Source organism: Synechococcus sp. Cruz-7E5 (genome assembly GCF_024345995.1).
Taxonomy (GTDB): Bacteria; Cyanobacteriota; Cyanobacteriia; order PCC-6307; family Cyanobiaceae; genus Regnicoccus_A.
Map to the genome: position 1 here is coordinate 1 of NZ_JAGQCE010000008.1, position 107,801 is coordinate 107,801.

At 64.5% G+C, this 107,801-nt stretch carries 124 protein-coding genes, 1 tRNA gene and 2 pseudogenes (1 of these 127 running past the window's edge); 60 read left to right on the forward strand and 67 right to left on the reverse strand.

Going from position 1 to position 107,801, the window contains the following annotated elements:
* Positions 1-116 precede the first annotated feature (116 nt).
* Genes KBY77_RS10000 through KBY77_RS10010 form a run of 3 tightly spaced genes read right to left on the reverse strand, consistent with a single transcriptional unit; the run spans position 117 to position 3,927 of the window.
* Positions 117-692 carry a DapH/DapD/GlmU-related protein gene (locus KBY77_RS10000; RefSeq protein WP_255103870.1) on the reverse strand — a complete coding sequence of 192 codons (576 nt, stop codon included), beginning with the start codon at positions 690-692 and terminating at the stop codon, positions 117-119.
* A 26-nt stretch (positions 693-718) separates the two neighbouring features.
* Positions 719-1,300, reverse strand: a complete 582-nt coding sequence (locus tag KBY77_RS16620; RefSeq protein WP_315856585.1) for an acyltransferase — start codon at positions 1,298-1,300, stop codon at positions 719-721.
* 11 nt (positions 1,301-1,311) lie between these two features.
* On the reverse strand, positions 1,312-3,927 hold the full coding sequence (locus KBY77_RS10010) for a glycosyltransferase (RefSeq protein WP_315856586.1): 2,616 nt from the start codon (positions 3,925-3,927) through the stop codon (positions 1,312-1,314).
* A 6-nt stretch (positions 3,928-3,933) separates the two neighbouring features.
* Here KBY77_RS10010 and KBY77_RS10015 point away from each other — a divergent pair, with 6 nt between their 5' ends.
* Positions 3,934-5,019 carry an NAD-dependent epimerase gene (locus KBY77_RS10015; RefSeq protein ID WP_399212642.1) on the forward strand — a complete coding sequence of 362 codons (1,086 nt, stop codon included), beginning with the start codon at positions 3,934-3,936 and terminating at the stop codon, positions 5,017-5,019.
* Between the two features lie 90 nt (positions 5,020-5,109).
* Here KBY77_RS10015 and KBY77_RS10020 read toward each other — a convergent pair whose 3' ends face one another.
* From KBY77_RS10020 to KBY77_RS10045, 6 genes are all read right to left on the reverse strand, one after another.
* Positions 5,110-5,310, reverse strand: a complete 201-nt coding sequence (locus KBY77_RS10020; RefSeq protein WP_094556241.1) for a photosystem II reaction center protein J — start codon at positions 5,308-5,310, stop codon at positions 5,110-5,112.
* A gap of 15 nt (positions 5,311-5,325) precedes the next feature.
* Positions 5,326-5,445, reverse strand: coding sequence for a photosystem II reaction center protein L (locus tag KBY77_RS10025; protein ID WP_255103874.1), 120 nt, complete (start codon positions 5,443-5,445; stop codon positions 5,326-5,328).
* An 8-nt stretch (positions 5,446-5,453) separates the two neighbouring features.
* Positions 5,454-5,588 carry a cytochrome b559 subunit beta gene (psbF, locus tag KBY77_RS10030; RefSeq protein ID WP_006173009.1) on the reverse strand — a complete coding sequence of 45 codons (135 nt, stop codon included), beginning with the start codon at positions 5,586-5,588 and terminating at the stop codon, positions 5,454-5,456.
* 3 nt (positions 5,589-5,591) lie between these two features.
* On the reverse strand, positions 5,592-5,840 hold the full coding sequence (psbE, locus tag KBY77_RS10035; protein WP_255103876.1) for a cytochrome b559 subunit alpha: 249 nt from the start codon (positions 5,838-5,840) through the stop codon (positions 5,592-5,594).
* Between the two features lie 87 nt (positions 5,841-5,927).
* The gene (locus KBY77_RS10040) at positions 5,928-6,923 is read right to left on the reverse strand and encodes a photosynthesis system II assembly factor Ycf48 (RefSeq protein WP_255103878.1); all 996 of its coding nucleotides are present in this window, start codon (positions 6,921-6,923) and stop codon (positions 5,928-5,930) included.
* 5 nt (positions 6,924-6,928) lie between these two features.
* Positions 6,929-7,297 carry a rubredoxin gene (locus tag KBY77_RS10045; protein WP_255103881.1) on the reverse strand — a complete coding sequence of 123 codons (369 nt, stop codon included), beginning with the start codon at positions 7,295-7,297 and terminating at the stop codon, positions 6,929-6,931.
* Positions 7,298-7,385: 88 nt separating this feature from the next.
* Here KBY77_RS10045 and KBY77_RS10050 point away from each other — a divergent pair, with 88 nt between their 5' ends.
* The 3 genes from KBY77_RS10050 (at position 7,386) to KBY77_RS10060 (ending at position 9,070) form a co-directional block, all read left to right on the forward strand.
* Entirely contained in the window at positions 7,386-7,748 is a 363-nt protein-coding gene (locus KBY77_RS10050) for an NAD(P)H-quinone oxidoreductase subunit 3 (protein WP_094556246.1), read from the forward strand.
* Positions 7,749-7,809: 61 nt separating this feature from the next.
* A complete protein-coding gene (locus KBY77_RS10055; protein ID WP_255104189.1) occupies positions 7,810-8,544 on the forward strand; it encodes an NADH dehydrogenase subunit K in 735 nt (244 codons plus the stop codon).
* On the forward strand, positions 8,537-9,070 hold the full coding sequence (locus KBY77_RS10060) for an NAD(P)H-quinone oxidoreductase subunit J (protein WP_255103884.1): 534 nt from the start codon (positions 8,537-8,539) through the stop codon (positions 9,068-9,070). Before KBY77_RS10055 ends, KBY77_RS10060 begins: the two co-directional genes overlap by 8 nt.
* A gap of 22 nt (positions 9,071-9,092) precedes the next feature.
* Here the strand turns inward: KBY77_RS10060 and yvcK are convergent, their stop codons facing one another.
* Positions 9,093-10,550 carry a gluconeogenesis factor YvcK family protein gene (yvcK, locus tag KBY77_RS10065; RefSeq protein ID WP_255103886.1) on the reverse strand — a complete coding sequence of 486 codons (1,458 nt, stop codon included), beginning with the start codon at positions 10,548-10,550 and terminating at the stop codon, positions 9,093-9,095.
* A gap of 60 nt (positions 10,551-10,610) precedes the next feature.
* Between yvcK and KBY77_RS10070 the strand changes: the two genes are divergently transcribed.
* Together KBY77_RS10070 and KBY77_RS10075 are read left to right on the forward strand one after the other, a co-directional pair.
* Positions 10,611-11,414, forward strand: a complete 804-nt coding sequence (locus tag KBY77_RS10070) for an ABC transporter ATP-binding protein (protein WP_255103888.1) — start codon at positions 10,611-10,613, stop codon at positions 11,412-11,414.
* Positions 11,415-11,420: 6 nt separating this feature from the next.
* Positions 11,421-12,338 carry an MlaD family protein gene (locus tag KBY77_RS10075; RefSeq protein WP_255103890.1) on the forward strand — a complete coding sequence of 306 codons (918 nt, stop codon included), beginning with the start codon at positions 11,421-11,423 and terminating at the stop codon, positions 12,336-12,338.
* On the opposite strand, the gene bchD is transcribed toward KBY77_RS10075, so the two are convergent.
* Genes bchD through KBY77_RS10095 form a run of 4 tightly spaced genes read right to left on the reverse strand, consistent with a single transcriptional unit; the run spans position 12,325 to position 16,602 of the window.
* Positions 12,325-14,454 (reverse strand): magnesium chelatase ATPase subunit D, encoded by a 2,130-nt coding sequence (gene bchD, locus KBY77_RS10080; RefSeq protein ID WP_255103892.1) that lies wholly within the window; start codon positions 14,452-14,454, stop codon positions 12,325-12,327. The two genes, KBY77_RS10075 and bchD, sit on opposite strands and share 14 nt — an antisense overlap.
* 56 nt (positions 14,455-14,510) lie before the next feature.
* Entirely contained in the window at positions 14,511-14,840 is a 330-nt protein-coding gene (locus tag KBY77_RS10085) for a hypothetical protein (RefSeq protein ID WP_255103895.1), read from the reverse strand.
* A 23-nt stretch (positions 14,841-14,863) separates the two neighbouring features.
* The gene (locus KBY77_RS10090; protein ID WP_255103897.1) at positions 14,864-15,649 is read right to left on the reverse strand and encodes a fatty acid desaturase; all 786 of its coding nucleotides are present in this window, start codon (positions 15,647-15,649) and stop codon (positions 14,864-14,866) included.
* Positions 15,649-16,602, reverse strand: coding sequence for an orange carotenoid-binding protein (locus KBY77_RS10095; protein WP_255103900.1), 954 nt, complete (start codon positions 16,600-16,602; stop codon positions 15,649-15,651). Before KBY77_RS10095 ends, KBY77_RS10090 begins: the two co-directional genes overlap by 1 nt.
* Positions 16,603-16,773: 171 nt before the next feature.
* Here KBY77_RS10095 and KBY77_RS10100 point away from each other — a divergent pair.
* Positions 16,774-17,196 (forward strand): annotated as a pseudogene (locus KBY77_RS10100) (YccF domain-containing protein).
* Here the strand turns inward: KBY77_RS10100 and KBY77_RS10105 are convergent.
* Genes KBY77_RS10105 through KBY77_RS10115 form a run of 3 tightly spaced genes read right to left on the reverse strand, consistent with a single transcriptional unit; the run spans position 17,129 to position 19,309 of the window.
* The gene (locus KBY77_RS10105) at positions 17,129-17,743 is read right to left on the reverse strand and encodes a hypothetical protein (RefSeq protein ID WP_255103903.1); all 615 of its coding nucleotides are present in this window, start codon (positions 17,741-17,743) and stop codon (positions 17,129-17,131) included. The pseudogene KBY77_RS10100 and the gene KBY77_RS10105 sit on opposite strands and share 68 nt — an antisense overlap.
* Positions 17,744-17,773: 30 nt before the next feature.
* Positions 17,774-18,382, reverse strand: a complete 609-nt coding sequence (locus KBY77_RS10110; RefSeq protein WP_255103905.1) for a PCC domain-containing protein — start codon at positions 18,380-18,382, stop codon at positions 17,774-17,776.
* Between the two features lie 30 nt (positions 18,383-18,412).
* Positions 18,413-19,309 carry an NAD-dependent epimerase/dehydratase family protein gene (locus KBY77_RS10115; protein ID WP_255103908.1) on the reverse strand — a complete coding sequence of 299 codons (897 nt, stop codon included), beginning with the start codon at positions 19,307-19,309 and terminating at the stop codon, positions 18,413-18,415.
* 87 nt (positions 19,310-19,396) lie between these two features.
* On the opposite strand from KBY77_RS10115, the gene KBY77_RS10120 reads away from it, so the two are divergent.
* A complete protein-coding gene (locus KBY77_RS10120) occupies positions 19,397-20,215 on the forward strand; it encodes a hypothetical protein (RefSeq protein WP_255103910.1) in 819 nt (272 codons plus the stop codon).
* A 3-nt stretch (positions 20,216-20,218) separates the two neighbouring features.
* On the opposite strand, the gene KBY77_RS10125 is transcribed toward KBY77_RS10120, so the two are convergent.
* The 4 genes from KBY77_RS10125 to KBY77_RS10140 form a co-directional block, all read right to left on the reverse strand.
* A complete protein-coding gene (locus KBY77_RS10125) occupies positions 20,219-21,316 on the reverse strand; it encodes a type III polyketide synthase (RefSeq protein ID WP_255103913.1) in 1,098 nt (365 codons plus the stop codon).
* Positions 21,307-22,437: an FAD-dependent oxidoreductase gene (locus KBY77_RS10130; RefSeq protein ID WP_255103915.1), complete on the reverse strand. Its 1,131-nt coding sequence runs from the start codon at positions 22,435-22,437 to the stop codon at positions 21,307-21,309. The genes KBY77_RS10125 and KBY77_RS10130 overlap by 10 nt, the downstream gene beginning before the upstream one ends.
* Positions 22,430-23,170: a methyltransferase domain-containing protein gene (locus KBY77_RS10135; RefSeq protein WP_255103917.1), complete on the reverse strand. Its 741-nt coding sequence runs from the start codon at positions 23,168-23,170 to the stop codon at positions 22,430-22,432. The genes KBY77_RS10130 and KBY77_RS10135 overlap by 8 nt, the downstream gene beginning before the upstream one ends.
* Positions 23,171-23,238: 68 nt before the next feature.
* Entirely contained in the window at positions 23,239-23,751 is a 513-nt protein-coding gene (locus tag KBY77_RS10140; protein WP_255103919.1) for a BCAM0308 family protein, read from the reverse strand.
* Between the two features lie 121 nt (positions 23,752-23,872).
* Between KBY77_RS10140 and KBY77_RS10145 the strand changes: the two genes are divergently transcribed.
* Positions 23,873-24,352 carry a TerB family tellurite resistance protein gene (locus tag KBY77_RS10145; protein WP_255103921.1) on the forward strand — a complete coding sequence of 160 codons (480 nt, stop codon included), beginning with the start codon at positions 23,873-23,875 and terminating at the stop codon, positions 24,350-24,352.
* 55 nt (positions 24,353-24,407) lie between these two features.
* Here the strand turns inward: KBY77_RS10145 and KBY77_RS10150 are convergent, their stop codons facing one another.
* The 6 genes from KBY77_RS10150 to KBY77_RS10170 form a co-directional block, all read right to left on the reverse strand.
* Entirely contained in the window at positions 24,408-26,012 is a 1,605-nt protein-coding gene (locus tag KBY77_RS10150) for a B12-binding domain-containing radical SAM protein (RefSeq protein WP_255103923.1), read from the reverse strand.
* A gap of 293 nt (positions 26,013-26,305) precedes the next feature.
* Positions 26,306-27,301, reverse strand: a complete 996-nt coding sequence (gene glsA, locus KBY77_RS10155; RefSeq protein WP_255103925.1) for a glutaminase A — start codon at positions 27,299-27,301, stop codon at positions 26,306-26,308.
* Between the two features lie 54 nt (positions 27,302-27,355).
* Entirely contained in the window at positions 27,356-28,000 is a 645-nt protein-coding gene (locus tag KBY77_RS10160) for a 20S proteasome subunit A/B (RefSeq protein WP_255103928.1), read from the reverse strand.
* A gap of 437 nt (positions 28,001-28,437) precedes the next feature.
* Positions 28,438-28,815: a hypothetical protein gene (locus KBY77_RS10165; RefSeq protein ID WP_255103930.1), complete on the reverse strand. Its 378-nt coding sequence runs from the start codon at positions 28,813-28,815 to the stop codon at positions 28,438-28,440.
* A gap of 13 nt (positions 28,816-28,828) precedes the next feature.
* On the reverse strand, positions 28,829-29,137 hold the full coding sequence (locus KBY77_RS16790; protein WP_399212652.1) for a lysozyme inhibitor LprI family protein: 309 nt from the start codon (positions 29,135-29,137) through the stop codon (positions 28,829-28,831).
* Entirely contained in the window at positions 29,100-29,708 is a 609-nt protein-coding gene (locus tag KBY77_RS10170; protein ID WP_255103932.1) for a hypothetical protein, read from the reverse strand. Before KBY77_RS10170 ends, KBY77_RS16790 begins: the two co-directional genes overlap by 38 nt.
* Before the next feature lie 415 nt (positions 29,709-30,123).
* On the opposite strand from KBY77_RS10170, the gene KBY77_RS10175 reads away from it, so the two are divergent.
* On the forward strand, positions 30,124-30,930 hold the full coding sequence (locus KBY77_RS10175; protein WP_255103934.1) for an N-formylglutamate amidohydrolase: 807 nt from the start codon (positions 30,124-30,126) through the stop codon (positions 30,928-30,930).
* 3 nt (positions 30,931-30,933) lie between these two features.
* Positions 30,934-31,761 carry a transglutaminase family protein gene (locus tag KBY77_RS10180; protein ID WP_255103936.1) on the forward strand — a complete coding sequence of 276 codons (828 nt, stop codon included), beginning with the start codon at positions 30,934-30,936 and terminating at the stop codon, positions 31,759-31,761.
* Between the two features lie 19 nt (positions 31,762-31,780).
* On the opposite strand, the gene KBY77_RS10185 is transcribed toward KBY77_RS10180, so the two are convergent.
* Complete coding sequence (locus tag KBY77_RS10185) at positions 31,781-31,930, reverse strand: hypothetical protein (protein ID WP_255103938.1); 150 nt, start codon at positions 31,928-31,930, stop codon at positions 31,781-31,783.
* 482 nt (positions 31,931-32,412) lie between these two features.
* Here KBY77_RS10185 and KBY77_RS10190 point away from each other — a divergent pair, with 482 nt between their 5' ends.
* From KBY77_RS10190 to KBY77_RS10220, 7 genes are all read left to right on the forward strand, one after another.
* Positions 32,413-32,865 carry an Hsp20/alpha crystallin family protein gene (locus tag KBY77_RS10190; RefSeq protein WP_255103949.1) on the forward strand — a complete coding sequence of 151 codons (453 nt, stop codon included), beginning with the start codon at positions 32,413-32,415 and terminating at the stop codon, positions 32,863-32,865.
* Positions 32,866-32,945: 80 nt separating this feature from the next.
* Positions 32,946-34,367, forward strand: coding sequence for an FAD-dependent oxidoreductase (locus KBY77_RS10195; protein ID WP_255103951.1), 1,422 nt, complete (start codon positions 32,946-32,948; stop codon positions 34,365-34,367).
* A 16-nt stretch (positions 34,368-34,383) separates the two neighbouring features.
* Positions 34,384-34,866, forward strand: coding sequence for an aromatic acid exporter family protein (locus KBY77_RS10200; RefSeq protein ID WP_255103953.1), 483 nt, complete (start codon positions 34,384-34,386; stop codon positions 34,864-34,866).
* Between the two features lie 102 nt (positions 34,867-34,968).
* The gene (locus KBY77_RS10205; protein ID WP_255094868.1) at positions 34,969-35,175 is read left to right on the forward strand and encodes a hypothetical protein; all 207 of its coding nucleotides are present in this window, start codon (positions 34,969-34,971) and stop codon (positions 35,173-35,175) included.
* A gap of 45 nt (positions 35,176-35,220) precedes the next feature.
* The gene (gene folK, locus KBY77_RS10210; protein ID WP_315856478.1) at positions 35,221-35,784 is read left to right on the forward strand and encodes a 2-amino-4-hydroxy-6-hydroxymethyldihydropteridine diphosphokinase; all 564 of its coding nucleotides are present in this window, start codon (positions 35,221-35,223) and stop codon (positions 35,782-35,784) included.
* Positions 35,785-35,838: 54 nt separating this feature from the next.
* Entirely contained in the window at positions 35,839-36,402 is a 564-nt protein-coding gene (locus tag KBY77_RS10215; RefSeq protein WP_255103955.1) for an NUDIX domain-containing protein, read from the forward strand.
* Positions 36,399-37,898 carry an FAD-binding domain-containing protein gene (locus KBY77_RS10220; RefSeq protein ID WP_255103958.1) on the forward strand — a complete coding sequence of 500 codons (1,500 nt, stop codon included), beginning with the start codon at positions 36,399-36,401 and terminating at the stop codon, positions 37,896-37,898. Before KBY77_RS10215 ends, KBY77_RS10220 begins: the two co-directional genes overlap by 4 nt.
* Here the strand turns inward: KBY77_RS10220 and KBY77_RS10225 are convergent.
* Entirely contained in the window at positions 37,874-39,079 is a 1,206-nt protein-coding gene (locus KBY77_RS10225; protein ID WP_255103960.1) for a DegT/DnrJ/EryC1/StrS aminotransferase family protein, read from the reverse strand. The two genes, KBY77_RS10220 and KBY77_RS10225, sit on opposite strands and share 25 nt — an antisense overlap.
* A gap of 27 nt (positions 39,080-39,106) precedes the next feature.
* The gene (locus tag KBY77_RS10230) at positions 39,107-39,676 is read right to left on the reverse strand and encodes a thioredoxin family protein (RefSeq protein WP_255103962.1); all 570 of its coding nucleotides are present in this window, start codon (positions 39,674-39,676) and stop codon (positions 39,107-39,109) included.
* A gap of 145 nt (positions 39,677-39,821) precedes the next feature.
* Between KBY77_RS10230 and KBY77_RS10235 the strand changes: the two genes are divergently transcribed.
* The gene (locus KBY77_RS10235; protein WP_255104193.1) at positions 39,822-40,304 is read left to right on the forward strand and encodes a hypothetical protein; all 483 of its coding nucleotides are present in this window, start codon (positions 39,822-39,824) and stop codon (positions 40,302-40,304) included.
* A gap of 6 nt (positions 40,305-40,310) precedes the next feature.
* Here the strand turns inward: KBY77_RS10235 and KBY77_RS16625 are convergent, their stop codons facing one another.
* Genes KBY77_RS16625 through KBY77_RS10250 form a run of 3 tightly spaced genes read right to left on the reverse strand, consistent with a single transcriptional unit; the run spans position 40,311 to position 42,303 of the window.
* Entirely contained in the window at positions 40,311-40,979 is a 669-nt protein-coding gene (locus tag KBY77_RS16625; protein WP_255103964.1) for a 4'-phosphopantetheinyl transferase superfamily protein, read from the reverse strand.
* Positions 40,976-41,425 carry a hypothetical protein gene (locus tag KBY77_RS10245; RefSeq protein ID WP_255103967.1) on the reverse strand — a complete coding sequence of 150 codons (450 nt, stop codon included), beginning with the start codon at positions 41,423-41,425 and terminating at the stop codon, positions 40,976-40,978. Before KBY77_RS10245 ends, KBY77_RS16625 begins: the two co-directional genes overlap by 4 nt.
* Before the next feature lie 2 nt (positions 41,426-41,427).
* Positions 41,428-42,303 (reverse strand): FAD-binding domain-containing protein, encoded by an 876-nt coding sequence (locus KBY77_RS10250; protein ID WP_255103970.1) that lies wholly within the window; start codon positions 42,301-42,303, stop codon positions 41,428-41,430.
* Between the two features lie 87 nt (positions 42,304-42,390).
* Between KBY77_RS10250 and fabI the strand changes: the two genes are divergently transcribed.
* Positions 42,391-43,173, forward strand: a complete 783-nt coding sequence (fabI, locus tag KBY77_RS10255; RefSeq protein WP_255103973.1) for an enoyl-ACP reductase FabI — start codon at positions 42,391-42,393, stop codon at positions 43,171-43,173.
* Between the two features lie 13 nt (positions 43,174-43,186).
* On the opposite strand, the gene KBY77_RS10260 is transcribed toward fabI, so the two are convergent.
* Positions 43,187-43,807, reverse strand: coding sequence for a carbonic anhydrase (locus KBY77_RS10260; protein WP_255103975.1), 621 nt, complete (start codon positions 43,805-43,807; stop codon positions 43,187-43,189).
* Positions 43,808-43,893: 86 nt separating this feature from the next.
* Between KBY77_RS10260 and hisB the strand changes: the two genes are divergently transcribed.
* The 3 genes from hisB (at position 43,894) to KBY77_RS10275 (ending at position 46,638) form a co-directional block, all read left to right on the forward strand.
* A complete protein-coding gene (hisB, locus tag KBY77_RS10265) occupies positions 43,894-44,541 on the forward strand; it encodes an imidazoleglycerol-phosphate dehydratase HisB (protein ID WP_255103978.1) in 648 nt (215 codons plus the stop codon).
* A 61-nt stretch (positions 44,542-44,602) separates the two neighbouring features.
* A complete protein-coding gene (locus tag KBY77_RS10270; protein ID WP_255103981.1) occupies positions 44,603-46,159 on the forward strand; it encodes a carotenoid oxygenase family protein in 1,557 nt (518 codons plus the stop codon).
* Complete coding sequence (locus KBY77_RS10275; protein ID WP_255103983.1) at positions 46,156-46,638, forward strand: DUF1499 domain-containing protein; 483 nt, start codon at positions 46,156-46,158, stop codon at positions 46,636-46,638. Before KBY77_RS10270 ends, KBY77_RS10275 begins: the two co-directional genes overlap by 4 nt.
* Positions 46,639-46,641: 3 nt before the next feature.
* Here KBY77_RS10275 and KBY77_RS10280 read toward each other — a convergent pair whose 3' ends face one another.
* The gene (locus tag KBY77_RS10280) at positions 46,642-46,806 is read right to left on the reverse strand and encodes a Nif11-like leader peptide family RiPP precursor (protein ID WP_255103985.1); all 165 of its coding nucleotides are present in this window, start codon (positions 46,804-46,806) and stop codon (positions 46,642-46,644) included.
* A gap of 112 nt (positions 46,807-46,918) precedes the next feature.
* On the opposite strand from KBY77_RS10280, the gene KBY77_RS10285 reads away from it, so the two are divergent.
* The 4 genes from KBY77_RS10285 (at position 46,919) to KBY77_RS10300 (ending at position 50,858) form a co-directional block, all read left to right on the forward strand.
* The gene (locus KBY77_RS10285; RefSeq protein WP_255103987.1) at positions 46,919-48,022 is read left to right on the forward strand and encodes a DUF389 domain-containing protein; all 1,104 of its coding nucleotides are present in this window, start codon (positions 46,919-46,921) and stop codon (positions 48,020-48,022) included.
* 208 nt (positions 48,023-48,230) lie between these two features.
* A complete protein-coding gene (locus KBY77_RS10290) occupies positions 48,231-48,869 on the forward strand; it encodes a hypothetical protein (RefSeq protein ID WP_255103989.1) in 639 nt (212 codons plus the stop codon).
* A gap of 107 nt (positions 48,870-48,976) precedes the next feature.
* On the forward strand, positions 48,977-49,483 hold the full coding sequence (locus KBY77_RS10295) for a hypothetical protein (RefSeq protein ID WP_255103990.1): 507 nt from the start codon (positions 48,977-48,979) through the stop codon (positions 49,481-49,483).
* Positions 49,484-49,862: 379 nt separating this feature from the next.
* Positions 49,863-50,858, forward strand: coding sequence for a mechanosensitive ion channel family protein (locus KBY77_RS10300; RefSeq protein WP_255103992.1), 996 nt, complete (start codon positions 49,863-49,865; stop codon positions 50,856-50,858).
* 127 nt (positions 50,859-50,985) lie between these two features.
* Here KBY77_RS10300 and KBY77_RS10305 read toward each other — a convergent pair whose 3' ends face one another.
* The gene (locus KBY77_RS10305; RefSeq protein WP_255103994.1) at positions 50,986-52,635 is read right to left on the reverse strand and encodes a mechanosensitive ion channel family protein; all 1,650 of its coding nucleotides are present in this window, start codon (positions 52,633-52,635) and stop codon (positions 50,986-50,988) included.
* A gap of 102 nt (positions 52,636-52,737) precedes the next feature.
* Here KBY77_RS10305 and KBY77_RS10310 point away from each other — a divergent pair, with 102 nt between their 5' ends.
* Positions 52,738-54,408, forward strand: coding sequence for a mechanosensitive ion channel family protein (locus KBY77_RS10310; RefSeq protein WP_255103996.1), 1,671 nt, complete (start codon positions 52,738-52,740; stop codon positions 54,406-54,408).
* Between the two features lie 34 nt (positions 54,409-54,442).
* Here the strand turns inward: KBY77_RS10310 and KBY77_RS10315 are convergent, their stop codons facing one another.
* From KBY77_RS10315 to KBY77_RS10350, 8 genes are all read right to left on the reverse strand, one after another.
* A complete protein-coding gene (locus KBY77_RS10315) occupies positions 54,443-56,089 on the reverse strand; it encodes a SulP family inorganic anion transporter (RefSeq protein ID WP_255103998.1) in 1,647 nt (548 codons plus the stop codon).
* On the reverse strand, positions 56,089-56,472 hold the full coding sequence (locus tag KBY77_RS10320; RefSeq protein WP_255104000.1) for a YidH family protein: 384 nt from the start codon (positions 56,470-56,472) through the stop codon (positions 56,089-56,091). The genes KBY77_RS10315 and KBY77_RS10320 overlap by 1 nt, the downstream gene beginning before the upstream one ends.
* A gap of 28 nt (positions 56,473-56,500) precedes the next feature.
* On the reverse strand, positions 56,501-56,887 hold the full coding sequence (locus KBY77_RS10325; protein ID WP_255104002.1) for a DUF1622 domain-containing protein: 387 nt from the start codon (positions 56,885-56,887) through the stop codon (positions 56,501-56,503).
* Positions 56,888-57,766, reverse strand: a complete 879-nt coding sequence (locus KBY77_RS10330; RefSeq protein ID WP_255104004.1) for a bile acid:sodium symporter family protein — start codon at positions 57,764-57,766, stop codon at positions 56,888-56,890.
* Positions 57,767-57,823: 57 nt separating this feature from the next.
* Complete coding sequence (locus KBY77_RS10335) at positions 57,824-58,381, reverse strand: hypothetical protein (RefSeq protein ID WP_255104005.1); 558 nt, start codon at positions 58,379-58,381, stop codon at positions 57,824-57,826.
* A 74-nt stretch (positions 58,382-58,455) separates the two neighbouring features.
* Positions 58,456-59,085, reverse strand: a complete 630-nt coding sequence (locus tag KBY77_RS10340; RefSeq protein WP_255104008.1) for a pentapeptide repeat-containing protein — start codon at positions 59,083-59,085, stop codon at positions 58,456-58,458.
* A gap of 100 nt (positions 59,086-59,185) precedes the next feature.
* On the reverse strand, positions 59,186-60,166 hold the full coding sequence (locus KBY77_RS10345) for a formylglycine-generating enzyme family protein (RefSeq protein WP_255104010.1): 981 nt from the start codon (positions 60,164-60,166) through the stop codon (positions 59,186-59,188).
* A gap of 7 nt (positions 60,167-60,173) precedes the next feature.
* Positions 60,174-61,682: an arylsulfatase gene (locus KBY77_RS10350; RefSeq protein ID WP_255104012.1), complete on the reverse strand. Its 1,509-nt coding sequence runs from the start codon at positions 61,680-61,682 to the stop codon at positions 60,174-60,176.
* A gap of 443 nt (positions 61,683-62,125) precedes the next feature.
* Here KBY77_RS10350 and KBY77_RS10355 point away from each other — a divergent pair.
* Positions 62,126-62,662: pseudogene (locus tag KBY77_RS10355) on the forward strand (hypothetical protein); the annotation flags it as partial.
* Here the strand turns inward: KBY77_RS10355 and KBY77_RS10360 are convergent.
* From KBY77_RS10360 to KBY77_RS10370, 3 genes are read right to left on the reverse strand one after another with little or no spacing between them, the layout of a single operon-like run.
* Positions 62,630-63,814, reverse strand: coding sequence for an HAD family phosphatase (locus tag KBY77_RS10360; RefSeq protein ID WP_255104022.1), 1,185 nt, complete (start codon positions 63,812-63,814; stop codon positions 62,630-62,632). The pseudogene KBY77_RS10355 and the gene KBY77_RS10360 sit on opposite strands and share 33 nt — an antisense overlap.
* Entirely contained in the window at positions 63,814-64,482 is a 669-nt protein-coding gene (gene rdgB / locus KBY77_RS10365; RefSeq protein ID WP_255104024.1) for an RdgB/HAM1 family non-canonical purine NTP pyrophosphatase, read from the reverse strand. The genes KBY77_RS10360 and rdgB overlap by 1 nt, the downstream gene beginning before the upstream one ends.
* The gene (locus tag KBY77_RS10370; RefSeq protein WP_255104026.1) at positions 64,479-65,975 is read right to left on the reverse strand and encodes a phosphoglucomutase/phosphomannomutase family protein; all 1,497 of its coding nucleotides are present in this window, start codon (positions 65,973-65,975) and stop codon (positions 64,479-64,481) included. The genes rdgB and KBY77_RS10370 overlap by 4 nt, the downstream gene beginning before the upstream one ends.
* A 102-nt stretch (positions 65,976-66,077) precedes the next feature.
* Between KBY77_RS10370 and KBY77_RS10375 the strand changes: the two genes are divergently transcribed.
* Complete coding sequence (locus tag KBY77_RS10375; protein ID WP_255104028.1) at positions 66,078-67,670, forward strand: TM0106 family RecB-like putative nuclease; 1,593 nt, start codon at positions 66,078-66,080, stop codon at positions 67,668-67,670.
* Here KBY77_RS10375 and KBY77_RS10380 read toward each other — a convergent pair.
* Both KBY77_RS10380 and pyrE read right to left on the reverse strand, forming a co-directional pair.
* A complete protein-coding gene (locus tag KBY77_RS10380; protein ID WP_255104030.1) occupies positions 67,559-68,515 on the reverse strand; it encodes a folate-binding protein YgfZ in 957 nt (318 codons plus the stop codon). The two genes, KBY77_RS10375 and KBY77_RS10380, sit on opposite strands and share 112 nt — an antisense overlap.
* Before the next feature lie 19 nt (positions 68,516-68,534).
* Positions 68,535-69,125, reverse strand: a complete 591-nt coding sequence (gene pyrE / locus KBY77_RS10385; protein ID WP_255104032.1) for an orotate phosphoribosyltransferase — start codon at positions 69,123-69,125, stop codon at positions 68,535-68,537.
* 137 nt (positions 69,126-69,262) lie between these two features.
* On the opposite strand from pyrE, the gene KBY77_RS10390 reads away from it, so the two are divergent.
* The 3 genes from KBY77_RS10390 to KBY77_RS16515 all read left to right on the forward strand — a co-directional run bounded on the left by KBY77_RS10390 (position 69,263) and on the right by KBY77_RS16515 (position 71,225).
* Entirely contained in the window at positions 69,263-69,895 is a 633-nt protein-coding gene (locus tag KBY77_RS10390; protein ID WP_255104034.1) for an occludin/ELL family protein, read from the forward strand.
* A gap of 16 nt (positions 69,896-69,911) precedes the next feature.
* Positions 69,912-69,984, forward strand: a tRNA-Ile gene (locus KBY77_RS10395).
* Between the two features lie 134 nt (positions 69,985-70,118).
* Positions 70,119-71,225, forward strand: a complete 1,107-nt coding sequence (locus KBY77_RS16515) for an integrase (RefSeq protein WP_315856477.1) — start codon at positions 70,119-70,121, stop codon at positions 71,223-71,225.
* 233 nt (positions 71,226-71,458) lie between these two features.
* On the opposite strand, the gene KBY77_RS10405 is transcribed toward KBY77_RS16515, so the two are convergent.
* Positions 71,459-73,147 (reverse strand): alpha-amylase, encoded by a 1,689-nt coding sequence (locus KBY77_RS10405; protein ID WP_255104036.1) that lies wholly within the window; start codon positions 73,145-73,147, stop codon positions 71,459-71,461.
* 516 nt (positions 73,148-73,663) lie between these two features.
* On the opposite strand from KBY77_RS10405, the gene KBY77_RS10410 reads away from it, so the two are divergent.
* Complete coding sequence (locus KBY77_RS10410; protein ID WP_255104038.1) at positions 73,664-74,653, forward strand: GIY-YIG nuclease family protein; 990 nt, start codon at positions 73,664-73,666, stop codon at positions 74,651-74,653.
* 323 nt (positions 74,654-74,976) lie between these two features.
* Positions 74,977-77,037 (forward strand): hypothetical protein, encoded by a 2,061-nt coding sequence (locus tag KBY77_RS10415; RefSeq protein WP_255104040.1) that lies wholly within the window; start codon positions 74,977-74,979, stop codon positions 77,035-77,037.
* A gap of 32 nt (positions 77,038-77,069) precedes the next feature.
* Here the strand turns inward: KBY77_RS10415 and KBY77_RS10420 are convergent, their stop codons facing one another.
* The 4 genes from KBY77_RS10420 to KBY77_RS10435 all read right to left on the reverse strand — a co-directional run bounded on the left by KBY77_RS10420 (position 77,070) and on the right by KBY77_RS10435 (position 78,882).
* Entirely contained in the window at positions 77,070-77,399 is a 330-nt protein-coding gene (locus KBY77_RS10420) for a hypothetical protein (protein ID WP_255104042.1), read from the reverse strand.
* The gene (locus KBY77_RS10425) at positions 77,396-77,599 is read right to left on the reverse strand and encodes a hypothetical protein (RefSeq protein WP_255104044.1); all 204 of its coding nucleotides are present in this window, start codon (positions 77,597-77,599) and stop codon (positions 77,396-77,398) included. Before KBY77_RS10425 ends, KBY77_RS10420 begins: the two co-directional genes overlap by 4 nt.
* Entirely contained in the window at positions 77,596-77,997 is a 402-nt protein-coding gene (locus KBY77_RS10430) for a hypothetical protein (protein ID WP_255104046.1), read from the reverse strand. The genes KBY77_RS10425 and KBY77_RS10430 overlap by 4 nt, the downstream gene beginning before the upstream one ends.
* Positions 77,998-78,171: 174 nt before the next feature.
* A complete protein-coding gene (locus KBY77_RS10435) occupies positions 78,172-78,882 on the reverse strand; it encodes a PD-(D/E)XK nuclease family protein (protein ID WP_255104048.1) in 711 nt (236 codons plus the stop codon).
* Positions 78,883-78,943: 61 nt separating this feature from the next.
* Between KBY77_RS10435 and KBY77_RS10440 the strand changes: the two genes are divergently transcribed.
* From KBY77_RS10440 to KBY77_RS10505, 14 genes are all read left to right on the forward strand, one after another.
* Positions 78,944-79,174, forward strand: a complete 231-nt coding sequence (locus tag KBY77_RS10440) for a hypothetical protein (RefSeq protein ID WP_255104050.1) — start codon at positions 78,944-78,946, stop codon at positions 79,172-79,174.
* The gene (locus tag KBY77_RS10445; protein WP_255104052.1) at positions 79,171-80,298 is read left to right on the forward strand and encodes a hypothetical protein; all 1,128 of its coding nucleotides are present in this window, start codon (positions 79,171-79,173) and stop codon (positions 80,296-80,298) included. The genes KBY77_RS10440 and KBY77_RS10445 overlap by 4 nt, the downstream gene beginning before the upstream one ends.
* A complete protein-coding gene (locus tag KBY77_RS10450; RefSeq protein ID WP_255104054.1) occupies positions 80,295-80,966 on the forward strand; it encodes a hypothetical protein in 672 nt (223 codons plus the stop codon). Before KBY77_RS10445 ends, KBY77_RS10450 begins: the two co-directional genes overlap by 4 nt.
* A gap of 213 nt (positions 80,967-81,179) precedes the next feature.
* Positions 81,180-81,569 (forward strand): hypothetical protein, encoded by a 390-nt coding sequence (locus KBY77_RS10455; RefSeq protein ID WP_255104056.1) that lies wholly within the window; start codon positions 81,180-81,182, stop codon positions 81,567-81,569.
* A gap of 101 nt (positions 81,570-81,670) precedes the next feature.
* Positions 81,671-82,363, forward strand: coding sequence for a hypothetical protein (locus tag KBY77_RS10460; protein WP_255104058.1), 693 nt, complete (start codon positions 81,671-81,673; stop codon positions 82,361-82,363).
* Between the two features lie 55 nt (positions 82,364-82,418).
* The gene (locus KBY77_RS10465) at positions 82,419-83,657 is read left to right on the forward strand and encodes an ERF family protein (protein WP_255104060.1); all 1,239 of its coding nucleotides are present in this window, start codon (positions 82,419-82,421) and stop codon (positions 83,655-83,657) included.
* A 25-nt stretch (positions 83,658-83,682) separates the two neighbouring features.
* Positions 83,683-84,054: a hypothetical protein gene (locus tag KBY77_RS10470; protein ID WP_255104062.1), complete on the forward strand. Its 372-nt coding sequence runs from the start codon at positions 83,683-83,685 to the stop codon at positions 84,052-84,054.
* A 3-nt stretch (positions 84,055-84,057) separates the two neighbouring features.
* Positions 84,058-84,921, forward strand: coding sequence for a DUF2303 family protein (locus tag KBY77_RS10475; protein ID WP_255104064.1), 864 nt, complete (start codon positions 84,058-84,060; stop codon positions 84,919-84,921).
* A 4-nt stretch (positions 84,922-84,925) separates the two neighbouring features.
* On the forward strand, positions 84,926-85,159 hold the full coding sequence (locus KBY77_RS10480) for a hypothetical protein (RefSeq protein WP_255104066.1): 234 nt from the start codon (positions 84,926-84,928) through the stop codon (positions 85,157-85,159).
* Positions 85,159-85,494, forward strand: a complete 336-nt coding sequence (locus KBY77_RS10485; RefSeq protein WP_255104068.1) for a hypothetical protein — start codon at positions 85,159-85,161, stop codon at positions 85,492-85,494. Before KBY77_RS10480 ends, KBY77_RS10485 begins: the two co-directional genes overlap by 1 nt.
* Positions 85,478-85,795 carry a hypothetical protein gene (locus KBY77_RS10490; protein ID WP_255104070.1) on the forward strand — a complete coding sequence of 106 codons (318 nt, stop codon included), beginning with the start codon at positions 85,478-85,480 and terminating at the stop codon, positions 85,793-85,795. The genes KBY77_RS10485 and KBY77_RS10490 overlap by 17 nt, the downstream gene beginning before the upstream one ends.
* On the forward strand, positions 85,792-86,058 hold the full coding sequence (locus KBY77_RS10495) for a hypothetical protein (protein ID WP_255104072.1): 267 nt from the start codon (positions 85,792-85,794) through the stop codon (positions 86,056-86,058). The genes KBY77_RS10490 and KBY77_RS10495 overlap by 4 nt, the downstream gene beginning before the upstream one ends.
* Before the next feature lie 3 nt (positions 86,059-86,061).
* Positions 86,062-86,235 carry a hypothetical protein gene (locus KBY77_RS10500; protein WP_255104074.1) on the forward strand — a complete coding sequence of 58 codons (174 nt, stop codon included), beginning with the start codon at positions 86,062-86,064 and terminating at the stop codon, positions 86,233-86,235.
* On the forward strand, positions 86,235-86,924 hold the full coding sequence (locus KBY77_RS10505; RefSeq protein ID WP_255104076.1) for a 3'-5' exonuclease: 690 nt from the start codon (positions 86,235-86,237) through the stop codon (positions 86,922-86,924). The genes KBY77_RS10500 and KBY77_RS10505 overlap by 1 nt, the downstream gene beginning before the upstream one ends.
* A gap of 52 nt (positions 86,925-86,976) precedes the next feature.
* Here KBY77_RS10505 and KBY77_RS10510 read toward each other — a convergent pair whose 3' ends face one another.
* Positions 86,977-87,387, reverse strand: coding sequence for an SLOG family protein (locus KBY77_RS10510; protein ID WP_255104079.1), 411 nt, complete (start codon positions 87,385-87,387; stop codon positions 86,977-86,979).
* 700 nt (positions 87,388-88,087) lie between these two features.
* Between KBY77_RS10510 and KBY77_RS10515 the strand changes: the two genes are divergently transcribed.
* Genes KBY77_RS10515 through KBY77_RS10525 form a run of 3 tightly spaced genes read left to right on the forward strand, consistent with a single transcriptional unit; the run spans position 88,088 to position 90,731 of the window.
* Positions 88,088-88,468 carry a hypothetical protein gene (locus KBY77_RS10515; RefSeq protein ID WP_255104081.1) on the forward strand — a complete coding sequence of 127 codons (381 nt, stop codon included), beginning with the start codon at positions 88,088-88,090 and terminating at the stop codon, positions 88,466-88,468.
* Positions 88,465-90,099, forward strand: a complete 1,635-nt coding sequence (locus KBY77_RS10520) for a terminase (RefSeq protein ID WP_255104083.1) — start codon at positions 88,465-88,467, stop codon at positions 90,097-90,099. The genes KBY77_RS10515 and KBY77_RS10520 overlap by 4 nt, the downstream gene beginning before the upstream one ends.
* A gap of 5 nt (positions 90,100-90,104) precedes the next feature.
* Positions 90,105-90,731 carry a sigma factor gene (locus tag KBY77_RS10525; RefSeq protein ID WP_255104085.1) on the forward strand — a complete coding sequence of 209 codons (627 nt, stop codon included), beginning with the start codon at positions 90,105-90,107 and terminating at the stop codon, positions 90,729-90,731.
* Positions 90,732-91,149: 418 nt separating this feature from the next.
* On the opposite strand, the gene KBY77_RS10530 is transcribed toward KBY77_RS10525, so the two are convergent.
* From KBY77_RS10530 to KBY77_RS10540, 3 genes are all read right to left on the reverse strand, one after another.
* Complete coding sequence (locus tag KBY77_RS10530; protein WP_255104087.1) at positions 91,150-91,791, reverse strand: type I restriction enzyme HsdR N-terminal domain-containing protein; 642 nt, start codon at positions 91,789-91,791, stop codon at positions 91,150-91,152.
* 330 nt (positions 91,792-92,121) lie between these two features.
* On the reverse strand, positions 92,122-92,895 hold the full coding sequence (locus KBY77_RS10535) for a nucleoside 2-deoxyribosyltransferase (protein ID WP_255104089.1): 774 nt from the start codon (positions 92,893-92,895) through the stop codon (positions 92,122-92,124).
* A gap of 124 nt (positions 92,896-93,019) precedes the next feature.
* The gene (locus KBY77_RS10540) at positions 93,020-94,342 is read right to left on the reverse strand and encodes a thiol methyltransferase (protein WP_255104091.1); all 1,323 of its coding nucleotides are present in this window, start codon (positions 94,340-94,342) and stop codon (positions 93,020-93,022) included.
* 559 nt (positions 94,343-94,901) lie between these two features.
* On the opposite strand from KBY77_RS10540, the gene KBY77_RS10545 reads away from it, so the two are divergent.
* From KBY77_RS10545 to KBY77_RS10565, 5 genes are all read left to right on the forward strand, one after another.
* Positions 94,902-96,554, forward strand: a complete 1,653-nt coding sequence (locus KBY77_RS10545; protein WP_255104093.1) for a DUF4055 domain-containing protein — start codon at positions 94,902-94,904, stop codon at positions 96,552-96,554.
* Complete coding sequence (locus KBY77_RS10550; RefSeq protein WP_255104095.1) at positions 96,551-97,027, forward strand: hypothetical protein; 477 nt, start codon at positions 96,551-96,553, stop codon at positions 97,025-97,027. The genes KBY77_RS10545 and KBY77_RS10550 overlap by 4 nt, the downstream gene beginning before the upstream one ends.
* Positions 97,027-98,109, forward strand: coding sequence for a LysM domain-containing protein (locus tag KBY77_RS10555; protein ID WP_255104097.1), 1,083 nt, complete (start codon positions 97,027-97,029; stop codon positions 98,107-98,109). Before KBY77_RS10550 ends, KBY77_RS10555 begins: the two co-directional genes overlap by 1 nt.
* Before the next feature lie 75 nt (positions 98,110-98,184).
* Positions 98,185-99,063, forward strand: coding sequence for a hypothetical protein (locus KBY77_RS10560; RefSeq protein ID WP_255104099.1), 879 nt, complete (start codon positions 98,185-98,187; stop codon positions 99,061-99,063).
* A gap of 11 nt (positions 99,064-99,074) precedes the next feature.
* Positions 99,075-99,365 carry a hypothetical protein gene (locus KBY77_RS10565; RefSeq protein WP_255104101.1) on the forward strand — a complete coding sequence of 97 codons (291 nt, stop codon included), beginning with the start codon at positions 99,075-99,077 and terminating at the stop codon, positions 99,363-99,365.
* Positions 99,366-100,292: 927 nt separating this feature from the next.
* Here the strand turns inward: KBY77_RS10565 and KBY77_RS16795 are convergent.
* The 6 genes from KBY77_RS16795 to KBY77_RS10590 form a co-directional block, all read right to left on the reverse strand.
* Complete coding sequence (locus tag KBY77_RS16795; RefSeq protein WP_399212681.1) at positions 100,293-100,661, reverse strand: DUF1416 domain-containing protein; 369 nt, start codon at positions 100,659-100,661, stop codon at positions 100,293-100,295.
* A gap of 148 nt (positions 100,662-100,809) precedes the next feature.
* Positions 100,810-101,613, reverse strand: coding sequence for a hypothetical protein (locus KBY77_RS10570; protein WP_255104103.1), 804 nt, complete (start codon positions 101,611-101,613; stop codon positions 100,810-100,812).
* Between the two features lie 321 nt (positions 101,614-101,934).
* Positions 101,935-102,303, reverse strand: coding sequence for a hypothetical protein (locus KBY77_RS10575; protein ID WP_255104105.1), 369 nt, complete (start codon positions 102,301-102,303; stop codon positions 101,935-101,937).
* A gap of 211 nt (positions 102,304-102,514) precedes the next feature.
* Positions 102,515-102,730, reverse strand: a complete 216-nt coding sequence (locus KBY77_RS10580) for a hypothetical protein (protein WP_255104107.1) — start codon at positions 102,728-102,730, stop codon at positions 102,515-102,517.
* Positions 102,731-103,098: 368 nt separating this feature from the next.
* A complete protein-coding gene (locus KBY77_RS10585) occupies positions 103,099-103,248 on the reverse strand; it encodes a hypothetical protein (protein WP_255104109.1) in 150 nt (49 codons plus the stop codon).
* 80 nt (positions 103,249-103,328) lie between these two features.
* Complete coding sequence (locus KBY77_RS10590) at positions 103,329-103,586, reverse strand: hypothetical protein (RefSeq protein WP_255104111.1); 258 nt, start codon at positions 103,584-103,586, stop codon at positions 103,329-103,331.
* 195 nt (positions 103,587-103,781) lie between these two features.
* Here KBY77_RS10590 and KBY77_RS10595 point away from each other — a divergent pair, with 195 nt between their 5' ends.
* Both KBY77_RS10595 and KBY77_RS10600 read left to right on the forward strand, forming a co-directional pair.
* Positions 103,782-104,054 (forward strand): galactose oxidase, encoded by a 273-nt coding sequence (locus tag KBY77_RS10595; RefSeq protein WP_255104113.1) that lies wholly within the window; start codon positions 103,782-103,784, stop codon positions 104,052-104,054.
* Positions 104,051-104,467, forward strand: a complete 417-nt coding sequence (locus tag KBY77_RS10600) for a hypothetical protein (RefSeq protein WP_255104114.1) — start codon at positions 104,051-104,053, stop codon at positions 104,465-104,467. Before KBY77_RS10595 ends, KBY77_RS10600 begins: the two co-directional genes overlap by 4 nt.
* A 589-nt stretch (positions 104,468-105,056) precedes the next feature.
* Here KBY77_RS10600 and KBY77_RS10605 read toward each other — a convergent pair.
* From KBY77_RS10605 to KBY77_RS10615, 3 genes are read right to left on the reverse strand one after another with little or no spacing between them, the layout of a single operon-like run.
* The gene (locus KBY77_RS10605; RefSeq protein ID WP_255104116.1) at positions 105,057-105,929 is read right to left on the reverse strand and encodes an N-acetylmuramoyl-L-alanine amidase; all 873 of its coding nucleotides are present in this window, start codon (positions 105,927-105,929) and stop codon (positions 105,057-105,059) included.
* A 9-nt stretch (positions 105,930-105,938) separates the two neighbouring features.
* Positions 105,939-106,595, reverse strand: a complete 657-nt coding sequence (locus tag KBY77_RS10610) for an ARC6/PARC6 family protein (protein ID WP_255104118.1) — start codon at positions 106,593-106,595, stop codon at positions 105,939-105,941.
* Positions 106,592-107,185 (reverse strand): hypothetical protein, encoded by a 594-nt coding sequence (locus KBY77_RS10615; RefSeq protein WP_255104127.1) that lies wholly within the window; start codon positions 107,183-107,185, stop codon positions 106,592-106,594. Before KBY77_RS10615 ends, KBY77_RS10610 begins: the two co-directional genes overlap by 4 nt.
* Positions 107,186-107,663: 478 nt before the next feature.
* Between KBY77_RS10615 and KBY77_RS10620 the strand changes: the two genes are divergently transcribed.
* Positions 107,664-107,801, forward strand: the 5' portion of a protein-coding gene (locus tag KBY77_RS10620; protein WP_255104129.1) for a transposase family protein. Its footprint extends 537 nt past the window's final position; 138 of the gene's 675 nt are visible here — the first part of the coding sequence; the start codon lies at positions 107,664-107,666; its stop codon lies beyond the right edge, outside the window.

Sequence of the window (107,801 nt, forward strand, 5' to 3'; positions counted from 1 at the left end):
TTTTCGGTACATCTGCAGCGTTCAGCAGTTGTAGCAATCGTCAATTGCCCTGTTCGAGGCCAGTTTATCGGGTCTCGATCACTGAAACAAGTTGCGCCGCAGTCGATCTGGCTTTTTCAGGAGTCCCTAAGTACCTTTACTACTCTTGCAGGATCGCCTGCTACCACAGCGTTGCTCGGTATTGGAAAGTCAACAGTGCAACCTGCTGCAACAACAGAGTTGTTGCCAATATTTGCTCCCGACAGCACTCGAGAGCCTGTTCCCAGCCAGACATTGTCGCCAATCTTGATCGTATTGCCATCCCTGCTTGTGTGATTCTTTTTCCTTGGTCTTGTTCCCACGGAATTGGCATTCCACCCGTATTGCATAGGAATCGCCACTTCACTATCGGCAATCACAACTTCGTGAGCCAAGAAGCAGTAATCACCAATTTCAACTCTCTGGTTGCTGCATATAATCACTCCAACCAGGGTGCAATAGCTACCGATAGAGATACTGGCCTTTGGCCCAAGGTCAAAGAAGGTTCCATCATACAATCCCGTATTGCTCCCAACTTGAACTCCATTGCCTGCTTGCGACATAAAGTGAAGAAATGCGTAGCTGCTGTATAGCCAGCTTGATTCTCCAATCTCAATATTTTTTGGAAGACTTTGGTTGTACCAGTCGTGCCTCAAGCTTTTGTGAATATCCATGTCGAAAAGTGGTGGGGGGTAAACGACTAAACAATACTGGCTGGATTCCCAGCTACAACGCTACTTCTTGGCACATCGCGCGTGACAACTGAGCCCGCCCTGATGCATGCGCCTGCGCCAATTCTAACTCCCTTAAGAATGATAGCCCCAATGCCAATCTCTACGTCATCGTCGATTTGTACGGGAGAGGAGATGAAGGGTGGTCTTCCTTTTGGGCTTCCACCAGGTCTGCTTGCGATGGCATCGCGCTTTCTTTGCTGTGGGTCGACAGGATGAAAGTCAGCATCAGCGATCGTCACGTGATACGAGATCTTCACACGGTTCCCGATCTGGATGTGTTCGTGGCACATGAACACAGGCCCCACCAGGATGCAATCATCTCCAATCTCCAAAAGACCCGTGGGTTCTATGTTAAACGTGGCCCAGGTGTAGGCCTTCACTCGGTCACCGATTACCAATCCCGGATTCCGCTGGCTTCTGAAGCGATCAAAACTTCCTTTTCGCTCCAGCCAGCACCCTTCGCCAATCCGTATATTCTTAGGCAAGGATAAGTAATCCCATCCTCCGGTGAGCTCTTTGAAAAAGTTGCTCTCCGAAGGCTCTTTCATTGTTGGCGTATTCACTTCGGTGGTGCAGGAGTGAGATCCAGCTTCTTCGCTGATATCTTCACCATATCACCAAGCGCTGTGGCCATGCAGCTCATCTGCGACCGGAACGCCCACAGCAAGGCAATGCCCGGGATTGCCATCAGGAGAGCTGCGATCACGCTCTTGCACGCGATCACAATCACGAACAGGACTGCCCACATCGCAAACAGTATCTGCGCAAGCCCGGACAGCCTCAGCTTCAGCTTGAGACGATGCAACCGTTCATAACCACCATGAATCTCAGTTGCCGTGTACACATAGCACCAGGCCCAGAGCCCCTGCTGCACACGGAAATCCCACCGTTCCCAGCCATTCTGGATATTTACAAAATACTTCTTTTCCTGCAGCTGGTTAATCACATCCTTGAGGATGATGTCCCTTTCGATGCCTTTGTCTGACCAGAAATTCAACCCATAGGTTCTCTGTAGTGGAAATCGTGTCCTGAGGGGTGTCGCGCTCTGACGTGACGGTGCTCCCTCCTTCCCCAGCAGCTTCCTCCTCCACTTGTACCGCTCAATGCTCCGCACCAGCGGGCCGCCCAGAATCAGGTAGCTGATCAGCAGCCGGCTACGCAGCCCCGTGAAGCGGGGATCCACGGGGGCTCGCCATGCCGAAATGAGGCTGCTCCCCAGTGTGATCAACACTGGAATGGCTCCAAGCAGCAGCCCAACGCCGGCCAGGGGCGACAGCACCAGCATCGCCAGACCGAAGACGTTCCATTCCAGGGTCTGCGGTAGGTAGGTCCACAGGCTGGCGGGACGTTGGTAAAGGCTCTGGAACGGAGCCATGCCAAACACGCCCGAATAGATGAACGGTTTCCCCGGCAGCAGCGACGTGCTCAGATCGCCGTAGATCCTCCCGAGCCAGCGTGCCTGGCCCAGCAGGTTGAACCGTTCCGGGTGCTTGTAGTACACCATCGCCTCGGCCTTGCCATAGCCCCGCTGCTGGTTGAAGTAGTCCTTCACGGTGTTGCGGCGGAAGTGCCACACCTGGGCCGAGGGGCTGAATCCGATCGAATGGCCTGCGTCCTGCAGGCGCCAGCAGATGTCCACATCGTCGCCCGCGGCTCGGTACTGGGCATCAAACCCCCCCAGATCCCGCAGCACATCCGCCTTGAAGGCCATGTTGCAGCCGGCGATGTGCTCGGCCTCCATATCGTCGATCAGCACATGGGTGGGGCCTCCGGGCGACACGGCCACGGCAGAGGGCACCAGGGAGTCTTCCGGTGGTGGCAGGTTCGGCCCCCCAACCGCCACTTCGCCAGTGATCCGGAACCCATGCACCAGATAGGTGATCCAGTCGGGGTCCACATCGCAGTCGGCATCGGTGTAGGCCACAATCTCGCCTGTGGCTGCCTCCAGGCCCACGTTGCGTGCCACGCTCAGACCCTTGTTCTCCTGGCAGATCAGGCGGATGTAGGGGTACTTCCGGCAGATGTCCAGGGTGCCGTCGTTGGAGCCGTCGTTCACCACGATCACCTCGTAGTTCGGGTAGCGAACGGTTTCCAGCGCTGCCAGGCAGGTGTCGATCGTGCGGTCGGCGTTGTAGGCGCACACCACCACCGACACCTTCGGGCATTCGGCCGGCAGCGGCGGTAGCGGCTCCTGGTAGTAGCGCTTCACCACGTCGAACGCCGGCTTCGGTTGGCGCTCGGCGCTCACCACCCCGAAGGCCCAGTCGGTGATCGCATGACCGCCGGTGAACCATTCGTCGGTCCAGGCGAACACCACCGTGCCCGCCGCTCCCATCTCGAAGCTCGTCCTGAGTTTCTGGTCGAGGATGTGGGCCTGACCCTCCACACCCTCGCGGATCGAGTCGGCTCCGAACTCGCTCAGCACCAGAGGCTTGTTGCCGGCCAGGTTCTGCAGCCGGCCCAGGTATTTCTGGAATACCTCCTGACGGTGCAGGTATACGTTGAAGCAATGGAAGTCGACGAAGTCGAGCTCGAGATACTCCGTGGAGGGGAAGTTGGCATAGCTCACCAGAGCATCAGGATCACTGCCCCGGATCAGTTCGGTGAGCTCCCGCAGAAAGTTTTGCACCTTCTCCGCACCATGCCAGCGGATGATGTCGGACGGAATCTCGTTGCCAACCATATAGCAGAACAGCGAGTTGTATCCCTTGCATTCCTCCACTACTGCCGTGACAGCTATGCGGATCTCCTTCTGAACGGCCTTCGAATCCAGGAAGGTGACGTGCTCCGCCCAGGGAATCCCAGCCATCACCAGGAGATTCCACTGCTCCGCCAGTTCCAACAGCCAGGCGGGTGGCGAGGTGTAGGTGCGAAGGCAGTTCACACCCAGCTCCCGCATCAAGGCAAAATCCCGAACAACCTGCTCCTTCTCCGGAAACTGGCGGCCGTGGGAAGCCTCTTTGAAGGGTCCGTAACTAACCCCCTTAGGATATACTTTTGCTTCCCCTCTCACGAAAAATTTTCCGGCCGTGCGGATGCCTGCGCTCATGTTGGTGGGGGAGTGAAACTGATTGCGATCTGATTGCCAGAATATACACCATTGGCCCGTTTTCGTCAGCTTTCCCTCTGACGAAGCCAGGAGAGATCGGCCTGCTCGCTCCCCCGCAGTGGTCATGGAAGAATGGACTGTCCTTGTGGTTTTCCCGGCTCCTTGTTGGTGAATCCTGACCCTGCAGAGGCACACGGTCCTCTCCTGCTCACCGGCGTCGCCGGCTTCATCGGGGCAAACGTTTGCCTGAAGCTTCTGGAACGTGGCGATTCTGTGGTCGGTCTCGACAACCTCAATCCCTATTACGACCCGGACCTCAAGCAGGCGCGGTTGGAGCGGATCAAAGCGGTTTCCAGCTCAGGTCACGGAGACTTCCGCTTCCACAGCCTCGATCTGGAGGACGGTGAGGCGATCGCCGCTCTCTTCACTTCAGAGCGCCCCCGCGCCGTGATCCACCTCGCCGCCCAGGCAGGCGTGCGCTACTCGATCGACAATCCTTCCGCCTACATCCAGAGCAACCTGGTGGGCTTTGGGAACATCCTCGAGGGCTGCCGTCACCATGGTGTGGAACACCTGGTCTATGCCTCCAGCAGCTCGGTGTATGGCGGCAACCGGCGCATGCCCTTCTCAGAGCAGCATCCGGTGAACCATCCGGTGAGCCTGTATGCCGCCACCAAGAAGGCAAATGAGTTGATGGCTCACACCTACAGCCATCTCTACGGGCTGCCGGCCACGGGGCTGCGCTTTTTCACCGTCTATGGCCCCTGGGGCCGTCCGGATATGGCGCCGATGCTGTTCGCCAAGGCGATCCTGGCGGGTGAGCCGATCCGGGTGTTTAACCACGGCCGCATGGAGCGCGACTTCACCTATATCGACGACATCGTCGAGGGGGTGATCCGCTGCCTCGACAAGCCGGCCACCCCGGATCCAGGCTTCGATCCGCTTGATCCCAACCCGGCCACGGCGGCGGCTCCCCACCGGATCTTCAACATCGGCAACAGCCAACCCACACCACTGCTGCGCTTCATTGAGGTGCTCGAAGAGGCCCTCGGCGTGAAGGCCATCCCCCAGTTCGAGCCCATGCAACCGGGGGATGTTGCCGCCACCGCCGCTGACACCTCAGCGCTCGAGGCCTGGATTGGCTTCGCTCCTCAAACTCCGCTCGAGGTGGGGATTGGCCATTTCGCCCGCTGGTATCGCGAGTATTACGGCGTCTGAGGGCACCAGCCAGGGATCTTGGCGGCCGGTCGGGCTGCCATAAAAAAGGGCCCCAGCGGGGCCCTTTTTTATGGCTGTGATGCTGAAGATTCAGGCCGAACCCAGGCCCACGTAGGAGCCATAGAAGAACAGACCCACCACGAAGATCACCGCGATGCCACCGGCGGTGGCCACGAGCCAGAGGGGGAGAACCCCTTCGGTCCAGCGGCTCTTCCAGGCCACGGCGGGCCTGCCATCAGGAAGACGGTCGGGAAGTCGACCATCAGGCAAACCGGATTTCTTGCCGCTCATGGCTGTGTCTCCCGTTCAGTTGAAAAAGTAGCTGGAGAAAAGCACTCCGGTGACGAACACAAACAGAAGCCCCAGATAGAGGCTCGTGCGGTTCAGTTCGACCGGAAGGTTGTTCGGGTTTTGATTGCGCTGCATGGCGATGTTCAGCGACGGACGAACTGCATGGCTGCCAGGGCACCCAGGAAAAAGACCGTGGGGATACCCAGCGCATGCAACGACAACCACCGAACCGTGAAGATCGGATAGTTGCGGGGCGTGGTGCTCGGTGACTGGGTCATGGCTTATTGCAAGCGCTGATCGAGCTGGCTCTTGCCTTCGTAGCGCTCACTCACCACCGGTGCCTTGGCTTCCTGGGCCTGGAAGTAGGCATCGGGGCGAGGCGTACCGAAGGCGTCGTAAGCCAGGCCGGTGGAGACGAACAGAAAGCCCGCCAGAAAAATCGCCGGCAAGGTGACGGCGTGGATCACCCAGTAACGGATGCTCGTAATAATCTCGAAGAACGGACGTTCTCCGGTGGAGCCGGCAGCCATAGCAGCGGGCAATTCAGCTAATGGATCTTAGGCCTTGGGGTGGCTTTCAGGCGAGCGGAGCCCCCTGTTGGTTACAGATGGATGCAGTCAGCCCACCCAGCGCAGCAGGTTGCCCCGCTCCCCCAGCAGGAAACCCTTGCCGTCGCCGCTGAAGACGATCCGGGTGAAGTTGGTGGGCTGGGAGCCCCCCAGGGGATCCCGCTTCCAGCTGGAGCCACCGTCCTCACTCACCAGCAGCGTGCCGCTGCCGCCGCCGGCCCAGATGGCGCCGTTGGGATCCCAGGCCATGTCGAGGTAGCCGTAGCCGTTGGTGATCGGGATCACCGCCTTGCTCCAGGCCTCCACGTCATCCCCATCGGGGTTGAAGCGCAGCTGGGCGCCGCGGGTGACCATCCAGAGCTTGCCGTCGGGCTGGAAGCCCATGCTCTGCAACCGTTGGCTGCTGATGCGCTGGTGGGGCTGCCAGGTGGCCTGGCCCGGTTCCCAGGTGGCGAAGAAGTTGCCCAGGCTGGAGACGCTCACGTAGCGGCCATCGGGGGAACGGCGCAGGTCGCGCACGGCGCCGGCGGCATCGCTCACCTCGGCCTGCCAGCTGCCGCCGCCATCAACGGTGCGGTAGATGGCGCCGACGGTGGTGGCCAGCTCGGCCTTGCCGCGGGCCAGGGCCGTGATCAGGTATGGATCGCCGGGCAGCTTGGTGTCCAGCAGCAGGCGCTCCCAGTTCTGGCCCCCATCGGTGCTGTGCAGCAGCAGGCCGGGCTGGCCGGCGATCCAGCCCTCCTGGCCGGTGAAGTCGATGCTGAGCAGGCGGAAGTTCTCGTCTTCCGGCAGGGCGAGGGCTCGGGTCTCCCAGCTGGCGCCGCCATCGTCGGTTTCGAGGATCAGGCGGTTGCTGCCCACCAGGAAGCCGTGGCGATCGTCGGTGAAGGCCACGTCGAGGGGATTGGAGCGGGTGTCGAGGGCGATGGGCTGCCAGGGGCTGCTGGCGGCCACGGGCAGGCCGGTGGTGACGCAGCCGCCGAGGCCGAAGGCCAGGCCCGCGGCCAGCACCAGGCCGAGCAGGGAAGAGAACAGGCGTTTCACGGGACTCAGCGCAGGGAATAGAGAGAGAGGAAGAAGGCGAACGCCAGCGCGAAGCCCCCGAAGATCAGCACGTTCTTCTGGCCGGGGGTGAGCTTGTTCACGCCGAGGCCGAAATTGAGGTTCTCCTCGAAGCCGCTGGGCTTGTTGCGCGGGCCGATGTCGCGGAAGGCCCCCACACGGCTGCGGCAGACCGGGCAGCGGAAGCCGATCGGATCGAGCGATGCGAAGGGGGTGCCGGGGACGATCGCCAGTTTGGCGATGCCCTCTTCCGGGTCATAGACGAAACCGCAGCTGCGGCACTCGTAGCGGTGGGTGTCGGGATCGCTTGTCTGCTCCGGAGCTCGTTCCTCGTCGCTGTCGTGCCCGTTGCCCATGGCGCTGGCCCCTCTGCCGTTGACTCGGACTCTATCCAGGCGTTCTCTGCCGACGGATGCCAGACTGCGCCCCAGGTTGGGCCCCTTCATGTTCGTGCTTCCCGGCTACGACGCCTTTCTGGGCTTTCTGCTGATCGCGGCGGCAGTGCCCGTGCTGGCTCTGGTCACCAACAAGTTGGTGGCTCCCAAATCCCGTGATGGGGAGCGCCGCCTCACCTACGAATCGGGTATGGAGCCGATCGGTGGCGCCTGGATCCAGTTCAATATTCGTTATTACATGTTCGCTCTGGTCTTCGTCATCTTCGACGTTGAGACCGTCTTCCTCTATCCCTGGGCCGTGGCGTTCCACCGCCTGGGTCTGCTGGCCTTCATCGAAGCCCTCATCTTCATCTCGATCCTCGTGGTGGCCCTCGCCTACGCCTGGCGCAAGGGTGCCCTCGAGTGGAGCTGATCCCCAGCCATCCGGAATCCCGACCAGTCGAACGATGACCATCACCCCGTCCAGCCCCGGAATCAGCGAAGCCCCCTCGATCGAGGCCCTGCGCGATCTGCGTGCCGCCACCTGCAACCCGGTGGGTGCCCCCACGGTCACCTCGGATCTCTCCGAGAACGTGATCCTCACCAGCCTCGATGACCTGCACAACTGGGCCCGACTCAGCAGCCTCTGGCCCCTGCTCTACGGCACGGCCTGTTGCTTCATCGAGTTCGCGGCCCTGATCGGTTCCCGCTTCGACTTCGACCGTTTCGGCCTGGTGCCCCGCTCCAGCCCGCGCCAGGCCGATCTGCTGATCACGGCCGGAACGGTCACGATGAAGATGGCGCCGGCTCTGGTGCGGCTCTATGAGCAGATGCCCGAGCCCAAATACGTGATCGCCATGGGGGCCTGCACGATCACCGGCGGGATGTTCTCCGCCGACTCCACCACGGCCGTGCGTGGCGTCGACAAGCTGATCCCCGTCGACCTCTACATCCCAGGCTGCCCGCCTCGGCCGGAAGCCATCTTCGATGCGGTGATCAAGCTGCGCAAGAAGGTGGGGAACGAGGCCCTCGCCGAGCGGGGCAACCTGCAACCCACCCACCGCTACCTCACGATCGAGCACGCCATGAAAGCGGTGGAGCCGATCGTGACCGGTGCCTATCTGCGGGCGGAGAGCCAGCAGGCCGCCTTCGCCGCCGGGGCCGGGCTGCCCCTTGCCACCCCAGAACCTGAAGCCCTCGCCGCCACCAGCTCCTCCAGCGATGCCTGAACCCACCACCGAGCTCAGCCCCGCCCCGATCGGCGCCGTCAGCCAGTGGCTGACGGATCAGGGCTTCGACCACCAGCCCCTGCCCGCCGATCACCTCGGTGTGGAGATCATCGGGGTGGAGCCGATCTTCCTGCCTGTGGTGGCCGCCGCCCTCAAGGCCTGGGGCTTCGATTACCTGCAGTGCCAGGGCGGCTACGACGAAGGTCCCGGCGGCCGACTGGTCAGCTTCTATCACCTGGTGAAGCTGGCGGCGGCGGTGGCCCATGGACCCTCCCCCACCAAACCCCCTGAAGAGGTGCGACTGAAGGTGTTCCTTGAGCGCGGCGGCGATCTCTCCATCCCCACCCTTTACGGCCTGTTCCGTGGCGCCGACTGGCAGGAGCGGGAAACCTTCGACATGTTCGGCATCACCTACTCAGGCCACCCCCATCCCAAGCGCCTGCTGATGCCCGAAGACTGGAAGGGTTACCCCCTGCGCAAGGACTACGTCCAGCCCGACTTCTACGAGATGCAGGACGCCTACTGAGCCCCGCATTTCTGAGCTCCGCTTACTGAGCCAGGCTGCTGAGCCAGTCGAGATCGTTCGCCGATTTCTGACCCTTGGATTTGCGGTAGAAGCGCATCACGGCATGGGCGAGGCTGCGGGAGTCGTGGCGGAGGGTGTCACTCGGGCGTGAACCCTGCAGGGCGGCGAGCGTCACGTCGTAGCCGGCACTGCGCAGCTGGCGTGCATCGCAGAGTACCGGCTCGGCGCCCCGGGCGCGGTAGTGCTCCAGCAGGGCGATGTCCTTGAGCGGCTCCTGTGCGAGCACTGCCGGGAACAGGCGCTGGTTCACCCCGAGGCTGGCCAGCTGGGCCTCGATCGCCCGCAGGTGTCCGGCCACATCCAGCCGATCGGTTTCACCGGGCTGGGTCATCAGGTTGCAGATGTAGAGCTTCGGCGCCTTGCAGCGGCTGATCGCCTCCACCAGCTCCGGCACCAGCAGGTTGGGCAGCAGGGAGGTGTAGAGACTGCCGGGGCCGAGGATGATCAGCTCGGCGTGGGCGATGGCCTCGATCGCCCGGGGCAGGGCCGGCGGCCGCTCGGGGATGCAGCCGAGGCGCACGATCGGACTGGTGGAGTGGCCGATCTTCGATTCGCCCTCGATGCGCTCACCGTTCTCAAGTTCCGCCCAGAGGCGCACGTCGGCATTGGTGGCCGGCACCACCTGGCCCTGCACGGCCAGCACCCGGCTGCTGGCCGTGATCGCCGACTCCAGGCTGCCGGTGATGGCCGTGAGCGCCGAGATAAAGAGATTGCCGAAGCTGTGGCCCTCCAGGCCATTGCCTGCCTTGAAGCGGTACTGGAACAGGCGGGTGAGCAGCGGTTCCTCCCTGGCCAGGGCCGCCAGGCAGTTGCGGATGTCGCCTGGCGGCTGCACCCCGAGCTCGCGGCGGAGCACCCCGCTGCTGCCGCCGTCGTCGGCGACGGTGACGATGGCGGTGATGTTGCTGCTGTAGCGCTTGAGGCCGCTCAGCAGGGTGGAGAGGCCAGTGCCACCGCCGATCGCCACGATGTTCGGGCCGCGATTCAGGCGCCGCTGGGCCAGCAGGGCATCCACCAGCATCGTGTCCTTCTCGGGTGCCAGGGCCTGCTGGATCGAGCCGAAGCTGCGGCTCTGGCCCCAGATCACCAGGGCCGCCCCGGCGATCAGCACCAGCGGACCGGTGAAGCCCCGCGGCAGCACCCGCGCCACGTTGGTGATCAGCCAGGTGAGCGACTCCAGCATCCAGTAGATGGGCTTGAGATCGGCCAGGATGGCGGCACCCAGCAGCGCCAGCACCAGCCCGAGGCCAGATGTGAGTACCCAGCGCTTCACCACCAGCCCTGGTTGCAGCCAGCGCACCGCCCGCTTCGAGCGGCTCACCAGGTCCTGTTGGCGCGGGTCGCCGCGTCCCATCCAGGCCGGACGGCGGACCTGCCGGCGCGGGCGGCGGCTGGGCTGTGAGGGGCGCTGGGAGGTCAAGCCGTTGGGGCGTTACGCCACAGCACGGAGCACCAAGAACTGTACGGATGAAACGCCGGGATGACCGAGGCCGCCCCAGATGTCCCTGACGGGCCCGTGCTCGAGCTCGATGGTGTGGGCATGCGCTGGGGCAGCAACACGGTGCTCGAAGACTTCAACCTCAGCCTGGGTCGCGGCGAGCGGTTGGCGGTGGTGGGACCCTCCGGCACAGGCAAATCGACGGTGCTGCGCATCCTGGCCGGGCTGCTGCTGCCCACGGCGGGGGAGCTGCGGTTGCATGGCGTCCCCCAGCACTACCTGCGGCTGGACCAGCGCCATCCGCCGGATGTGCGGCTGGTCTTTCAGAACCCGGCCCTGCTGGGTTCCCTCACTGTGCGCGAGAACGTGGGCTTCCTGCTCTACCGCCACAGCAGGCTGAGGGAGGCTGAGATCCGCGAGCGGGTCAACCGGGCTCTGGAGGCCGTGGGGCTCTCGGGCATCGAGGAGCGCCTGCCCGGCGAACTCAGCGGCGGCATGCAGAAACGGGTGAGCTTCGCCCGCGCCCTGATCGAAGACCCCAGCCAACCGGTGGGGCAGCATCCGATCCTTCTGTTCGATGAACCGACTGCGGGGCTCGACCCGGTGGCCTGCACCCGCATCGAGGATCTGATAGTTACCACAACCAAGGTGGCGGCGGGCTGCTCGGTGGTGGTCAGCCACGTGATGAGCACGATCGTGCGCTCGGCTGAGCAGGTGGCGATGCTCTACCAGGGCCATCTGCAGTGGCTGGGTTCCGTGCAGGACTTCGGCTGCACCGACAACCCTTATGTGGTCCAGTTCCGAACCGGTAGCCTGAGCGGACCGATGCAACCGGCGGAGATCTAGAGCCCCATGCGTCGCAGTGTGCGAGAGGCCATTGTCGGATTTTCGCTGCTGGCGGCCGTCGTGGGGGGAGCCGGTTTCTGGATGTGGCTCCGGGGGATCTCCCTCAGCCAGAACAACTGGATCCTGAAGGTGAGCTTCGAGGATGCCGCCGGCCTGGCGGACCGCTCGGCGGTGATCTTCCGCGGTGTGCAGGTGGGCAGCGTGCGCAAGATCAGGACCACCTCCTCGGCGGTGCTGGCCGAACTGGAGATCAGCGATCCCACCCTGCAGCTGGCGCGCCCCACCCGGGCCCAGGTGCAGACAGGCACCCTGCTCGGCGGTGATGCCCAGGTGGCCCTGATCAGCACCGGCAACCCCCTGCCGGAGAGTGCCCCCCTGCCCCGGTCCAAGGATTGCGACAACACGGTGATGGTCTGTGCCGGCAGCGAGCTCAAGGGCGTCACGGCCGCCAGCCTCAACAGCGTGACCGAGCTGATGCAGAGCCTGCTGGCCCAGGTGGATGAGAAGCAGATCGTGGCTGAGATGGCGCGCACCACCCGCAGCTTCGATGCCACCTCCAAAGAGGCCACCCAGTTCCTGCAGCGGGCTCAGGTTCTGGTGGCTGATCTGAAGCGCTCGGTGGGCAAGGCCGATCCGATCCTGGCCAATCTCAACACCGCCACCGCCGAAGCAGTGGCGGCTAGCCGCCATGTGCGCAACGTCACGGCCGCGCTCGACAACCCCAAGACCCTGGCCCAGCTCAAGACCACCGTCGGCAATGCGGAGCGGCTCACGGCCCGCATCGATGCCGTCGGTGGTGACGTGAACAAGCTCACCAGCGACGCCGAGTTCATGGACGGTGTGCGCAGTGTGGCGATCGGCCTGGGCCAGCTCTTCGATGAGCTCTATCCCGCCCAGACCAAGGCGGCGCCTAAGCCCCGTTGAGGGCGTCCAAGGCGATGGCTGCGATCGCCTGATCACTGGCCTTGGGCAGTTGCACGTACTTTCCTCCGGCGGCATGGGCCAGGTCCTTGCCCATGCCGCTGCCGATGAACTTGCGTTCGGTGTCGATCACCAGCAGCTTGATCCCCAGGGCCCGGTAACGGCCGGCCACCTGGATCACCTCCTCCTTGAGGTCGACGGGTTCGTCCCCCTCAAGCTGCGGCTGGCCCAGGGAGCGGCTGAGGGGCACGTTGCCGCGGCCATCGGTGATCGCCACCACCACCACCTGGCCGAGATCGCCGGTAGCCAGGGCGTTGGCGGCCACCCGGGCCGCCTGGGACAGGCCGTGGGCCAGGGGTGAGCCACCGCCGCAGGGCATCTGCTCCAGCCGCCGGCGGGCGGCTGTGATCGAGCGGGTGGGGGGCAGCAGCACCTCGGCCTGTTCGCCGCGGAAGGGGATCAAAGCGACTTCGTCGCGGTTCTCGTAGGCCTCCGTGAGCAGGCGGATCACGGCCCCCTTGGCGCTCTGCATGCGGTTGAGGGCCATCGAGCCGCTGGCGTCCACCAGGAAGATCACCAGGGAGCCGGCCTTGCGCTGCAGCTGCTTGGCCCGCAGGTCGCCCTCCTCCACGATCACGGTGCGGTGGGGTTCGCGTGCGCGGCGGGCTTTCTGGTACGGGGCCGCGGCCCGCAGGGTGGCATCCACGGCGATGCGGCGCACGGGACCGCGGGGGAGCATGGGCTTCACGTAGCGGCCGCGGGAATCGGAGAGCACCACCGAGCGCTTGCCGCTGCCACCGCTGCGCGACTTGGCCGCGGCAAACAGGAGCAGATCGGGATCGATGGCGATCGCCTCTGGATCAAGCAGGAACTCCTCGGGCACCTGGGGTGGTGCCTGGTCCTCGGGGCTGTCGTCGTCTTCGTCGGTGTCTTCGTCGGTGTCTTCGTCGCTGTCGTCGGCGTCGTCCGGGGTTTCGTCCTCGCTGTCCTGCTCGGGCGGCTGCTCCCCCTGGGGCGGCGGCGGCGGCGGTGGTGGTTCCAGCGGCTGCTCGGGATCAGGCGGCGGCATCTGCAGCGCCCGCGGAGCGATCACCAGCCGCACGGCCACCTGCAGGTCGTCGGCGTCCACCGCATCGCGGCCGCTCAGGGCCGCATGGGCCCGTGCCACCCGCACGGCGTAGAGCTCGGAGCGGTGCCCCTCCACGCCGCCGCGCAGGGCCTCGTTGACCAGGTAGGCGATCTGCTCGCGCGCGATCGTCACATCGGGCAGCCACTGGCGCGCCAGCAGCAGCTGGGTGGCCAGGGCGTCGGTGTCCTCCTGCCAGCGGGCGCGGAAGGCTTCGCTGGAGCTGCCGTGATCGATGGCGGAGCTGGTGATCTCCACCCGCTGCTCGATCTCCAGCAGCTGGTTGGCCGAGAGGGCGATGGCGAAGCGGTCGAGCAGGTGGTCGCGTACCGCCCCCTCCTCCGGGTTGTAGGTGGCGATCAGCAGGGTGCGGCAGGGATGGGAGAGGCTGAGCCCCTCGCGCTCGATCCGGTTCTCGCCGCTGCCCACCGCCGCCAGCAGCAGGTTGGTGATGGTGTCGTCGAGCAGGTTGAGCTCATCGACGTAGAGCACGCCCCGGTGGGCTTCCGCCAGCAGACCGGGCTGGAACACCGGCGCCCCGGCTGCCAGGGAGGCGGCCACATCCACCGAGCCCACCAACCGGTCTTCGGTGACGCCGAGGGGTACCTGGATGAACGGGGCCGGGATCACCGTGGTAGGCAGCAGCGCCGTGGGGTCGGCGCCGGTGGGATCACCGCCCAGCTGGGTGATGCGGCTGTGGATGGTGGCGTCCCAGTCGTCGGGCCGCTGGGGGTCCACGTTGAGCCGGCGGCAGGCATCACCGAGTGCCAGCACATCGATCGGCGGCAGCAGGGCATGCAGGCCTCGCGCCAGCACCGATTTGCCGGTGCCCCGGCCGCCGGCGATCACCACCCCGCCCAGACCAGGATCCACAGCCGCCAGCAGCAGGGCCAGCTTGAGGGTGCCATGACCGGTGATGGCCGCCAGAGGGAAGGAACTGGTGCCTGCCGCTCTGGCACCCGCTGGGGAGGCTGCAGACCCGCTGACGGCCATGGGGGGCGGATGCCTCGAGTGATAGGGGGCCAGTCTGGCCGATGGGTGGCCTGGCCCTAGAAGCGCGACATCGCCTTGATCTTGGCGAGCTTGTCGGCGTCGAGGCCGTCGAGTTCCTCAAGCTCCAGCAGGTTTTCCTTCACCAGGCTGGCGAAGGTGAACAGAATTCCATCGAGGCGAAAATCGAATCGCCCTTCCATCACGTGGCGCTGGGTGCTGAGGTAGTCGTGCAGGCGCCAGAGGCCCTGGACCGTGTGGATTGAATTGGCCTCAAAGCGCAAGGTACTGATCACCGTCTCTACGGCACGGCTGTAGGCGTGACTGAAGGCCTCTTGCGCGATGGCCTGCTCGTTGTCGCTCCAGGTGATCGGTGCTGACTCAACCATGATGTCTTCCTTGATACAAGACTTTATCGCGGCAGGGCCAGTGGCGCGAGCCGCAACGATTGCGTGTGACTGGGTGGGCGGAACCGTCGCATCCCCGGCAGCTGGAACCAGGCCCTGGAAGGGAACTCGTGGTGTTCCCAGTGATAGCCGAAGTGGAAACAGGCGAGCAGGGAGAGCCATACCGGCAGGTCAAGGCTGCGGGCCTGGTGGAGATGGCTCTCCCCCTCTGACTGGCGGTGGGGGAGGTACGTCCCGAAGATGAACAACTGCAGCGAGCTGATCAGCAGGGGAAGGGTGCAGATCAGCAGCACCGACAGCGGAGCAATGCTGCCGGAGGGTGCGGCCACCAGGATGAGCACGGCCCAACCCCCCAGCAGGCGCAACATCTGGCCGGCGGAGAGATAACTGGCCATGAAGTGGAGATACCAGCGCAGCACACCACAGCCTTGGTATGGCTGGTGGTCGGGATCGCTGGCGGTTCCCGGAGCCAGGTGGTGGCGCAGGTGGTTGGCGCGGCAGGAGTCGTAGGGCAGGCCGGCGTAGAGCCCAAGGGCCCATTGCCCGAGCCGGTGGTTGAGCCTGGGTCGGCCTGGGATCAGCAGGCCGTGCATGGCGTCGTGTCCGACGATGAACAGGCCGGTGTGAAGCACCGAGCGGATGCCGATGGCGAGCAGCAGCAGAGGCAGGGGCCAATGGCCGGGGTCAGCTGGCAGCAGCACCACCAGGCTGAGGATCCAGGCCAGCAGGATCAGAACCGCCAACAGCAGGCCCTTGCCAGTGGCAGGGGCCGGGGCTGTAGCGAGGCTCATCAAGGGGCGAACTTGAGCAGCTCGGCGGGGGAGGCCAGCAGATCGATGGCCACGAAGTAGATCTTGCCGTCGGGATTGAGCAGGAAGCGCCAGGCCACATTCATGCCAACGCCGGCTCCGAACCAGGGGGTCTGCACCTTGCCGGTGACCTTGATCTGGGTGAACTCGCCGTCGGCGGGTTCAGCAATGCCGGATTCGGGCAGAAGCTTCAGGTTCTGGCAGTCTTCGCGGAAAAAGCGCAGGATGGCTTCCTTGCCCACGATCGGCTTCTGGAAAGGAGGCTGCAGCGCCCCATCCGGCAGGAACAGCTCAATCAGGTTGTCGAAATCGTTGGCGTTGAGCTGATCCATGTAGGCGCTCACCGTGGCGTTGTCGATGCCGGCGATCGTTACCTTCTGACGCTGCGACTCAGGGGTGGGAGCGACCACGGGCTCCATGACGCGCTGGGCTTCGCCCTTGGCGGGGTCGTAGCCCATGTCGACGACGAAGTTACGCAGCAGGGTGATCTGCTGGCCCTGCTCGACGTTCCTGAGGGAGCTGAGCACGGAGGCGGCGTTGGCGGAGAGCTGGTAGCCCTGGGGAATCGGAGCCACGATGCCGGCGGCCATCCACTCGCCGAGCTGATACCAGAAACCGAGCTTGATGTTCACCGACCAGCCGGAGTAGGTGCGGCAGATGGGGGTGTCGGTGCTGTTGGCCAGATCGCACATCACCTGGCTCTGCTGGGCAAAACTCATGGCTTTGAGCTGGCTCAGCACGCCTTCGGCGAACTGCATGCGCGCAGCGCCGGGGGCGGCGATGGTGATGGTTTTCCCCATCTCGAGGTAGGCGTACCAGATCAGTGCCAGCTGGTCTTCGGCGCTGAGCAGCTTGTAGCGGGCCGTGATGGCGGGAACGACATCGGCTGAAAGCGTGTCGGGGAAGATCTGGGTGGCTTTCTCGAGCGTGAACATATGCTTTGAGTCCCTTTTGTTAAGGAGATTTGCAGATTCTAGCCGACGGGCCCGGAAGCTGGTAGTAAACTCGCTTGGCGCCAGGTCGCCTCTGGCGGGTCGGGCGCTTGGTCAGGGCTTGTGGGCCAGGGGCCTGCATACCGATTTTCGGATCTGCGCGAGGCTGGAGAGATGCTGCGCTTTGTTCTTAACGTCCTCTGGTTCGTGCTCGGGGGCTTCGTGATGGGCCTGGGCTGGTGACTGGCGGGCCTGGTGGCTGCCATCACGATCATTGGTCTGCCCTGGGCGCGGGCTTGCTTCGTGATCGGCAACTTCTCCTTCTGGCCGTTCGGGCAGGAGGCGATCAGCCGCCGTGAGCTCACCGGCCGCAACGATTTCGGCACCGGCCCCCTGGGGCTGGTGGGCAACGTGATCTGGTTCCTGCTGGCGGGCTGGTGGCTGGCGATCGGCCACCTCAGCTCGGCCCTGGCCTGCTTCGTGACGATCATCGGCATCCCATTCGGGATCCAGCACGTCAAGCTGGCGCTCATCGCCCTGGCGCCGATCGGTCTGCAGGTGGTTCCCACGGGAACCAGGCCCCGGCTTCTGGAGTGAAACGGCAGCGCAGCAGCGCCAGGGCCTCATCGGGCAATCCCAGGAAACGGTCGAGCCAGGCTTCACCGGTGGGCTCGATCGTGGCCACCCCGACCAGCAAGGCCGTGCCATCAGCGGCAAGGGGTTGGCCGCAGCAGTGATGCCGCTGGCTTCTGATCTCGCCCGTGAACAGCTCCGTGGCCACCAGCAGGGGAGGTGCGCTGTAGAGCGAGCCCGCACGACAGTGGAAGCGCGCCCTGAAATTCAGGGCCAGACAGCCGCTGGCGGGATCGAGAACACCCTCCAGCTGCTCCGGCTCGATGTCGATGCTCAGCCCCGGCGGCAGGGGCAACCCCAGAACCCGGGTGCTGCGCCAGTCGAGCGGCGGAATGGACAGTCCCTCCGGCTGGAAACGAAGCGGCCAGCTTCCGTCTCCGGACGGTTGCCCCAGCTGGGCACTGCCGCGACCGCCGCGGGCGTCGTAGCGGAAATGCGGGTAGCCGGCGATGGCCAGGCCGCAGCCCGCCAGGGTGCTCAGCTCCAGCGCGGAGGCCTGCGGAAGGCTCATCTTTGGTCTTGAGTCATCTCTGGACCTGAGTCATGACTGGCGCAGGGCTTCCAGCTCGCCGCGGCCATGGCGCTGGGCCAGCTCGTCGTAGCCGCCGATCAGCTCCCCATCGAAGAAGACCTGGGGCACTGGCCCATCGGCGCTGGGCTCGATCAGCCGGTGGGGAATGCCGAGGGTGCGCAGCATGCGCAGGGCGCGCCTGGAGAAAGGGCAACCGGAGCGCACGGCGATCGTCACCCGGGGCTCAAGGGGCTCAAGGGGTTCGTTGGCGCTGGCTTCGGCTCCTGACGCCTCAGTCCCGGCTGCAGCAGTCGACTCGAGCAGGCCCACCAGCAGATCGGCGCCCTTGAGCACCCGGGAGCCCGGCTCCAGGTGGCCACCCCAGACCCGGCACTCCCCATCGGAGAGGCTCAGGTGCAGGTGCACCCCCTCGGGGGAGAGGGTGCCCTGCAGGGTGATGATTTCGAGCTCCCCGCGCAGCACGGTGGGGGCGATCTTGCCGGGGCACTGGAAGGCGGCCTGGGCCAGGTTGCCCACCACGCCGAGCACGAAGCCCGAGGCGTTCTGCTCTTGCGCCAGCTGCTCCAGCGACCGGCGCAGGTCGCTGCCGGGCTCGAGGTGGAGCGGCACGGAACGCATGGCAGGCATAACCAGGGGGGCGCCGCAAGGTTAGGAGGGTGGCTGCGACTCAGTCCCGGGGCCAGGCGGGGCGGCGAGGATCGGTAGCCGGGGGTGCCGTAGCTCCAGTCCCAGTTCCCGCAGGCGGCGGTTTGAGATCCGTCGGACGGTGGCGGGACCAGCTCCCTCGGCAGGGCTGGTGATGTCGCCGTCCCAGATCACCGGCTCGAGGCCGGCGGCGCGGCAGCTGCGGTCGACCAGCTCGCGCACGCTGACCGGTTCGTCGTCCACCAGGTTGAGGAGTCCATCGAAGCCCTGCTCCACCGCCCAGGCCAGGGCCGCCACCACATCGTCGCGGTGGATCCAGCTGATCAGGGACGACCCATCCCCTTCGCGGCGGCTGCCCGCCAGGGAGCGGAAGCGGGGCTCCAGCTCGCGCCCGGGGCCGTAGATCGCCCCCAGCCGCAGGATCGCGACGCGGCGGTGGGGGCCGCGGCAGCCGAGCAGCAGTTCTTCGGCGTCGCGCAGGATCCGGGCGTGGGGCTCAAGGGGCTGCGGGGGCGTGGTTTCCTCCACCAGGCCCGTGGCCTCGCCATAGACAGAGCAGCTGCTGGTGTACAGGAGCTGGTGGAGCCCTGGCAGCTGGGGCACCACGGCCGCCACGGCCTCCATGCTGCGCAGGTAGGTGGCCTCGTAGCCGTCGGCATCCACCTGGCGGCTGCCTCCGGGCGCCAGGCAGAACACGGCCGCATCGATGGTCTCGAGGGCCTGCCGCAGCTGATCGGGGTCGGCGGCATCCAGCAGTTGCACGTCATCGGCCAGGGGAGCCAGCTCCGCCAGCCGCTCGGTGCGGGTGGTGGTGACCCGCAGCCAGTGCCGCGCCTGCTGCTGCCAGTGGTCCGCCAGGGCGGAGCCCACATAGCCGCAGCCAACGATCGCGATCCGCATCAAGACTGGCCTGGCTGGCGAGAAGCTAGGGCGCTGCCGCCACACTGACGTCACCACACTGACGCCAGCACCACCGCTCCTGTTGCCATGACCGGTCACGACCGCCAGTGGGAGCTCAACAGGCTCAACTTCGAGGGCCGCTGGTGTGGCACGAGCCGCTGGTATGAGCGCAGCGCCACCGGTGTGCTGGACCTCAGCCGCCCCAGCGCGGAGATCGAGGGCACCTGCTACGCCATCAGCTTCTCTGACCCCGACACCGGTCTGTGGGACGGCAGCGGCCTGCGTTTCGCGCCGGAGGGCCGCCGTCAGCTGCCCCTCTCCCGCGCCACCTACAACCGCGGCGGGCAGTGCTGGCAATTCCGCGGCGCCGCCGGCCAGTCGAGCCTGGCGGTGGACGGGCAGCAGCCGCGCTTCGGCCACGAGGTGAACGTGTTCTGGGGCCGCTCCCGCTCGATGCTGGTGCTGCTCTACGCACCGCTGGCGACGGTTCAGGGTGAGTCCCCCGGCTGGCGGCTGCAGAGCCTGGGGGTGGTGCCCTTCCGCTGCGCCCTGGCGCCTGAGCCGGATCCACCCCTCCCTGCGGCCAGCGACTGGCGGGCCCTGCTGGGGGACCAGGAGGGCTGGCCCGGTGAGCTGGAGCGCCTCGAGCCCAAGCGCTGGCCAGCCGTGGATCCGCAGCCGCAGCCGTGCGAACCCTTCCATGCCAGCCGGTTCAGCGGCAACACCCTCAACGCCGGCTTCGATGATGGCCTGGTATGCTCCGTGCCGGAGCAGCTGCCGGAGGGGGCCTTCGCGATGCGGGTGGGCTGCCGCCTCGACGCCGACCACTTCCGGCAGGTGAGCCTGAGCTACGACACCCAGCAACGGTTGACGGCCTGGGAGCTGCGGCGGTTCAGGCGGCCCTGAGGCTCAGCCCAGCAGGCTGGCTTCCACGGTGAGGCCAGGTCCGAAGGCCAGGGCCACCCAGGGCCGCGGAGCCGCCGCGAGGCGCAGTCGCTCGAGGATGAACAGGATCGTGGCCGACGACATGTTGCCGAACTGGCGCAGCACGGCCGCTGAGGGCTCGATCTGGCTTTGGTCCAGCTCCGCCGCGGCAGCGACGGCCGCCAGGATGCGCGGACCGCCGGGGTGCAGGGCCCAGGATCCGATCGAGGCGAGGCTTTCACCCCGGGAGCTGAGCCAGCGCTCCAGCCAGGGACGCAGGTTCGCGGCGATGGTCTCCGGCACCTTGGCGGAGAGGGTCATCTCGAAGCCGTGGTCGGCGATGGTCCACGACATCAGATCGCTGCTGCCGGGGATGAGCGTGGAGCCGGAGCCCAGCACCTGCAACGGCGGGGCAGCTGATGCTGGGCCTGCGACTTCGACGGGGCCTGTGGCCACCAGGGCACCGGCGCCGTCGGCGAAGAGGGAGTTGGCCACCAGCTTCTCCGGATCCCAGCCGTAGTGCATGTGCAGGCTGCAGAGTTCCACGGCGCAGAGCAGCACGCAGGCGGTGGGATCGGCCTCCACGAAGGCCCGCGCCACCCGCAGACCGTTGAGGGCTCCGTGGCAGCCCATGAAACCCACATGGGTGCGTTCCACATCGGGGTTGAGGGGCAGCTGGTCCATCAGGGCGAGATCGAAGCCCGGTGCCTGGAAGCCTGTGCAGCACACCGTGACCAGGTGGGTGATCCGCTCCGGGGCCAGGCCTGCATCCGCCAGGGCACGGCGGGCCACCTCCAGCGCCAGGGGTTCGGCATGGGCCTCAAAGCGTCGGATCCGCTCGCCCGTGGATGGGCTGCTCTCGCCATAGAACGGCATGCGGCCATGGATGTCGGCCTCATGCTGGGTCGACTCCAGCAGCACGCTGTGACGGACGCTCACCCCGGAGCGCCGCTGGATGCGTGCCAGCAGGGCCGCGCGTTCCGGCGAGGATCCGGAGATGCGCTCGGCCATCGCCGCCGATTCCCCCTGGCTGATTCGGTGCCGGGGAACCGCGGTGCCGATGCCGAGGATCGTCAGGGGCATGGCATCAGCCGTTGCGGCAGGGATGGCAGGCGCGACGCTGCCCAGAACAGGCCACGGGCGCTGGTGGGATGGCGAAGCGCCAGGGCCAGGCTGCGGCAGAGCAGCTGACGGCGGCCGATCCGTTGCCTGTGGGTGCGACTCCAGCGGCGCTCGAGCGCCGGCCGCCACGTCTGGGTGCCCTCCAGCACCAGCGGCGTGGCGGCGACGGCGGCGGCCAGGGCCCAACCCATGCCTTCTCCGGTGAAGGGCTCCACATAGCCGGCGGCATCCCCGAGCACCAGGAAGCGATCGCCCGCCAGGGGAGTGCTGCGGCGGCTGAGGGCCGGAGTGCTCTGCCAGTGGGCCTCCGTCAGCTGGGGCAGGGCCGGGAAGCCGGCCTCCGCCAGCACCCGCCTGGCGGCAGCCGCGGCGCTCCCGCACTCCTGCAGAAGGGTGCGATCGAAGGCGGCTGCCAGGTTGAGGCTGCCGTTCTCCACTCGCACCAGACCCACATAGCCATGGCGGCCCACCGCCATGTGGATGCTGCCCTCCTCCCAGTGATGCTGGTGCTCCACAACCGCCAGTACGCAACCGGCCCCCACTCGCGAGCGGGGGCTGATGCGGGTCTGGGCTGTGGGCTCGTTCTCGAGGCAGCGGTGGGCCAATCCTGCCGCCACCAGCACCACGGCCGCCCGCACCAGCTCCTGATGGCGTCCCTGGAACAAACTGACGCTGCGGGCGTGGGCGCTGGCTGGACCCAGCTGCGCCGTGGTCTGGGGGCGGAACACGGCTCCGGCGCTGACGGCCGCTTCCACCAGGGCCTGATCGAAGCGGCTGCGGGAGAGGGCCCATCCCGGGGGCAGGGAGCAGGTCGCCTGCCGGCCGCCCAGGCCAAGCCTCAGCCGCCGCAGCGGTCGCCCGCCCAGGCTCTCGAGCAGGTGGCCCTGGCCCACGGAGGCAAGCGCCGCCTGGGCCTGGCTGTTGAAGCAGGTGCCGCACACCTTCCAGCGCGGGAAGCCACGCTTCTCCACCAGCAGCACCCGCAGGCCCCGCTGAGCCAGATCAAGGCTTGCCAGGGCGCCGGCCGGACCGGCTCCGATCACCACCACATCCCAGAGCTCGCCGGGCAGGGTCTCAGCCACGCGACCAGCTCAGCAGGTACCGCTCCGGCCAGCAGCGCCGCAGCGAGGCGCCCCGCAGCCCGGCCCGCTCGGCCATGGCGGCCACCTCAGCGAGCTGGAAGGCCCCCTGCACCGACAGCGGTCCATCGGTGTGCACGATCCAGGAGCGGCTGAGCAGCCGGGTGCCGGCCCAGGCCAGCCCGTAGCCCAGGGGACTGCGGATCAGGTCGTTCACGAGCACCAGCTGACGGGCCCGCCGGGCCATCAGGGCCAGCACCATCTCGGCGTCGTGGTCGTCGAGATGGTGCAGAAACAGGGAGGTGAGCACCACGTCGTAGCCGTCAGGGGAAGCTCCGTCTGGACCCGACGGGAGCGGATCTGCGAGGGCATCGGCGCTGAAGAAGCGTGCCTCGGCGCCGCGGCGCTCGGCATTGGCCCGGGCGATCGCCACGGCGCCGGGGTTGATGTCGCAGCCTTCGAGGATCAGCGGAAGGCCGCTGCGCCGGGCCATCAGGGCCAGGTCGATGGCGGTGTCACCGCCGCCGCAGGCCAGATCCAGCACCCGCAGCGGGGTGCCGCGCTGGCGCTGCGCCAGCTCGCGGATCGGTGCGAACAGGCTTGCCGAGCAGCGGCTGAGAGCATTGATGCGCCGGAGCCCCGCCAGGGCCCGGGCATGTTCAGCGGGGTCGATCCCCGGCTGATCCATCACTTCGGCGACCCGCTCCCGGCAGGCCAGTGATTTCAGGCTCGGCACGGCCTTCACTGTCCTGCAAGGCGTTCGGGCACTATGGCGCCGGCGATCCGGCGTCGGCGCCTTTTCGCTCAATCCCGCTGCCAGCTGGCGCGCATGATCGAGCCGGCATCCGGGTATGGCGCCTCCAGCCTTCCCCCGAAGGCATGCACCATGGCCTCACCCATGCCATGGGTGCCATGGATGCCGGTGAAGCGCAACAGCACCTCGCCGCTGGCTGGATCGCCGCTGCTGTCGATCAGGCGCTCCAGCGGATGTTCCTGACGGATGTGCTCCTCGGTGCGGCTCACCAGCCGCATCACCTCGTCGGCGTGCGCAGCCAGGAAGGCTCCGGAGAGGGTGAGCTCTCCTGCGGGAACGCCATCCCGGATCCGCTCGCAGGCAGGGCAGCGGTGGCTGGCGGCACCGGGAGTCGGTGCATCCCAGGTCCAGCGGCCATCGTGGTAGGTGGCCTGGCAATCCGGGCAGGTGCTGGGCTGGGCCGGCTTGTGACGCTGCAGGTAGGGATCGGTGTGATGCCCGCTCTCCATCCCGTCATGGCGGGGTTGATGGCTGGCAGGCGCGTTGGTGGTGTTGGCGGACATGGGAGTTGGCCCTTCTGCTTCCGCTGTAGCCACGCGCAGGGAACCTGTCAGGTTGCGTGGGAGTGGGCTGCCGGACCGAGCGGTCACAATGGCTGGAGTGATGCCTACCGGACCCAACTTTATGGCGCCCAGCACCGACACCCCGCCAGCCGGCAACCTCGATCTGCTGCGCATCCTCTGCTGTGTGGCCTGGTCGGATGGCGAGTTCTCCGCGGAGGAGCGGGAGCTGCTGCAGGACCTGGTGGAGCGTTACATCGTTACGGATGGTGGAGTGCCCCTGCCCGCCGAGGCGGCTGAGGCCCTGGCAGGGCAGAGCCTGCAGCCTGAGGCCCTCGATGCGCTGATTCCCCGGCTCCGTTCCGAAGAAGACCGGCAGCTGGCCCTGAAGCTGGGTTACATGATGATCCGCGTCGGCCGGCGGCCCGGCGACGAGTCGAGCATCAACCCCATGGAGAAGGCGGCGTACCGGCGCCTGGTGGAGGGTCTGGGCCTGGGTGAAGCCGACATCGCGGAAGTGGAGTGGGCCGCCGAACTCGACCTCAAGAATCAGAGCGGGCTGTACGGCTTTCTGTCCAGCCACTTCGGCTTCCTGGTGCCCTGAGCCGATCTCACATGGTGGAGACAGGCTCCGATCGCCTGGAAGAGGAAGTCTTCGATCACCGCCCCATGGGCGTTGCTCCCTGTTCCAGGCCGGCCATCTCTGTTGTCGGCACGCCTGGCTGATTGCCCATCCCCTGGCGATAGGCGGCCAGTTGATTCTCGATCTGTCGGCGCACGATCTCCCGGTACTCCATGAAATGCTCGTTGTGGGCGCACACGGCCAGGTACTGCTCCGTCACCTTGGGATTGGATTTGAGAATATCGATCAGGTGATGCCAGAAGGCCCAACGGGTGGAGCGCTTGATCCCCTGGCGCCAGCAGACGATCAGCAGTGCCCGGATCACCGCCGGATCGGGAAGCTTGAAGGAGCTCTTCACCCTGGCTGGGCCAAGTTTGAGGAAATAGCGATGTACACGATCGAGGTATTTACGCGGCTCGTAGAGCTGGCAGAAGGCTTCGACATACTCCTGGGCAATGTCTTCCACCGGCCTGGTCGGCACGAAGTTCATCAGGGTGGTCTGGTTGATATTGCCGACCTTATCGATCAGCCGCCCCTCCTTCTCAAGCCTGTGCCAGAGGGCGGTATGGGGGAGGGCCTGGAGCATGGCGAAGGTGGTGGTGGGAATCCCCGCAGCTTCCGAGAACGCAACGATTCGCTGGCCGGCGCCAACCTTCTCTCCATCGAAGCCGATGATGAATCCGGCGATCACCCTCAAGCCGGAGCGGGTCACCTTGTCGACCGAGTCGAGCAGGGGTGAGCGCATATTCTGGAACTTCATGGTCGCCGCCAGGCTGTCGGCGTCGGGCGTTTCGATGCCCATGAAGACGGCGGCAAAGTTGCAGGCCAGCATCTGATCGATGAGTTCCTGATCATCAGCCAGATCGAGGGAGGCTTCGGTATCAAACCGGAAGGGATAGCCATGCTCTCTCTGCCACAGCTCCAGTGCCGTGAGCATCAACTTCACATTGCGCTTGTTGCCGATGAAGTTGTCATCCACCATGAACACACCACCCCGCCAGCCGAGGGTGTAGAGACTGTTGAGCTCGCTGATCAGTTGATTCGGTGTCTTGGTCCGGGGTTTGCGACCATAGAGCACGATGATGTCGCAGAATTCGCACTGGAACGGGCAGCCGCGCGAGAACTGCACGCTCATCGAGTCGTAGGCCTTGAGCTCGAGCAGGTCGTAGCGGGGGATGGGCGTGGAGGTCACATCCGGCTTGACTCCTTCGGAGCTGAATCGTCCTCCCTTGTCGCCCCTCTCCCAGGCTTCCACGAACATGGGCAGGGTGATCTCCCCTTCATCGAGGATCAGGTAATCGGCCCCGGCGGCCACAAGCTCCTCGGGTGTGGAGGATGGATACGGGCCTCCCACGGCCACGGGCTTGCCGTAATGACGAGCCAGGTTGATCTGGCGAATGATGTCGTCTTTCTGAACGATCATCGCCGACATGATCACCAGATCGGCCCACATCCATTCTTGCTCGTTGACTGGCCTGATGTTGACATCAGCCAGCTTGAAGTTCCATTTCTGGGGCAGGATGGCCGCCACAGTGATCAAGCCGAGCGGTGGGAGGAGGACCTTGCGATTCACCAGTTCAAGTATTTTTTCGTAGCTCCAGAATGTTTTGGGAAATTCGGGATAAACCAGTAAGACATTCATTTAAGTGATATCCAAGGCTGGTGCTACGAGTTTGCCAAACCTGGCCCAGTAAGGGCATTATGGCATGGATGGTCATCTGGATGGATTGTTGGATCAATCCACGGTTCGAACTATGGATCAAGGTCGCCAACAGAAGTTGTCGGTTGAACAGCTAAATGATTGTCAATGGTCTCCTGAAGCGTCGTCAGCCGTATGGCCGATGCTGGTCGCGAGCAGCAGTTCATGAATGAGATCCGTCGTCTCCTGTATGTGGAGAAAATAGATATTGTTTGGGGTGAATCTGATGCAGCCAGTTATGCAGCCGGATGGATCTCTGGTTTCGAAGCAAAGAGGTTCAACCCCAGTGCTTCCGAGAGGAATTGTGCCGTGAGCTGTCCGCGCACGCTGTTGCCCGCCTCATCAAGGGGCGGGGAAAAGGTGGCCAGCCCCCCTTTCCCTGGTGCCACCGTGATCATGCCGCCCGCAACGCCGCTCTTGCCAGGGAGCCCGGTGGCATAGAGCCAGTCTCCGGAGGTTTCGTACAGCCCCGCAGTGACCATCACCGCCAGAACATGCTGACAGTGGATGGCATCAATCACCTGTTCGCCTGTGACCGGTTGGCGACCTCCGTTGGCCAGTGTGGCCGCCATCACGGCGAGATCAGCAGCTGTGACACGCAGGGAACATTGCCGGGTGTAGAGATCCGTGGCTTCCTCGGGATCCCACCAGATGCGTTGGTGGTCGCTCAGCAGAGTGGCGATGCCGGCATTGCGTCGATTCGTGGTCAGCTCCGAGCTGTAAACCCGTTGATCGACCTCCAGCTGCCTGCCGGCGAAGCGTGAGAATCCCTCCTGGATGAAGCCCCACTTCTGTTCGGGCGTCGCTCCCGGCGACAGGCTTGTGGCCGCGATCGCGCCGGCATTGACCATCGGATTGGAGAGACCCTCACCGCTGCGCTCCACCGCCAGCACGGAATTGAAGGGCAGACCAGTGCTGTTCACTCCCAGCTTCTCGCGCGCTTCGTCCTCACCGATCGCCTGGCAGATGAGGGCGAACTGGAATGGCTTCGAGATGCTCTGAATGCTGAAGCATTCCCTGGCGTCACCCACTTCAATCAACGGACCACCGCAGCCGGCCACGCAGATCCCGAAGTGATCGGGGCAGGCGGCGGACAGGGCGGGGATGTAATCCGCAACCATGCCGTCCGCCACAGGCGAAAAGCGTTGATGGGCCTCGTTCACCAGGGCCTGCACCACTTCTGCGGTGGGCAGATGGCCGGTGGAGATCCACTCGGAAACAGGCGACGGCATGGGGCGTGATAACGGAATGAACGGGGAAAGCTCTGTGCAGTGAGCGGCTCACTGTCAGCGGCTTGCCTCGGCATGCTCCCAGGCGAAGGCGGGCAGCCGATGCAGTGCCTCTCGCTGGGCGCAGCACCAGGTGTCGATCACGGTGGCGAGCTCGGGTGCATCCGCCTCAAGAGTGACGTGCTGGGAGATTGTGTGCTCGTTTCGGGGGACGATGGCCAGCTCGAAGGGCGGACCCACGGTGAGGTTGGAGCGCTGGGTCAGCACCTCCGAAATAAGGCAGAGCCGGGCGGCATCTTCCAGGGACAGATTGGTGTTCCCCACGTTGTCGAGGGGCGGCTTCCCATACTTCGTTTCGCCGATCTGCAGGTAGGGCGTCTGACGCGTCGCCATCACAGCATTGCCCTGGGGATAGATCATGTACAAGCCGTGGGGCTCACTGCCGATCTGTCCTCCCAGGATGAAGGAGGCGTCGGCGCTGGTTCCCGCTTGCTCGAGGGCTGTGCGATGTTTCTGTTGCACCGCCACGCTCACTTCACCGATATAGGCGGCAGCTTCGAAGAGATAGTGGCACGACCTTAGATCTCCAGCTCCGGAATTGTTGGCATTGGATTTGCCGGTTTCGACGGCCCGGTCAAGATCCCGCTGGATCAGGTGCACTACCGCCTGCGTGGTAGCGAGGTTGCCTGCGGCAAGCAGCACGAACAATCGATCAGAAGCCGGTTGAAATACATACATCTTGCTGTAGCTTGATATATAATCAACTCCGGCATTTGTCCGGGAATCGGACGCAAATACCAATCCTTTCTCAAGCCAGTAACCGATGCAATAGGTCACCGTTTTATGATCTGCCAAGGTGAAATCAGTTTAGCATCCGCTCAGTGCAAGCAAGGCACATCAGATGGCCACCAGCCCAATCCTTGTGCTCCAGCTCACATGACCTTCCGAGCTGTCTCTCATGCCTCGACGCCCACCATCTGCTGCCGCCTTTTGGGGTTCTCTCCCCACTCGGTGGAATGTCAGCTGTGGGGTCAGAGGCTCGATCAAGCTAGACCGTTCAGTCGCAGCGCCAGCACGCCCAGCCACGAGCATCCCCGCGCATGACACTGGAGGCTGCTGGCAGTGCCGCTGGATCCTTCTTAGGAGGCCACCATTCGCCATAGCAGGAGGATCAGCCCGAGCACGATCGCGACGATGCACTGCAGCAAAGGTACGCTGATGCTAGTAATCGTCTGCGCCAGGCCAGGCTCAGGTCCTGTGTTGGGATGTGGGGCATTGAGAGCAAGAAGAGCCGTGCCCACCAGCGAAAGAAAGAATGTGACGATGAAGAGAATCCTCGCAGTCGTGCCACGTTCACTCATTCCTCCAGTCATCAGGCCCAGCAGCAGGTAGGGGGCCATAACCAAGGTCAGAAATGGAAGATCGCTGCTCTGCAAGCCGGAGCTGCGAGCACAGACGATGATCAGGCTTGTGATGGCGGCCACTGCGCAGACCGCTCTGGTGGCGGTGTTAACCATGACAACCCTTGTCCTATTGATTGCTTGCTGGCCTCAGTCGCCGTTGCATCGCCAATGACTTCAGCTGCTGCAATCGTTGCTGCTGGCTGGCCTTCACGCAGCTCCGCAGATTCTCCCGAGTCCTCCAGCAATTGTCGATGGTTTCCACCCAGCGCCGTTGATCCTCCACAAGGGCCTCGCGCTCTGGCTGCTTGAGCGAGGCATCGTTCCGCAGGTGGCGGAAAGCCTGGCGTAGCTGGCCGTCGATGGCCGTCAGTTCCGCCCGCCAGCAGCGGGTCAGAGCTTCAGAGCCCCTGTTCGCGGAAATAGCGCCGGATGGCATCCTCGGCAATCCCGACCTGGGCAGCGTCACAGGCAGAGGTTTTGCTGAAGTACTTGCCTGCCTTGTTGAAGTTGACGCGGCAGCCGCCGTCAAATTTCACTTGATGGATCCCCAGCAGAAGGGGGACAATCTCGGGTGGATTTCCTGTGGATGACGCGCTGCCGGGAGTGGAGCTGTCGCTGCTGGCACCTTTGGCGTAGGGGGCCGTATCCCAGAAGACGAAGATCGACTGGGTGTCCAGGCGGTAAACCTGTCCACGATTGGCCTCCAGCATCTCGCGCTTGGCAGGTTCACCCTTGGCATCGAAAAAGGCGTTGGGCGTGCTCTCGTTAGGCTTTAGCTCGATCATCTGGCCGCCCTTGAGTTGGATGGTCACGAAGCCCTGTCGCTGCGAAAAGGTGCACAGGCCTGAAGAGGTGGCCTTGTCTTCTCCTGCGGGAAAGACATCGCAGCGGGCATCGACGGTGTCGGCGAGTGCCGGTGATGCGACCGCTACAGCTGCAAAACTCAACAGAGTGGCGGCAAGTGTCTGGAGTCGCTTCATGGTCAGTTGCGAAGGGAAGAAAGCCACAATTTATACCCCAGTTGACAGGGTCAGGTTTTGATTTGAGGGATGGCTGCAGTTCGTGGCGCAAGGCTGCTTGAGATCTACGGGAGAGGTTCAGATGCCCAGGCCACGATTGATCATCGTCTCTATGATCAACCATCGAGGAGTCAGATGCAGAAAACGGGAGAAGTGATGATCTGGCTGATCCAATGAAAGATCACCTGCTTTGGATCCTGGCCAATCGCGTGCTTGGGCTCGTGTGCTGACAGCTGCGGAGGTTGTTGATGTGACCGTTGATTGACTCCATGGAGAGCTGATCCCTCCAGGTGAAGCCACCGCCGTCAGCAGCTCTCCTGGCTGGGAGGTGATCTCCTGCAGCCAGCCATGTTCTTGGATGAAGCCCAAACCTGTTGACGTCACACCCCCGTCCCTGCCTGCCATGCCGTTTGCCGTCCCCTTGCTGGCCCCCTCCGATCCGCCAGTGTTCCGGATCGTCGGGCCCAAGGGGCGCTCTCCGCTGCTGCTCACCGCCGACCACGCCGGCCGCGCCATCCCCCGCCGCCTGGCCGGCCTTCAGCTCAGTTCTGCCGTGCTCGACACCCATGTGGCCTGGGATCTGGGGGTGGCAGGGCTGGGCGAGCGCCTAGCGGCTCGATTGGATGCCTTTCTGATCCTGCACAACTACTCAAGGCTGGTGATCGACGTCAACCGTCCGCCCGAGGCACCGGACTCGATCGTGAGCCTCAGCGAGCACACCCTGATCCCCGCTAACGGTGACCTCTCCATTGACGAGCGTGAGGAACGGCGGGCTGCACTCTTCGAGCCTTACCACCACCGCATCGCCGACGAGCTCAATGGCCGATCGCGCCGGGGGCAGCCCAGTGTGCTGGTGGCCTTGCACAGCTTCACGCCGGTGCATACGGGCCAGGAGCGCCCCTGGCATGTGGGCGTGCTGCACGGCCGTGATGGGCGCCTGGCCCGGAGGGTGCTGCGGGGGCTCAGGCGTGAGCCAGGGCTGCGGGTGGGCGACAACGAGCCCTACGCGGTGAGTGACGTCAGCGACCACACCGTGGTGGTGCATGGCGAGCGGCGCCGGATTCCCCACGTGGAGCTGGAGGTTCGTCAGGACCTGCTGGCCACGGCGTCGGGGCAGCAGGAGTGGGCCGAGCGCCTCGCCGCTGTCCTGGAGGACTCCCTGACCGACGACTTCCCGCCGTTGCAGGTCGGCTTGTCGCCTCTAGGGTGAAGGATGGACAAACAGAACAGCTCCACCCCGACGATGCAGATCAAGGTGGGGTTCGACCTTGAGCTCCGCTGTCCTCAGCCCACGCCGGTGATCGTCACCCTCGGCGTTCATGCGAGCCGGGCGGCGGATCTGCTGGAGCCCGACACGCTGCAGGTGGAGCCAGCGGTGCCGCTGCGGTCGTATGTGGATTCCTATGGCAACCAGTGCCAGCGGCTGGTGGCTCCGGCCGGCGTGCTGCGCCTGCAGGCCACGGGTGTGGTGGCAGATCCCGGTCAGCCCGATCCGGTGCTGCCTGCGCTGGAGCAGGTCCTTGTGGACGCTCTGCCGGAAGAGGCGCTGCTGTTTCTGCTTTCCAGCCGCTACTGCGAAAGCGATCTGCTCACCGATCTGGCCTGGTCCCTGTTCGAGGGGGCTCCCATGGGCTGGGGTCGGGTGCAGGCGATCTGTGATTTCGTGCACCGCCATGTGCGCTTCGACTACGGACGCTCCAGCCCCACCAAATCGGCCCTGACGACCTATGACAGCCGCGAAGGGGTCTGCCGGGACTTTGCCCATCTGGCGATTGCCTTCTGCCGCTGCATGAACATCCCCGCCCGCTACTGCACCGGTTACCTGAGCGACATCGGCGTCCCTCCGCCCCATTCGGCCATGGACTTCTCGGCCTGGTTCGAGGCCTATCTCGGCGATGGCTGGTACGTGTTTGACCCGCGCAACAACACCCCGCGGATCGGGAGAATCCTGATCGCCCGTGGCCGGGACGCGGCCGATGTGGCGCTCACCACCAGTTTCGGGGCCTCGACACTGGAATCCTTCCGGGTGTGGACCGCCTGACCAGGCAGGCATGGCCCGTTCAGGGGAGGGTGAAGCCTGAGGTGTTCAGGTGCTTGAGATCAAGCATCACGATGGTGAGCCAGCCCAGCAGCGCCAGGCCGCCAAGGACAGCCAGCACGACCAGAACACCGGCCAGCACTGATCCGGCAGCGCCATTTTTGTTCGTCACAGGCTGATGTTGTCGGAGGTTGAAGTATGCCACAGCCAGGTATCACGTGGCTTGGTTGCTCGAGTCAGCTTTGGATTGCTTCTGGATTATCCACAGGCAGAATGATTCGCCACAGATTCTCAGCGCCACAGATTCTCAACACTGCGGGTTCAGATCATTGCGCCTTCAGATGTTCAGGCAGGTGTTCTGCCAGGTCTTCAGGCAGAGGATCAGCCCGATGACGGCATCCTCAAGATGGTCGACACTTTCTGGAGGATTGAACAGGTCTCAGGCCTGACGCCCAGAGGCAGAGGGTCGGTCTCCCGCACCTTCTCATGTCCTCATGGCGGATCGAGAGTCAGATCAAGAGGGAACCACCGGGCACTTGACGCCTGCACCCTGATTCAGGGTGCAGGCGCCTCCACCACCTGGAGCCTGGACTCCGTGCGGACTTACCGGCATGGATCACATCCTCAACAGCTTGTCACCCAAGAGGTCGCACCATGGCGCTCATCAAACGCGAATCGCTCAAGGATGTCGAAGATCTGTTCGACCGCTATACCCTCGGGCTGCCCTGGCCGTTCGGCCGCAGCAGTTCCGCTCTGGCGAACGGCCCCCTTCACGACTGGCACCCGTGCGTGGACATCTCCGAATCCGACACGGGTTATGAAGTGCGGGCCGACATCCCTGGAGTCCCCAAGGAGGACCTGAAGGTCACCCTCCTGGACGGTGTCCTCACCATTCAGGGTGAGCGCCGCCAGGAGCAGAAGGAGGAGAGTGAGCGCATGCACCGGGTCGAGCGGGTCTACGGCAGCTTCAGCCGCAGTTTTCATCTTCCCGACGATGCCGATGCGGCAGCGATGACCGCCACGGCCAATGATGGCCAGCTGACGGTGTCCCTGCCCCGCAAGGGCCCCCGCCCGAGTGAGGAACCGGTCCAGATTCCGGTTCAATGATTGCGGCCGGGCCATGGCCCGACCATCGTTGAAGCCAGTTGGTTGAAGCCACACCTCTGGCCGGTTGCGATGCTTGCCGGATGAGTCTCCCTGCCGCCGAAGCCGTTGACGCCGTGGTGGTGGGAGCCGGACTCTCCGGCCTGGTGGCGGCGCGCGCCCTGCAGGCGGCGGGCCGCTCGGTGCGGCTGATCGAGGCGGCCGCCACGGTGGGGGGGCGGATGGCCGGTGAGCGTCTGCAGCTGGAGGGCGGCCGCCAGCCCTGGATCGACCTGGGCGGCCAGTGGGTCGGCCCCAGCCAGACCCGTTTTCTGGACCTCCTTGATCGCCACTGCATCCGCCGCTTCGAATCCCCCCATGCCGGCGACACGGTGCTGGTGTTCTGCGGGAGCCGCTGCACCTTCGCCGGCTTCTTCCAGGGCTTCCCCGAGGGCCAGCCCCCCGCCGTGCCCAGTGCCGACTGGGACGACGCCATGGCCGCCCTGGAGCGGTTCCAGGCGCTGGTGGCCCAGCTGCCGGAAGGCCACCCCCACCACCATCCCTCCGCCGCCGAGCTCGATCGCCGCAGCTTCCAGGACTGGATCGACGAGCACACCCACACACCCTTCGCCGCCTGGTATTTCGCCTATTTCTGCCGCGCCGTCGGCTTTCTCGGCCCCGCTGAGCCGGAGCAGGTCTCGCTGCTGCACGTGCTCTGGGGTCAGCGCACCGCCTCCCAGGGCGAGCACCCGGAGGAGTTCCTGCTCCATGGTGGCGCTGGCCAGCTACCGGCCCTGCTGACCGCCGAGCTGGGGGATGGGGTGCTGCGGCTGGGCGAGCCGGTGCGAGCCATTGAGCAGGCGTTCCCTGAGGCCGAGCGCGATGGCCTGGCTGGGCACCCTGTGCAGGTGCACACCGATCTGGCCATCTATCCCTGTCGGGCCGTGATCGTGGCCATGCCGCCGGCGCAGGCGGCCCATCTACGCTTCATGCCGGTGCTGCCCGCCGACCGCCAGCAGCTCAACCAGGAGATGGTGATGGGCGCATGCGCCAAGGTGCTGGTGGCGTACCCAAGCCCCTGGTGGCGCCGGCAGGGACTCTCGGGGATCGCCATCGGCGATCGGCCCACCGTCGAGCTCTGCGCCGACAGCTCCGATCCCGAGAACGGCTGCGGCGTCCTGGCCGCTTTCGTGGTGGGGCATCGCTACCGGCGTTGGGCCGCCCTGGGCGCAGCCGGGCGCAGGCAGGAAGTGCTGGCTGATCTGGCCGCCTACCTGGGACCCCAGGCGCTCGAGCCCCTGGCCTATGTGGAGAAGGACTGGCCGTCGGTGCCGTTCGTGGCTGGCGCCTATGCCGGCTGGATGCCCCCGGGGCTGTGGACCCGCTGCGGTGAGGCCATGCGCCGGCCCCACGGCCGGGTGTTCTGGGCCGGCACCGAGGTGGCCGAGCGCTGGCCAGGCTTCTTCGATGGGGCGGTGCGCAGCGGCGAGGAGGCGGCGGCGGCGCTGCACCAGCGCCTTGGCTGATTCGAGATCCCCGCTGTTGCGCGAGCGCGATCCCCGCCAGCTGGGCTGGCGGCTCTGGGCCCTGCATGCCCTGCGCACGGCCGTGGCGGCGGCTGTGTCGATGGCGGTGGCCAGCGGCCTTGGCCTGCCCAATCCCTACTGGTCGCCGATCACCACGATCATCGTCACCCAATCCAGCCTGGTCGACTCCTGGCCGATCTCCCGCCGCCGCCTGCTGGGCACGGCCCTGGGTGTGCTTTTCGGCGCCGCTCAGGTGCAGTGGCTGCCGCCGGGGATCCTCTCCTATGCCGCCGCGATCCTGCTGCTGGGACTGATCTGCGGCCTGCTGCGCCTGCACCAGAGCGCCTACCGCTTCGGGGGGATCGCCCTCACCATCGTCAGCCTCGTGCCCCACACCACTTCTGTCTGGGGACTGGCCTGGTTCCGCTTCGTCGATGTCAGCATCGGCATCCTGGTGAGCCTGGCGATCACCCTGGTCTGGCGCGAGCGCCTCAGGTGATTCGGCCGGGTCTGTATCACTTCCAGCTGCTCACGGGCTGATGTTGGGCACAACGCTCAGACCGCCGATACGCTGGCTGGTCCCCACAACGGCACGACCTCGATGGCCCTCAGGGTCTCCCTTGCAGCCCGCAGCAGGCGTGTGAGCCGGGAAGACGCGCTGGAGCAGATCGACCTGGCCACCGTGGCCCAGGCCTACCGCTCCGGTCATTCGGTCTATCTGGGCCGAGGCGATTTCTGGGTCTGGGCGCAAGACGGCATCCCCTCCTGGCTGGTGCCCCGTTTCGAGGATCTTGGCTTCCTGCCTTAGCTCTCGGTCCTGAATCCGATCGCCCCCCCGTCCCAAAGCCTGGCGGTGGCCCTCGGGGCCAACCTCGGCGATCCCGCCGGCACCCTGGCCGCGGTCCGTCCGCTCCTGAGTCAGGAGCTTCTCGATTGGGCCGGCATCGCGCTGCTGCTGCGCTGGTCGCCGCTGTTCCGCACGGCGCCGGTGGGTGGACCACCGGATCAGCCCCCATTCATCAATGCCGTTCTTTTGGTTGACCGTCAGGGGCCGGAGGCGGTGGCGGCAGGCCGGGCGCCCTGGCCCGATCCTCTGCCCCTGCTGTTGCGTCTGCAGGCACTGGAGTCGCGATTCGGCCGCCAGCGCCTTGTGCACTGGGGGCCCCGCAGCCTTGATCTCGACCTGCTCTGGTGCGGCGAAGCTCGCTGCAGCAGCCCCCAGCTGGAGCTGCCCCACCCTTGCCTGCGCCAGCGCGCTTTCGTGATCGGTCCCCTCTCGGCGATCGAGCCGCAGCTGGTGCTCCCCGGTGGCCACCAGACCGCCGGGGCCTTGCTGGCTGAGCTGCTGAGCCGCCCCGGCGCCGAAGCTCCACCGTTGCCGCTGTCCGCCCAGGAGGGCTGGCCCGAGGCAGCCTGAACAGCAGCGGCCGCGGCGGCCGGTCACACTGGTGGGCCTGCTCCAGCCCCCTTTATGGCTCCCCTGCCGCCGCCTGAGCCATCCATCCACCTGGAAACCACGGCGGCTCTCGAGGCCCGCAAGCTTCGCTTCGAGCTCAACCGGGTGCTGCTGCCGATGGGGGTGGAGGGCACCTACGGGATCATTCGCCATCCGGGCGCTTCCCTGGCGGTCCCGGTCCTGGCTGACGGGCGCGTGGTGGTGCTGCGCCAGTACCGATTCGCCGTGGAGCGGCGCATTCTCGAGTTCCCCGCCGGCACCCTTGAAGACGGTGAAGACCCCCAGGACTCGATGGAGCGGGAGCTGGGGGAGGAGGCGGGCTACAGCGCCAGCCGTTGGGATTCCCTCGGCGTGATGCTGCCCTGCCCCGGCTATTCCGATGAGGTGATCCACCTGTTCCTGGCCCGGGAGCTCTCCCCCCTCAGCGAGCGCCCCGACGGGGACGACGACGAGGACCTGGAGGTGCTCCTGCTGGAGCCCGCTGCCCTCGATGCGGCCCTGGCCAGCGGTGATGAGGCCCTCGATGGCAAGAGCGTCACCGCCTGGTTCAGGGCCCGCCAGCTGCTCGGCCTCGGATGAACCCGCCCCGCTGGTTGTTCTGGCACCGCCGCGATCTGCGCCTGGCTGACAACCTGGGCCTGGCCGCCGCTGCCCGCGCCACTGCAGCCGTCACCGGCGTGTTCGTCTTCGATCCGGCCGTGCTGGAGGCCAGGGACCATTCACCGTCCGGGCTCTGGTTTCTGAGTGAGAGCCTGCGGGAGCTGCAGCTCAGCTGGCGAAAGGCCGGTTCCCGCTTGCTGCTGTTGCGCGGGGATCCGGCCGTGGTGCTGCCGCAGCTGGCTGAGGCCAGCGGCGCTGCCGTGGTGGCCTGGAACCGGGATGGGGAGCCCGATGGCCGTGCCCGCGACAGCCGTGTCGCTGAGGCCCTGCGCGCCAGCGGCCGCAAGCTGCTCTCCGACTGGGACCAGCTGCTGGTGTCCCCAGAGGCGCTGGCCACCGGCGCTGGCGATCCCTACCGGGTCTATGGCCCCTATTTCCGGGCATGGCGGCGTCGGATCGAGCAGGCAGGCCCCGAGGCCTGTGCTCCCGTGCCTGCTCCGGCCGGCCTGATTGATCTTGATCCCGGCTCCCTTACCGACGAGCGCCGCCGGCTCTGGGACCGGCTCGACTGGCTTGAGACCGTGCCCAGCGCCGGCGATGGCCTGCCCGCCGCTCCCTTCGGAGGGGCCGATCTCTGCCCCTGCCGCCCCGGTGAGGCCGCCGCCATCACCCAGCTGGCCGCCTTTGCGGATGGGCCTCTGCTGCGTTACGAACCAGGCCGCAACCTGCCGGCGGAGCCGGGCACCTCGGGGCTGAGCGCCGCGCTCAGGTTCGGCACCCTCAGCCCCCGCCAGGCCTGGGCCGCCGCCCAGGAGCAGCGCCCGCGTGCGCGCAGTGAGGAGGAACTCCAGGCGATCACGGTCTGGGAGCAGGAACTGGCCTGGCGCGAGTTCTACCAGCAGGCCCTGTTCCATTTCCCCGAACTGGCCGAGGGCCCCTACCGCCCCCAGTGGCGCCGCTTCCCCTGGGAGAACGACGAGGCTCGTTTCGCTGCCTGGTGCGATGGTCTCACCGGCGTGCCCATCGTGGACGCTGCCATGCGCCAGCTCAATGAATCCGGCTGGATGCACAACCGCTGCCGCATGATCGTGGCCTCCTTCCTGGTGAAGGACTTGATCGTGGACTGGCGCTGGGGTGAGCGCCAGTTCATGCGTCTGCTGGTGGACGGTGATCTGGCGGCCAACAACGGCGGCTGGCAGTGGAGTGCCAGCAGCGGCATGGACCCCAAGCCCCTGCGCATCTTCAACCCCTATACCCAGGCGGCCCGTTTTGATCCCGACGCCACCTACATCCGCCGCTGGTTACCCGAGCTCTCGCGGGTGGCCACGGCCGATCTGATCCGTGGAGAGATTGCGCCCCTGGAGCGCAGGGGATACCCGGATCCGATCGTGAACCACAAGCTGCAGCAGGCCCACTTCAAGGCCTTGCATGCGGCCTCGGTGGCTGCGCCTCAGGAGGCCAGGCTGAGGGGCTGAGCCACCAGCTGCCGCATCACGGCGGTGACGGTGGCCTGCTGGGAGGCGCTCAGTTCCGGGAAGATCGGCAGGCTGAGCACCTCGGCCGTGAGCCGCTCGGTGATCGGCAGGCTGCCGGGCCCGTAGCCCAGATCCGCATAGGCCGGTTGGCGGTGGATCGGGATCGGGTAATAGATGATCGTGTTCACGCCGGCCTCGGCCAGGGCCTGCTTCAGCCAGTCGCGGCAGCAGCTTTCGGGCAGGCCGTAGGTGGCGCTGTCGCTGGATGGGACGCAGGCACCCCCGCAGCCAGCCTGGGCCGACGGGCAGCGGGGGATGCGCACCACGAACTGGTTCCAGCTGTGGCCGCTTGGACCCGCCTCAGGCAGGACCAGCCCCTGCAGATCAGCCAGCTCGCTGCTGTAGGTGCTCGCCAGCTGCCGTCGCCGCTCCACCCAATCCGGCAAGTGGGGCAACTTCACGGAGAGCACCGCCGCCTGCATCGCGTCGAGGCGGCTGTTGTACCCCAGGGAGGTGTGCAGGTAGCGGCGCGGCATGCCGTGCACCGCCAGCTCGCGGATGCGGGCGGCAAGCGCCTGATCCCTGCAGGTGACCGCACCGCCGTCGCCGGCACCGCCGAGATTCTTGGTGGGGAAGAAGCTGAAGCAGCCCGCATCCCCCCAGCTGCCCACCGGCCGCCCGGCCCAGCTGGCGCCGGTGGCCTGGGCGCAGTCTTCGATCACCAACAGGTCGTGGCCGGCGGCGATCGCCCCCAGTCGCTCCATGTCCACCGGCCGCCCAAACAGATGGACCGGCATCAGGGCCTTGGTGGCGGGTGTGATCGCCGCCTCGATCCGCTCCAGATCGATCAGATAGGTGGATTCGTCCACGTCCACGAACACCGGCGTGGCGCCCACGGCGCTGATCGCTTCTGCAGTGGCGAAGAAGCTGAAGGAGCTGGTGATCACCTCATCGCCCTCGCCGATGCCCAGACCTCTCAGGGCCAGCACCAGGGCGTCGGTGCCGCTGTTGCAGCCGATGGCGTGGGGGGTGCCCACGGCCTCGGCGAACTGTTGCTCGAAACGGGCAATCGTGGCGCCCCCGATGTATTGCCCGCTGCGCAACACCTGCAGAACGGCGTCTTCGAGGGCCTCACCCAGTTGATGAAGCTGCTCGGTGAGATCGAAGGGGGGCACCTGCATGAAAGCAACCTTAAGCCCCTCCAAGGGTCAGGCCCAGGCCGGCTCCAGCCCGGGGTGCCACTTGATGTTGCAACCGATTGCAGGCTTTTGCCCGGTGCTCAGCGGCCTTCCCGCCAGCAGCGAATCGAGGGCCGATCGCAGGTCGGCGCCATCGGGTGCCTGGCCGTTGCCCGGGCGGCTGCCATCGAGCTGGCCCCGATAGACGAGCTGATGCGCGGCGTCGAAGAGGTAGAGGTCGGGGGTGCAGGCGGCACGGAAGGCCCGGGCCACGCTCTGGTCGGCATCGAGCAGGTAGGGGAAGCGCCATCCCACTCGTTGCCGCTGTTCCGCCAGTTGGCTCGGACCGTCCTGGGGATGGGTGCGCAGGCTGTTGCTCGCGATCGCCAGGATGGTGATGTGCTGGCCGTAGTCGCGATCGATCCGGGCGAGTTCCGGCTCGATGTGTTTCACGAATGGGCAGTGGGCGCAGAGAAAGAGCACCAGTAGCGGCCGTGAAGGCAGATCGGCGCTGTTGTGAACGGTGCCATCGAGAGCGGGCAGCGCGAAGGCCGGCAGCGGCGTTCCCAGCGGAACCATCGTGGATGGGGTGAGTGCCATCAGCGTGTGATCACAGAGGGAGGCTGTGGTGAGTCTTGCGTCCGTTTCAATGGGCGTTGTGGGTGAAGATCTGCCCGTTCGACCCGAAGCGGTGCCCCGGTCCGATCTCTCCTCCAGGTTCGGCCTCCGTGCCGCTGCTGGTCTGATGGCCGCCTTGGCGGCAGCGCTGCTCGCCGGCGGCTGTGTGCCCGCCCATCGGAGCGCCAGCTGGAAGAGCTTCCCCCTGCAGCGGCAGCAGCCCCACGACGGCCTGGCTGTCGTCAGCCAGCCCGACGGCTTTGGGCTGCACATCTGGCTCGAAACCGATACCAGCCGCAAGGGCTACTGCCGTCCGCGCTGGCTGCCGGATCCAGCGCGGCTGTTCAACGGCAACGGCAGCCACCCCTTCAGCTCCGGTCTGGCCAGCCGCGAGGAGTTCTTCGCCGCCGTCGCCCGCCGTGACGTGCGACGGGCCCTGCGCAAGGAACTGGAAGCCCTCTGCCTCAGTCGCGCCCCGCGCAGCACCTGGGAGTGGATCGAGCCGCCCCTGAATCCCGCCCAGGTGAAGGTGGAGAAGCTGCCGATGCTGGAGGAGAAGGATCTGCTGACAGATCCCGAAACGATCCGCGAGCAGGAGGATCAGCCGTAGCAGGGCTCAGAGCAGGGCGAGGCTGCCGGCATAGCCCTCCGGCAGTTGGAGATCGTGCAGCTCCAGGCCTGGTGGTGGTGGGGCTCCGACTGCGGCCAGGCCGAGTCCCGTCGCTTTCAGGCCCGCCTCCAGGCGGCACCAGTGCTGCAGGAAGCCGCTGAGCTGCTCCGCTGGAGGCAGCGCCTCGAGGGCTTCGAGGCAGCCTCTGGGCAGGTGGCGCCTGGCGATCGACCGCCAGTTCAGGCCGGGCCGGTGCTTCTCCACATCCACGCCCACCGGCCGCTCGGGGTGGAGGGCCAAAAGCACCAGGGCGCCCGAATGGGCCAGGTTGAACTGCAGGGTGTCCCGGCTTTCCAGCCCCTCCAAGGCGGGCTTGCCCTGGGGCCCCAGGCGAAAGCGCAGCCGGGCGGGCTCCAGCCCCAGAGCCTGTCCCAGCCGCAGCCGCAGCAGGCCCCGTCCCAGCAGGAAACGGTCCTGGTCCGCGGGCAGGCGACAGCGCCGCAGCCGCTGATGCTCGTCGCTGCAGAGCAGTGCCAGCAACTCCCCCCGCCGCTGGGGGGTCAGCCAGCCCAGCCCCGCCAGCCAGACCGTGGCCGGTAGCGCTGGCTGCTCCAGCCGGCGCGGCGCGGCCTGGCCGGGGGCGCTGGGGGCGGTGTGTTTGCTGGAATCGATCACGATGACTCCAATGGCCCGGCGAGATCCGGCCGCAGCAGGGGCCCCGCTGAGCGCCAGTAGCGGCTGAAACGACCCAGGTCCACCGGCTCCGGCAGGTCCACGAAGGGTTCAGCCTCCAGCACCTGCAGGGGCAGGGCGGCGGCCACGCAGGCGGCGATGCCCCCCAGCTGGGGGTCCACCCAGGCGCTGGTCACCACCCCATCGGCCCGGTGGCGGGCGGCGAAGGCCAGCACCTCTTCCGCCCCATGGCCCTGGCGGATCGTGACCGGCAGCTCCAGCAGGCACTCGTAGAGGAAGACGATCCGCTTGAGGCTGATCGGCCCGGCGGCGCCCTCCAGCAGCCCCGGCTCGAAGACGAACAGGGCCGGCCGGCCTGGATGGGCCAGCAGGGCGGGATTGGCCGGACCCAGGGCCTCGGCGTGGATCCAGAGAACCGGACAGTCCATGCTCAGACCGCCTCGCCCTTGGCTTGATCATCCAACTGCGGTGCGGAGAACAGGCGGGTCTGCAGATCCTCGTAGCTGCCTTCGAATGGACAGGCCTCCGCGGCCGGGCAGCCTGGGCAATGGCGCCCGGCGCCGAAGCGCTCCAGGTTGGCGCGATTGAACAGGTAGGGCTTGCTGCTGAAGCTGCTGGCCACCCACTGCCAGCTCAGGTTGTTGCTGGCGGCATCACCATCGAGCAGGTGGCGCAGAAACCAGCTGGCCCCGGCCTGCCAGCGCACCCGGCGCCAGTGCACCACGTAGGCAGCCAGCCACATCCTGGCGTGGTTGTGCAGCCAGCCGGTGTCGATCAGCTGGCGCGCGAAGGCATCGATGCAGGCCAGGCCGGTGCGGCCCTCGCGGATGTCATCCGGCAGCTCCTGGGCGTAGGCCGCCTCCCGCTGGCCGGTCTTGAGCGGCTCTTGGTTCTCCCAGATGTCATCGCCCAGACGGATCCAGAGCCGCTGCCAGTAGTCACGCCAGGCCAGCTCCTGCAGCAGCTTCTCGCTCACCAGCCCGGGACCTCTGGCCATGCGCTGCCGCACCACGTCGCGCACCTGGGCCAGGCTCAGAACCCCGTGGCGGATGTAGGGGGAGAGACCGCTGACCGCGCCGTCGAGGTGGTTACGGCTGGCGACATAGCGCTCCGGATCGACGGCTGCCAGCGCCGCGAGCGCCGGTTTTGAGCCCCCGCGAATCGGGCTGGCGCCGCCGCTGGCCAGGGGAAAGCGGGCAGCAAGCTCCAGCACCATGGCCCCCCGGTCCGGGAACTGGCGCGGCAGGTCGGCGCGGTTCGGTTGTGGGGGCGGCGCCGGTTCTGAAGGGGGAGTGCTGGACGTCATCGCTGGCTGAGGGGCGCGGCCGGGAGCCGCTGGAAGCGGTGGAGGAGAATCCACCCACTGTCCTTGGCCGGCACTCGGCGCCTACCCATGCTCCTCGATCTGCGCGGTAAGAAAGCCCTCGTCACGGGTATCGCCAACAACCGCTCGATCGCCTGGGGCATCGCCCAGCAGCTCGCCGCCGCCGGCGCAGAGCTGGGGGTCACCTACCTGCCGGATGAGAAGGGGCGCTTCGAGGCCAAGGTGCGCGAACTCTCCGCGCCACTGAACCCCACCCTGTTCGAGCCGCTCAACGTGCAGGACCCGGCCCAGATCGAGGCGGTGTTCGAGCAGGTGAAGCAGAAATGGGGCTCGATCGATGTGCTCGTGCACTGCCTCGCCTTCGCCGGCAAGGAGGAGCTGATCGGCAACTACTCCGACATCAGCCCCGAGGGCTTCGCCCGTGCCCTTGAGGTGAGCTCCTATTCGCTGGCGCCCCTGTGCCGCTGGGCCAAGCCCCTGTTCAACGAGGGCGCCAGTGTGATCACCCTCAGCTATCTGGGGTCCGAGCGGGCCATCCCCAACTACAACGTGATGGGCGTGGCCAAGGCGGCTCTGGAGGCGAGTGTGCGCTATCTGGCCGCTGAACTTGGGCCGGAGAAGCAGGTGCGGGTGAACGCCATCAGCGCCGGTCCGATCCGCACCCTGGCCAGCTCCGCCATCGGCGGCATCCTCGACATGATCCACAACGTGGAGGAGAAGGCGCCGCTGAAGCGCACCGTCACGCAGGACGAGGTGGGTTCCACCGCTGCGTTTCTGGCCAGCCCCCTGGCCTCCGGCATCACCGGCCAGGTGATCTATGTGGATGCGGGTTACTGCATTACGGGGATGTGAGCGCCGTCGCGCCTCACGGTGCACCCATCAGCTCCTCCGAGCGCATCGGCATCACCGATCCCATCCAGTCGATCGTGGTGGTGTGCAGGTTGTAGAAGGCGGCCTCCACCTGCAGGCGGCCGCTGCGCATCAGATCGGTGAGCAGCACGCTGGAGTCGACCAGGTTGCGGGCCGCGTTGAGGGTGTGGTGGCGGGCGGCCTGATCCAGGTCGTGCTGGCCGCCGAGGTTGATCAGCTCCATCCGCAACTGCCCCACCAGCTGGGCCAGGCTCGGGGTGAGGGTCAGCGCCGGGTTCAGGGCCGCCTCCACCGCGCCGCAGCGTTCATGGCCGAGCACCACGATCACGGGCACGCCCAGATGGGCCACGGCGTACTCCAGTGAGGCGATCGCCGCGGTGGTGGAGAGGGTGCCGGCGTTGCGCACCACGAACAGGTCGCCGAAGCCAGTGTCGAACAGCAGCTCCACCGGCACCCGGGAATCGGCGCAGCCCAGCACCGCCGCAGTCGGATGCTGGCCCGATTCCACTTCGAGCATGCGCTCGCGGCTGCTGTGGGGATGGAGCGATTCACCGTCAAGGAAGCGCTGATGGCCCGCTCGCAGTTCGGTCAGCACCGTCTGTGGACAGTTGTTCACGCAGCAGCCGGATCGGTGCTGGCGATTGTGGACCTGGTCAGGCGTTTGGCTTCGGCATGATTGGCACACTCCCGCCCCATTGCCCCGTGTCCTTCCTTCCGGATCTTGATCCCGGCAGCCCGGGCGGCCGCAGCGGACGTATCCACCGTGTCACCGGTGAAACCGACGTGCGCGTGCGGCTGGACCTCGATGGCCGCGGCCGTTGTCGGGTGAGCACCGGTGTGCCCTTCCTCGATCACATGCTCCACCAGCTCGCCAGCCACGGCCTGCTGGATCTGGAGATCAGCGCCGAGGGGGATACCCACATCGATGATCACCACACCAACGAGGACGTGGGCATCGCCGTGGGCCAGGCCCTGGCCCAGGCCCTGGGCAGCCGCAAGGGCATCCACCGCTTCGGGCACTTCACCGCGCCCCTGGATGAGGCGCTGGTGCAGGTGGTGCTGGATTGCTCCGGCCGCCCCCACCTCAGCTACGGCCTGGTGATCCCGGGCCAGCGCATCGGCACCTACGACACCGAGCTGGTGCGGGAGTTCTTCGTGGCGGTGGTGAACAACTCCGGACTCACCCTGCACATCCGCCAGCTCGACGGCCTCAATTCCCACCACATCGTGGAGGCCTGCTTCAAGGCCTTCGCCCGGGCCCTGCGCCAGGCGGTGGAGATTGATCCACGCCGCGCCGGCGAGGTGCCCAGCAGCAAGGGTGTGCTGGAGCAGGCGGGCGCCCCTGGCTGAAGCGAATCGCGTTGTCACACTCCGTTACGTGATGATGGAGGCACAACCGCGCCAGTGAGCGATGACCATCGCCCCCAGTCGACCCGAGCCCGGCAACAGCGAGGCCACCTCCTCCACGGCGGCCGCAGCCCCCGGCTACGACCGCGCCGACTGGGCCAGTGCCTTCCGCAATGTGGGCACGGAGCTCACGGCCGTTCCCCTGGCAGCCGCCAGCGGCACCATCCCCTCCGAGCTCAGCGGCAGCCTCTACCGCAACGGTCCCGGGCGGCTGGAGCGCGGCGGCCGCTGGGTGCACCACCCCTTTGATGGCGACGGCATGATCACGGCGGTGCGCTTCGAAGGCGGCGCGGCCTGCCTCAGCAACCGTTTCGTGCGTACGGAGGGCTGGATGGCGGAGGAGAAGGCCGGCAAGGTGCTTTACCGCGGCGTCTTCGGCACCCAGAAGCCCGGCGGACCGCTGGCCAACGCCTTCGACCTGCGCCTCAAGAACATCGCCAACACCCATGTGGTGCGGCTGGGCGAGAAGCTGCTGGCCCTGTGGGAGGCCAGCTCCCCCCATGCCCTCGACCCCGTCAGTCTGGACACCGTGGGTGTCGACCTTCTCGATGGTGTGCTCGCAGGCGGTGAGGCCTTCAGCGCCCACCCCCGCTTCGATCCCGGCCACCACGGCCAGGAGCGCATGGTCACCTTCGGGGTCAAGGCCGGCCCCCGCAGCACCATCCGCCTGATGGAGTTCGATGCCGGCCACGGCGCCCAGGCGGGGCAGCTGGTGGCCGATCAGAAACGCAGCTTCAACGGTTTTGCCTTCCTGCACGATTTCGCCATCACCCCGAACTGGGCGGTGTTTCTGCAGAACGCCATGAGCTTCAATCCGCTGGGCTTCGTGCTCGGCTGGAAGGGCGCCGCCCAGTGCCTGGGCTCCAAGCCAGGGGAGAGCGGTCAGTTCTGGTTGATCCCCCGCTCCGGAGAGGGGGAGCCGCTGCAGGTGAGCGCTCCTGAGGGCTTTGTGTTCCACCACCTCAATGCCTTCGAGGATTCCTCTGCCGGTGAGGCCGGCCAGGTGGTGGTGGATTCGATCTTCTACGACGATTTCCCCACGATCGGCCCCGGCGTTGATTTCCGCGCCGTCGATTTCGACACCCTGCCGATCGGTCAGCTCAAGCGCTGCCGCATCGACCTGGCCAGCGGTGCGGTGAGCACCGAACTGCTGGAGGAGCGCTGCTGCGAGTTCGCCATGGTCAACCCCCGGCGGGTGGGTCTTGAGGCCCGCTTCGCCTGGATGGCCGTCACCGAGCAGGAGCGGGGCAATGCCCCCCTGCAGGCCATCGAGAAGCTGGATCTGATCAGCGGCGAGCGCCGCACCTGGAGTGCCGCCCCCCGGGGCTTCGTGAGCGAGCCCGTGATGGTGCCGCGCCTGCGGCAGGAGGCCGCCATGGCGGAATCCCCCAGTGTTGAACCCGCCGAAGACGACGGCTGGATCCTCTGCGTGGTCTGGAACGGGGCGCGTTGCGCCAGCGACCTGGTGATCCTCAACGCCGCCGATCTCTCGGAGCAGGCGGTGCTGCCCATGCCCCTGGCCCTGCCCCACGGCCTGCACGGCAGCTGGGCCGCCTCATGAGAACCGCCACCTTTCGTCCCCTGAGGCTTCTGGCGCTGCTGGGCGCCCAGCTGCTGACCTGTCTTTTGCTGCTGGGCCACCCCGGCGCTGCCCAGGCCTCCCTGCTGCATTTTTCCGGTGCTCCGCCCGCGGATCTCGGTCTGCACGACGGACGGCTCAGGCCGTGCGCCAGCCCAGCTCACTGCGCACGCCAGGACTGGTCACTGGCCGATCCGGCAACAGCACTCCAGCAGCTGGCGCTGAAGCTGGAGGACACACCCGGGGTCCAGATCGAAACCAGGTCCGGATCCCCCCAGCTCAGCTATCTGCATGCCACCGCCGAAAGCCAGCTGTTCGGTTTTGTCGACGATCTGGAACTGGCGCTGGACGGATCAGGCACCAGCATTCAGGCGCGTTCGGAATCCCGCCTGGGAGATTCCGACCTGGGCGTGAATGCCCGTCGGCTCGATGCGCTCCGCCTGAGCCTGGGCTACGCCTGAGCTTCAGCCCCGCTGGTGGCGGCTGAGGGTGGCCGCGGAGAACATATGGCCTCGCTCCTGGGCAATGGCTGCCACGGCGCTGGCATCGGCAGCCGCTTCCACCCGCTGGCGCAGGGCGGCATCGGCTTCCACTTCGATCAGAAAGGCACTCAGCTGTGCTTTGGACATGGGAGGTGCCTGTGGTGGTTACCTCTCCTTGCTACTCGGGCGTGGGGCTGGCGTCAGGGATAGTCGGCCGCTGGTGGCACCATTGGCGTGGCCATTCCACCCCAGGCCTGCGATGACCAGCACCACAGTCCTGCCCGAGGACAGATGGCATGACGACGCCCGGCTCGACGCCTTGCGCCAGGAGTTCGAGCACGACGCCAGTTTCAACCAGGTGTTCGTGGTGCTCACGGTGGGGGCCACCCTGATCGCCACCCTGGGCCTGCTGGCCAACAGCCCTGGCGTGGTGATCGGAGCCATGGTGGTGGCCCCCTGGATCATGCCGCTGCAGGCGATGGCCTTCGAGATCCTGCGGGGGCGCCTGCCGATGTTTCTGCGGGCCTTGCGCACCCTGCTGCTGGGGGTGGTGATCTGCGTGCTGCTGGCGATGGCGGTGGGCCACCTGGTGGCCTTACCGAGCTTCGGCAGCGAGGTGATGGCCCGCACCAGCCCCAACCTGCTGGATCTGGGAGTGGCTCTGGTGGCCGGAGCGGTGGCGATGTACGCCAAGCTGAGAAAAGACGCGATCTCGGCACTGGCTGGCCTGGCGATCGCCGTGGCCCTGGTGCCGCCCATGTGCGTGGTGGGGATCCTGCTGGCGTCCTCCGACTGGATGCAGGCCTATGGGGCACTGCTGCTGTTTGCCACCAACCTGCTGGGGATCATGGTGGGGGCGATGGTGTCCCTGGCCAGCCTCGAGCGGGTGTACCGGCGCCGCTTGTTCCACAGCCGGCTCGGACTCACCAGCGTGGCCCTCACCGCCCTGCTGGTGATTCCCCTCGGCAGCAGCTTCTTTCGCCTGCTGAACCGATCCCGGCTTGAGACAAAAGCTCAGCAGCTGGAGGCGGTGATCGAACAGCGGCTGCGCAGCAGCACGATCACCCTCGGCGGCGATCCCGCCATCGATCTGGTGGGGATCTCAATCGACTGGCAGCAGAACCCGCCTCTGATCCGGGCCCGGGTGCGGGTGACTGATCCGACGCTGCCCACCTCCAAGCAGGTGGCCGCCGTGCAGGCGTTCATCAATCAGCAACAGGCGCCCCTGCGCTTCCGGTTGGTGATGCAACGCACCGCCGTGGACCTGATCGGCCCGGAAACCGCGCCCAACCCCCCCGAGCTGGAGGTGCTGCCCCCCCCGCCGTTGCCGCCGTTGCCGCAGGGGGAGCCCAAGGAGCAGTAGGGGGCCGCCCGACACAGTGCCCTCCATGCGCCCCGAAACAATGATGGCCGAACAACTGGACACCGATACGCATCGCAGGCACTGGCTGCGGCGTGTCTGGTTTTTCGGCCGGGTGAGCCTGGTGCTGTTGACCATTTTGGTCGTCAAGACCCTGGTGCACCGCATGCACTGGGAACTGCTGGTCCCGAATCCCCTGTTCCCTGCACTGGTGGCCTCCGAGGTGTTCCTGCTGGGCTTCCTGCTGAATGGGGTGCTGCTGGATTACAAGGAAAGCGAGAAGATTCCCGGTGAACTGGCCGCTGCTCTGGAGTGCCTCGCCAGGGAGGCAAGAAGCGTTAGGGAGCTTCATCCGGAAGCCGAGGTGAAGGGGGCTTTGGCACTGTTGGTGGGCTTCAGCGAAGATCTCCTGGACTGGATGAAGGAGGCCGGTCTGGTCACCACCCTGCTGAACCACCTCGATGAACTGCAGCTTGCGATCGAGCGGCTCGGTGTCTGGAATGCCGCCCCACTGCAGGCCCGCCTGCTGCTCGAATTGGCCAACGTCCGCCGAGTCGTGGTTCGCATTGAGGTGATTCGTGAAACCACTTTTGTGCCTTCTGTCTACGGGATGGCCTTCATCGGAACGGGCCTGCTGACTGGAGGACTTGTTCTTACTGATATCGAGCCATTCGGAGAATCCCTTTTCTTCATTGGCGTGATTTCATTCCTGCTGATCAAGCTGCTGCTGCTGATCGCTGATCTTGACAACCCGTTCGCGGCTGGTCGCGCGACGTCAGTGGAGAACGTATCGTTGACTCCTGTTTCTCTAGCCGTCCATCGGCTCAAGCGGTTGGTGAAGGATGACTGACTCTGGGCTATGATCAACCAAAGAATACGGGCATTGCTGCGCCGAAACTCGTTGCCCTTGCCGACAGGAACAGCAGCTATTCGAGGGCAGGTTGAGATGATCAGACAATGACGGATAAAGTATCAAAAGTAAAGATTCTTTTGGCTCGATTGGTGCTCGTGCTGTCGGTCGCATTGGTCATTATCGGGGTGGCCATGCATAGCCTCTCGGTTTCGGTGTTTGAGCGGATCTGGCAGAACCTGCTCGACCGTCCGAGCGGGCCGATGGCCTTTCGTTTCGTGCTGCAACCAATCATGGTGGCAATGATGGCACTGGTCGATGGCGTCAAGGACGCCCGGTCTGGACGCAATCCCTACCTCTGGACCATACTGAGCAACCCAGGAAAGCGCAGCAGTCGTCTGCACGAGGGGCTTATCTCCACAGCGCGGGTCATCATCCTCGGCCTGGGCATGGACCTGATCTACCAATGGCTCGTGTTCGACACGTTTCATCCTGCCGAAGCGGTGATCATCGCGGGCCTGCTCGCCTTTGTGCCCTACCTGCTGCTGCGTGGCCCGATCACGCGTGTCGCACGCTGGTGGATCAATCGTGGATCTGCCAAAGAAACTCGCTGATGGAGATCGGACTCGAAGACCAATGACCGTGAGAAGCCGCAGGGATGAGATACGGAATATGAGCCATGCGGATGGCCATTGGTAAGGCGCAGGCCAAGGCCAGGCACCGGAACGTGATGACGATCGCGGTGCTGATCAAGGCCGCTGCAACTGACTGGATGGCCGCCCTTGCCCACTCAGGCGCTGCCGGTGCTGCCGAGCGAAACGGTTCGATGGCTTGGTGCCTGACGGACGTGGATTTAAGCTGGTTTTTCGGCTCCGACCTTTGGTCTCCCCCACCCCCACCAGGCGATGGGTGGATTGTCACCAATCAAGTTCCGCGTAGCCCCAACAGCTCACCCAGGCGCCAGGCTGGTGATCTACGCGTCTTCGGTCGCCGATGGCAGCGCTGGTGCCTTTTGTGATTCTTGTGGCGCCCTGGTGGCAGGACCCATGGGTCGGCAAGCTGCTGGCCGCATTTGTGGGCTTGCTGCTGATCGTGCTGGCCGTGCGGCTGGCTCAGCGCTACATCACGCGAAATCTGAGTGATGGCGACAGCCGCTATTACGCCCGGAAGTTGATCACCTTCGGTGGCTACCTGGCGGTCATTCTGCTGGTGTCGATCGTGTTCCGCGATCGCCTGGTGGGGCTCACCGTGGCCATTGGGGTGGCTGGTGCGGGCATTGCCTTCGCCCTCCAGGAGGTGATCGGCAGTGTGGCCGGCTGGATCGCAATTTCCTTCGGAGGGTTCTACAGGCCGGGCGATCGTGTTCAACTGGGTGGCATCAAAGGCGATGTGATCGACATTGGCATTCTCAGGACCACGATGATGGAACTGGGGGAATGGGTTGATTCCGATCTCTACAACGGCCGGGTTGTCCGCATTGCCAACAGCTTCGTCTTCAAGGCGCCGGTGTTCAATTATTCTGGTGACTTTCCGTTCCTCTGGGATGAGATCCGCGTGCCGGTGAAACACGGCAGCGACCACCGGCAGGCACGGATGATTCTCGAGCAGGTGGTGAGTGATCTCTACACCGATGAGCTGATGCAGGCCTACCGCCGTGCCTGGGACAAGCTGATCCACCGTTATCTGCTTGAGCCGGCCAGTCTGGAGCCGGCGGTGAGCCTGGTGGTCACCGACAACTGGCTGGCCTTCACTGTCCGCTACATCGTGGATTGCAAGCGCCGTCGTATCACTAAAGACATCCTCTACACCAAAATTCTCGATGCGTTTGCGGCCGCGAAGGATAGGGTGAGCATTGCTTCCACCACAGTGGCGCTTGTGGAACTGCCGCCCCTCGATGTACGCCTCAGCGATGGACGTACCGGCCCTGGGGCGGGTGAAGGGCAACGATCGAATCACGACCAGCCATCGCTTCCGAGCGACGGATCCTGATCCAGGCTCAACCCAGCGGGCTGAGGTCAGGCCACTCGGTGGCAGCGGCGCTGGCTGTTGCTGGGTGTGCTGGCGGGGGCTCAGCAGGATCAGTTCGCGATGGCCGCCTCAGCCCTGTGCCACATCCCTACGCCCCGTCCTGATCAGGAGGTGCGGCGGAGCATTCGCCACGATCAGCCAGCAGGGCCCTGAGCCCCTCGCTCAGTTCGGGGGGCAGGGACAGCTGCAGGCTGTCGTTGCGCAGATGCAGATCCCGTTGGGGGAAGGGGACTGAAATCCCGCGGTGGCGCAGAACTGCCTCGATGCGGAAATTGAGGTCGCTGATGATTTCATACTGACGCATGGGTTGGTTGATCCACACCAGCAGACTGAAGTTCAGCGAGCTGTCGCCGAAGCCAGTGAAGAACACCTTCGGTTTCGGTTCCTGGAGAATCCCGGAATAGTCTTTGCAGGCTTCCACCAGGGCATTGCGCACGGCGGTGCAATCCGAGCCGTAGGCCACGCCGATGGGGAGCATCAGCCTGGAGGTGGGACTGCCATGGCTCCAGTTCACCACCTGGGATTCGAGGAACTCGGCATTCGGCACGATGATCGCGATTCGGTCCAGGGTCACCACTTCGGTGCTGCGCAGGCTGATCTTCTGAACCGTGCCCTGAAGCTCGCCGATCTCGACGAAATCACCCACCTGGATCGGCCGCTCGAAGATGATGATCAGGCCACTGATGAAGTTCTTGGTGATGCCCTGAAGCCCCAGGCCCAGGGCCACACCGAACACGCTGGCGAACAGGGTCAGGGAGCTCAGGTCGAGCCCCCAGAGCTGAAGCAGCACCAGTGAGCCGATGAACAGCAGGGCATATTGCACCACGAAGGCGATTCCTTCCTGGGCCCCTTTGCCGATCCCCGTGTACTGCAGCACGCGGGTGCGCAGCAGCCGTTGCAGCACCCCCAGTCCCCTGGCCAGGGCCAGGAACAGGGTGATCAGCACGATCACATCCAGCACCGAGTAGCTGCGTTCCCCCAGGGGCAGGAAGGGGGAGGCGAGGCTGTCGGAGAGCGCGTCACGCAGCCGCTGCAAGGCCATCCGGCTGAGCGGAAACAGGTCGGCCACTGTGCCGGCAACGCTGATCCAGACCGCCACCTGAAGGCTGCGCAGCAGGGCCCGGATCAGGAAGCCGCTGCCCGCCTTACCTGGGATCAGCTCACCATCGGCGCCCGGATGGGGCCAGGCCTGCGGGAAGGCCCGCCGGAAGAGACTTCCCAGCAGGCGCTGCAGCAGGAGGGCACCCAGCAGCAGGGCGAGCGAGCGCAGCCCCATCCGCCGGATGTAGGCGGGCTGCCGCTGCAGGCGTCCCTGCTCCAGGGCCTCCCCCAGGCGGCGGCGCCAGGTTTCCGCCTGGTCCTGCGGGCTAAGGCCCTCCGCCGCGTCCAGGCGGGTGACCGTCAGCAGGGGCTTGCCATCGAGGCTGATCACCGGCAGCCCATTGCGCTCCACCACCTGGAGCTCAGCCCGCCTGGGGTTCCGGGCGGCTCTCTGGAGCAGGTCATTGGCCGCGTCCGCCCGTTGCTCGGCGCTGAAGTCCTTCGAGCTCCGCACCTGGAACAGGCTGGTGCCGTCCACTTCCACCTGGGCGGCAGGGATCTCAGCCGCTGCCCGGCCGGGTGACGCTGACGGCAGGGTCACCAGCAGCGCCACCAGCAGCGCGGCCGGCCAGAACCATCCCCGCCGGCGGGACCAGCTGCGGCCTGGGATGCCTTGGACTGGGACTGTCGGGTCCATGCTCTGACGTCCTCCCCAGGCTTCGGGCAACCTATTCGCTGGGCGTGGGCATGGGCGTGAGGGGGTGCACCATGATCGCAACACAGTCTGATTGAGCCAGCCGTGACGCCTCCCGTGGTGCGAGCAGGTGGTCAGGCCCGCCGACGTCGCTCCGCTCTGCTGGTGGTGCTGGCCCTGGGGATGTCCATGGCCCTGGTGCTGGTCTCGTCGCTGCCGCTTCACGCCCAGAAGGACACGACCCCTTCCGCCGACAAGGCGCACTGCATCGATCCTCCCCAGTTCATCACCCTCGATGGCCGGAAGGTGGTGGAGATCCGTTCGGCGATCGGAGCTCAGAACCCGGCGAACTACGCCCGGCGGGCGACGGAGGAGCTGGGTCGTCTGGCTGAGAGCCCGTCGTTCCAGCCCGAGCGCCTCACCATCGAGGATGCCCCGCCGTACACCTTCCTCGTGCGCCCCCGCGCCGACGGAGGCTCGGAGCGGTTCATGGCCGTCGATGACCGGGTGTCGGCCTGCTTCGATCTCAGCCGCCAGGAGCTGGCCGAGACGTACCGAAGCAGTCTGGTCAGCGCCGTCATCACATACAGGCGCAGCCGAACGCCCCTCGCCTGGGTCAAGGGAACGGCCCTTGCCCTGCTGGTGCTCGTTATCTATCTCTTCTGGATACGCACCCAGTCAAAGCTGAACCGCTGGGCGACCCAGTGGATCGACCTTGATCAGAACCGTCTGCTGCAGGGACTGCGCGTCGGCTCCAATCAGCTGCTCGAATCTGTCCAGATACGCCAGATCCTGCAGCTGGTCCGCCGGGTCATCCACTGGTCGCTGCTGCTCCTGATCAGCTACCTGCTGGTTCCGTTGTTGCTGGGGTTCTTCCCACCCACCCAGGGGATTGCCGACGGCCTGCGTAAACAGATTCTGGAGGTGATACGCAAGGCCTTTGACGCGGCGGCCGGGGCGCTTCCGAACCTGGTCTCGATCCTGCTGATCACGGCGTTCACGGTGATGGCGATCCGCGCCAGCAACGCCTGGTTCTCAGCCCTCGAGCGGGGCCGGGTGCGCATCCCGGGTTTCTACCAGGAATGGGCCCTGCCCACGGCCCGTCTGGCCACGATCTTCATTGCCCTGATCGGGGTAGTGCTGGCCTACCCCTACATCCCTGGATCCGGCAGCAAGGCCTTCCAGGGGGCCGGCTTGTTCGTGGGTGCGCTGGCGGCCCTCGGCTCCAGCGCCATCGCCACCAACATCATCAGCGGCCTGATGCTGATTTACACCCGTGCGTTCCGCCTAGGTGACCGGGTGGACATCAACGGCACGGTGGGGGTGGTGCAGGAGCGGGCGTTGCTGGTGACCCGGGTACGCACGCCAAGAAATGAGCTGGTGAGCATTCCCAACGCCATGGTGATCGGCGCCTCGGTGGTGAATTTCAGTTTCTCGCGGCGTGAGATCCAGCAACCCGTGGCGATCGCCACCACGATCACCATCGGCTACGACGTTCCCTGGCGCCGTGTGCACGAACTTATGCTGGCGGCGGCCAAGAGTGTCAAGGGAATCAGTGATGAGCTTGAGCCTTATGTGATTCAGACCTCCCTCAATGATTTCCATATCAGCTATGAGCTCAATGCCTTCGTGATCGGAGCGGATACCTACCGCGAAACCCTCTCGGACGTGCTGGCGGCGTTGCAGGACCATTTCGCGGCCGCCGAGGTGGAGATCCTCTCGCCGGGGTACCACGCCATCCGCAACGGCAATGCCAGCACCGTTCCCAAGGTCTGATCCGCCGCCCCAGCCGGTTCGATCGCTCAGCTGATCACCCGTTCGCCTTCTGATGCGCGGCGAGGTAATGCTCAACCGCCCGCTCGATGTTGCGGTGCATCCGCTCTTTGCCCAGGCGTTCGCCCAGCTCCGAGCGGCGGATCACTTCCAGCACCGTGGGATTCAGCCCCGCCAGCCAGAGGGAGATGCCCTCCCGATCCAGGCGCCGCTCCGTTTCCGTGAGCACCTTGAGTGCGGAGTATTCGATGTCGATCACGGCGCTGCCATCCAGCACCACCACCCTTGGCTGGTGCTGCTTGATCTCCGCCCGCATCCGCAGGAGCACTCCATGGGCATTGGCGAAGAACAGGCGCCCCTCGGCACGGAGCAGCAGCAGCCCCGGCCAGGTCTCATCCCGGGGATGCTGGGAGGACAGCGGCCGGAACACATCAGTGCCGCGCTTACGGCCGATGGCATACAGCGGCGGGTTCACCTCCTGCTGCACCAGCGCCAGCAATGACAGGATCACGGCCACCAGGATGCCCTTGAGGGTGCCGAGGACCACCACCCCCAGGAAGGCCACCACGGCCCAGTGGAATTCGGCGTGGCGCACGCGCCGGATCGCCAGGAACTCGCCCGGGGCGATCAGCTCGAAGGAGTAAATGATCACCACCACGGCCAGGGCCGCCAGGGGCATCAGCGCGAGCCAGGGGGCCAGCAGCAGCAGCGTGACCAGCGCGACCCCAGCCGTGACCAGCTCGGCCATCTGGCTGCGGGCGCCCGCCTGGCGGTTCACCGCCGTCTGGGTGGTCCCGCCCCCTGCCGCCATCGCTCCGAACAAGCCGCCGCCGATGTTGGCCAGTCCCAGGGCCAGCAGCTCACGGTCGGGCACAGGAGAGGGTTCATCGCTGGCGCGAAAGGCCCGAGCTGCCGCGATGCTTTCCGTGAAACTCATCATGGCGATGCCTGCCGCGCCTGGCCAGAGCCCGCTCAGCAGATCCAGCCGGGGCCAGCTGAGGGCGGGAAGCCCCCTTGGCACGGTGCCCACCAGCTCCACCCCGAAACGATCGAGCCCCAGCAGGGCGCAGCTGGTGATCGCGATCGCCACCACCACCAATGGAGCCGGCACCGACGGCCACCGGCGTCTCAGGCTGAACAGAATGGTGAACAGCCCGGCCGAGAGCAGCAGCGTGGCGATCGAGGCCTGGGAGATGTCCCCGAAAATGGCGGCCAGGTCGCGGAAGAAGCCGTCCTTCTCCACAGACAGCCCCAGCAGCTTGGGCAGCTGATCCACCACGATCACCAGCCCGATGCCGGATTTGAAACCCACCAGCACCGATTCGGAGATGAAGTTGGCGATGAAGCCGAACCGCAGCAGGGCCGCGCCGCAGAGCATCGCTCCCACCAACACGGTCAGAGTGGCGCTCACTGCCATCAAGGCGCTGGGCTCGCTCTCCGGCGTCAGCCGATTCAGCTCACTTCCCACCAGGATGGCCAGGGTGTTGGTGGTGCTGACGCTCAGGGGTCTGGAGCTGCCCAGCAGGGCATACACAGCCATCGGCACCAGAGCCGTGTACAGACCCACCTGCACCGGCAGACCGGCAATGGTGGCGTAGGCCATCGCCTTGGGCAGCACCACCGCCGCGGCGGTCAGTCCGGCTGCGAGATCCGCCTGCCCCAGTCCCTGCCGGTAGACGCCCATCAGGCGCTCATGCCACCGGCGATCAGCAGCACCAGGGCAACCAGGCCGATCAGGGTGAGCGCCAGGGCCGTTGCCGTCGAGATCGAAGCCGTTCCGATATAGACGAAATCGTCCTGCTTCAACCGCCGCAGCACCTTGCGGTGTTGGCGAGTGGCGGCTGCCATGGCCAGGATCCCCGTGAGCACGAATCCGATCGAGATCAACCGCACGCTGAGCTGCGTATGGGCACTGCCCTCGAAGCGGCTGGCCTGGATCGCTCCGATGATCTTGTCGAGACCGAAGCCGAAGCTGATCAGCGACAGGCAGGTGCGGATCCAGGCCATCAGGGTGCGCTCGGCCGCCTCCCTATTGCGCTCCTTGGCCAGCTCGTTGGTGAGGTTCATGGGGATGCCGACAGCAAGGGCTGGCTGATCAGGGTTTCGGCCGCAGAGGATGATCCTGCTCCAGCCGCCGCTCCGCCTCCAGTTCCTTGGCGAGGAACACATTGAGGAAGGTGCGGATCACAGCCACCGTCGCCAGTTGGATCAGGTTGCGGTTCGAGGGAGCCGTGGTGGTGGCCACGATGTCGGCCCCCAGCTGGAATTCCAGTGCCATCGACAGCCAGCTGCCGAAGCTGATCCGGATCGTGCTGGAGGGGCGGCGGCCGCGATGGCCCAGGAAGGGCAGGTACGGCAAGGCCAGTGGCAGGGTGGCGACCAAGCCCGCCACCACACAGAGCACAGAAAGTGTTTCCAGGGTCAAGCGAACGACACCGGCAAGCCCCTCCAGCAGGGCCTCAGGGGATTCAAGCCAAGTCATCTAAGGGGTCACGAAGGGCACCTGCTGCTTCTGGCGCTGCCAGCGCAGGAAGGGAATCGAGAGCAGCACAGTGACCAGGAGATAGGCCAGCACCGCGAGTTTCAGGTCAGGTATGCCGGCGCCGTAGGTCGTGGCGAACAGCAGCGCCAGCCCTGGGTTGCGCATTGAGGTGACGAGGGCGAGGGTGGTGCGCTCCCGGGGCTCAGGACCAGCGATCCCATAGCCGATGGCCAGGGCCGCCAGCACCATCACGGCCATGAAACCCAGGGCCACCAGGTTGGCGGCCGCGAAGGGCAGCAGCAGAGGCAGCGACTTGACCAGCACCAGCACGATCAGGAGCAGCAGAAGCCCATTGCCCAGCTTCTCGAGCGGACCCGACAGCCGGTTCGCCCAGAGCGGCCGCCAGCGCCTGAGCCCCAGGCCCGCCAGCAGGGGCAGCACCTGGGCCTTGCCCACCTGGAGGGCCACCTCCTTCGGGCCGATGTCCCAGCCTGAGATCCCGAAGGAGGACTGGAACAGATCCACGATCAGTGGGATCGAAACGATCGCGGCCACGGCCGCGCAGGCCTGGAGCACCGCCGCCAGCTCGCGGTCTCCGCCCATTTTGCCGGCCTTGCGCAGGGTGAGCGGAGCGCTGGGTGAGATGGCCATCAGGGCGATGCCGAAACGGGCGGACTTGGAGAGGGCCAGGTCCGGAGTCAGCTTCATCAGCACAAGGGCTACCAGAGGGACCAGCACGCAGGACCCGATCAGCACCCTGATCACCAGGGCAGGCCTGCGGCGCAGCTTGACGATGGCCTCTCCCTTCAGGCCAACACCCAGGCCGAACATGATCGTGAACAGGGTGATGCTGACGAGCAGCAGGGTTGCCTGGGCCATGGCGTCGGGGTCGAGGGGAGGTGTCAGCTGGAGATGAGGCTGGACAATGGAGGCGGATCAGGACCGCAGCCTGGGCCCCCTCGGTGGCGGCCGATTCAGCAGATGGGTCAGCCATCCAGGTACGGAGAGCGTCGCCACCAGGATGGTCAGGGAGGTGCTCAGCCGGCTGGAGAAGGTGCGAGCCGTATCCAGGCCGGAATGCAGAAAGGTGAAGGTGACCAGCACCGCGAAGATGCCGGTGGTAAGCGCACTGGCTGAACGCAGGAGGTCCCTGGGGTGGCGGGCGGAATCGCCAGCGGCATCGCGGCTGAGGTTGTGCCCGGCGATGCAACCAGCAAGGGCAAGACAGCCGAGCAGCACGGCTCTGCTGGAGAGATCCGACTGCGGTTGGCTTTGCTGGAGTTTCGCCGCCAGCACCACAGCGCTGCCCAGCACCGAGCCGCAGGCGGTGCCAAGCAGAGCCCACCACCGCAGCGGACATCTGACCCGGCCGATGAATGTGGAGGTGGCGGCCAGGACCAGGGAACTCAGCAATGTGGCCGGCAGGAAGGGCAGCTGGCGGGTGATCGCATATCCGGCTGCAATGCCGACGAAGGCCCCGGCGACTCGGCTCATCTGGGCATGGGGCGCGCTGGGGTCAACAGCAGGTGGATGGGGAAGTTTGTGGATCACCATGACAACTGATCGAATCACGGACGATCGCTCGAGGCTGTAATGCTCCGATCGATCTTTGTTCCCCGCAGATCAGCATCCTGGAAGACGGCGCCGATCAGGTTGGCACCGCTGAGATCGGCATCGGTGAGGATGGCCCGGGTGAAGTTGGCCTGAGTGAGATCGGAGCCGGCAAGATTGGCTTCAGTGAGATCAGCCTCCGTGAAGTTGGCCCCCTTCAGATCCGCACCCTGTAGATTGGCCTTGCACAACAGCGTGTCGGCGAAGTTGCAACCTCGCCAACGACTGAATGGAATCCTCAGCCCCGCCAGGTTTGTGCCATGCAAATCGAAGTCGTCCTGCCAGATGCCGTCTGAGCTGAGATCCTCGATGGCTCGGATACGTCCAAGGCTGTATTTCACTCCAGCCTCTTGTTGCGTCAGCAGCAAAGTGAGTAGCTCATGGTGTTCTCTCTCCTTGCGACGCCCCGCCTCAAGGATGTAGACGAAACCCGCCGTGACGATGCTGAACGATTCGACATTGCCAATGCTTATGACGTCCAGGAAGTTACTGGTCAGGCAGTTCTCTCTTGGGTCGGCTCCATGGCAGTTGTCGAAGCGATTGACGAGGGAGAGTAACGCAAAGGACATCATTGCCGCGATCAGCACCCTGAAGCCGAAGGAGCGATCCAGCAGCAGAAAGAACGGGGACGCGCGGCGGCGCTGCTGACGGGCCAGCCAGGTGTTCGGATGTGAAGGAGTCATGGCTTCAGAGGCGCACGATGCAGCGAAATCCCATGTGGCTTGTGGAGGTGTCGATGCCCTGGGCCATGCGTGCCGCTGGCCTGTAGCGGCGGCAGTAGCTGGGGGCGCAGAGATACGAGCCGCCCTTCACCACCTTGCGCGGCATCGCTCCATGCTGACTAGTGGGGTCGATGCTGGCTTCACGGGCGTCAGTTGATCCGGCGCAGCAGCCGCTGTTCTCCTCAGCCGCAAACTCCTGATCGGCCTTGAGGGAATGGTGGCCGTACCAGCTGTCGGTCCACTCCCAGACATTGCCGATGGTGTCGAACAAGCCATAGCCGTTCGCCGGAAAGACGCCCACAGGCGAGGTGCCCGCGTAGCCGTCCAGCAGGCTGTTGTGGTGGGGAAAATCGCCCTGGAAGGTGTTGGCCACCGGGCGCCCGCCTGGGTGTAGCTCTTCCCCCCAGGCGAACTCGGCGCCTTCACGGCCGCCCCAGGCGGCCCGCTCCCACTCCGCTTCGCTGGGCAGCTGCTTGCCGCTCCAGGCGGCATAGGCCGCTGCGTCGGCATGGGCCACATGCACCACTGGATGGTGGTCGCGGTGCTTGATCGAGCTGCCTGGCCCTTCGGGATGCCGCCAGTTGGCGCCGGCCATGTATTGCCACCAGCGATAGGGATCCCCGGTGCCGATCGGCCCGGGGGGCGGCACGAACACGATCGAGGACGGAACCAGCAACTCAGGCAGGGCGTCGGGATACTGGGCCGGATCGGCGGGCTGCTCGGCCAGGGTGATGTGGCCCGTGGCCTTGACGAACTTGCGGAACTGGGCATTGGTGACCAGTGAGCGGTCGATCCAGAACCCCTCCACACGCACCCGGTGGGCCGGGGCCTCCTCGGGGTAGTGGGCATCGGAGCCCATCACAAAGCTGCCCCCAGGGATCCATTCCATGCCAGGGGCCGGGGGGCGACCCGGCCGGGAACGGCTGGTGCTGGGGGCAACGGTCATGAGTGGATCAGCTCGCCCCCCCGGCGGAGATCAGCTTCTCCAGCACCTGCTGCACCGAGAAGCTGGCCGCCTTTTGGCGTGGCGGGAACTCCTTGAACGTTTCCAGGAATTCGCCCACAAAGGACTGGGCTGGCACCAGCATGAAGATGTGGTCGAACATCCAGTCCCAGTAGGTGTTGGAGGTGATGTCGGCCCGCTCGTAGGGATCGGTGAGCAGGTTGAAGATCTTCGGCACCCGCAGCTGCACGAAGGGCTCGGCCCAGATCTGGCAGGTGCCCTGCTCGCGCTGCTCGGCGAACACGAACTTCCAGTTGTCGTAGCGCAGACCGGTCAGATCACCGTCGTCGGAGAAGTAGAAGAACTCCCTGCGCGGGCTCTTCTCGACCTGGCCTGTCCAGTACTCGAGCATGTTGTAACCATCAAGATGCACCTTGAAGGTCTTGCTGCCCACCTGGTGGCCGGCCTTGAGCTTTTCCTTGATGGCGGGCTCACCGGCTGCGGCCACAAGGGTGGGCAGCCAGTCGAGGTGGCTCACGATACCGGAGAAGATGGTGCCCGGCGCGATCCGCCCGGGCCAGCGCACCAGGGCCGGCACCCTGAAGGCCCCCTCCCAGTTGGTGTTCTTCTCGCTGCGGAATGGGGTCATGCCCGCATCGGGCCAGCTGTTCATGTGGGGACCGTTGTCGGTGCCGTACATCACGATCGTGTCGTCGGTGACGCCCAGCTCATCGAGCAGGTTGAGCATTTCACCGATGCATTCATCGTGATAGATCATCACATCGTGATACTCCGATTGCCACCGACCGCTGCGGCCCACATCCTGGGGCCGAGCGTAGGTGCGGAAGTGCATGTGGGTGGTGTTGAACCACACGAAGAACGGCTCGCCCGAGGCCACCGCATCGCGGATGAAGCGCTTGGCTTCGGCCATGAACTCGTCGTCGGCCGTTTCCATCCTCTTGCGGGTGAGCGGACCGGTGTTCTCGATGCGCTGGGTGCCGTCCCCGTTGGCCCAGCAGTGCAACACTCCGCGGGGGGCAAACCGCTTGCGGAAGTTGGGGAACTCCGGATCATCCGCCTTGGGGTAATCCCGTAGCTCGGGTTCCTCCTCGGCGTTGAGGTGGTACAGATTTCCGAAGAACTCATCGAAGCCGTGCATCGTCGGCAGATGCTCGTCGCGGTCGCCGAAGTGGTTCTTGCCGAACTGGCCCGTGCGGTAGCCCAGGGGCTGGAGCAGTTCCGCGATGGTGGGATCCTCGGCGCGGTAGCCCAGCTCGGCGCCCGGCAGGCCCACCTTGCTCAGACCGGTGCGGAACACGCTCTGGCCGCTGATGAACGCGGCGCGGCCGGCGGTGCAGCTCTGCTCGGCGTAGTAGTGAATGAACTTGGCGCCTTCATTGGCCACCCGGTCGATGTTGGGGGTCTGGTACCCCATCAGGCCGTGGCTGTAGCAGCTGAGGTTGCTCTGGCCGATGTCGTCTCCCCAGAGGATGAGGATGTTGGGTTGACCGTTGGGCATGGGAGGTGGGGCCGGTGGTTGGCGCGTGAATGCACTCTTGTTCAAATTGCCGCCCATGGCAGTCTGGTGACACTCAAAAAGTGCAAGCGCCGATGGCTCCGCTCCAGCGGTTCGAGGCTGTCGAACAACTGGAAGCTCAGTTGCGGCGGGCGGGGCTTGATCTGCGGCTGAGCCAGCTCTCCAACGGCCGTCTCAACGGTGCCCTCGTCACCCGCAGGCTTGGGCGGTTGCAGTTGCTCCGGATCCAGGTCAACCGTCGTCTGCACGTGGCAGGCGGAAAGCCCCGGGAGCAACGGATGATCGCCTTGAACCTGCTGCCCCACTGCTGCGCTCCGCCGCTGCGGGCCCACGGCACTCCCATCGGTCCCGAGGCGTTGTTCGGCCTTGATCCCCGCGTGGAGGTTCACCTCTCCACTCCCGAGCAGCTGGATCTGGCGGTGGTGATGCTCAACCCCTCCGCCCTGCCGGGCTGGAGTGTTGAGCAGGGTTTTCCAGACCTGGAGACGGAAGCCTTCCGCTCCAACTGCCTGCCCATCGGTCCCACCTGTGCTGCCCAGCTTCAGCGTTGGTTGCTCAACCGATTGCCCCTGCGGGAGGATCTGCTGTCAGCTGGTGAGGAGCCGCCGTCAGCGCTGGGGAGTGGCGAGGACGGCCTGCTCCCCCTGCTGGTGGAGGCTCTGGAGCATGGGCTCCATCAGCGGGGCGGGCCCAGCCGTCCCCCGGCGCGCATCGAACTGGTCAAGCAGCTGCAGCACTGGGTGGAGGAGCACCCCTTGGAACCGATCAGCCTCGAGTTCCTCTGCCGTCAGGTGTATGCCGGCCGACGCAGCCTGATCCTGGGGTTCCAGGAGCACCTGGGCATGGGGCCGATGGCTTACTTCAAGCTGCAGCGGCTCCATGGGGTGCGCCGGGCGCTGCTGGCGGCGGGGCCGGGGACCGTGACGATCTCAGGGCTGGCGGCCCGCTGGGGCTTCCTCAATCCTGGGCACTTCGCCCGGGATTACCGCCGGTTGTTCGGGGAGTTGCCCAGCGCCACGCTCACAGCGGTTGGCCCCTCCGGCTCCGTCTGATCCGGTTGAAGCCGGAGGGGTGGCGAACACCTGGGCCCAGTCGTCACGCATGGACACCAGTGACCAGCCCCGCCGCGAGGCCTCCCTCAGCCCTCGATCGAGGCGGCCGAAGGAGGACTGGCTGTCGTAGGCCACCTCCCGCTCCGGGTCATCGTGGTGAATGATCACCCCCAGACGCTCTCCCGGCTGGCTGGTGGTCCACTCCAGCATCTCGAAGTCACCGTCGGAGTTGCCGAAAGCGGCGACGGGCCGGCGGCCGATCACCTGTTCGATCATCACCGGTTTGATCGCGTGGTCGTTGATCACCTGTACCTCGGGCTTGCGCAGGATCACCGGCAGGCCGGCCCGGTTGCTGTAGCGGCTGCCCACGGTCGAGCCGATCACCTGCTCGGGGGGGATTCCGTAGAGCTCTTCGCTGAACACCCGCATGAACTCCACGCCGCCACCGGAGACGATGTAGGTGCGAAAGCCGTTGGCGCGCAGGTAGTCGAGCAGCTCCCGCATCGGTTGATAGGTCAGGCTGGTGTAGGGGCGCTTCAGGGTCGGGTGGCAGGCGCCATCGAGCCACTCGCGCACCAGATCCCGGAACACCTCGGTGCTCATGCCGGCATGGGTGAGTGCCACCAGGTCGAGCAGGCCTTTGGTGCCCATGGTCAGCACCGCCTCGCCGTTTCCGGCCGCGGAGGCCGCCGCAAGCACCGGATTGCTGGCCAGCTCGGGTTGCTGGGCCACCAGGGCGCGGGCCCGCTCGATCGCAAAGGCCAGCTGCACGTACATCGGCTGCTCCGACCAGAGCGTGCCGTCGTTATCGAACACGGCGATGCGCTCAGCCGGCGGCACGTAGCCCTCGCTTCCTTCACGGCTGACGCTGGCGACGAAGGCCAGGATCCGCGCCTTGGTGGGCCCCTCGCGCCAGGAGGGCAGGGGTTGGCTGGAGATGCCGGGCTCTGCGGGGGCTGTCTTGCCAGCCGGCACAGGGGTCAACTGGGTCAGCATCGCCAGGGCGAGCAGGCTGCCTGTGGCCGCCGCCATCCCTTGCTGCAGCTCCTTCAGCTTCACCATCACGCCCGCTGCCTGGGCTGCCCGCCCTGGTGGGCTGTCGTTCGCTCGCCATCGGCGCTGAACAACTGAAGCAGTTGGGGCAGCAGGGCGTCCACGGCCCGACCGCGGTGGCCCACGCGCCGCTTGAGCTCGGGTGTCATCTGGGCGAAGCTCAGGCCCGTCTCGGGCACCAGGAACACCGGGTCGTAGCCGAAACCAGAGTCTCCGCCCGGGGCTTCCAGGATTTCACCCTGGCAGCGGCCCTCCACCTCCAGAACGGTTCGACCGCTGGGATCGGCCACTGCCAGGGCGGCCGTGAACGTCGCTCGCCGGTTGCCCTCGCCGGCCAGCTCCCGCAGCAGCCGCGCGATCCGCTCCTGGTCGCTGTCGGCGTAGCGGGCCGAGTGGATACCGGGGGCCCCGCCAAGGGCCTCCACGCTCAGCCCGGAATCATCGGCCAGGGCCCATTGCCCCGTGATCCGTGCCACCGCCTCCGCTTTGAGGCGGGCGTTGGCGGCGAAGCTGTCGCCGGTCTCATCCACCTCCAGGCCCTGGGGCTGGCTGCGCAGCTCGAGGTTCAGCCCAGGGCTCGCCGAGGCCAGCAAGGCCGTGAATTCCCTGAGCTTGCCGGCGTTGCCGCTGGCGATCACCAGCAACTTCGGGGCCGCAGTTGGGCTGGGGGTGTTCATGCTGTTTCGGCGAACTGGCGGGCCCACGCCAGGATCTCGCCCACCCGCTCCTCGCTCGCTGCCTCGCTGTAGAGGCGCAGCAGCGGTTCGGTGCCGGAGAAGCGCAGCATCAGCCAGTGGCTGGGGCCGAGGCGCAGCTTCACCCCATCGGTACTCACCACTTCCTGCACCGGCCAGCCGGCCACGCTTGTGGGGGGATCCTGGGCCAGCTGGCGCTCCAGCCGCTCCCGGCTGGCCATGTCCCTGAGGCGCAGGTCGAGCCGGTCGTAGGCGCTGGCTCCTCCGTGGTCAGCCTGAAGCCGGTCGAGACGCTCCCCCAGGGGCAGGCCACCCTCGACCAGTGCTTCCAGCACCAGCAGGGCGGCGAACAGTGCATCCCGCTCGGGCAGGTGCAGGCCGAAGCCAACTCCGCCGGATTCCTCGCCGCCCACCAGCACCCCGCCGGCGAGCATCTCGCTGGCGATGTACTTGAAGCCCACTGGCTTCTCGATCACCGGTCGTCCGAGCCCCTCGGCCACCAGCTGCATCAGGTCGGAGCCGCTCACGGTCTTGATCACGGCCCCCGGCAGCGCCCTGGCCCGGGCCAGGTGATCGATCAGCAGGGGCATCAGCAGTTGGGTGCTGCAGTAGCGGCCCCGCTCATCGATGGCGGCGATGCGGTCGCCGTCGCCGTCGAAGACGATCCCCACAGCCGGCCGGCCGGCCTTGCCGCTGGCTCGCACTGCCGCGATCAGCTCCTGCAGGTAAGGCGCCAGCGGCTCGGGGGGGTGGCCGCCGAAGAGCGGATCACGCCAGGAGCGGATCTCCTCAATGCATTCCTGATCGGAGCCGTCAGCGGCTTCTTCACCGGTCCAAGAGTCGCCCCCCAACAGGGCCGGCAGCCCTCCGGCCGCGGAGCCGTGCATGGGATCAACAATCACCCGAAGACCCATCTCCTCCAGTCCCCGGCGCAGGGCGCTGGTGTCGACCAACTGGCGCAGGCCCGCCAGGTAGCCGCCCCAGCCATCGAAGCGTGGGGTGTCGCCGGGGATCGGCACGGTGATGCCCCCCGCCTCCAGGCGCTTCTCCACATCGGCGGTGAAGGCCTCCTCCACAGATCCGCCGAAATGGCCCTTGATCTTCAGGCCGATCCACTCGGGAGGGTTATGGCTGGCGGTGATCACCAGAGCCCCGAGGGCGCCTCGCTCCACCACGGCCCAGCTACAGGCGGGTGTGGGCACGGCTGAATCGGTGAGCACCGGTTCGAGATCGGCGCCGCGCACGGCGCTGGCGATGGCTTCGGCCAGCTCCGGTGCCAGGAAGCGCCGGTCATAGCCGATCACCACCTCGCGGCTCGTGAGTGCCGCCGGGGCGGCGCGCTCCAGTTCGCGGGCCGCGGCCGCGGCCACCACCAGCAGCCGCTCCAGGGTCACATCGACGCCGAGGATGCCGCGCCAGCCGTCGGTGCCGAAACGGATGGGACTGGGCTCCAGGGGCAGGGGGGCAGAGGCCATGGGGGCATCGGTGTTCAGTAGCTCGTAGCAGTCGGCTGGCCGGCCTGGGCAGCAGCAGGTGCCGGCCTGGCGGCAGGCCACCCCCCGCCGTAGCCTGCCTCCATGTCCGCTGAACCGTCCAACCGGCTGGTGACCGACCGGTTGCTGCGCAGCTGGCTGCGCTGTCGGCGCCGTGCCTGGCTCGATCGCCACGGGGATCCCGCCCAGCGGAGCTGGAGCGCCCACAGGGCCCTCCAGCTCGACCACCAGCAGCGCTGTTTCGTGAGCTTGCTCGAGCAGCAGCCCCTGGCAGGGGAGGCCGCCTGTGCCGACGGGGCCCCTGCGGTGGTCGGAGTTCGACTCAGGGGAAGGGGCCCCGCCGGCCTGGCGCTGGAGGCCCATCCACCGCTGTTGCGGCGCAGCACCGGGGAAAGCCGCTGGGGGGCCTACGCCTACGAGCCCGTCATGGCTCGCCAGGGCCGTCGCCTCACCCGTGAGCACCGGCTTGTGATGGGGCTATGGGGGCAGCTGCTCTCGGGGTGGCAGCAGGGGCCTGTCAGCCATGGCCTGGTGGTGGCGACTGGCTCCGGGCGGCTCGAGCGGGAGCGGCTGGTGCTCGGGGAGGGACTGCTGCGCCAGCTGGATGAGGCCTTGCCCAAAGTGGCGGCGGACCTGGAGCGCCCCCAGCCGCCAGCGCTGGTGAGCGACCGCAAGAAGTGCGTGCTCTGCTCCTGGCGCGGACTCTGCGATCAGGAGGCGGCCGTGCAGGGCCACCTCAGCGAGGTCAGCGGCATCGGCGCCAAGCGGCGTGAGTTGTTGCTCGAGCTCGGCCTGTCCCAGCTGAGTGCCCTGGCCGCGGCCGATCCCGAGGTTCTCGCGGATGCGCTGGAGGTGCACGGCGAGCAGCACCGCGAGGTGGCGGCGCGGCTGGTGGCCCAGGCCCGAGTGCAACAGCGGGGGGAGCCTCTGCGTCTGCCGGTGGAGCCGGGCCAGGCAGCCACAGCCCTGCCCGAGCTGTCCACCGCCAGCGGGGTGCTGGTCTACGACATCGAATCCGATCCCGACGCCCGCGACGACTTTCTGCACGGCTTCCTGCGCATCGAGCGGGAAGCCGCTGGCCGCTGGCCCGTAGGGCTGGCTACCGACATGGGCTGCTACCGCCCGCTGCTGGCCTTGCAGGAACACGGCGAGGCCAGGCTCTGGCAGCGGCTGCGCCGGCTGCTGGCGGCCACGCCCCCCGACTGGCCCCTGCTCCACTACGGCGAAACCGAGTCGATCGCCCTGGTGCGCCTGGCCCAGCGCCAGGGGGCCAGTGAGCGCGAGCTGGCGGCCCTGCGCCGGCGCCTGGTGGACCTGCACCAGCGCTTGCGCCAGCACTGGTTGCTGCCTGTCAACAGCTACGGCCTCAAGGCGGTGGCCGGCTGGCTTGGCTTTACCTGGAGTCAGAAGGGAGTGGATGGGGCCCGTTGCCTGCTCTGGTGGCGCCAGTGGCGCGGCGATGGCACCCCGACGGGCCGAGGCAGTCTCCATTGCCTGCGCCGGATCTTCCGCTACAACCACGACGACTGTCTGGCCACCTGGGCGGTGGCCCGCTGGCTGCTGGATCAGGACGCGGCGCTGCCAGCCCCCACCGGTGGCGCCACTACCCCCAGGGGTTCGGAGATCTCCAGGGTGATCCCCTCGCCGGCCAGCAGCAGCGGCTCCGTCAGCGCCTGACGCCGCACCAGGGCCAGCCCCAGCCAGAGGCTGGTGCCACCATCGGGCCCGGCGTTCAGCCGCAGACTGGAGGTGATCCGTCCGGCCCGCTCGCCGCTGATGGTGCGCAGCACTGCCCCCACCACCGGCTCTATGTCCGTGCGAGCGGCGCTGGCGACTGGTTCCGCCCAGCACCAGCGCCGCAGCTGCTGTTTGACGCCGTCGTAGGTGGCCAGCTTGGCCAGGGTTTCCTGGCCCACATAGCAACCCTTGCTGAGGCTGACCCGATCCGCGAGCCCGAGCTCAAAGGGGTTCACCTCCTCGCTGATTTCGTTGGGGGCCAGCGGCCGCCCCTGGCTGAGGCGCCAGCGCTCGCTCTCGATCGGCCCAAGGGCCGGGATGGCCTCGAGCTCTGCGGTGAGGCACTCCCCATCCCTGAGCACCAGCCGATCGCCGGGCAGTTGCCAGCCCACGCTGGTGTTCTGAATGGCCCCGGCAGCTCCCTCCAGGCTGATCAGTTTCCCCGACAGCAGCGGCCCCAGGTTCACCTGATCGGCCGGAAACAGCACCCGGTCGAGGGCCTGATGGATGGCGGCCCCCTCGCCGGCGGTGATCACCAGCCAGGCGCCGCTGGCGTCGACCAGCACCTCCGCCAGGCCGCGCACTCTGGCGGTGGGGCTGAGGCAGCAGGTGGCGAGGCACTGGCCGGGCTGGGCACGCTCCAGGTCCTGGCTGCTCTGGCCATGGAGGAAGCGCAGGCTGTCAGGCCCTTCCAGGTGGATCAGACTCACGGGCTGCTCCCAGCGGCTGGGGCTGGCGGGCCGCCAGCCCCAGGGGCCCGAGGAGGTGGAGTGGTTCAGGTCCATGGCGGGGGCAGTGATGGACTCACCCTTGCAAAGTCTGCGCCGCGGCGGCGATCTCTTCCAGCAGGAACAGGCTGCGCAGCTCCAGACCAGCCGCCGTCATGGCATCCAAGCCCCCCTCCTGGCGATCGACGATCGTGACCACCCGCTCCACCACGTAGCCGGCCTGGCGCAACTGCTGCACCGCCTGCAGCGACGAGCCGCCCGTGGTCACCACGTCTTCCAGCACGGTGATTCGGCTTCCTGTGGCGGGCAGGGGCCCCTCCAGCCAGGCGCCGGTGCCGTGCCCCTTGGCCTGTTTGCGCACGATCAGGGCGTCGAGGTGAAGCCCCGCCTGGGCTGCCGCCATCGCCACGCCACTCACCAGGGGATCGGCGCCGAGGGTGAGGCCGGCCACGGCCGCGGCGTCCCCTTCCACCTGCTCCAACAGGGCCATGGCCAGCAGGGCCAGGCCGTAGCCGCTGAGGCTCACTGGCTTGCAGTTCACGTAGTGGTTGCTGCTGCGGCCCGACGCCAGGGTGAACTGGCCGTGGCGGTAGGCCTTGACGGCCAGCAGCTCCAGCAGCACCTGGCGGCGCCCCGGGGCTGTGTCGGGGATGGGGGTTAATGGCATCGGAGCGGAGAGTGAGCGTGGGAGCAGGGGCGGCGGCGCTCCGGCCAAGGCCCCTGGCAGAGCACGGCTCAACGGCCTAGTTTGCGCGATGATCAGGGTGTCACGCCCATACCGTTCCCCTGCTGGCCGCCTGAGCCATGAACTGCCGCAAAGCCATGCCCTCAGAGGCCTTCCCCATCTCTTTACGGGTTGAATGGGGCGTTGCGGTGCCTGTGGTACTTGGCGCCCTGTCCGGCGGCGCTCTGGCTCTGCTGCCCTCAACTCCAGCTGTCGCGGGCCCGGTGATCTGCACCACCACCCTGGAGGCCCCCCTGGCTGGCACCGGCAACAGCACCCAGCCGATAAGTGCTCCTGTGGAGGTCACCCGCTGTGGAGAGATCCAGACCACCGCGGAACTCGTTCAGCAGCGTGCCTACAGCTGGCGCTCCACCTTTGCCCGTGGGGTCAGCCTGACCCACCAGATCACCGACATCCTCGGCATCGCCATGGGAGGCCCCGAAGGCAACAGGGTGATGGGGCTGGGCTTCCCCGAGCAAGCCATCATCTGGGACTCCTCCGCCATCAGCAACACCACAGCAGCTCTGCTGGAGGAGCAAAGCGCTCCGATGCCCTGGCGCAATGCCGATCTCCCCTCAATCTTCTCCGCCAGCCTGCAGGTGGCTCCCATCTCGCTGCCGGTGGAAGAGGTTCAGCCGGGAGCCAACTATTTTCCGATGGACCAGCCCGTTCAGAGTTCCCCCGCCCGCCGACCGGTTCGTGGCCTCTGGTGAGGTCAGGAACCAGCAAGGGGGTCTAGCAATCTGGTGAATGCAGCGGGCTCATAATCCGCCGGAGGCGAGTTCGATCCTCGCGACCCCCATACCCCAAAAGCCCTGCAGCACAAGACATCTGAGCAAAGCGGGAGGGATCGGTCAGGAGCTCGGTTAGGCACGGATTAGGCACAAAAGGGGGCTTAAAGGGGCAAAGTAGGCACGGTTTTAGGCACGGTGCACCGTGGCTCCCAGGGACCCGTATCTCGCCCGTATCAACCGTGCCCTCAAGGACCTGGGCCATGCCGTTGCCATGGAGGTGGCGCCGTCAGGGAAGCGGCTGAGGCTGCGGGCGACGCTGCCCAGGCCCGATGGCAGCTGGGGCCAGCAGCGGGTCTGCACGCCGTTCCCCTATCCGGCGGGGCTGGAGCAGGCGCGAGAGCTTGCCGAGGAGCTGGGCCGGGATGTGGAACTGCACCGCCGGGGGCTTCAGCCGTTCCCGTTGGCGCGTTGGCTGGGGGACGGGACCAAGACAGCTGGCCGCTCAGAGCAGGCGATCAGCGGCCTGGAGGCGGTGAGCCGAACGGAAGAGTGGTGGTTCGGCGCGCGGCGGCGCTCTGCAACGGCGCCGACCACCTGGCTGGTGGATTACGCCCGGCCGCTGGCGCCCCTGCTGGCGCTGGAGGAGGTGGGAGCGGAGCAGCTGCTGGCGCTGGTGCGTTGCTGCATGGAGGGGAGTCGCAGCCGGCGACGGGCGGCGCAGGCGGCTGCCACGGTGGCGCTGGCCATTGAGCTGGGCCCGACGGTCGTGGAGCAGCTGCGGCAGGCGGGCAAGGGCTACAGCCCCCAGAGGGATGCGGCGCCGCGGGAGCTCCCCAGTGACGAGCAAATCGTGGAGCTGATCGATCGGCTTCCGTCGGGCTGGCAGTGGGTGGCGGCAATCTGTGCCACCTACGGGGCCAGGCCCCATGAGGCGCTGCTGATGGCGGAGGTTCAAGCCAATGGGCTGGTGCTGATCCGCGGCGGCAAGACCGGAGCGCGGCAGGGCCTGCCATTGCCCAAGGTCTGGATCGAGCGGTGGTCACTGCTGGATCGCCGCCTGCCAGCGATCAATCTGGAGCGCGATCACCGGACGGTGGGCAGCCAGCTGGGCGTGGCCCTGCGGCGATATGAAGCGCCGTTTGTGGCCTACGACCTGCGCCATGCCTGGGCGGTGCGGGCGATCCACCAGCCGCAGATCAGTCCATCGCTGGCGGCCAAGAGCCTTGGGCACTCGCTGATGGTCCACACGACGCTTTACCAGCGCTGGTTCGATTCCGCCTCGATGGCCTCACTGGTGGCGCAGATGTGAGGTGAACCCCACGACGTCGGTAGGGATGGTGCGGCGTTTGCGGATCTCTCCTGTCGTGGAGCTGGTGAACTGAGGCGTTCTGATGCTCAGTGAACCGGCATCTTGTTTCGGTGGGGTTGGTCATCGATCGACAGCCTGGTGGGCATGGCGTGACCCTTATCGACGGGCCCTCACAGCCGGGGTAACCCCACCTCTGAAGCAGGGGAACATTGCAGTGGGATAGTCATCTCCCATCACGTGATGCCCACACCATCCTCGATCCAGATAGACACTGAACCGCCATCAGCAACGAAATCAGCCCAGCCATGGGAATCTGTCCAGAGTGCATCGGATTTATCCCCGTAGACCCCATAGGCGCCAGCGGCAACAACGTATTTGTCGTTGAACAACTTAAGAGTGGCCAGATGATAGAAGCGCTTCCCGAATCGCCCCGTGTTCATGCGTATCGCCTGAACCCTGCCGAAGCCGTTGTTGATCACCACCGCCATCGCCCCTCTGGCGCCCTCCACTCCACCCATCCTGACCCAGCCAGCAACGTTTCGATTGGCATAGAACCTCTCTTCGCCAAGCGCAAATTGCTTGCGCAGCTTCAGCAGCAGATCGAGATAATTCCTGCCGCTCGGGCGGGCGCGATGATGACCACTATCGTGTGAGCCGTAGTAGTCTGGGAAAAACAGGCAGGGATAACCTTTGTCTCGCAGAAGAATATAGGCGTAGGCCAGAGGCTTGAACCACTCTTCCACATGGGAGTTGTATTCACGTCCAAACTGATAATCATGGTTCTCCACGAAGGTAACGGCACACCTGGGCTGCTCTGCCATCAAGGTGCCATGATCCAGCGACCTCAGGTCGTAACTATCGCCCGCCTTGCTGGCATCCTTGAAATGGAACCACAAGGGAAAGTCGAAGAGAGTAACCGGCTGGGGGAACTGATCCGTTGCTGTGACGCGAGTGAGATAGCTATGGAGCGTACCTGTGTCACCGGCGATGTACTCGGCCACCGCAAAAAGTGGTTTGCCGGTTTTCCATCGCAGATGACCAAGCCATTCCTGGATATAACCTCCAGTAATGTGCTTGACTGCATCCAGTCTAACGCCATCCAGCCCGATGGTATCGACCAACCAGGTGCCCCATGTCTTCACCTCTAGCCGTACGTCTTCGCGGCCATAGTCTAGATCGCAGTCTTGAAGGTAGTCGTAATTGCCCTTCTCCAGGGATACCCACTTCTCGAAGTTCTTGAGGTTCGGCTCAAAGCCTTGCTCGTTGTAGATGAAACGATAGATATACTTCCCACCTGTTTCGTCGAACTCCAGGCCGTTCTGCTTCAGCTTGTACGCCGTGTCGACGCTGTCGAAGTGACGGGCGCTCCACGTGAAGCTGGAATGCTTTCCTGCCCTTGCCGGAAAGGTGAACGAGGTGTAGGCCTTGATTTCGATCAGGCCGCTCTCGAAACCTGGATCCCAGCGCTCCTGGTTGCGGTCCTCTTTATCGACACGTACCGCTTGCCAGTAGTCATCCTGGTCGCCCCCGGCCCTGTGGTTGAGAACAATGTCGCCAATGACCTGGAGATAGCGCTTGTTCGGGTCCTTTACCAGGCTTCCATCTGCTTGCTGACTGTAGCCATGCAGAGCGTTGATGGCCTCATGGAGCTGTTGCTTGGTTCCATATTTCGAGCGGCCAGGTCCCCTCTGAGGAAACTCGCCAAGGTCATAGGGGTCGTGGATGTCATAGCCCGTGCTGGAGGTACCTGAACTTCCCTTGGTTGGTGGCGGAATCCAAACGGCATCGATGCCGATGTCGCGAAGGTGGTCGGCCTGCTGCTTGAGAAACACCCAAAGGGGTTGATTGCCCTGAACCACATCATCAATATCTAGAAACCAATGGAAATACTGAAACATCACGCCATTGATAGCTTGAGACATGGGGACAATATCTTCTAGAGTAAGATACTTGGTCTAGCTGAGTAATTCTGGCCAGATTGTAGTTTGCGACACAACTTCATCTTCCGTAAAGCCTACCCTGCTGAGCCCATTTTGCAGTCTGGAGGAAGAGTTGGGTGTTTCCACGCAGATGGGCGTTCACGGAGGCGGTAATCCTTCGCCCGCCGCTGATGAATCTCGTGCTTAGTGATCTTGTGCCATCGACGGCTATAGCTTTGATGACGGTATTTGGGAATGTTGATTAATCAGAAGTTGATGGCATGACTCAGGTGACCACTGCAGTGTAACTATCGATACAGCAGTACGTTCTACTTTGCGAAGGTGAACCCATTCTGCTGGAGCGCTGACACATTCACCTGCAGTATGCGCCGTGTGGCGGGATTGGCCACCTAGGTGTCGTGCACCACGTCGATTCCGCCCGGATGGACCAACCCGCTCCACTAATCAGTGCTGGGCCTGCTCGGGAGGGCCATAGATGTCTAGGCTACAGGATCACTGTTGAAACCAACATCCCTGCATTCCGGCACCTACAGGATGAACAGGGCTTGGGTTGGCAGATCTCCTTTATGCTCTTACCTGGGCATTCATTTCGAAACTCATAATGTCATGAATCCAATCGGTTATCTGTCAACATCAAGGGGAGCCGACCATGAGGTACTTGACCGTGAAGAGCGAACAGCAAGGAGAAAATTCCTAGTTCATGGCCTGGAGCGTTATCTATTTCAGAATGTAGGCAGCAATGTATATCTTGAAAACAAGAAAAGGTTTGACACCCTTCGCCGCAAAGGCAGGAAAAGTGTCACAGATGCAATGATTGCCATAGCGTTGGATCATGCAAAGAATGCAGGCGAGCAACCGAAGACAAGTATTCCGGCATTTGAGGGTCTTGAAGAACTTCTGTTGATCCTCGCCACAGAGAATGCCGAGAATGAGGGCAATCGCGCAAAGCTCGCAAAACGTAGGAATACTCAGCGAAGAGAGAAGGAAAGGGCTTCACGTAAGGAACGGGAATTAGCTAGGCGTAGGGATAAGGAAGCGGCTAGACAGGCTCTGATGGTTGAAAAGATAAGACAACAACAGGAGGAGAAACTTAGGAAGAGCCTTGGACTAGATCAGCTCGCGGACACAGCACTTGCCGAAGAGCTGTTATTGGCAATTGAGGAGGCTCAGAGAGACTTGCATGGATATTTCTACCTCAAGTTCTGGGTTGTTAGTGCCGAAGAGCCATGGTACAAGGTAGGGATCACTAACGACCTTTCCAGGCGTGACTTGGAGCAAAATGTTTTGCCTGTTCCCGCTACGCTGTTGAGGTCAATTGACTTTGGCAGTATTGACAAGGCACGCGTGGTTGAAAAGGCTGTTCTTCGTGTACTGGAGGCCAATCGAATTAAACATGCAAGTAACCGGGAGCTGTTTCAGCTTAGTGGAGCGCAGTTATCTGCCCTCCTGGGCGTAATTGATAAAATTCAGAGTCGCATAAGCGCTTGATAGGAGTTCCATGCAGCGTCCATGGAACTGAGCTTACTGCGCACAATTAGAAGCCGTAGTAGTCAGCACCGACAGTATCAGCTTGACTAGGGGCCAGAACGAGGCCGGCACTGTGCGGTAGCCGCGAGACTGGGCCCACTCCAGTACCGAGAACGGCAGCGGAGTGCCCCGCAATGTTGCGCCTCGTCCTGTCGAACTTGGTTGTGATGAACAACTCTGAACCCCGAACCCCGTTTGTATCGAATTATGTTGGGCTGTTCTGACTTGCGCCATGTGACCTATCCATACTGCAGATCAGCTAAGCGGGTCAGGCAATGGATCGGATGTTGGTGGTCCTGGTTGGTGGGCTGGCGAACGGCTACAGCGGAAAGGATGTGCGTCTTGGACGCCCAGGCACATGGAGCCGCTTACTGGCCAGCAGGTTCCCAGAGACATTTGCACGGCCCGAGGAGATCCGCACGATCAAGGACATCGAAGCCGCACTCCGCGCAGAGATGGACGAGCGATTGCCGCAACCGCAGGACCAGCCGATCAACTTTCTGCCGGTGAAGTACGACGGTCAGTTCACGGTGGGCCCTCTCAGTCGCCGCTCACCGGATGTTCTGGCCCAGCAAATCAACGAGCAGATTGCCAGGAAATATGCCGCCCTTAGTCATGCCGGTGGCCCCGTACGGCTGGTGCTGCTGACCTTCAGCGCCGGAGCCATTTTGGCCCGTCGCGCGATGGTCCTTGGCTTAAACGAAGGCACCAAGACCGTTGGAGCCGCCGCCAGACCATGGCCAGAGGCGGTGGAGACAGTGGTGATCCTCTCGGGCATCACCAAAGGATGGCAGTTCACCACGGCAACACCTGCCCCTCTTCGGTTCGTTGGGCAGGCAATCCGGTTCCTGGTCCCTTTCGATCTCCTGATCTGGAAGCTCTATCGGGGGGCGCCGTTCGTGGTGGATACCCGACTGGCCTACACGGAAGCCTTCTCGGCAGATACCAGCGACCGGCAACCCGATCGGGAAGTCCACAGGAAGCCACCTCGCACGGTCTTTTTCCTGGGGTCAAGGGATGAGTACGTCACACCAAGTGACTGTCTGGAACTTCATCCAGATGCTGACCCCGTCTATCTGGAAATACCCCACACCAACCACATTTCGATGCTGACCGATGCCGGCAAGCCTGGCGGCCTGGTGCCACGTCTTATCGGCGAGGCTATCGCACCGCAACGAGATGGCGAGGGTAAGATTCAACCTTCTGACGAGTGGATGCACCATGCCGCCAACCTGAGCGACATCGATGATTACCTTGATCCACTCGATCTTCAGGACGACCACATGCCCGACCAGGATGTGGATCACGTCGTGATCGTGATGCACGGCATCCGCGATGACGGCTTCTGGGCCAAGCGAGTGTCGCGCGAAATCAAGACCCTTTACCGTGCCCGCCATCCCGGCGAAACGACACGACGGCTCCGCACCGTCACCCCCTCCTACGGATTTTTCAGCATGTGGGACTTCCTGTTCCCAGGCGGTCGCACCAGGGCCCTCTACTGGTTTCTTGACAAGTACGCCGACATCCGCAGCCTCTATCCCAGAGCCGGGAAGATCGACATGATCGCCCACAGCAACGGCACTTATCTCGGTGCCCAGGCGCTTCGAGACTGCCAGCAGGTCCGATTCCGCAGGATGCTGTTCGCCGGCAGCGTCGTGCGTCGCGATTTCTGGATGCACCCCATTCCCCGACTGCCCGAACGGCTGGAGGCCTTCCACAGCTTCATCGGTCGGGAAGACCTTGTCGTGGCCCTCCTGCCGGGGGCCTTGGAGACCATCCCCGTGCTCAATGACTGGCTCAACGTGGGCGCCGCGGGTGCCTTCGGGTTCCAGCGCCTGCCGACTCTCGATGCCCCTTTGGACGGCCGTATCAAGGGGCCCTCCTGGACGCAGAGCCTTGGCTTCGGCTCGGCAGAATGTCGCAGCGTGGGTGAGTGGCCACACCAGGCAAGCCAGCGCATGATCCGCGGTGGTCACGGCGCGGCAATCCAGGAGGACTGCTGGAAAGCGATAGCGGACTTCGTGATCGACGACCGCAGCATGGATGAAATCCTGGGCAGTGTGAGCAGTACGCACCAGAACCATCCATTGGGACAGGTTTCGAGGGGTTCGTTGACTAGCCTGGTTCTGAACTTGCTAAGGTTCATCTCGGGCGCAGTGATGGTTCCTTTGCTCTTTTTCTTGCTGCTATTCCCTCTCTGGTACCCGACGCTGGTGCTTGCAGATCGTGTTCCCGCCATCACCCTCCCAGTCCTTGGCGGCTTCCCGATGCTTGTCCCGGCTCTTTTATACCTAGTGTTGTTCATTCTCGTCTCAGTGCTTCGCAACGGTCTTCGGTATCTCTGAGACAGCACTGGTTCAATTCCGCCTCGATGGCCTCACTGGTGGCGCAGATGTGAGGCGAAGGCTTCGACGTCGATATAGATGGTGTGGCGTTTGCCTGAGGGGCCTGGCACGGCGCGAACGAACTGGGTGGGGATACGTCCCCGGTTGATGGCAGCCCGCAGTGCCCGGGTGCTGGAGTAGTGCAGTGCTCCAGCGGCCACGGCGATCGGCAGCCAGGGGCTCTTGCTGTTGCGGGCTGGCGCGAGTTGGAGGCGGGCCTCCAGTTGGGTGAGCTGGGCGGAGATGAGATCGAGCCGCCGGCTCACCTCCTGCAGCTCGGGGGGAGGCAGTGACTTCCTCGTGGTGGTGGCTTCCGTGTTCATGACTCCTGGTCGGGCTTCAAGGAGGGTGTGCGGCGGGTGAGCTCATGGCAGAACTCCATCACCAGGGCGGCCGGCCCATGGGTGGTGGCCAGATCGATCGCGGCATCGATGGCGACGTTGGGCAGCTCCTGCAGGAAGGTGGCGAGGCACTGAGCCTGCGAGTGTTGAGCCTGAGGGTGCTCGGGGCGCTGAGTGCTCATGCCGCAGTGGCGGCCTCGGCCGGCTTGATGGTCCAGAACGGGTTGCCGCGTTTCTCGGTGGCATCGCCGAGCTGCTCGGCGAGCTTCTTGCGCTGCTTCAGATCGGCTTCGAGGGCCTTGATCGACTCGGGGTAGGCATAGGTCTTGCGACCCTCTGATCGGTAGATGGTGTAGCCATCAACGAGCGGCAGACCTTTTTCCGGCAGCACACCCGTTTCCACCAGTTGATCCAGTGCAGCAGTTGCGCTGCGGACCTGGTCTTCCCAGTAAAGGAGCGAGGCCTTGGCTTCTGCTGCTGCATGAAGGGCCTCAGCGACCTCCGCCGATAACGAGAACTCCGAGCAGGAAGGCGACGGCAGAGGTGGCGAGGAGGTCGAGGCGGTGGCGGATGCGGACATCAGCTGTGAGGCGGTGGGATGGGTTGCTGGTCGGTTTGCGGGGCCGGAAGCGAAAGCGAGCCCGCGTGCGCGCAAAGGCCGGAAGCGCTGGATGTCTCATGGGCTCAGCCGTGCTCGATCCAGCTTACTGCTAGTGGACGCTACTAGCGCAGCCTTAGTGATGTGCCTTTACGCCTACCAAGGCCGCCAGGCGGCCTCGTAGCGGCAGAAGGCGCGCAGCCAGCGATCGGCGCAGTCCTCGGCGCGGTGGGTCTGGATCTCGCACTGACCAGGGCCGGCCCAGATCGTGAGGCAACGCGAGAAGGGCAGCCCGTAGTGCAGCTGGGCCATGACCACACCGGCTCCGAGCTGGGGTCGTGTGTCGTACTTGCGGCCCTTCTCCGACAGTGACTTGAGATCCGCGACCCCGTAGCTGCCGTCAGGGAAGCGCAGGATCAGATCCAGGGTGCCGGCCACGTTGCGCTCCAGGTCGTAGAGCATCAGTTCCGAGGCGACCACCTCGACGTGCTCCCAGATCGGCTGCGCCAACAGAGGTTTAATCCAGTCCGAGTAGGCCCCGTAGGTGGGCTCGAGTGGATCGAGCGGCCGATCCCAGTCGGCACCCTCGGGCTGCAGCGCGGCTGGCCCGCTCCAGCGGTGGTGCGCGAAGTGCTGCAGCGCCGCGTGGCAGGTGTTGCCGCGGGGCTCCCAGATCGAGCGCCAGGCCTCGATCCACAGCAGGGCGTCGTCGCTCTTGCACACCCGGCTGATCACGCCGGTGATCGAGACGGGGAACCAGTGGCCGCTGCTGGGCAGCCAGTAGGTCCAGCTGGCGTCGTCACGCTCGATCTCCAGGGGCTCCAGCCAGGCGGCCGTGGCCGGCGCTGTTGACGGGCTGTGGGTCATTAAGCCCCGCTTTTAGGACTAGCAATCCCTAAAGTACAGCGGTATTCCGCAGCGAGGCGCCATGGCGCGACCGCAGTTGCCCCCACCGATCACGGTTCGGCTGGACCGTGAGCAGCTGGCCTTCCTCAACAGCCTTGGCGGTGGCAACCGCACCAAGGCGTTGCGCCACGTGCTCACCGAGGCGATGGCCTTGCACCGGCAACGGCAGGCAACAGCGAGACGGCGCTGGCTGGCCGAGCAGGCCCAGCTGCAGGCCCTGGGCATCAACCCAGCCAGCGGAGAGCGGGTATGAGCAACGACGCGCAGGCCGTCAGGTCAGCAACGGGCTGGTTCACGCAGATCGCCAACTCGGCACTGCGCGACCGGCGCCTGTCCTATCGGGCCAGGGGTGTGCTTGCTGCCTGCCTGACCCATGCCGAGGGCTTCGCGTTCAAACGTGCCTGGATCGATGCCCACGGACCGGAAGGGCGCGACGCGATCACCAAGGCGATGCAGGAGCTGAGAGGTCTGGGCTACTGCATCGACCAGTGCATCCACGACAAGAAGGGAAGGCTGCTCCGTAAGCGCCTTCTGTTCCTCGACACCCCCGGGCCGCAGAACCCGTCAGATCGAGCCGGATTTGCGGATTTTCAGGGATTTACGGATTCTCAGGCTTGTGGTGATTTTCAGGGCTGTGCGGATTTTCAGGGACAAGGTGATTTCCCGGCAGAAATGCCAGTTTCAGGCTCCTCTTCTGCGGATTTCCAGGAAATCGATTCTGCGGTTTCTGCGGATTCTCAGGCCAAAGGTGGAGGCCCAGAACATGCCGATTCTCAGGCGAATGGCCCGGGCAGTGGCTTGAGACCAGCCTTACGACTGAACAACCATCGAACGGAAAAACCGTCGGAGGGAAAACCAGGGGGACATAGAAGAAGATCAAGGGTTCAAGAAGATCAAATCAATCCAAATCCTTGTTTATCCTCTGAGGCCTCTGGAGTCCACGGCCAGAAAAAAAAGGGTGCAGACAGTCGCCAGGAACAGCCGCAACAGCCGGCTGCCGTCCCGGAGCCCTGGGATCCGACCAAGCGACCCCCACCGCGCCTGGGACCGCCTGAGGACGATCCGCCTGCTCACGCCCCCCGGTTGCCTGTGCCGGTGGCGGACCTGCCCAGGCACCTCCAGCCGATGGCTGATTCGATCGAGGCCTACTGGCTCGAGAAGGCTGGTTCCCGCAGCCGCGCCGCCTTCGATGCGGTTGTGTACGAGCTGGGCCTGGTAGCGGCCAAGGGCGGGCGCCGTGCCGCCTGCGAACTGCTTCGCCAGGCCATTCAGTCGGGCTGGACCGCCATCAACTACGCGGCCTGGGTCAAGCACTGGGAGGCGAATCGTGACCCACTGGCTGGCCATCCGGCCTACCAGCTCTTCCAGCCCCGATGAGCGCCCCAAGCCACAAGCGCCGCCAGGTTGATCGCGAGGTCACGTTTCGCGGCCCGGACTGCAAGTGCATGGCCTGCTACGACACCGGGATCGTGGCCAACGGCGACGGCCTGGTGGGGAGCTTCCTGCCGGACTACGACGTGCTCGAGGACGGCCTCTCGGCTGGTGGTTCCGATCTGGCGCTGATCTGCCACTGCGCGGCGGCCTACCCGCAGAGCCACGGCCAGGAGAAGCCCCGCGCCGGTTATCGCGAGGCCAGCGGTCAGATCCACCTGGTGGACGGCAAGTACGCGATGGGCTCTGAGATCCCCAGGACCGCGATCGATGAACTCCACCGGCTCAGGTCTGAGGCCTGGCAGCAGACCGCAGCGGAGATGAACCGGGTCCGACAGGCCCGTGCCCATGGCGATCTTCAGGCGCGGCCCTGGTTCGTGGAGGAGGTGCGGGAGGCCCTGATCCGCACGGCGCAGGACCAGGCCCGCTCTGCCGCTGCCGCTGCTCCCGTTGACCCAGGCGGTGGCGATCCGGCTCCGGTTGCTGGCCAGCTGCAGTCGCTCGGCTCGTGCCTGGGGGCGTTGCTCAGCTCCCCTGGAGCCCTGGGCGGTGCCTGCGCCGATCCGCCGCTGGAGCTGGAGCCCACCGCAGCGACCGATGGAGACACCCCATGACCACGCGGCTCCCGCCCGCAACGGGGCCACGCATCGCGCCGCAGTGGCCCGCCGCTGCCCCGGCAGCAGGCCTGCACCCCTTGGCGCGTACGGGTTTCCCCTATCCAGCCCGATTGGAGCGCCTTCCAGCGGCTTTGTGCGGCTGCTGCTGAGCACATACTCCAAGGCTTAGCCCTTAGCGAGCGATAGGCTTGCCGCAACCGACCCGCCCCGTTGACCTGCCCCCGCAAGCGCAAAGGCGATGCCGCCGAGCTTGAGGCGGCCAGGCTCCTCTCTGAGCTGACCGGCCTTCCTGTCAGGCGCAAGCTCGGTGCTGGACGCCTGGATGACACCGGCGATCTCGATGGCATCCCCCGCACCGTGCTGCAGGTCGCCAACTGGAGCGACCGCCTGCGGGCAGTGCGCGAGAAGCCCCTCGCCGCTGAGCTCCAGCGCCTCAATGACGGCGCCGACTTCGCGGCGGCCCTGGTTCGGTTTCGCGGCAAGGTCGGCTACCGCGTCGTGATGACACCCGAGCAGTTCGCGGCGCTGGTCATCGCTGCCCTGCTCCCAAGAGCCTCATCGATCGCTACCTGTAACCCTTCCTCCATGCTGGACTGGTAGCGACACTGATTACGGCTCCTTCTCCCGCCGCTTTGATCCAGGCACTGGCACCTCAGGCACCAGAGCGCGCTCCTGCTTCCACCGTCTCCGAGGTCGATCCCGTGCCAACGCCCGAACCCGTCAGCGACTCCCAGGATCAACCCAACCTCGTCTTTGGGCGCACCCTCACCCTCTGGCTCAGCCTTGGCGGCTGGACCCATGACACGCCGCTCCGCTGGGGCAAGGCCGCCGGGTTCTCCTCTGTGGCCGATTCCACCTTCAACCGCCTCCAGCGCGGCAAGATCCTGCAGCCTTACCCGATCACCTTCCTGCAGCTCGGTGAGATGAATGCCCGGCTGGCCCGTGCTGATTACGGCAGCATCGATGACCAGGCGCTCAAGGAGCGGGTCGCCAAGCAGCAGCCGATCACCCATGAGGACGGCACTCCCTGGAGTGCGACCGACTTCTTCTCGCATTTCATCGGTGAGCTCGATCCGCCCTCCTGGGCCAGGGCGCGCCCGCAGCCAACGGTGCAGGATGCCGTTGCCGCCAGCCAGGAGGCGCAGCGCAGCTTCTCTGCTCACACCGAGGCCCTGGGGCTCACGCCGATGGAAGCGTGGGAGTTGCTCTCTGCCTCTGCCGATGGCCGGCTCGACACCCGTGAGCTGGACCTGTTCCGCAACGTACTCAGCGGCTGGCACACCTTCACTCCCTCCGAACTGCAAGGCTTCATCGACCTGCACGGCCACAACCGTGCCCTTGATGCGCTCGCGGCCTGGCAGCAGACCTCATCAGCTGCAGCCAAGATATCCTAGTGGCTGCCATGTAGCGATCGTTAGCGGTAGACTTGAAGGGTTCGCGCCGGGTTCCTTGGACCGATCGCCTCCCGCCTCAGCTCCCGCTCCCTGTGTTGCGGAGTCAACCGACAGCTATCCAGGCACTCTTCCCCTGGCGCTGCTCGCCTTCCACCGTGCCGTCGGCAAGATCGTCAAGGCCAGTGATGCCAAGTACGGCCGCTACGCCGATCTGCCCACGGTCCTTGATGCCGTGATGCCCGCCCTCCTCGATGCGGGCCTGGTCCCCAGCCAGACCATCCAGGCCAGCGTCAGCGGTGATGTGCTGCGCACCTCGATCGTTCACGGCCCCACGGGCGAATCGATCAGCTCCGAATGGGCACTGCCCACCCTCCGGCAGCTGCTCGACAACCAGCACGCGCTGCGCGAAACCGCGCTCCAGACCTTCCCGATCGATCTCACCGCCGTGCCGGCCCCGCCGGCGCCGATGGCCTTACCCCCCAGGGCCAGTGCTGCCGTGCCGCCCGCGCCTGCGTCTGCGTCTTCGGTTCCTGAGCCTTTGGCGTCTGAGGCCGGTGATGGTGCTCAGCCTCAACCCACCCAGGCGCCCAAGGCGCCACCGCTGCCGCCCTCACCGCCGCGCGCCGCAGGCGTTCGCCTGGAGGATCAGATCAAGGGCCTCTACACCGTTCTCGGCCAGCTCGGCACCACCACCAACCCGCTTCACTCCCTCGGTGGCGCCATCACCTACATGCGCCGCTACGCCCTGCTGGCGATCCTCTCCCTCTCGGCCGAGGACGACGACGGCGAGGCGTTCGGCCCCGCCGATCCTGCTGTGCCTCGCAGCACTAGGGCTACCTCTCGTCAATCTCCAGCAATACAGGCTGGCGAACCAGCAGAAAGCCATGCGGCTCCCCGTCCGCGCACCACCCGCAGCCGGGCCGCCCGCACCGCTGAGCCTGCTGTTCCATCACCCGCCACGGGGAACGGCAATGGCAACGGGAGCGGGGCCCAGGCTGCATCCCCGTCCACTCCCCCAGCCGCCGCCAGTGGTGGCGCCAATGGTCAGCACCCAGCTCCCCCAGCAGCTCCCCCTCCCCTGGTTGCCGCCGAGCTCAGCGGCGCGGAGGTCCAGGCGCTCATCACCGAAATCAGCGCCATCGGCCAGCCCAACATCCCGCCGCTGATTGCTGCCTTCCGCACCAAGTTCCGCCTTCCAGATGGCGCTCGCGTTTCCGACTACATCGCCACCCGCGATCACGCCGCCTTCATCACCGACTACATCGCCCAGCTCCCTCAGTCCGCTCCGGTCTGATCCCTGACACGCGCCTCCGATCTCCATGACTGAACCCAACATCAACACCGGCCCCGAACCCTTCTCCCGCTGGCTCTTCGCGCAGCGTGACGGCCGTGCTCACGCCGAGCTCACCGCCGCTCTGGCGGAAGTGAGCCAGGCGGTGATGGATACCGGCCGTGCCGGTGAAATCACCCTCAAGATCCGCATCGCCAAGGCCACACCCACTGGCCACCAGCTCTTTGTTGCCGATCAGGTCACTGCCAAGCCGCCAAGACCGGAGCGTGAGCAGTCCCTGTTCTTCTTCGATGAAGAGAACTGGAGCCTCTCCCGCAGCGATCCCAGGCAGACAGCCCTGCCGCTGCAGGAAGTTCCCCGCCCCGGGCCGCTTGAGCCCCGCCACATCCACCAGGCCTGATCCATGACCGATCCCAACACCCGCAAGCCAGGCGCCCAGGTGATCGCCGAGCAGGCCCGCCTTGCGGCCGAGCCCAAGCCCCTCAGCCCCCTGCAGGTCTGGGCCCTGGCCAAGGCCGAGGGCACCTTTCAGATCGTTGACCTCACCACTGACGAGCATCGCAGGCAGATCGGTGTGCCGCCCCTGCGCAAGACCGGTGGCTTCACCTTCACGGAAGCCGTCTCCTTTGCGGCCTACGTCACGGCTCATGCCATCCCCGATTGCACCGAGCTGTTTGCGGATCGCGAGCAAAGCTGCGTGATCGCTCTGCTCAACGGCCACCAGCGCCGCGGCGACGATCCCCACATCACACCCGGCTGGGGTGATCACCGCGCGGTGCTGCAGCTCAAGCTCACCCCCGCCTGGAAGGCCTGGAGTCAGCAGAGCGGTGTGGCCACCAGCCAGGGCGACTTCGCGGAGTTCCTCGAGGATCACGCCATTGATGTGCGCGAACCAGCCGCCGCTGATCTGCTGGAGATCGCCACCACCCTGCAGGCCACTACCAGCGCCGAGATGAAATCCGCGGTGCGGCTTGAGAACGGACAGGTGCAGTTCGCCTACATCGAGACCATCGATGCCAAGGCCGGCCACAGCGGCCAGCTCAAGATCCCCACCCGCCTCAGCCTCGCGCTCGCCCCCTACGAGGGCACCGATCCCTTCCGCATCGATGCCCGCTTCCGCTATCGCCTCAACAGCGGTGTCGTGAAGCTCTCCGTCCTGCTCGATCGGCCTGATGACGTTCTCCGCGCTGCCTTTGCCGCCGTGCTCGGCCAGATCAGCGAGGCCACCGGCTTTCCCGTGCTCCTCGGCACTCCCTCCCAGATCTGAGCCCATGAAGCGCAAGTTCCAGCTCCCCGGTGATCCGCCCGCTCCTGGGCCCGTGAGCGCGGACGGCAAACCTCGCCGCTACGGCCGCCGCACCCATGCCCACAAGGTCGGTGTTCACCTCTGGCCGGATGTGTTCCAGCGCCTGGAGAAGCACGCCGAGCAGCAGCAGCTCACCCTCTCCGGCGCCGCCCATGACTGCCTGCGTCGTTTCTTCAAGCTCCCCACGCACCCCGGCTGATGGCACTTCCCAAACTCACGATCAAGCTCTGGCCGCCCAGGCGCGGGGGCTCCAGTTACCTCGCCTCCGGCAACCTCACGATCCCCCTGGCTGATGTTCACGCCTTTGCGGAATGGCTGCTGTCCCAGGAGGGCGAGTTCGACAACTACCTCAACGACAACGTGATCCGTCTGGCCGCTTTTCAGTACCGAAACCAGTCAAATGGTGGTGGATTCTACGACACTGTACAACTCAAGGAGGGCAACTCTCAGGCGGCCAATGGTGCTCAGTACGGGGAACACTCGGTTAGAGCACCAGCCCATGATTTTTGCGCTGACGATGACATTTCTTTCTGATCCAGGCCCCCCTGAGCCACTGCAATCGGCCTTCACCCCAGATGATCACCGCCGCTTCGCGCGCCTCGTCCATGCCGCCTTCGAACGGGAGTTCTGGAGCCGTCGCTATTCCCGCCCCTATCTGATCTCCTCTGCTCTCTCCGCTGCCGTTGATCTGCTCCTCCCCCACTGCGACCCACCCGCCTGGGGCCCCACCTCAGCTGGTGCTGATCACCCCGCAGACCTGCTGCACTGGCAGGTCCGCAACATCGCCCGCTCCGACTTCCACCAGCTCTTACGCGCCCTCCAGGACCTGCCATGACCGCTCCTCTTCCCTTCCCGGCCCGCCCTCGCGTCATTGCCTCCGGCCGTAGTCGGCCGATGCCGTTGCCCCTGGCGCTGTTCCACGCCGTGCGCATCTCCCGGCAGTTCCGTGATCCATCGATCAGTGCCGCACGGCTTGGTGCTGTTGCCCATTGGAAACTCGCCGCCCTGCGGCACTGGGATCACTACCGCGCCGCCGCCAGATCCATCGCTCGCTACCCGCGCCTCGATGCCTTCCTGCGCCGCCATCACTGGATCTGAGCGATGACCTCCAAACGACCCCGCGACTGGACGCCAGCTGCCACCACCAAGCTCACCCGGCTGCCTGCCAACGGCCCCAAGCCCGGCCAGTCCACTGACGCCTGGCTGTGGGGCAAGACCAAGGCCGCTGAGCGCCTCATCGACGATCCCAGCACCAAGCTCAACGATCTGCCCTGATGCACACAACCGGTCCGCAGCTGCTGCTGCTCCTCGATTGCGAGACCACCGGCCTGGACCCCGACCTCGATCAGCTGGTGGAGGTGGGTGCTGTGCTGTTCTCCGTGCCCCACCGCGCCGTGCTGCAGCAGCTCTCCGTCCTGCTGCCGGTGGAGCAGAACGCGGCTGAGGCGATCAACGGCATCAGCCCGGCGATCACGCACTGCTCCATCGCCGTTGATGGCTTCATGGCCTTGCTGGTCCAGCTGGCCTGCTCCGCCGATGCGCTTGTGGCCCATAACGCGGCCTTCGATCGCCAGTGGCTCGATCCACTCCTTGTCACCTCCACCAAGCCCTGGATCTGCACCATGAGCGGGATCAGCTGGCCTGATCTGCGCCCCAACCCTTCGGTGACGGCATTGGCCCTGGCTCACGGCATCCCTGTATGGGCTGCGCACCGCGCCCTGACCGATTGCAGCTACCTGGCGCAGGTGCTGGAGCGTGCGCCAGGCCTCGAGGATCTGCTGGCTGAGGGGCTCCTGCCCCGCTCCCTCTGCGTGGCCAACGTCAGCTTTGAGCAGCGCCAGCAGGCCAAGGATCACGGCTTCCGCTGGCTGCCCGATCGCAAGCAGTGGCAGCGAGAGCTGACTGAGGCGCAGATCGACGCACTCCCCTTCAACGTCACCCGCCTTGAGCCGCCGCCCTGCTGACCCGAGGCAGGGCCTCAGCAGGCGGCTGAGCCGCTTGATCACGCGCCACGGCTCAGGCGATCACCCGCTCGATCCGCAGCCGGGAACCGCCCTGCTTGTGCTTCCTGGCCTTGCCCACCAGATCGCTGGTGCCAACACCGCCGGGGAAGGCAATCACCAGCACCTCCGCCTGTTGCTTGGCTGCCACCACCAGCGCCGAGCGCAGCATCGAGGTGTTGCGCAGTGGCCCCGCTGATCGGCCATGCAACCGCCACTGCGCCGGCATCGGTTGCACCGGCCAGTCGAGCCGCCTGGCTGCCTGATCCGCCAGGGCATCGGCGCCACGGCAGCCGCCATGGAGCAGCAGCTGCACCCGCTCACCGCCGGCTGCGCTCCTGAGCGCCTCGATCACCCGCCACAGAGGCCAGGCCAGATCACGGCTGCCGCTCGCCACCACCACCAGGCCCTCATCCGTGGCAACCAATTCATTGCCACCACCAACTAATGAAAGCTGTTCTACTTGCAGCACCATATCTATTCTCAAGCTGCCGTCTAGTTTAGCACCAGTGACGCCGCCTGAATCCATCAGCAGTTGCCAGAATCAAGGCCAAGACTGGGGGCAGCGCCACTGTTCATTATCTCCATGCCCCCAATCATGTGGGCACCATAGACGCAGGAGTGCGCTTCGGCGATGACTGCCCCCGGCAGCTGGGCCACCGCAGTCGCGGGCGAGCGCCGCGCAGCCCGTGACCCAGCCCGCCCATCCCGGCGGCGGCGAGGGATGATCCATCACGCCAGGGCAAGGGGGCGGCCACCCTCATCGCCCCATGGCGCCAGGTGCGCCGCCCTCGCGTAGCCCTTGCCCAGGTGTGGCACCCTGCCGCCTCGCCGCCTGGTGGGCCAACGCAACAGCTGAGCAAAAATGAGCAGCTAGCGAGCCCTCATGCTTGCTCTTAAGCTCCAGTAATGCTGATTTGACTGCTACGGGCTCAATAACTCCTGCTGACCTGGCGGATCAGGCGCCTGCGGAGCAGCCATCTGGCGCTGCTCCAGATCCAGACGCGCTCGCCCTGCGCTCCGCACCGCCGTGTGAGGACGATGACGGCAACCCCGTTTGGCCTTCCGAGCCCTCTGCTGACAAGGGGCACGCCACTCGGTCTGGCAGGAAGAAGCGCGGCCCCGGAGTGAGGTTCCCCCACGCCCAGCAGCCCACCAAGCGGCCCAGCTACGCGGAGGTGGAGGAGCGGATTGCAGAGGCTCAGCTCTGGATTGCACAACGCACACCCCTCGCCCACATTCGCCAGAAAGCCCGAGAGAACTGGGGAATCACCAGCACCCATACCGTCGATCGTTACCTCCGCATCGCACGCGAGCGGATGGTGCAGGAGCTGATCACCAACCGCCTTCAGCATCAGGCGGAGCAGATCTTTGCGCTCAACGAAATCGCTCGCCGTGCTGCGGATTGCGAGCAGTTCAATGCGGCCGTCGGTGCTCACCGCGTGATTGCTGAGATCGCCGGAATCCTGCGTGCTCCCCTCAAGGCCGCAGCCGAGAACCGGCCATGACGCTGCTCGCTCCCCGCAGGCCTGCAGCCGCACCCGTGCTGGCGCCTTACGGCAGCGTCGATGGTGGCCTGCTCTACTCACCGCGCCATGGCGACCCCTGGCGGGATGTTGGCTATCTCGGCCACCGCGCAGATGCTGATCCCACAGCCAGCACCGCTCCGCTCTCCTTTCGTGACTTCATCGCTGATGCCTATCCCCGCTACGGCTTCCACCACTGGGCGCGGGTGCTGATCGACCTGCTCCAACTCGTGGCCGATGGTGATCTCAATCGCCTGATCGTCACCTGCCCGCCGCGTCTCGGGAAATCGCTGCTTGTCTCCAAGCTCTTTCCCGCCTACTTCCTCTACCGCCATCCCCATCTGTTCGTGGCCATTGCCAGCTATTCGGGCGAGCTGGCCTACACGCACTCCCGCGAGGCGCGGCACTTCTACCGCATCACCGGCAACGCACTCTCCCGTGATTCGCAGGCGGTGGGCAACTGGCTCACGGATCTGCGCGGCGGCTGCATTGCGGCCGGTGTGAATGGCCCCTTCACTGGCAAGGGCTACAGCCTCGGCGTCATCGACGATCCTTACAAGGGGCCGGCCGATGCCGGCTCCAGCCTTGTGCGCGAGCGCCTGATCGACTGGCTCCGGGCCGTCTGGTTCTCCCGCGCTGAGCCCGCTCAGATCGAGGCGGGCGATGGTGCGATGCAGCCCAACCTTTCCGCCCAGGTGATCGTGCTCACCCGCTGGGATCACCAGGACGTGGTCGGCTGGCTGATGGATCAGGAGGCGGGCGCGGCCCCCCAGGGCTGGCACATCCTCAACCTGCCCGCCATCGCTGAATCCCCCGGCGAGCGGCAATCCTTCCCGCGTGCCTGCAGCGTCGAGCCGGACTGGCGCAGCCCCGGCGAGGCGCTCTGCCCCGAGCGCTTCCCGCTGCCGGAGCTGCTCAAGATCCGCGCCCGCACCGGCTCCTACTGGTGGCAGGCGCTCTACCAGCAGCGGCCCACCCCGGCGGCAGGTTTCATCTTCCTGCGCAGCTGGATCAAGCCGCCGTTCCCCCGCACCAGCCGCCGCTTTGCGCCTCTGGTGCTTTCCTGTGATCTGTCCTTCAAGGGGGAGGACGACTCGGCCTACTGCGCCTTCGTCCTGATGGGCCTGCTCAGCCCGGAGCCGCGCAAGGACGGCGACGGCCGCCCGATGGCGCCGGGCAAGCCTGAACTCGAGCTCGAAGTGCTCTGGGCCACGCGCCACCACTTCGGCCTGCCCGAAACGATCCGCTTCCTGCTGCAGGCGCTGCAGGGACTGGAAGCCCAGGGCCTGCGGCCGTCGGCGGTGCTGATCGAGGACGCGGCCAACGGCCCGGCTGTTCAGCAGACCCTGCGCCGCCGTGTTGCCGGCATGCTGCCGATCCCCGCCCGGGGCAGCAAGGGGGCCCGCGCCCATGCCGCCGCACCGCTGGTGGAGGCGGGCCAGGTGCGCTTCCACCACCGAGCCACGCCGCTGGTGGATGAAATGCTCCGCTTCCCCAAGGGCACCAAAGACCTCGTCGATGCCTTCTGCCACGGCGCCCTCTGGCTCGAAACCCGCTACTGGCGCGGGCTGGGCGTGAGCAAGGCGCCGCTGCCCGTTCTCCTCACCCGCTGATCACCGTGCTGCAGCTCTGCATGTCGCTGCCCCTGGATCGATCGGCCCCGCAGGGAGCATGCCGCGGAACTCCGCTGCGCCGATCTCGTGGTTCACGCCTGCGCAGGCAGGCATCCCCGCCTTCTCGCTGCCTGCAGCTGGTCTTCGCCTTTCCTGATCCCGTTCCTGCACGGCATCGACCCGGGCAACGCCGACCCTGCCGTCAGCGGCCCAGCCATCCCCACGCTGCCGCCAATGCCCTGGCGCTGGAGCACATGGATCTGGCCGAGAAGATCGCCGGCAACTTCGCCCGCCGCACCAGCCATTCCCGCGATGACCTGCTCCAGCTCGCCACCCTCGGCCTGATCAAGGCCGCTCGCCGCTTCCAGGCCGGACCCCGCGCCAACTTCCGCGCCTATGCCCGGAGCTACGCCAACGGCGAGATCACCCACTTCCTGCGGGACCACGGCTTCCTGCTCAAGCTGCCGCCGTCATGGCGGGAGCTTCATGCGCGGGGGCAGAAATTGCTGCTGCATGGAATCTCAGCTCACGAGGTGCCGGCTCGGCTGGGGATCACCACGCATCACTGGGAGCAGATCGTTCAGGCTTGCACGGTGCGGGTTGTGGCTTTCACTTCTGATGATGTTCCCTGATGCTGGAACGCTCAAGATCAGCAGTGGGAGGAACCACTATGCCTTCATAGGGTGTGGATATTCCTAACTACTAAATCTTGATGTTGGACTAAGCCGCTCCGCGGCAGATTGGGAAGAACGAGTTGTAGCGATGAAAGGAACAGAATTGAACTAGCAAACGAGGCGGTTCAAGCAGTATTGCAGTAGCTATTCTGATAGGGCAATCCACAGGCGCATATTGCGGGAGGTCTCGCAGGCATGAGTATTTGTGCTCAGACCATCCGCGCCGACCACCCGGAATCCTTAAGCAATTCGAAAAAACGGCGGGACTTATCTGCATAGAGAAGGTCTGCCGAGCAGCTCCAAAGGGCTTGTCCAACACCGGATAGATCGCGGCTTACGCGCGATCTATCCTTGTTCGTTGGGAGGCAGCAGAGGGTCATGTTGCCTCTTCTGTAGACGAGAGCTTTCTGAGATAGTGGTTGGTCAGGGACTCTTTCGATACAAGTGTGTACAGCTCTGGGAAGCGCTGCTTCAGGTCCTGTCGTGCGCATTCAAAGAGTGGGTCAATCTTGGCATAATTTCCGCGTCCGACACGGTATACATGCGTCTTCTGGCCATCCGTTACCATGAAGAAGTCACACTGTGTCCAGTAACAGTAGCTTTTGGCTTGATCATGTGCTTGCTGAAGCTGCCGTGCATTGGAGAGATAGTTGTCTCGCTTGGCCTCTACTGTTATCAGTGCCTGTCCATTCAGAGCATCAAGCTGAGAGTTGAATGCAGCATGATCAATTGTCAAGGTTGAACCACGTGACCCGTGGGACGCTGGAACAGGCATTCCGTCAAACCTATCCTCGTCAGAGTATCCAAGACGGAGGAGAAGCGGGACTGCGAATTTAATTCCCACTTCAATTTCTGTTCTTAGCTTGAAGGTGGCAACTCTGTCAAACCATCCATCTGAATTCCAGTCGCGAGCAGGAGAAGGATGAATGTGGCTTGAGCTTCCAACTGGTTCTTTGGCAATGGATAAATAAATCCAGTCTTCTGTGCTAATCTCCCAGCTCTCGCCATATCTTACCAAAGGCGGATTAACTGCTAGCCCCGCATCGCATAGAGCCCTAGTAATTTCAGCGGTATTGCTATCCGACCTCTTCTCGTAGCCAAACTTGGCGAGCAGGGTGCGAAGCTTTAGCCGCTTTGAGTCTGACGCCGCACTCTCAACATCAGAGGCAAGATCTTGGGCGATCGCGGGGAACTGATCAGGTTATTTCATCTTTGGATTATAAGGTCGTATTGTCCTTCCAACCGTTTAGCTTTAGGGGCGGCCCAGCGGCGAAACCGACGGGGTACCGGCAAGCAACGCTTGCCAGCAGTCCCCTCGAAGGTCGGGTTATGCCACAGGCCTGGATGCTTAAAAAGGAATTTCCTCATCATCGGACTGTGGAGTTCCGCGACGGATGACAAATAATGACTCGTGCGATTCGACCCAGTCCCAGCCGCGTTCCGTTAGCTCTACCACTTGATAAGGCTCGCCGCGTTCGTCCGCAGTTTCCGACGCCTGAACGAATTGCTTAGAAATTAGGCGGCGCAAGCCGAGAGAGAAGCCGACTGACGTCAGGCCTGAACGTTCGACCCCGTGCTTGAGGGAGTATAGGCTCGTAACGGAGTCTGGAAATGAGACGTCACCAGCGAGGTTTGCTAGCACGTAGAGCTCCGGCTGACTCAGACCTTGAGAGGGTGCGACTTGTTCAGTCTCAGCAATTTGCCGGATAGTTTCACTTTTTGTGAGTAACGCCTTGAGTTTTTTTGTCAGATTGGAACTGAGTTCCTGAAAGTCCTGAGGTGCTTCGGACTGGTAGTTTATAATTGCTCGGTGCTGAATGTCGAACGGGAATTTCTTGCCGGTGCGCTCGTTAGAGCAAAGCATTACAACCGGACGTCCAGTGGCAAACGCGAAGCCCAACTCGTACCATACATTAGGATTGTCGGTCGTGATGTCGGCCACACAGATAGCCGCGTTTCTTATTCCATCTTCGATTGCATTAATCGGGACTTCAACCGCAGGATCTCGGTCAACTCGATACGGTTCGAGACCAGCGTCCTCGATCCCGGGTTTGAATACGGCTTCGTATCGCTTGTCGAATTTTCCGAAATCAAAAGGTTGGATGACGAAGCAAGTCAGCATGGTATTACCTATGGGGTACGCTTGCCATCACCTGGCCGCCGTGAGCCGCAGGGAACACAGAAACCACCCTGCGGGCGGCTCAGGTGTATGGCTTTGTTCGGCCTCGGCAAGAGTTATGGAACTATCAGTTAGCCCATGGCACGCTATCAGTCTGTCCAACCCACTTGCGCGTTAATCTATTGGCATACCCTCCATTGTACTTAAACAACCGCAATAAGCAAAGCTCTAAATTCCAAAGTCCTAGGTTCCAAGTGTCAATTCGAGTTTGAAATGAGTTTGCAGCGAACTTAATGCGATTCTTTTTCGTTGGATGGGTTATAGTATTTCTAATAGCTGTCATTGCCTCCGCTGTATCACTCCAGGTTTCGGACCTCGCGCGAGAGGAGAGATCCGACAGTGCTGTTGGTATGCCTGTTGGTATTCCTGCCCAATGAAGGAGAAGGCGAATACGATCAGCTGCGGGCAACTTCTCATAGCCGCCGGTGCTGAGCCAAGTCTTCTGCTCCACAAGAACTGCCGATGAAAGCAGTTCAAATGCTGTTTGGGTCTGAACAATTGAACCTTCAATAGCTCCAGACTGCGAATTTGCAGCAAGGTACCAGTGAATGACCGTAAGCAGCTCCTCGTGCCAATCTGCATCGAACCATAGCTCTACAAAGCCAGGAAACGGATCCTGAAATATATTTGCAAATTGGAAGTCAACCCATGAGGTGCGATAGGCATAAGGGTCAACTCGTCGACCACTCCAGCTCTGCCATGCAGTACCACCAGAGGCATCTATTCCTCGCAACAGAAATGCGCCAACCCAGCGTCCGACTGCAAATGAAGAATACCAAGAAAATGCATCCAGAAACTCCTCGGCCTCAGAAGGTGTGAATACGCTCCCGTCTTCTTTTTCGATTTTTCCTGAATATGTAATGCCGTATCCCGATCCTCCTTGAATTGCTGCTGTCAACTCTTTCTGATTGGGCACTGGGTCAAAAGTCAGAATCCACCCTCTAGCAACTAATTGTATTCGCCCACGCCTGAGAGAGCCGTCTGGGAATGAGATGCCAGTACCCAGCACTAAAGGCAAATTACTTACTATGAATCTTGCTTCAGCTACAGGCAAAGGCTGCCCTCTGAGGATGTCTCCCTGTATCAGCCCAGACATCTGCTCTGACTGACCTCCATGTGTTATTCCGGTCACTAAGCAGTCTGGTATAGGGGTCCCATCGTTCAGAGTCAAGCTAGTTTTTTCAGAAATATCCGGTCTCAGAGTTCCGTGGCTTAGATCTGAAAGCTGAAACCTAATTGTTGGAGATGGCAGCCAAGCCAGGGAGATCCGCCCAGGCGACGTGAAGCTATTGCTTCCTTGAGTTACGGTGACTTGGCCATCATAAAGCAAGACACTTGAATTGGCCTCGGGGGTTTCGAAGATTGGAAGCATTGCTTCAATGTTCTCCACTTTCTCCTCCTTACGGCAATGGGAGTGTAACGGTTTTCAAAGGATTTGGCAGTGCTTCGGCCGAACTTGTCATTCGATGGTTCTGATAACCACCGGCCATTCGGCCTTTGCTTCTGTTAACGCAGGGCCGCTCGGGCATGGGTATTCGTCAGAAGCCAACTGCTCCATGGGCTCTCGTTGCATCACCTGAATTATTGGATGTCGTTCACTGGTCAGAGAACCAATTGTTCATGATGCTACACAAGGTTGACGGGGCTGCTTAGCCCGAGCCGCCCACGGTTGATCAGATGCCTGTGGAACAAGCTCCGCCACCAGGACGCCGGGGGCTGCTTGGTGCTCACGGCCTGATGGCACTTCAGATACTCGATGGTGTGGATGTCCTGCCCGCGCTCCAGCAGGCGCTTGGGAATCTGTCGTGTCCTCTTTCAGCGGCCCAGTCGTAATGAGTGATCGTGCCTTGAGGTTGATGGTAAGACCGAGTGATCAACTCCGCTGATCAGCAGAGAGAGATTCGGGTAGCTGCAAGCGATGGCAATAGCCCCCAGCAGCCCACCATCCCTTGGCACCGGCCTCCCGCCAGCGCAAGCGCTCCCGCAACAAGTGGCGGTCGCCGACGCCGCAGGAGTTGCATGCGGCCTCCCGAGACGCAGCCTCGGCTGACTTCCAGCCCTGGCTTGAGCACCCCACCCTGGTCGGTCTGCGTGATCGGCTCCAGCTCACCTTCGACTGCTGGAACCTGCTCGATTGCCCGGATGGCACGAGCCGTCGCTCGATTTACCTCCCCCCGGGCCTCAAGGAGAGCCCCGAGGCGTACCGCCGCCGGCTCGATGCAGCCAAGCCCACCGGCTTCTTCCGTGATGCGCTGCGCACCTATGCCGGCATGCTCTCCCACTGCCACTGGCTGAGCCTGCCGTGCACTCTGCAGCAGGTCATCACCGATGTGGATGGACGCGGTACTGACCTGGGTGTGTTGCTGTTCCTGGCCGATCTGCTGGTGCTGCGTGATGGCGGCTGCCTGGTGCTGGAGCTGCCGCCGCTGCACCGCTGGCCGTCAGAAGGGGACCGGCAGGAGGCGATCGCCCGTGGTGATCGCCTCTCCTTGCCGCGCTTCGTGCTGATCCCCCGCGGTGACCTGCTGAACTGGCGCCTGCCCAATGCTGACGGCCTGCCGGTTGAGATCACCTGGCGGGAGCCGGACCAGGCGGCGCTCAAGCCTGAGCTCACCGGCTCGGTGCAGACGTCGCTGCTGAATGCGCACGGCGGCCTGCTGCCGGAGCTGGAGCACTGGATCTATCGCACCGCCACGCTCACCGATGACGGGCTGGTGCTGCGCACCTACAAGGTGCAGCCATCACCGAGTGTCCCCAGCGGCCATCAGGCGGTGCTGGTCGGCCGGCCTGAGCTGTTCCCCAAGCGCTTCGTGCTGCCTGCCTTCTGGTACACCGCCGATGGGGCTGCCTTCGGGGAGGGCGATCTGCCGCACCTGGGCCTGGCCTACCAGTACCTCAACCACTACCGCTGCAAGAGTGAATACGAGGACCTGCTGTCGCGCACCGCCCTGCCGGTGGGCGTACGCACGGGCCTGGTGGATCAGTACGGCTTCCGCCGCGGCGAGGACGGTGAGCAGCTGGCGGCTGATCCCCTGGTGCTCTCCACCTCCACCTTCCTCGACCTGCCTGAGGGTGTGTCCTTCGAGTGGGTGGAGATCCGCGCGCGCTCGCTGGCTGAGCACCGCGCCTACCTGGTGCTGCTCGATGAAACGATGCGGCGCGATGCGCTCATTCCATCGGAGAACCGTGGCGCGGGCCGCAGTGAAACGGAGGTGAGCCTCACCGCCGGGCAGAGCTTCGCGCTGCTGCAGTCGATGGCGACGCAGAAGACCTCGCTGTTCTCCACCCTGATCGCCCAGTGGTGCTGCCTCACCGGTGATCGTGTCGCTCCAGGGGCTGGTGTTTCGATCACCGTCTCGCCGCTCACGCCGCCATCGCGGCCCCAGCCGTCGATCACTGAGTGGCTGCAGCTGTTCCAGCTCGGTGTCGTCACGATCGATGAGATCCGCCACCAGCTGGCGCTCGCTGCCGCTGGTGGCATGACCTCGCCCGCAAACGACAACCGCCCTGACCGTCTCGCGCCGCCGGTTGCTGATTCCGCCCACAGCCACACCAACAGTCACAGCCCCACTCCCACTCCCCCCGCAGCAGCTGAGCCATGAGCACCACCTGGCGAGCGAGCGACCTGGAAGCGATCCGCAGCGCCCTGCTGATCCCCGTAACTGCACCTGCTCTGCGAGCGATCAATGACGCCATGGCTGGCCTCGAGCGCAGCTATCCCGACGCCATCCCGGCGGCGACCGACCATCTCGATGCGATCAACGCCATCGACCTCCAGCTGGGACAGATCACCGCAACAGACCTCTCCAGGATCCGCAAGGTCCGGCGCAAAGGTGCGGCGGGTGGGGAGCCACCCGCCGCGCTGCCGGTCAAGAAGCTCGATGTGATCGAGTACGACACCAACCTCCTGATCGAGGAGATTGAGACTGAGTACGCGGATGCACCAAGCGAACCCGATGTGCTGCGCGCTCAGCGCCGCGCCCGGGCTGCCAGCCTGCTGCTGATCCTCCCCAGCCTGTGCAGCTGGATCCCGGAGCGGCCCTCGCCATTCACCGGCACCATGCTGCGCGGCTGATGGTCAGCACTCCTGCGCCCACTCCGCTCTGGCTGGCTCTGCAGCCGGTGGCCAATGCACGCCTGATGCTGTTTGAGGTGGAGCGGCCGAACGCACGGGAGCCGCAACCGATCCGCCGCCATGTCCTCGACTGCTTCCTCAAGTTCGATCAGATCGTCGGCAGCCGTGACAACGGCCCCCTGGTGGACACAGGCGATGTGGCCTATGGCGGCTACCTGTGCCGCGCCGCGACACTGCCGCTCACCACGACCAACCCATGGGACTGGCTTGATGCCCAGCAGGACTGGAGCACACCTGGCTTGCGCGAGGGTTTGCCGCTGCCGTGGGATCCAGATCGCCTCGGCACCGTGGTGGCGCCCTGCGACGGCACGATCTGGCTCGGGCCGCTGGCGCAGCTGCAAACTCCCGGCGTGCTGCCGAACAATCCCCGAGCGCACTTCGCTGGCTGCTCGGTGCTGCACTTCGGTGCGGCCTACGGCCCCGGCGGCATTGGGCTGCTCACGCAACCGCTGCTCGGTGAACGCATCAGCCTGGTGCTCAAGCCCCACCGCGTGCTGCTGCTGCGCACCGGTGACACGCTCAACCTGATCGCCGAGCGCTACGGCACCACCGTGCAGACGCTGCGGCGCATCAATCCCGCACTAGCCACCACGGAAACGATCGTCACTGTGGAGGGCGACACGCTCTCGCTCCTGGCCGGTCGCCACGGCACCACCGTTGACTACCTCCGCCAGCTCAACCCATCGCTGCTGCGTGATGAGGGCCACACGGTCGTTCTCGGTGACACGCTCAAGACAGTCGCTGAGCAGTACGACACCACCGTCACGACCCTGCGCAACTACAACCCCGACTACGACCGCTGGCCGCAGCACGATCCGCTGCCAGTTGGCGTGGTGCTCGATGTGTTGGCGATCCGTCCGTCCTCCCTGCTGGATCCCGGCCAGTCGCTGCTTGTGCCCGCCTACCGCCCGTCCACGCTGCTGCCGCTCGGCGCCTGGATCTACCTGCCGGAGCGGCGCGCTTCTGCCGTTGCAGAGAACGCCTGGGACTTGGATCTGACGCCCGAGCCCAGCACGCCTTGATGGCTGGTCAATGGCAATAGAAGGAGTGAGCGCAGCCCGGATGGGGCGCTTGCAGCACCACAGCCGTGATGGGTGATGCCTCAATCCTTCCTCGACCAATTGCACCAGCTCCAGACCTTCCCCCAGCTGCAGCAGCAGCCCAACCAGTCGCCGGCGCCGGCCGCTCCCGCCGCGTCGGCTGAGGCTGAACCCGATGACCTTGAGCTGGACCCCAGCGAGCTGGCGCCCGATGACGACGATCACGACGTCGCTGAGACCGCTGAAAGCTCTCAGCCGGTGGCTCCAGCTGCTGGCCCCGATCCACTGCGGGCTGAGCGCCGCCGCAACAACCAGCTGGAGAAGGAACTGCGCACCCTGCGCACCCAGCTGGCGCGCTTCTCGGAGATCAACCCCGATGAGTACGCCCGCCTGCAGGAGACCGAGCGGCAGAAGCAGGAGCTGGAACGTCAGATCCAGCAGCGGGAGTCCCAGCTCAGCGATGCCCACACCCGCCGGGTTCGCACCGTCGAGAAGGAGCGCGACGACGCCCGCCAGCAGATCCTCGACCTGCGCAAGGAGCGGCTGCTTGAGCGCTTGTTCCACGACGCCGAGGGCCGGGTCGGCGGTGACGATCGGGGCTCGTTCTTTGAGATCTTCAAGGCGCAGTGCGGGACCATGTTCCGCCTGGCCAAGGACAAGACCGGCAGGGATCAGCTCGAGCCGATCGATCACGACGGCAATCCATTGATCGGTGAGCAGGGCGCTGTCAGCTCCGCTGACCTGATCGAGGATCTACGCGGCCATGCGGTGCTTGGCTTCCTGTTCCAGCAACGCGGCGGGCCCTTCCCCAACGCCATGCCGGATCGCTCCTTCGATGGCAGTGATGATCCGGTGAACCTGCAGGCGATGAGCAGCAGCGAGCTGTACCTGGCGGCGGTTCGCAAGACCACTCCGACCGCTCGCGCGGCGCACTGATCACGGCGATCGTGCCGTTCTTGCTGGTGTTCTGGCGCAACCGCTCCACCGCCACGGTGGTCACGGCAGGCAGTAACGTCCAGGCCCGCGGCCGCGCCAAGGCGAAAGCCAGGAGCGGCTACGGCTCGATCGTGTCCGTCCGCCGCGCCAACCCCCAGGACAGCCGCCTGATCCGCAAGGGAACGTGGGTCAGGCGGCGCCGCAACGGCAGCTCTCCGCAGTTCGGCACTGCTGCATCCAAGGCCTCCGCACGGCGCATCCGCTCGCGCTACTGCCCAGAACTCGTTCGTCGCACGCGCTGATCGAACCGACCCACGCACTCAGGCGCACGAACCGCGCAGGGCCGCACCAGTGCGCAGCACTGCGGCATCAGCGGTGGCGCCGGTCAACGCAACCAAGCACTGAGCCAGTCCCGCACGCACCGAAGGTGAGCGGGGCTGGCGGTGCAGCGAACAGCCAACCAATCGTCAACCGACCGACAACCCAGATCCAAGCAGCCAACAGTCGGCAACTCACATCCAATCAACAATCAATTGCCAACCCCCAAAAACGAAGCAACAACAAACGAGCAACATTAAAAAGAGGGGGGTATACCCCTAAAAGGAGGCTCGTTTTCCCGGCGGGTGGCTTCGCCAATGTTGCAAAATCTGGACAATCAAACGACACCTCATTGGTAACTCTCGCTGGAGCCTCAACAAGCGGATGAAGTGAAGCGCGAGCAGGCGCGAGAGGCGAAGCGCAGGCCGCACGATGGCTGAGTACCAAGTCCCCCACGAGGGGCTATGCAAACTGTGCGGGCGCGAGCGGTGGAACCACCTCCAGCTCAGGCGGCTGTTCGCTACTCTCCCAACTGGAGGGCTGGCACTAGCGATCCAGCATGGTTCTCATAATTGGGAAATCTCGGCAGTTTTAGCAATGTAGCGAGGGCGGCCTTCTGATTTCGGATCATTTTGTGGGATGTAGATGGCTTTAATCTCTGTTCGGAAGGGCATATAGACTGTGCCACAAAGGGGCCCGAATTATTCAGTAGGCTACAGGGAGATTTCGTCTAAGTACAATTTCTGAGCCTCTGGTCTATGCGGTGAGGTGTTCCTGTTCTTCGCCTTCCTTGTAATGCATTAATATCGCACGAACTTGTAAGAACCTAGACCATCTTGATTCCCTTTAGGACTTGCCCGATGCCGCATACGAGTGCCACCCTGGCGGCAAGGTTGGACTCCAGAGAGGTTCTACCTATTCTCAATATCTATTGGCGGGATGTTGGTTGCCGGAGACTTGACATTAATTTCTTGCTGACGCACCCCGTCTGGCCCATCAATTCTAAGTTTCCACTTGCCAGCTCTAACGCTTGAAAAGTAGTATAAACCCATGGAATTCGTGTAGCTCGGCCCTGCTACGGTCTCAGCGCCGTCCACGGTTAGAATTCTTGTGGGTACACCTCTAACTGGACGGCCTCCTTTAATTACCTGGCCTTGAACAACCTGTGCTGATAATGGCGTGTTGAAAAGGACAATGACGCCACCGATCCAAAGTGAATGGAGGCCTGTGGAGATAAAGTGAGTGACACTAAGCTGCAGAATCTTCTTCATTGGAATCATTGAATAGAAGTGCGGGCGGAGTTGCTATTGAGAGTCTCCTTGGACCCTGGAATCAATGAACTAAATGTGCTTGGCTGAGATCTTCTGATAACTGTGGTTAGTCAAGAGCAATGATCAATAAGACCTTCAGTGATGCTCAGGGCTTAACCTATGGCGGGAAAGGGTATGGCTCCGTAGTGGGCTGCTCAAGCTGAATAGGCTCTTTAACTGTTATTTCTCTGTTGTCAATCTCGGCGTCAACCTTTATTATGTCCGGATCACTTCTCATTGCATTCTGACCCAAGGCATTCCCACCGCACTGCTGCTTGTCTTCTTGTAGGCATAGCACAACCTTTTTGCTGGGTATGGAAGGATCTTCGCTTTGCATTAGGAGGGCTAACGTCTTAGTGTTAGATGGATTTATTTGTACTCTTGTTAGGGTAAATCTGCCATCTGGGTCAACCAATGCTGGCTCGGGGGGAATTACAATTGGACTGAATTTAGTTAATAATGCCTCATTGCTAAGGCTTTTCCCTGACATTCTCCCCTTGATGGTATATTCTGGATGATGTAATATAGACGTAAATGCGTCAATAACTTTCCCTGCGCCTTGAGAATCCAAAATGGCTGCAAATGCTGCAATAAGACCCACCAGACCCCCTCCTCCCAGCCACACGCTTACTGTTTTCCATCTATCTGACACCGGCAACTTCCTTACGGTAATCTTAGCCCTTAGTCGCTCAGGCCTGGAAGATAGCGGCTCTTTCCAGCGGATTAGCGCCAAGGAGCTGTCTACGTCGAAATAATCATCAGGAATCCGACTGCGGCCATTGTATAAGCCATATACACTGGCGCTAGGCAGCCTCAAGGCATCACAATACCAACCTTCTTCGCCATTCCCCCAGTCATCATCTGTAAGTGAAATTACGAACGATAGTGCATCGTTGCTAGGCTCTTCCACGGCAGCATCCATTGCAGAATTGACTAACCATGAATCCTAGAGTAAATGTGTGTGACCAAGTCTGAGTGTTAAGGTAACTTAAGTGAGCTGTCCGTGCATAAATTGTACAGGCGCCATGGCCCAAAATGTTCAGCATGAACATCTGATGCTCAAGTCTAGGGGAAGCCTGATAAGTCGATCGATGGCAGGTATTGACCTCGTCAGCGATCGAAACCCGGATGAGACAAGGATCTAAGCTACTCCTGCGAAGAAAGTATCTCCCACCGGCGCCTGCTTGAGAAGCACAATCTTGGTCAGATCTTCGAGATCGCCTGAAGCCACCACGCCAACACGTTAGTGATCCAGGATCCTGAGGGACTTGACTTTGGCTCCATTCCCATTGGCGGCTGATGGCCGTGAATCGGATACCGGTGATCGGGCGCCCTTGGCTGTGGGCTGTGCCTGGGCCTCGGCTTCGCAGAGGAGTTTGCCGGCGACCTGACGGGCCAGATACTTCGGAATTCCAGGCCCTGTCTGCCACTGGCTGCCATCCGTGTCGTGATGCCTGGCGGCATCAAAGACCGTGATCAGGTGCAGCAGGCAGCCCCGTTTGCCGAACTTCTCGAACTCGATCGTGCCTGTTGGCGCCAGATCAAGGCGCTGGATCACGCGCCAGCGGATACCGGCTTGGGAGTGATCGAACAGAACGGGATTGGACGCCATGGTGATGAGGCGAAGGACCGGAAGCGTCAGCGCGGCGCGGGCAAGGGGTGGCGAAACGCCGTGGAGCCGCCTTGCGTCAGCCCTTGCGCCGCCGCGCAGGCTGAAGCGGGCCGCCGCCGCCACCTCCCCGCTGCTACCTCCCCGCCGCCCGTCGCGGTGATTGCTGGGCTGGTGGCGAGCAGAAAAAAGGCCGCCGCAGCGGCCCTGATGCTCAGATCACCGAGACGGTGCAGCCCCTGGTGCCCTGCAGGGAGCGGGCGATCGCGAAGGCCTTCTCGGCGGGCACGAAGCGCATCTTCTTGACCGGCTTGCCGCGCCTCCCGAAGAACTGCTGCTCAAAGGGGTGGCCGCCGCCCTTGATCCCCTCGGGATAGAAGTGGACGACGACGCGGCGGATTTCGCAGGTGGGGGCTTGAAGTGAGGCCATGGCCAGAACGGCGAGGAACCCGATTCCGCCGCACGGCCCGCGCAGGGAAGGCAAGGGGCGGTGGAGCGCAGCGGCGCCGCCTCGCGTAGCCCTTGCCGTACCGAGCAGACCGGTGCAGCTTCCGGGTTCTGCTCGCCGTGGCCAGGCCGGAACGTCACCGCCTTTGCTGCAGCTGCCGCGTTGGCTTGCTGCTCCCGAGGATCAGGAGGGGCACGCGCGCGCCAGGTTCAAGGCGCGGGACCGGCCAAGAGGATCAGACGGCCGCAGGCCATCGTTGCTGTCTCCTTGCGGAACCAGGCCCTCAGCTGGGTGACCCTGGCGGCTGAGCCGGACAGCGTGAGCCACAACCGTCCCAATGACACTGCCGATCACCTGTCCATCGCCTCCAGATTGCCGTCGCCCCAGGCGATCTGCTCGTCTTCTGGCGGCATGGCCCACACCACCACGTTGAGCGCCAGGTAGAGGATCTGGCGGCGGATCTGACGCTTGCCGGTCTCGATCCAGTCGATGGTGTGCATGGTCGCCTCGGGCTGTGACGCTCTGAGTGTTCCCTGGTTTACGGGCCTGCGGCACCAGCCGCCGCAGGCCGCCCGGGGCCCTATGCCGCCTCGCCCGGCTCATGCCGGTTCTCCAGCTCGGCATCGATCTCGTTGATGCGGGCAAGCACCTGATTGAGCACAGGCAGGAGCTCCTCTTCCAGCAGGGTGATCTCTTCTTCGCCATAGGGAACATCAATCCAGGCGCGAGGGATGGGCCGATCGCGATAGGAGCGCAGCATCCCCATCAGCCGAACCCGGAAGGCATCGGCAAGAGCGACCGGATCTCCAGCGGAGAAGGAGTGAGAGGTGAGGACCATGGCGGGGCCAGGCGACGGACGCGGATCAGGCCGCAGCGCAGGCATGGGCCGGCGTAGCCGGCTCGCGTAGCCCTTGCCCGCGGCGGACACTGCGCCACCCCGGCGCCAGCTGAACGGGCGCCGAGTGCAGCAGCGCGACGACCTTGATCAGTGCTAGTACATGCGTATGCATCCCGTGCTCTGATGGTCTCCCGCTTGCCGCCCCGTTCTCGGACTTCCGGCGATCAGCAGGAGGAGATCGAGGAGTGGCCCTATCTGGATGAAGGGGTCCTGTTGCCCACCCGCAGCCGCAAAGTGTGCATGACCTGCCATTGGTTCCGCCACCAAGCCGGTGTGAACTGCATCCCGCTGCTCACCTGCCAACTGCACCAGGGCCTGCTGGCTCAGGGAGAGCACCTCACTCACCGCTGCCAGGGTTGGACCGACGACATGACGCGCCAGCGGGGCTGGTGCCCGGAGGTGGCATGAGCAACCGACGAACGGTGGTGGGCGTGATGGGCGCCGGAGAGGGCGCCTCCGCTGAGGCTGTGGCCCTGGCCGAGGAGCTGGGGGAGTGCATCAGCGCCCGGGGTTGGGTGCTGCTTACCGGTGGCCGACCCGCGGAGGTGATGGCAGCGGCAAGCCGCGGCGCGGCGCGAGTGGAGGGGCACCTGGTGGTGGGGGTGCTGCCCGATGAAGGGAACGGTGACGACAGGCTGAGCACCGCGGAACTGGATCTGGCCCTGTTCACCGGCATGGGCAAGGCCCGCAACGTGATCAACGTGCTCAGCGCTGATGTGGTGGTGGTCTGCGGAGGCGGCGGCCCCGGCACGGCCTCAGAAGCCGCCCATGCGCTCAGCGTCAGGCGTGAACCGATCAGTAGTGCTCTGGGACAACAATGAAGTAGAGGTAATCTTCCGGGGACGGCGCTATACGGGCAACTGGAGCGTGGATGACGATGGCGATGTGCGCCTCAGCCTCCCTGGTAGAACCTTTGCCTTCAAGCCTCTGGTCTGAGTCATCCCCCCAGCAAGCGCCGCTGACACAACCGGAAAAATTTGCTGGTAGCTTCCTCCATTGTGCATTGATGTAGGCGTCACCGCAGTAACGACTTCGAACTGTTGACAGAAAGATCGATACGCTTCCCCGAGCACCGGCCACCAGCGCCCAACGAATTACCTTTTCGATGCGCAATCGGCGGAGTACCCAAGGGAAGCGGTAGATGACGACGAGGAAAACCGTCCTTCACCGTTCTGATGAACGTCCAGCAGGATCACGGGGCTGAGCAGGATGGGAAGGATCAGCAGAACAACGGCAGGGTGTTCTTGATCCTTCGCCGAGACAGCTCCCATCCTTGTGTACGGATGGAGTGCGAGTTGGGCCCACTCAGGATACGTGGGTGAGCCGGCTGAGCCGACTTTAGACCCTCCTGCAAAAGTTCTGCCTCTTCTGCAGTGGAGCGGATGTCTTGCAAGTGCTGATCCGACTTGCTCATAGCCCCGCCTGCTGATTGTCGAACTGGGGGAATCCGCAGACTGCGGCAGCGGCGCGATAGTGCGGATCGAAACGATCCCAGCGGAAACTGCGTGGGTCATAGCGGCTGTGGCTGCGGTCCACGGCGGCATGGGTAGTGACCCGGGTCATTGGGATCCCAAAGCCAGCCTGCCAAAGCAGCACCTGTCCGGCGAGGGATTTGTACTGAGCTTCAGTATAGCCGGAATGACCGTCTCGATCATCACGACCGTCCGATGGAGAAACTAGGCTGACATGGAGGGCAATGTTGTTGATGGATCCAACGCTCGAGGGCTTGGTGCGCTGCGTGGCATCGCCGAAGGCCGACATCCCGGAGCCGTATGCCCGCTTCTCATCAGGAACAATGCGCAGCCTGCTGCCGTCACGGTCGATGAGGAGGTGATAACTGGCCTGCTGATCATCTTCAGGGTGGTTAGTCTGGAAGAAAGCAACTGTCTGTGGCCCGCTGATTACCGTCTCATGGAGCACGATGAGCTGGGGGATGGAATTCAAGGGGCGCCCCCAACCATCCCGCTTCTCCCGTTTACCGAAGTTGCTCGGATGGGCGAGCGCCGCCTGCTCGAGTGGCAAGGCCAGGCTCTTAGCACAACTGGTCCGCGCTTGTTTCCCAACTGGTTGCAGACCTGAATCTGCCAACTCAATCAAAACGGGTAGACCCTGATTTCCTCCATTTTTAGCGCTGATTGACGGAGCCTTGGAATCCTTCTGGTCAAACGGTTGTGTGTTCCCGGATTGGTTCCGGATGTCTTTTGACTGCCAGGGAAAACGGAGCGGCAGTGATGAGCAGCCGCTCAGCGCGAGCAGACCACAGAGAGTAAACCAAAGGGGCATTGGGTTCATCTACTGCTTGCGGTAGTCCCAGATCTTCCAGCGGCCGCCCTCTTCCCTGAGGGTGTATAGCCAGTTATTAGTGTTCGAAGACGCTTTATTCCCGTTCGGCGAATGGAGGATGGAAGCCTCAGTCACCGATACGACGATCGACGGCATAGAGGGTGAAGGCAGGAAGCTGATGACTTCGTTCACCTTGATAGTTGTGTATGAGTAATAGCTATTGTTATTTTTAAGCCACTGAATCGAGCCATCCGTTTTCGTGATATCAGTCCAGAGAGGGCCGGCCGCCACCACCTGATCGGCAAGATCGGCGTTGAAAGGAGGGGCGAAGATCTGAGACTTCACAGTCAGCCACTGCTCCACGATTGCCCTGGCCTCAAGCTGATTGAGGCCTGACTGTTGTCCTGACTCGACGTCTGACTGGACGTCTGACTGCTGGTCTGACTGCTGGCCAGCCGGTGGTTTGGCGCTCGGCAGGGGCTTGATCGTGGTGCTGCGATCTGACAGCTGCTCCTGACTGGGGGTCTGCTGCGATTGGGCCATCCGGGGAGTCGGACGCTGGAGCAGGATCACCACGACTCCTAGGGCAATGAGTCCGACCGGGAAGCAGATCAGCAAAACCAGAAGGGCCTGCTGATTGGTGAAACCGCGACTGGATTCTTTCAAGAGTCCTGCTCCGCAGACGGAGCGACCTGGCCACTGAGGGACAGCAGCTGCTGATAGCCAGCTGCCACCATGCAAAAGCCAACGGGGACACTGACAAAGCCTCCGACCAGGCAGGCGAGGTACCCGAGCACCACCACACCGAAGACGGCCAGCAGGAACAGGGTCACGTCAAACCAATGGGGCGTCACCAGTCGGCGGCTGCTGTTGAGGGCATCCACAAAGGACTGGGGGCGGTCCACCAAGGCCATACCTGCAAAGACGTAGGACACCGCCAGATAAACCCCAGGGACCATGAATGCCAGCAGGCCTAACACAATAGCCAGACTTCCAAAGAGATGCAGGCCGATCAAGTTTGGGACCTCGGCCACCTTGGTGAATAGTTCCGTGAAGGCCAGTGTACGACCACGCACCGACTGGAGGCCCCCATCCAGAAGTGCGATCGAAAAAACAAGACCTAAAATAGCTTGAAGTAGCGCGATACCGAACAGCAGAACGGAGATGCCCATGAGGGAATCCGGGTTGTTGGTGCCAGCGGAGATCAGGCCATATTGAAGCCCCTGGAGAAGGCCGAGCACAACGGCCGCCAGCACAGTGAAGCCGACCAGCGTGCCAGCGTTGCGGTTGAATCCATTCCATCCATCACGAAAGGCTCGGCCCGCCTCAAAGGCGTGAGGGGAAGCAGACATGGACGAGGTTTCAACCGCTTCAGACTTTAATCCGAAGCGACAGAAGATATCCAGAGCTACGGGACCTTCGGAATGCGTGGCTGCGCTGACTGCACAGAGCGCAGGCTTCCTGATGCAGAAAATGCATCGGGAAGCCGCGCATGCAGCCTGGGACTGAGGTCATGCCGGGGCCGTTGAGGACCTGCTCAGGGACTGCATCCTCAACCTGCCGAGAGGGAAGAGCATCGCTGCACCACGTCTGTTCTTCTATCAAGGGAAGGCTTTTTCAAGAGCCTGCCCGAATTCATGAATGGACGCTCCCGCCTGCTGCCCTGGCGATCACCCCGTTTACCTCAGGGCTGATTCAAAGTGTGTCACAGCTGCTCTGGCCTGAGCTGCCGGCATGGGCTTTGGTCGGTGGTATCGCCTCCTCCCTGTGCCCGAAACCGCCTCTGCCGCAACCGATCTTGACCTGATCAGTTACCTGCAGGCGATACCGGATGCCCGCATGCGGCGTGGGGTCCGCATTCCGGCTTGGTAT

What these genes read in the sequence shown, in the direction of transcription:
- KBY77_RS10000 (WP_255103870.1), bottom strand. Translation starts at nt 692, where the DNA reads ATGGATATTCACAAAAGCTTGAGGCACGACTGGTACAACCAAAGTCTT.
- KBY77_RS16620 (WP_315856585.1), bottom strand. Translation starts at nt 1,300, where the DNA reads ATGAAAGAGCCTTCGGAGAGCAACTTTTTCAAAGAGCTCACCGGAGGA.
- KBY77_RS10010 (WP_315856586.1), bottom strand. Translation starts at nt 3,927, where the DNA reads ATGACCACTGCGGGGGAGCGAGCAGGCCGATCTCTCCTGGCTTCGTCA.
- KBY77_RS10015 (WP_399212642.1), top strand. Translation starts at nt 3,934, where the DNA reads ATGGACTGTCCTTGTGGTTTTCCCGGCTCCTTGTTGGTGAATCCTGAC.
- KBY77_RS10020 (WP_094556241.1), bottom strand. Translation starts at nt 5,310, where the DNA reads ATGAGCGGCAAGAAATCCGGTTTGCCTGATGGTCGACTTCCCGACCGT.
- KBY77_RS10025 (WP_255103874.1), bottom strand. Translation starts at nt 5,445, where the DNA reads ATGCAGCGCAATCAAAACCCGAACAACCTTCCGGTCGAACTGAACCGC.
- psbF (WP_006173009.1), bottom strand. Translation starts at nt 5,588, where the DNA reads ATGACCCAGTCACCGAGCACCACGCCCCGCAACTATCCGATCTTCACG.
- psbE (WP_255103876.1), bottom strand. Translation starts at nt 5,840, where the DNA reads ATGGCTGCCGGCTCCACCGGAGAACGTCCGTTCTTCGAGATTATTACG.
- KBY77_RS10045 (WP_255103881.1), bottom strand. Translation starts at nt 7,297, where the DNA reads ATGGGCAACGGGCACGACAGCGACGAGGAACGAGCTCCGGAGCAGACA.
- KBY77_RS10050 (WP_094556246.1), top strand. Translation starts at nt 7,386, where the DNA reads ATGTTCGTGCTTCCCGGCTACGACGCCTTTCTGGGCTTTCTGCTGATC.
- KBY77_RS10060 (WP_255103884.1), top strand. Translation starts at nt 8,537, where the DNA reads ATGCCTGAACCCACCACCGAGCTCAGCCCCGCCCCGATCGGCGCCGTC.
- KBY77_RS10070 (WP_255103888.1), top strand. Translation starts at nt 10,611, where the DNA reads ATGACCGAGGCCGCCCCAGATGTCCCTGACGGGCCCGTGCTCGAGCTC.
- KBY77_RS10075 (WP_255103890.1), top strand. Translation starts at nt 11,421, where the DNA reads ATGCGTCGCAGTGTGCGAGAGGCCATTGTCGGATTTTCGCTGCTGGCG.
- bchD (WP_255103892.1), bottom strand. Translation starts at nt 14,454, where the DNA reads ATGGCCGTCAGCGGGTCTGCAGCCTCCCCAGCGGGTGCCAGAGCGGCA.
- KBY77_RS10085 (WP_255103895.1), bottom strand. Translation starts at nt 14,840, where the DNA reads ATGGTTGAGTCAGCACCGATCACCTGGAGCGACAACGAGCAGGCCATC.
- KBY77_RS10090 (WP_255103897.1), bottom strand. Translation starts at nt 15,649, where the DNA reads ATGAGCCTCGCTACAGCCCCGGCCCCTGCCACTGGCAAGGGCCTGCTG.
- KBY77_RS10095 (WP_255103900.1), bottom strand. Translation starts at nt 16,602, where the DNA reads ATGTTCACGCTCGAGAAAGCCACCCAGATCTTCCCCGACACGCTTTCA.
- KBY77_RS10105 (WP_255103903.1), bottom strand. Translation starts at nt 17,743, where the DNA reads ATGAGCCTTCCGCAGGCCTCCGCGCTGGAGCTGAGCACCCTGGCGGGC.
- KBY77_RS10110 (WP_255103905.1), bottom strand. Translation starts at nt 18,382, where the DNA reads ATGCGTTCCGTGCCGCTCCACCTCGAGCCCGGCAGCGACCTGCGCCGG.
- KBY77_RS10115 (WP_255103908.1), bottom strand. Translation starts at nt 19,309, where the DNA reads ATGCGGATCGCGATCGTTGGCTGCGGCTATGTGGGCTCCGCCCTGGCG.
- KBY77_RS10120 (WP_255103910.1), top strand. Translation starts at nt 19,397, where the DNA reads ATGACCGGTCACGACCGCCAGTGGGAGCTCAACAGGCTCAACTTCGAG.
- KBY77_RS10125 (WP_255103913.1), bottom strand. Translation starts at nt 21,316, where the DNA reads ATGCCCCTGACGATCCTCGGCATCGGCACCGCGGTTCCCCGGCACCGA.
- KBY77_RS10140 (WP_255103919.1), bottom strand. Translation starts at nt 23,751, where the DNA reads ATGTCCGCCAACACCACCAACGCGCCTGCCAGCCATCAACCCCGCCAT.
- KBY77_RS10145 (WP_255103921.1), top strand. Translation starts at nt 23,873, where the DNA reads ATGGCGCCCAGCACCGACACCCCGCCAGCCGGCAACCTCGATCTGCTG.
- KBY77_RS10150 (WP_255103923.1), bottom strand. Translation starts at nt 26,012, where the DNA reads ATGAATGTCTTACTGGTTTATCCCGAATTTCCCAAAACATTCTGGAGC.
- glsA (WP_255103925.1), bottom strand. Translation starts at nt 27,301, where the DNA reads ATGCCGTCGCCTGTTTCCGAGTGGATCTCCACCGGCCATCTGCCCACC.
- KBY77_RS10165 (WP_255103930.1), bottom strand. Translation starts at nt 28,815, where the DNA reads ATGGTTAACACCGCCACCAGAGCGGTCTGCGCAGTGGCCGCCATCACA.
- KBY77_RS16790 (WP_399212652.1), bottom strand. Translation starts at nt 29,137, where the DNA reads ATGCCATCCGGCGCTATTTCCGCGAACAGGGGCTCTGAAGCTCTGACC.
- KBY77_RS10175 (WP_255103934.1), top strand. Translation starts at nt 30,124, where the DNA reads ATGCCGTTTGCCGTCCCCTTGCTGGCCCCCTCCGATCCGCCAGTGTTC.
- KBY77_RS10180 (WP_255103936.1), top strand. Translation starts at nt 30,934, where the DNA reads ATGGACAAACAGAACAGCTCCACCCCGACGATGCAGATCAAGGTGGGG.
- KBY77_RS10190 (WP_255103949.1), top strand. Translation starts at nt 32,413, where the DNA reads ATGGCGCTCATCAAACGCGAATCGCTCAAGGATGTCGAAGATCTGTTC.
- KBY77_RS10195 (WP_255103951.1), top strand. Translation starts at nt 32,946, where the DNA reads ATGAGTCTCCCTGCCGCCGAAGCCGTTGACGCCGTGGTGGTGGGAGCC.
- KBY77_RS10205 (WP_255094868.1), top strand. Translation starts at nt 34,969, where the DNA reads ATGGCCCTCAGGGTCTCCCTTGCAGCCCGCAGCAGGCGTGTGAGCCGG.
- KBY77_RS10215 (WP_255103955.1), top strand. Translation starts at nt 35,839, where the DNA reads ATGGCTCCCCTGCCGCCGCCTGAGCCATCCATCCACCTGGAAACCACG.
- KBY77_RS10220 (WP_255103958.1), top strand. Translation starts at nt 36,399, where the DNA reads ATGAACCCGCCCCGCTGGTTGTTCTGGCACCGCCGCGATCTGCGCCTG.
- KBY77_RS10225 (WP_255103960.1), bottom strand. Translation starts at nt 39,079, where the DNA reads ATGCAGGTGCCCCCCTTCGATCTCACCGAGCAGCTTCATCAACTGGGT.
- KBY77_RS10230 (WP_255103962.1), bottom strand. Translation starts at nt 39,676, where the DNA reads ATGGCACTCACCCCATCCACGATGGTTCCGCTGGGAACGCCGCTGCCG.
- KBY77_RS10235 (WP_255104193.1), top strand. Translation starts at nt 39,822, where the DNA reads ATGGCCGCCTTGGCGGCAGCGCTGCTCGCCGGCGGCTGTGTGCCCGCC.
- KBY77_RS10245 (WP_255103967.1), bottom strand. Translation starts at nt 41,425, where the DNA reads ATGGACTGTCCGGTTCTCTGGATCCACGCCGAGGCCCTGGGTCCGGCC.
- KBY77_RS10250 (WP_255103970.1), bottom strand. Translation starts at nt 42,303, where the DNA reads ATGACGTCCAGCACTCCCCCTTCAGAACCGGCGCCGCCCCCACAACCG.
- fabI (WP_255103973.1), top strand. Translation starts at nt 42,391, where the DNA reads ATGCTCCTCGATCTGCGCGGTAAGAAAGCCCTCGTCACGGGTATCGCC.
- KBY77_RS10270 (WP_255103981.1), top strand. Translation starts at nt 44,603, where the DNA reads ATGACCATCGCCCCCAGTCGACCCGAGCCCGGCAACAGCGAGGCCACC.
- KBY77_RS10275 (WP_255103983.1), top strand. Translation starts at nt 46,156, where the DNA reads ATGAGAACCGCCACCTTTCGTCCCCTGAGGCTTCTGGCGCTGCTGGGC.
- KBY77_RS10280 (WP_255103985.1), bottom strand. Translation starts at nt 46,806, where the DNA reads ATGTCCAAAGCACAGCTGAGTGCCTTTCTGATCGAAGTGGAAGCCGAT.
- KBY77_RS10285 (WP_255103987.1), top strand. Translation starts at nt 46,919, where the DNA reads ATGACCAGCACCACAGTCCTGCCCGAGGACAGATGGCATGACGACGCC.
- KBY77_RS10295 (WP_255103990.1), top strand. Translation starts at nt 48,977, where the DNA reads ATGACGGATAAAGTATCAAAAGTAAAGATTCTTTTGGCTCGATTGGTG.
- KBY77_RS10300 (WP_255103992.1), top strand. Translation starts at nt 49,863, where the DNA reads ATGGCAGCGCTGGTGCCTTTTGTGATTCTTGTGGCGCCCTGGTGGCAG.
- KBY77_RS10305 (WP_255103994.1), bottom strand. Translation starts at nt 52,635, where the DNA reads ATGGACCCGACAGTCCCAGTCCAAGGCATCCCAGGCCGCAGCTGGTCC.
- KBY77_RS10315 (WP_255103998.1), bottom strand. Translation starts at nt 56,089, where the DNA reads ATGGGCGTCTACCGGCAGGGACTGGGGCAGGCGGATCTCGCAGCCGGA.
- KBY77_RS10320 (WP_255104000.1), bottom strand. Translation starts at nt 56,472, where the DNA reads ATGAACCTCACCAACGAGCTGGCCAAGGAGCGCAATAGGGAGGCGGCC.
- KBY77_RS10325 (WP_255104002.1), bottom strand. Translation starts at nt 56,887, where the DNA reads ATGACTTGGCTTGAATCCCCTGAGGCCCTGCTGGAGGGGCTTGCCGGT.
- KBY77_RS10330 (WP_255104004.1), bottom strand. Translation starts at nt 57,766, where the DNA reads ATGGCCCAGGCAACCCTGCTGCTCGTCAGCATCACCCTGTTCACGATC.
- KBY77_RS10335 (WP_255104005.1), bottom strand. Translation starts at nt 58,381, where the DNA reads ATGAGCCGAGTCGCCGGGGCCTTCGTCGGCATTGCAGCCGGATATGCG.
- KBY77_RS10345 (WP_255104010.1), bottom strand. Translation starts at nt 60,166, where the DNA reads ATGACCGTTGCCCCCAGCACCAGCCGTTCCCGGCCGGGTCGCCCCCCG.
- KBY77_RS10350 (WP_255104012.1), bottom strand. Translation starts at nt 61,682, where the DNA reads ATGCCCAACGGTCAACCCAACATCCTCATCCTCTGGGGAGACGACATC.
- KBY77_RS10360 (WP_255104022.1), bottom strand. Translation starts at nt 63,814, where the DNA reads ATGGTGAAGCTGAAGGAGCTGCAGCAAGGGATGGCGGCGGCCACAGGC.
- rdgB (WP_255104024.1), bottom strand. Translation starts at nt 64,482, where the DNA reads ATGAACACCCCCAGCCCAACTGCGGCCCCGAAGTTGCTGGTGATCGCC.
- KBY77_RS10370 (WP_255104026.1), bottom strand. Translation starts at nt 65,975, where the DNA reads ATGGCCTCTGCCCCCCTGCCCCTGGAGCCCAGTCCCATCCGTTTCGGC.
- KBY77_RS10375 (WP_255104028.1), top strand. Translation starts at nt 66,078, where the DNA reads ATGTCCGCTGAACCGTCCAACCGGCTGGTGACCGACCGGTTGCTGCGC.
- KBY77_RS10380 (WP_255104030.1), bottom strand. Translation starts at nt 68,515, where the DNA reads ATGGACCTGAACCACTCCACCTCCTCGGGCCCCTGGGGCTGGCGGCCC.
- pyrE (WP_255104032.1), bottom strand. Translation starts at nt 69,125, where the DNA reads ATGCCATTAACCCCCATCCCCGACACAGCCCCGGGGCGCCGCCAGGTG.
- KBY77_RS10390 (WP_255104034.1), top strand. Translation starts at nt 69,263, where the DNA reads ATGAACTGCCGCAAAGCCATGCCCTCAGAGGCCTTCCCCATCTCTTTA.
- KBY77_RS10405 (WP_255104036.1), bottom strand. Translation starts at nt 73,147, where the DNA reads ATGTCTCAAGCTATCAATGGCGTGATGTTTCAGTATTTCCATTGGTTT.
- KBY77_RS10415 (WP_255104040.1), top strand. Translation starts at nt 74,977, where the DNA reads ATGTTGGTGGTCCTGGTTGGTGGGCTGGCGAACGGCTACAGCGGAAAG.
- KBY77_RS10420 (WP_255104042.1), bottom strand. Translation starts at nt 77,399, where the DNA reads ATGAACACGGAAGCCACCACCACGAGGAAGTCACTGCCTCCCCCCGAG.
- KBY77_RS10425 (WP_255104044.1), bottom strand. Translation starts at nt 77,599, where the DNA reads ATGAGCACTCAGCGCCCCGAGCACCCTCAGGCTCAACACTCGCAGGCT.
- KBY77_RS10430 (WP_255104046.1), bottom strand. Translation starts at nt 77,997, where the DNA reads ATGTCCGCATCCGCCACCGCCTCGACCTCCTCGCCACCTCTGCCGTCG.
- KBY77_RS10435 (WP_255104048.1), bottom strand. Translation starts at nt 78,882, where the DNA reads ATGACCCACAGCCCGTCAACAGCGCCGGCCACGGCCGCCTGGCTGGAG.
- KBY77_RS10440 (WP_255104050.1), top strand. Translation starts at nt 78,944, where the DNA reads ATGGCGCGACCGCAGTTGCCCCCACCGATCACGGTTCGGCTGGACCGT.
- KBY77_RS10445 (WP_255104052.1), top strand. Translation starts at nt 79,171, where the DNA reads ATGAGCAACGACGCGCAGGCCGTCAGGTCAGCAACGGGCTGGTTCACG.
- KBY77_RS10450 (WP_255104054.1), top strand. Translation starts at nt 80,295, where the DNA reads ATGAGCGCCCCAAGCCACAAGCGCCGCCAGGTTGATCGCGAGGTCACG.
- KBY77_RS10470 (WP_255104062.1), top strand. Translation starts at nt 83,683, where the DNA reads ATGACTGAACCCAACATCAACACCGGCCCCGAACCCTTCTCCCGCTGG.
- KBY77_RS10475 (WP_255104064.1), top strand. Translation starts at nt 84,058, where the DNA reads ATGACCGATCCCAACACCCGCAAGCCAGGCGCCCAGGTGATCGCCGAG.
- KBY77_RS10480 (WP_255104066.1), top strand. Translation starts at nt 84,926, where the DNA reads ATGAAGCGCAAGTTCCAGCTCCCCGGTGATCCGCCCGCTCCTGGGCCC.
- KBY77_RS10485 (WP_255104068.1), top strand. Translation starts at nt 85,159, where the DNA reads ATGGCACTTCCCAAACTCACGATCAAGCTCTGGCCGCCCAGGCGCGGG.
- KBY77_RS10490 (WP_255104070.1), top strand. Translation starts at nt 85,478, where the DNA reads ATGACATTTCTTTCTGATCCAGGCCCCCCTGAGCCACTGCAATCGGCC.
- KBY77_RS10495 (WP_255104072.1), top strand. Translation starts at nt 85,792, where the DNA reads ATGACCGCTCCTCTTCCCTTCCCGGCCCGCCCTCGCGTCATTGCCTCC.
- KBY77_RS10500 (WP_255104074.1), top strand. Translation starts at nt 86,062, where the DNA reads ATGACCTCCAAACGACCCCGCGACTGGACGCCAGCTGCCACCACCAAG.
- KBY77_RS10505 (WP_255104076.1), top strand. Translation starts at nt 86,235, where the DNA reads ATGCACACAACCGGTCCGCAGCTGCTGCTGCTCCTCGATTGCGAGACC.
- KBY77_RS10520 (WP_255104083.1), top strand. Translation starts at nt 88,465, where the DNA reads ATGACGCTGCTCGCTCCCCGCAGGCCTGCAGCCGCACCCGTGCTGGCG.
- KBY77_RS10535 (WP_255104089.1), bottom strand. Translation starts at nt 92,895, where the DNA reads ATGCTGACTTGCTTCGTCATCCAACCTTTTGATTTCGGAAAATTCGAC.
- KBY77_RS10550 (WP_255104095.1), top strand. Translation starts at nt 96,551, where the DNA reads ATGAGCACCACCTGGCGAGCGAGCGACCTGGAAGCGATCCGCAGCGCC.
- KBY77_RS10555 (WP_255104097.1), top strand. Translation starts at nt 97,027, where the DNA reads ATGGTCAGCACTCCTGCGCCCACTCCGCTCTGGCTGGCTCTGCAGCCG.
- KBY77_RS10560 (WP_255104099.1), top strand. Translation starts at nt 98,185, where the DNA reads ATGCCTCAATCCTTCCTCGACCAATTGCACCAGCTCCAGACCTTCCCC.
- KBY77_RS16795 (WP_399212681.1), bottom strand. Translation starts at nt 100,661, where the DNA reads ATGATTCCAATGAAGAAGATTCTGCAGCTTAGTGTCACTCACTTTATC.
- KBY77_RS10570 (WP_255104103.1), bottom strand. Translation starts at nt 101,613, where the DNA reads ATGGATGCTGCCGTGGAAGAGCCTAGCAACGATGCACTATCGTTCGTA.
- KBY77_RS10575 (WP_255104105.1), bottom strand. Translation starts at nt 102,303, where the DNA reads ATGGCGTCCAATCCCGTTCTGTTCGATCACTCCCAAGCCGGTATCCGC.
- KBY77_RS10580 (WP_255104107.1), bottom strand. Translation starts at nt 102,730, where the DNA reads ATGGCCTCACTTCAAGCCCCCACCTGCGAAATCCGCCGCGTCGTCGTC.
- KBY77_RS10585 (WP_255104109.1), bottom strand. Translation starts at nt 103,248, where the DNA reads ATGCACACCATCGACTGGATCGAGACCGGCAAGCGTCAGATCCGCCGC.
- KBY77_RS10590 (WP_255104111.1), bottom strand. Translation starts at nt 103,586, where the DNA reads ATGGTCCTCACCTCTCACTCCTTCTCCGCTGGAGATCCGGTCGCTCTT.
- KBY77_RS10600 (WP_255104114.1), top strand. Translation starts at nt 104,051, where the DNA reads ATGAGCAACCGACGAACGGTGGTGGGCGTGATGGGCGCCGGAGAGGGC.
- KBY77_RS10605 (WP_255104116.1), bottom strand. Translation starts at nt 105,929, where the DNA reads ATGCCCCTTTGGTTTACTCTCTGTGGTCTGCTCGCGCTGAGCGGCTGC.